This window comes from Nonomuraea sp. NPDC051191 (assembly GCF_044455665.1).
Taxonomy (GTDB): domain Bacteria; phylum Actinomycetota; class Actinomycetes; order Streptosporangiales; family Streptosporangiaceae; genus Nonomuraea.
In genome coordinates, this window is sequence record NZ_JBITEZ010000017.1 from 56,270 (window position 1) to 168,183 (window position 111,914).

The window sequence follows — 111,914 nt, forward strand, 5'->3', positions numbered from 1 at the left end:
GCCTGAGCCCCGGCATGCTCGCCGCCCTCAAGAGCGCATCAGGCGCGTCCGCAGGCGGGCCCGTCCGCCCAGCGGGGAGCCCCGAGCGGGTTGGCGTTCTTGGGCGCGTCCGTCAGCCCGCCTGCAGGCGGCCGTCCACCCGGCGGGGGATCCCGAGGGGGTTGGCGTCCTTGAGCTCGTCCGGCAGCAGCCCCTCCGGCCAGTCCTGGTACGCGACCGGCGCCACCCACCGCCCGATCGCCGTCGCCCCCACCGACGTGTACGCCGACGTCGAAGCAGGCCAAGGCCCACCGTGGTGCATCGCCCAGCAGACGGCCACCCCGGTCGGCCATCCGTTCCAGATCAGCCGCCCCGCCTTCCGCCCGAGCACCTCGACGATCTCCTCGGCCTCGTCCGGATCACCGCCATGGACCGTCGCCGTGAGCGACCCTTCCAGTCGCTCCAGCACCCTCCGCAGCTCCGAAATCTCCCGATAAGTCACCACAACAGCCGCCGGCCCGAAACACTCCTCCGCGATCCCCGGCAACCTCTCCCCGAACGACTCCAGATCGGTCGCGAACACCTTGGGCGCCACCGCCCAGGCCCCCTCCCCCGGCTTCCCCTCCGCCAGCAGCGGCAGTTCGCCGAGCCGTCCGAGCCCGCCCACGTACCCGTCCCGGATGCGCTCGGCCAGCATGGGCCCTCCGCCGGTCGCCTCGACCGCCGCGACCAGCGCCTTGCGCAACTCGTCGTCCTCGGGGACGAACACGAGGCCCGGGTTCGTACAGAACTGCCCGACCCCCAACGTCAGCGACGCCGCGAACCCGCTCGCCACCTCCCCCACCTTCGCCGACGGCAGCACCACCACGGGATTGACGCTGCCCAGCTCCCCGTAGAAGGGGATGGGCGTCTCCCGCTCGTCGATCAGCTTCTGGATCGCCTTGCCGCCCGCCACCGACCCGGTGAACCCGGCCGCGACCACCCGAGGGTGCCGTACCAGGTCGGCGCCCGCCTGCATCCCCTGCACCAGCCCAAGCAGGTCCGGATAAGGCAGGGCATTCCGTACGATCTTCGCCACCCGCTCGGACGTGTTCGGATGCCCCGGATGCGCCTTGACCACCACGGCACATCCCGCCGCCAGCGCCGAGGCGGTGTCCCCACCGGCCACCGAGAACGCGAACGGGAAGTTGCTCGCCGCGAACACCGCGACGACCCCGGTCAGCGGATGGTTCATCCGCCGCACGTCCGGGCGCGGCGGCGTGAGCGCCGGGTCGGCGTGGTCGATGACGGCCTCCAGGTAGCCGCCGTCCCTGACGACCTGGGCGAACAGCCGGAACTGGCCGGCCGCACGCGCGACCTCGCCGCGCAGCCGCCCCTCTCCGAGCGCGGTCTCCTGATCGGCGAGTTGCCACAGTTCGTCCACGTGTGCGGTGAGCGCGTCGGCGACGGCCTCCAGCGCCTCCGCCCGCTCGTCCGCCGGGGTCGCGCGCCACGCGGCACCGGCCGCCACCGCCGCGGAGACGATCAGATCGACCCCGGCGCTGTCGGTCTCGGGCAGTGCGCTGCCCACGGTCTCACCGGTCCTGGGGTCGTATCCGTAGATCATCGAGTGGCCCTTCGGAGTCTTGACACTGTCTCGGCCCGATTCTTACAGTTGCGGCAACCTGTCCACAAATCTGGCAATTGTTCACATATATGGACGGCGGTTTCTGAATTGATTATCCGGCAGATCCACGTCACCCCCGTCGCCTTCCGGGACCCGCCCCTCCTGAACACCGCCGGAGTCCACGAGCCGTGGGCCCTCCGCACCATCGTCGAGATCATCACGGACGAGGGCATCTCCGGCCTCGGCGAGACCTACGGCGACCTCGGTCACCTCACCAAGGTCCGCGAGTGCGCGCAGGTCCTGCTCGGGCTCGACGTCCACGCCACCAACGAAATGTACGCCCGCATCGCCGCCACCGTCGGCGACGTCGTCACCGACCTGCACGGCCTGACCGGCGTCGCCACCAAGGAGAAGAGCGTCGACCGGGTCTTCTCCCCCTTCGAGGTGGCCTGCCTGGACATCCGCGGCAAAGCGGCCGGCGTACCCGTCGTGGACCTGCTCGGCGGCCGCGTCCGCGACGCCGTGCCCTACAGCGCGTACCTCTTCTACAAGTGGGCGGGCCACCCCGGCGCGGACCCCGACCGCTTCGGTCCGGCCCTCGACGAGGCGAGCCTGGTGGCACAGGCCGCCCTCCTGATCAAGGAGTACGGTTTCTCCTCGATCAAGCTGAAGGGCGGCGTCCTCCCACCCGACCAGGAGGTCGCCGGCATCCGCGCCCTGCACGAGGCGTTCCCCGGCATCCCCCTCCGCCTGGACCCCAACGCCGCCTGGAGTGTCGAGACCTCCATCCGCGTCGGCCGCGAGCTCGACGGCGCCCTCCAGTACCTGGAGGACCCCACGCCGGGCATCGCGGGCATGGCCGAGGTGGCCGCGGCCGTCCCGATGCCGCTCGCCACGAACATGTGCGTCGTCACCCCCGAACACCTGCCCCCCGCCATCTCCGCCCGCGCGATCGGCGTGCTCCTCCTGGACCATCACTACTGGGGCGGTCTCGTACGATCCGCACACATCGCCACCCTCTGCGGCACCTTCGGCCTGGACCTGTCCATGCACTCCAACTCCCACCTCGGCATCAGCCTGGCCGCGATGACCCATCTGGCCGCCGCCACCCCGAACCTCACCTTCGCCTGCGACACCCACACCCCCTGGCAGGACGGCCAGGACGTCGTGCGTCCCGGCAGCCTGCGCTTCACCGACGGCGCCGTACCGGTGCCCGCCGGTCCCGGACTGGGCGTCGAACTGGACCGCGACGCGCTGGCGGTCATGAACGAGCAGTACGAGACCTGCGGCATCCGGGCCCGCGACGACACGACGTACATGCAGCGCCACGAACCCGCCTTCTCCGCGAAGAGACCCCGCTGGTGAACGTCGCCTACGTCTACCCCTGGGACATCGTCGGCGACCCGTCGGCCCCCGCCCGCCTGGCCGACCTGGGCGTGGACGTGATCGCCCTGGCCGCCAGCTACCACTCCACCCGCGCAGCCACCCCGTACCACCCCGAACACCGCGTACTGGACGTCCCCCATCCTGCGTTCTACCTGCCGATCCGCCCGCGCGCCTGGTCCCGCCTGGTCCCCGCCGCCCCCACCTGGACCCCGCCGGACGCCTACCTCCAGGCCCAGACGGCCCTGCGGAAGGCCGGCCTGAAGGTCCACGCCTGGACCGTCCTCACCCACAACTCCTACCTGGGAACCCGCTTCCCTGACCTGACCGTGCGCAACGCCTTCGGCGACCCGTACCCGTATGCCCTCTGCCCCGCCCACGAGGACGTCCTGGCGTACTGCGAGACCCTCGTCACGGAAATCCTCACCCTGGCCGAACCGGACGGCCTGATCCTGGAGGCATGCGGCCCGATGGGCTTCGGGCACCAGAGCGTGCACGAGAAGACCTCCGGCGCCGACTGGACCCCCACCGACGCCGACCTCCTCTCCCTGTGCTTCTGCACCGCCTGCGCACCGCAGTACCCACCAGGAACCGCCGCAAGAGTCCGCACCACCATCGACCGCCCCCAACCCACCCCCGACCCCCTCGCCACCTCAGCCAGCGGCACCACCGCCGCAACCACCACCCCCACAGACGCCCCCACCGCCCCCTCAAGCACATCCACTCCAAGCTCGCCGACCTCAGTGGACGCGACCTCAGGGGACCCGGCGTCAGACGGCCCGAAGTCGGAGGGCCCGGAGTCGGAGGGCCCGCCGTCGGAAGGCCCGCCGTCGGAAGGCCCGCCGTCGGAAGGCCCGCCGTCGGAAGGCCCGCCGTCGGAAGGCCCGACCTCAGGAACACGGACCCTTGGAACATCGTCCGCAGGCGCCCTGACCTCAGGAGCCCCAACCGCAGGCATCCCAGCCACAGGCACAGCAGCGCCAGGAGCCCCGACCGCAGGCCCTGCCGGTAACGCTTCGCCCGACCCCGACCCCGACCCCGACCCCGGCGCCGCACTCCGAACCCTCACAGCCCCCGACAACACCGGCGGCCATGCCACCCTCCGCCACCACACAGACCCGATGGAGCTCGCCCTCGGCCCCTTGGCGAACGAGATACGTGCAACCCGCGTGAGCCTGTCAGCATCCCTCCGCCGCCGCCTCATCTCGGCCGCCCGCCGAACAGCCCCCAACATCCCCATCACCCTGCACGCCAACCCGAACCCATGGGCCACCGGCGCCTTCGCCGCCCTCCCCTCCGGCGACCCAGACCTGGACGTCCTCGTGGGCAACTGCTGGGGCGACACCACCACCGACGCCGCCCGCCTCACAGCTCTGGCGAACCTGCGCACCCCTGGCCAACGAGTAGGCGCCTACGTCCTGGCCCTCCCACCCCGCCCCGCCGACGCAGCCACGCTGGCCGGCCAACTGAAGACGTACGCCAAGGCCGGCGCCTCAGAATTCCACCTGTACCACGCAGGTCTGGCCTCCCGGCACCGCCTCTCCACCATCGCGACCGCTCTCCGCCTCCTCCAATAGCCTCGCCCCAACGACCAGCCCCAGGAGCCTCCAAGCCCAGCCACCAACCACCGACGGCCCATCAACCCAAAATCAGCCCCCAGGGAACCGCCGCGCCGAAAGGCCACATACCGTGCGGCATCGTCAAGTCCCCACACCACGCCCCCCACGAGGCCGTCCAGTCCCTCGAACCAACGAACCGCCTGAGCAGTAGCACCGGGCATGGGCCATGAGCCACCACCTCACACCGCACCAGCGAGGAGAGGCACCCATCCGGTGCGGCTCACTCCCTCGCCGGCGACGCCCCGTCGGGCCACCCATCAAGATGCACGTGACACCCATCGCCGCAGGCACTCAAGCCCACATGACAGCCAGCGCACCCGAGTCCCCGGAGAGCTCCCCCAAAGAGCCGACACTCCAGGACGATCAACCAGCCCAGCAAAGGCAACGGACTGCCTTCGCCGATCACCACCGCCCGCCAAAGACGAAGCCCAGATACAGAAAGACACCCACCAACCAGCCCAAGCAACGACAGAGCTGCAACCAGCGTCTGAGGTCAGCCATTCCTCAGATCAGCCATCACGGCCCAGCGCCAAAAATCAACCACTTGGCCAGCGCCTCAGCCGCCTGGCTTGACCACCTCAGCACCCCACAACCCGCACCAGCCGCCAGCGCCGACCGCCAGGCCCCAGCCCGAGCAATGCCACCCACGCACCCCCCGAACCGACGCCACTTAATCCATCATCGCAAGCCACCCCAGATGCGCTCCCCCGAACGGCCCTCTACGAGTCCCAACCGCATCCATCAGCCACCGCGCGCTCTCCTCCGCCGCAGCGATCAACTCCGGCGGATACCCCAGCACCACCTGATGCTCAGCGAACTCGTCCTCATCGTCGAGAATGAGCCGCCCATCCCGCTTCCTGATCACATCGAGATCGAGATCCAACATGGTGACCTCGTCGTCACGCCACTCGGGAACCGTGGTGACATCCACATAGACCTCGGTCCGATGCGGTGCCGCGTTGAACGACGCCGTCCACCAGGCATCCCGCGGAAAGAGCATGATGGCGTGGGTGTCCCAGGTGATGGCCGGCCCATCCCCCTTGCGCGCAACCGTCCCTCCAGGCACGGCAACCCACACCCCATGCTGATCTTCTCCGAGCACCTTGCCCGGATGGTTCCAGTGCAACGCCCCGCCGTACTTCCGAAACACCACCCGTACATCGCTCATAGAACAAATCTACTTTTCGTCCCCCGCCACCACGAGCACCCATACGCCGCCGCCCCATCCCCTTCCGCATCCGCCCTTCACCATGCCTCCGAGACCATGCCCCCACCACAGACCCCGCCCAAGCCCTCTACCTCCCCTCCCTCCCGCACCATGCCGAAACACCATCCGACACGCCTCACAGCACAAGCCCCAGCCCGCTCCTCACTGCCACCCGAGACTTGGCAGGCGGCCCCCTGACCAGCCCGCGAAACGAGCCGGCCACCAGGGGCCACACCCGAAAGGCCGCCACGGCCCCCATGGGACTGAACCGCAGACGAAGAACACACCTCAACCGAAACTAACCTGACCGCTCCACGAACCCTCAGCCCCCGAAGCGCAAACAACACGACAGGCGCCAGACACTCCCCAACTGGCCCAAAAACGAACCTGACCCCGCACGCTCCCTCAAGGCCAGTACGCTCCGCCCTCTGCCAGAGAGTCGCCTCGAACTCAAGCCGCCACACCCTCACCAGAGGCAAGGACCAACGGATACCGACAGAACCGCCTCTCCCTCACACGCCATTCAACGTACTCGACCTGCACTCAACAACACTTGAATCAAGCCACCAGGGAACATTTCGCCTAAAAGCTACACAATCTCTGAAATGCCGCCAGCATTACATCGACCCCAAGAAGGACCATCATGCCGTTACCATTCATGACCAATCTCTCAAATACCCACACATTTTCATCACTCCTGCCCCCGCGCACACACTTCCGGCCCAAGAACGCTCCGATATCCCTCTTACCACGGCTCCCCGATCCCGCTTAGATAGTGAGCCGTGGCAAGACGTAGCGAGTTGACCGACGAAGCATGGGAGCGGATCGCGCCTCTACTCCCGGTTGCCGCAGGCCCCGGCCGCCCTTGGCGGGGACACCGGCAAGTAGTTAACGGAATCCTGTGGCGCTTCGAGACTGGAGCGACCTGGCGAGAAATCCCCAAATGCTACGGCCCCTGGCAAACCTGCTACGAACGATACAAACGCTGGACCGAAGACGGAACGTGGGCAAGGGTCCTAGAGGAAGCACAAGCCGGAGAAGATACCAACCCTTCCCAGACAACCAGCACCCCTCCACCACACCCCATTCATAGCCCTCAAAAAGGAACAAACGCCAACGGACAACCACCCCACGCCCCCGAGCACCCATGAGGGACGCAAAATGGGACGCTTATCCCACTATCCCCGAACCGTCCACCCTCAGCACTCCACCAGCATCAACATAAGCATTCGGCCCCACAGCTAGGCCACCGGCTAGTAATCTTCACCCTGAGCAAGCCGAAACACGAACGGTTGCCACACTTAACCGTTCAATGTAGGACGAGACTGATCCGATAGCGGATCCCACAGACACCCGCGCGGGCACTTTAGAAACCCCCTCCATTTTGCCCGCGCGGGCACCTACTGGCTCCTCCACTTCGGCCCGCGCGGGCGCCACCCCTACACCTGTGCCCGTGCGGGCCGATCCTGAGCGTTGGCAGTTCTGTACGAACCGATGCTCGTCCCTAGGAGCCTGCCAACAAAGGCTCAGGTGTGGCGGCGGCGCCGATAGTAGGCGTAGGCCAGGGCGAGCACGATCGGGCCCCACAGGTTCAGCGGGCTGATGCATGCCGCGGCCAGGATTTCCCACCAGACGTTCTCGTAAGCGACCTGGTCAACGGTTCCGACCCATTGAAGCACCGTCTGTACCGGCAGTATCGACAAGATCGCACCCCCGGCCACCGCGGGGATGATCGCGGCCATCGGCCGTACGCGACACCCCCCGAGGAACGGGATCCAGTTCGGGACGACCTCTCCCCACCGGCGCACGAGGCCGATGCACAGCAAGGCCGCCAGCTCCGACAACACGCTGAGCCCGAAGATGTACGGAAGCCTGATGATCCACAGCGCCGGCATGTCCGTGTCGTGGACTTGGCCCATCGGGAAGTTGAAGGCGAACGGCAGCCTCCACAAACAAGAAGGAAGCACCAGCCAGGGAAGCGCGTAGGCGGCACGCAGCGCCCAGCGCAGGACGGGCCGTTCGGTGTCGCTGGCGGCCGGAGCTTTGTGATTCGCTCCGGCTTCGGTGGAGACTTGATCTCTTGAGAGGATCGAGTCCATGCCAGGTGAATCACCGCCTTGCGGAGACCAACCCACTCTCGTATGCCGCGATGACCAGCTGTGCTCTGTCACGAGCCTCCAACTTCGCAAGCAATCGGCTGATATGCGTCTTGATGGTGGCCAAGCTCAACCGCAAATGATCAGCGATCTCCCCATTGGACAGCCCGCGAGCGATCAACAACAGGACTTCCCGCTCTCGCTCCGTCACCCTGTCAAGCCCCTGCGGCCGCTGCACCACCGGAGTCTTCGTGAACTCCTCGATCAAGCGCCGCGTCACCGTGGGCGCAAGCAGGGCCTCACCACTCGCAACCACCCGAACCGCAGCGAGCAGATCTGCAGGCGGCGTGTCCTTGAGCAGAAAGCCACTCGCTCCGGCCCGAAGCGCATCGTAGACATAAGCATCTAGATCGAACATCGTCACCACGAGAACCCGCGAGACATTCCCAATAAGCCGAGTCGCCTCGATACCGTCCATATCCGGCATGCGGACATCCATTAGCACCACATCGGGTCGCTGCTCCAAGACGACCGCCACTGCTTCGGTGCCGGTTGACGCCTCGCCTACCACCGTCATGTCAGGCTCGGAATCGACCAGCATCGTGAAGCTCCCCCTGAGCAGAGCTTGATCATCAGCAACGACGACCCTGGTCACGAAACCTCCTGGTAGGGCAGGCGCGCGAAGACACGAAACCCCTGTCGAGGCAAACTCCCCGCTTCGAAGACTCCGCCGTACATCATGACCCGCTCGCGCATCCCGATCAGCCCATGGCCGGAGCCGTCCGCAGGCGACATGCGCCTTCCAGCGCCCTCGTCGATCACCTCTATCCGCACCTCACCCCCATCTGCGGCGACGGATACCCGGCACCGAGTCGGCGAGGCATGCTTGACCACGTTTGTGAGCGCCTCCTGCACGATGCGATAGACGGACAACTCCACACCATCCGGCAACCGTCTTCCCGCCGCCGCATGACCTTCTCGTCGTCCCCTCATGCCATTGCCGGGAACGGCTCCTCCGATCAAGCGATCATTCATCGCCGGGTCGTCGTTCCAAAGCGCGGCGTGTTCCCCTTCACGCGGCTCACCTCCTCTCCGCACCTGTGGCGTGCCTCCGTCCTGAACACGCGCACCCGCCCTCTCACCGCCGGCCTCTTCCTCCGCGAGCCGGAGATCAAGCTCAACCTCGACCCCAGCTTGCCGGGCCTGCTCCGCCAAGCCCTGCAGACCCTCGATCCCTGGAACGGGGACAAGATCTGGCAGCTGGGTCGAACGCAGCATTCCGAGCAGGTGGCGCATCTCCACCAGAGCACTTCGGCTGGCGGTCTCGATCACGCGCAGGGCGTCGTGCGCCTCTTCCGGTCTGGTCGCCAGCACGTGATTGGCCACGCCCGCCTTGACCGCGATCAAGCCGACGCTATGAGTCACGACGTCGTGCAGCTCCCGCGCGATACGTAACCGTTCCTGCGTCACCGCGTGCTCCGCCAATCGCTCGGCCTCCCTGGCGGCGTACAGCCTGCGTTCCCGAACCGCCCGCCCTATGGTCCAGGCTCCGCCGAGCGCCGCGATACCGACCAGCGGTTGATCGATGTGCATCAGCCAGACCGGAGCACCCCCGCGCGGTGTGCCGCCTGCCATCACCAGCCCCACCACACTGATCATGCTGACCACGCCGATGGCCGAGGACGGTATCAGGGCGCCGCGCTTGTCGGTCATCGCCACGATGTAGATCGCATACGCGGGTGCGATGCAGGCATACCCCACCACATCTACCGCGGCGGCGAAGACGGCCAGCAGCAGCGTGAGACAGAAGACGGACAGAGGCCATAGCCTCCGCACCGCCAACGGCAGCCCCAACCCGCAGGGAAGGGCGATCTTCATCCACGGCGGCACTCCTGGGGTGGCGACCGCCGCCGTGACGAACACGAACGTGAAGGCCAGTCCCGCCGCCAGATCGAGCACGATCAGTTGACCGCGGCTCCAACGCCTGGCGAAGAAGGGATGGTTCTCGTTCACGCGTTGAACGGTAGCCTCTCGCCGAGCTGAGCACGTCAGCCCAGGGTCTGACCTCGAGATTCGAACCGTGGTCTGATGCGCCGCGGACCCGGCATGCCGCATCTTCTTCAGCGTGATCGAACTTCAGCACCTCACCAAGCGCTACGACGACACGCTCGCCGTGGACGATCTGTCCTTCAACGTGGAGCCTGGCCATGTGACGGGATTTCTCGGCCCCAACGGCGCCGGCAAATCCACCACGCTCCGCCTGATCCTGGGCTTGGACGCGCCCACCTCCGGCCAGGCCCTGATCAACGGCAGACGATATGCCTCCTTGAGCAAGCCCATGTTCGAGGTGGGGGCGCTGCTCGACGCCGGTGCGGTCCATGGCGGGCGCAGCGCCTACAACCATCTGCTCTGTCTGGCCACTACCAACGGCATCGGTGCCACACGGGTGGCCGACGTGATTGAGCAGGTCGGGCTGCGGGATGTGGCGCGAAAACGCGTGGCCGGCTTCTCCCTCGGCATGAAGCAACGGCTCGGCATCGCGGCCGCGCTGCTCGGCGATCCTGGCGTGCTGTTGTTCGACGAACCTGTCAACGGACTCGATCCCGACGGGGTGCGCTGGATCCGCGACCTCATGCGATCGCTGGCTGCAGAGGGGAGAACCGTCCTGCTCTCCAGTCATCTGATGAGCGAGATGGCATTGACCGCTGAACGCATCGTGATCCTCGGCCAGGGGCGGCTCGTCGCGCAATCCACGGTAGCGGAGTTGACCGCGCGCTATCCCTCGCTGGAAGACGCATACATGGCCCTGACGGCGAGCAGTGTCCAGTTCGGCGCGGCGAGATGAGGGCAGCGCTGCTCGCCGAGTGGCTGAAGCTCCGGTCGGTGACTTCGACGTGGAGAGCGATGGGCGCGGCAGCCCTCATGGCAGTACTTGGCGTGGTGTGGACGATCTATGTCAGCGGCCTCGCCGATGAGCGAGGGACACTGCAGGCAGCCGCGCCGGAACAGGGTTTCCTGCCGCTCCTTCAGATGAGCCTCACTGTGCTGGGCGTGCTCGCGGTCACGTCCGAGTACGCGACGGGGATGATTCGTGCCAGTCTCACCGTCGTTCCACGGCGCGGCACCTTACTTCTGGCCAAGGCCGTCGTCGTCGGCCTGGCCACGTTGACAGCGGGCCACGTCATCCTGCTGGTCACCTATTCGGCGAGCCGTCTGATCGCCGACAACCACCGGCTGGGTTTCAACGAGACATCCCTGACCGATGACGTGCCCATGTTGTTAGCGGCGGGGATCTCGGTGACGGCGCTCGCTCTGGTGGGGCTCGGCTTGGGCGTGGCCACGAGGTCAACGGCCGGAGCGATCACCTCGGTCGTGGCTTTGTTGTTCATCCTGCCCGGTGTTGTCGGATATCTGCCGGCGCCGTGGAACACGCGTGCCGCATCACTGCTGCTGCCGAACCTGGTTCCCCAACTGGTCGGCGATCGCCTCTCGTCACGGCTTGGGGACGGTCTTCTTCCACCTTGGGCCGCGCTCCTGGCTCTCCTGGCCTACCCGGCAACCGCGCTCGGTGCCGGTTTCATCTTGCTCAAGCGGAGGGACGTATGAGTGTTCTCGCCTCGGAGTGGCGGAAGGTCCGCTCGGTCCGATCTTCCTATCTCATCGTCGGCATCAGTATCGGCACGATCCTTCTCGGCCTGGCTCTGGCCTCCATGGCGGCTGGCATGTACGACAACGCCCCGATGGAGCAGCGCCCAAGCGCCCGGATAGCGGATCTGGAGGAGGTTCTGGTGATCGTGCCCCAACTTTGCATGGGCGTGTTGGGCACATTGGTCATCACGTCTGAATACACCACGGGCTTGATCCGAACGAGCCTGACGATCGTCCCCCGTAGATGGCCGGTTCTCGCTGCGAAGTCTGCCGTGGTGGGCACAATGAGCCTGGTCATTGCGCCGCTGGCGGTGTTCGGGACGTATTTCGTCTCCCGTTGGGTGCTTGGCGACCGCTTCTCCGGTGCGTATCTGACCTCGTTCGCGGACAGGCTGCCGTTCCTGCTCGTCACCAGCCTCACGGTGGCGGTCTTCGCGCTGCTGGGCCTGGGTTTGGGCGCGCTTCTGCGTTCCGCCGCCGGGGCGATCACTGTGTTGGTGGGTCTGATCTATGTGATCCCGATGATCGTGGGCAACATCCCGGAGCCCTGGAGTGAACGGCTGGGCTCGATCATGATCGGTGCACTGCCCCGCGAGATCACCGGTGACATCATCACCACGTCGGTGTACGGGTCACTTCTGTCTCCGCCTGCGGCTGCCGCTGTGCTGGTGGCGTACGCGGTGCTTCCCCTGCTGGCCGCCGTCTGGCTCATACGCAGGAGGGACGCTTGAGATGCCTGCTCCAACGACCTTGTCGAGGCGTCTCCACCGCCGTCTGATTCTGCAACCGCAGGTACGGCAGGCTCAGGTGCCTGCCGTACCTCCCGGTGGCTCAGACTTCGAGCACGACAGGGATGATCATGGGTCGGCGGCGATAGGTGTCGCTGACCCAGCGGCCGACCGTGCGGCGCACGACCCGGCGGATCTCCTGCATGTCGACCACGCCGTCCGCGGCCTTGTCCTGAAGAGCCCTTTCGATCTGTGGAATGAACTCCTCGAACTGCGCCGGATCGATGCCGGACCCTCGCGCGTGAATCTCGGGGCCGGCGGTGAGCTTGCCGGTGGCGGAGTCGACCACGACGACCACCGAGATGAACCCTTCGTCGCCGAGGATCCTGCGATCCTTGAGCGAGGTGTCGGTGATCTCGCCCACCGAGGTGCCGTCGACGTAGACGTATCCGGCGTGCACCGCTCCCACGATCCTCGCCCTTCCGTCGACCAGGTCCACCACGACGCCGTCCTCGGCGATCACGATGTGGTCGTCGGGGACACCGGTGAGCGCGGCGAGCTTGGCGTGCGCCCGCAGGTGCCGCCATTCGCCGTGAACGGGCATGAAGTTCGAGGGACGGGTCAGGTTCAGGACGTAAAGAAGCTCGCCTGCGGCCGCGTGGCCGGAGACGTGCACCTTGGCGTTGCCCTTGTGCACGACACGAGCACCCCACCTGGTGAGCCCGTTGATCACCTTGTTGACCGCGGTCTCGTTCCCTGGCACCAGGGACGACGCCAGCAACACAGTGTCACCCTCGGCGATGCGGATCGGATGATCGCGATTGGCCATCCGCGACAGCGCCGCCATGGGCTCGCCCTGAGAGCCGGTGCAGACCAGCACCACGTCTTCCGGCGGCCACTCCTCGATGTCGCGCGAGTCGACGATCAACTCCGGCGGCACCTTGAGGTAGCCCAGGTCACGGGCCACGCCCATGTTCCGGACCATCGATCGTCCTACCAGGGCCACCTTGCGGCCGTGCCTGGCAGCGGCGTCCATCACCTGCTGGATGCGGTGCACGTGCGAGGCGAAGCTCGCCACGATCACGCGCTGTTCGGAGGTGCGGACCACCTCGTCGATGACCGGCCCGATCTCCCGCTCACTGGTGACGAAGCCCGGCACCTCGGCGTTGGTGGAGTCCGACATCAGCAGGTCGACGCCCTCGGTGCCGAGCCTGGCGAAGCCGCCGAGGTCGGTGAGCCGGCCGTCGCTCGGCAACTGGTCCATCCGGAAGTCACCGGTGTGCAGGACGATGCCGGCGGGCGTCCTGATCGCCACGGCCAGCGCGTCGGGGATCGAGTGGTTCACCGCGAGGAACTCGCAGTCGAAAGGCCCGAAGACGTGCCGTTCGCCCTCGACGACCTCGACCTTGGTCGGTTGGATCCTGTGCTCCGTCAGCTTGGCCTCGATCAGGGCCAAGGTGAGCTTGGATCCGATGAGCGGGATATTGCGCCGCTCGCGCAGAAGGTAAGGCACCGCCCCGATGTGATCCTCGTGGGCGTGCGTCAGCACGACGGCTTCGATGTCGTCGAGTCTGTCTCTGATGTATTCGAAGTCGGGCAGGATCAGGTCGACACCCGGCTGGTCGGGCTCGGGGAACAATACCCCGCAGTCGACGATCAGCAGCCGGCCGTCGTATTCGAAGACGGCCATGTTCCTGCCGATCTCCCCCAACCCGCCGAGCGCGACGATGCGCAGGCCGCCGTAAGGCAGCTCCGGCGGGGGGCCAAGCTCAGGATGCGGATGGCTCATGCCCGGCCCCCATGGTCAAATCGTGTTCTCAAAACTCCCGGTTCCTCCCCGTTCCTATGCGTCCGTCAACTTCACCCCGCCGGCCACCAGGCAAGCACGCAGCTCGGCGATTTGCTTCTCTGTCGCGGCCACGAGCGGCAGACGTACCGGTCCCACCGGCACGCCCACCAGGCTCAGCGCCGCCTTTGCCATGATCGCGCCACCGGCCTTCAACATGATCCCGTCCACCACGGGTGCCACCTGACCGTGTACTTCCAGCGCCTGCCTCACATCACCGCTCTTGTGCAGCTCGATCATGCGAGCCAGTTCGGAGCCCACGACATGCCCGACGACGCTGACGAACCCAGCGGCACCAAGGGACAACCAGGGCAGGTTGAGCAGGTCGTCGCCGGAGTAGAAGACGAGATCGGTCGCCGTCATCACCTGGCTGGCGGCGAACAGGTCGCCCTTCGCGTCCTTCACGGCCACGATGCGGTCGTGCTGCGCCAGGCGGATCAACGTCTCAGTCTTGATCGGGACGCCGCTGCGTCCGGGGATGTCGTAGAGCATCACCGGGAGCTCGGTGGCGTCAGCCACGGCGGTGAAGTGCTGAAAGAGCCCCTCTTGCGGAGGCTTGTTGTAGTACGGAGTCACCACCAGCAACCCGTGGGCGCCCACGTCCGCCGCCTGCTTCGCGAGCTTGACGGTGTGGCGGGTGTCATTCGTCCCCACCCCCGCCACTACGGTCGCGCGGTCGCCAACGGCCTCGAGGACGGCGCTGACGATCCGTCGCTTCTCGTCGTCCGAGGTGGTGGGCGACTCGCCTGTCGTCCCATTGACGATCAGGCCTTCATTGCGCTGCTCGTCCACCAGGTAGGTGGCCAGGCGTCGTACTCCCTCGTAGTCGACGTCGCCGTCAGAGGTGAACGGCGTGACCATCGCGGTCAGCATGCGACCGAAGGGTGCTTCGGCGGTTCCAGTTGGCGATGCCATAGTGCGAACGCTACCTGGATTCGCAAAAGCGTTGGACGTCGCCACCCCGCTTTGCCTGCCTCGCGGGGGCATTTGCCCTCATTCGCGGGCCTTCGGAGGGGCAAGGCTACAAGGGCGACCGCTTGGTGCAACCCGATGGGCTTCGCCTGCGATCACCCGGTCAGCAGGCGAATCCTCATGTTCTCCCTTTCCCCGGACGGGATCGAAGGGGAAACTTCGACAGCCTCCGGGCAGTCCTACCTCGACAGTTCGATCTGGTACCTGATGAAGCCCCGGTTCTCGGCGACCTTGTCGTAGAGACGGCGCGCAGTGCTGTTCGATTCATGGGTATTCCAGTAGACCCGGGAGCAGCCGTGATCCCGAGCCCAGTCGGCGACGGCCTCGATCAACTTGCGTCCCACTCCCCTGCCCCGGACATCGGCAGCGGTGAACAGATCTTGGAGATAGCAGACGTCGGCGTCAGGGGCCGAGGTGCTGGCATGGACCAGGAAGTGCGTGATGCCGACGAGTCGCCCGTCCAACCTTGCACCGAGGGCGTGCATCCGGGAGTCCGCCTGGAATTCCTGCCAGGCCCGTTCGTACATCTCATCCGGTTCAACTCGCTGGTAGAAGTGGATGTACGACCGGAACAGGTCTTCCCAGACGTCCCGGTCGGACGGCATGAGCTTGTCGATGCTGATCACGTGGACTCCTTACAGGCACGGCCTCAGAACGCCGCCCCCGAAGGGCACACGGAGCCAACAGTCGAGACGAGGGCGGAAGGTCACAACCTAGGGACAAGGTGGCCCTCTCCAACACAGCCACTTCTTTGCGAGATCAGAGGACCACTCCGCTTGATGCCAGGCCGAAAAGCTGACCTTCATGAGGACCAGCCCACACAGGGCCTCGAAGCTACAGGGCCCCGATGCTGTCGCCGACTACCGAACGCGGAGTCACCTGCAAGGTGGCGTCGCTCTGCAGCCCCTCGGACATGAGGGCTGAGTCACGGGCAAGACCTTGCCGAGGCTGACGGCTCTGCGTGTGTTGCGACTCTCATCAGCCGCTCTCCTGGCCCACCAGAAACCAGATCCGTTGCAGGCCACTGATCATGTGCGTCCTCGTCCTGCGCGTGACTCCTCCATGCCTGCGAGCAGTATGACTACTTACTGTCACACGGTTGCGCATGGACTTCGCAGCATGGCGTGGTCCACGATCCCGTCCGACTGGCTCTTGCTCAGCTCACTGCCATCGCACCTTCAGCCGCGGAACCGGGAATTCGGTCAGTAACAGGTCAGAAAACCCGCAAACCAGTGCGCAACGTACCAAATGGGCTGGACGAACTCGTCACAACGGCCGCTCTCGACGGCGCGCGCATTGGAAGAGGTCGCCGATATGTGCTCGGGGGTACACACATCGACGACCTCTACCGGAGAATCGGTGTCCCTTACATCAGCGTTACAGGGTTTCTCCGATAATTTTTCACCATCGCAAAGTTGGGGCTCCAGCAGTCATCGATGACGGTCGGTTACCTGTCGAATACGGCAACATGGGGCAACGCCTCACACGAACCCCCAGGGATGGACTAGTGGCCACCTCAGATCCGGTCTACCTGCGTGTCGTCGAAGACATCCGGCGGCAGATCCTCGACGGCACCCTCCCCCCAGGCGCGCCCATCCCCTCACGGGCGCAGCTGACCCGCAAGTACCAGGTCGGCGAGACCGCTGCCCGTCACGCTCTCCGCGTACTCGCGGGCGAGGGTCTCATCATCGGCCGCGTCGGTTCAGGCCATTACGTTAGGGACCGTCCAAATTTGACCCCCTTGCATCGATGGCGTTTCCTGGATCACCCCGCGCCGTTCGCGTCCGACCTGCAGTCGCAAGGCAGACGCGTGACGTGGGATTGGCACAGCGAACCAGCCGATGCCAGCCCTGACATCGCCAGACGCCTACGCATCGACGAACAATCCACGCTGACCAGAACGAACTACGTCTTTCGCGGCGACGGCAAGCCGATCCAGCTTGTCACCGCCTACGAGCCGATGGCGTTCGTCGCCCACACCGAGGAGGAGCGCCGGAGTCTGGTCGCGAGAATGTACGCCCATGGCATAAAGATCACTGAGGTGGTCGAGTGCATCCACACCCGGGTGCCCCAACCGGCCGAGAGCGACGCGCTCGACCTGGCGGCAGGGGTTCACGTTCTCCATGTCGAACGTACGCATTGGGCCGGCGAACGTCCTGTGGAAACGAGCGACATCGTCATTCCAGGTGATCGCTTCAGAATGATGTACAGCATGCCCGTCTGACCGGATTCAGAGCTCCGGGCGGCGCCGCGCCTCGCCGCCTGGAGCCTCGCCTGCCCGCGAACAGTCACTCGGGAAGCGACGTCTCAGGGAGCCGAAGGCGACACCCCAGCTCCCATCATGACGCCCGTTGACATGGCCGATTGGCGCACAAGATGTGAGCTGGGCAAAGCAGATCGAATTTTCACCGACGTACTGCCCGGCGACGGTGGTGCCGATGGGGGAAGCCGGCGACCGGGCGCGTAAGTGTCGCCGTTGCCCACGTGGGCCGGAACCGGTGATTCCTGCGAGCCGGGTGCCATCGTGAGCCGCCGGCGGTGCGGTGGCACTGGATGCTGTCGGTGACGTGGGGCTGGGGCAGGGTGCTGCGGGACAAGGATGCTGCGGCGCAGTGAAGCAGCGCGCGATTCTTCCCACAGTGCTCTGATTTCGACCCATCCACCAGGAGCCTCTCAAGGGTCTGATCAAGTCGGGCGCTCCGCCGTCGGACCGCCGGGTGCGCTTCAGACGAGAAATGTCTCACTGCTCGATCGGCCAACTCCCGGCGTTGCGGACGAGACGGCCAGGCAGCGGGACGCAGTCAGCCGTGCGGACGCGCAATACCTGGCGGCACCGGTGGCCATCCCCACGATCTGGCCGACGTGGAGCAGGTCGAGGTCGTCCTTGCTCATGACGAGCCGCAACCCTGCGCGTAGATGACGTGTTCCTGAAGATCGACTCCGATCAGGCGCGCACCGACGTCGAGACGATGGCCATGGCACCGATCCCGACGCCGAGGTCCTGTGGCGCAAGCCGCCTGTGCTCGCGCTTGCCGCCCTACCTGGGACGGCACCCGGCCGCCTCGGCGAGCCGTCGGCGTGCCGACGAGGTCACGCTCCTCTGAGATCTCGGGCATTCGATCGGCGACATCGGGCGTCGACGCACGACTCGAGTCGAGATGTGTCCCGGCTGAGTATCAGCAACTGCCTTTAACGGCCCCAAAATGAAAGCCTCAGCGTGGTGCGAGCGGCTCGCGGTCGACGAGATCCTTGAGCAGGGGCTGACGAGCCGCACTGCCTCCATCGGAATTATCCCGATAATGCCCATTTAATGATCGACACTGCATCGAGACCAGGAAGGCGCCTCGTGGACACGGTAGACAAGCGGTTCAAATCTTCGCCCGCCACCCTCGCCCGCCTTCTCCTAGCACGGCACTGATAGGCCAGGCATTCTGGCGCCTTCTCGGATGACAAGGACGGCCTGGAGCTTGTGGCGGAATTGGAGGCGCCGGCGTCGGCCGAAGCCAGGGACCATCGTCTGGTTCCCAACACTGCCGAAGCTGACATCGATGCCGATAGACGGCATACTCAGAAGTAGGCAACCACATGACGAACAGAGAGTGATTACCCTCATGTCGCCATACGAGCGCACTGCCTGAAGGCAGAGCCCGCGTCGAATGGATACGAAGCCGCCCATTCCTCTCACTGAAGATCCACGACTGCCGTCCGCGTAGATCAAGCGTGATATCTCCGTCTATTGCACGCTTCTTGGGCCCGGAATTGAGGAGCTGAGATTGTCGGTCCTCGTTGATAGAACGGGTGCGGAGGTTGCGAATGCGAGTCAAAGATCTGTACGAGCGCGATCGGCCGCGAGAGAGGCTCATGTCGAGCGGCGCGGCGGTGCTTGCCGACCGGGAGCTGCTGGCTGTCCTGCTCGGTTCCGGCTTTCGTGGGGCGAGCGCGCTGGAGCTGGCCAGTCAAGTCATCGAACACTGCGGTGATCTCGATGCGCTCGGGCGCGCGGACCCGCATCGGCTGCTCAGACTGCGAGGTATAGGGCCGGCCAAGGCCGCGCGGGTGGCGGCGGCGTTTCACCTCGTACGACGTGCGGCGTCGGAGCCTGCGCGGGCCCGCATCGCCAGCACATCCGATCTGGCGGAGGTCTGCGCGCCTTTACTGCGTGGCCTCGGGCACGAGCGCTTCGTCGTGGTGGTGTGCGATACGCGGGGCGGCGTACTGAAGCGTTCGGTGCTGACGGAGGGGGGCGCCGATCACACGACGGTGCCGGTCCGGGAGACCATCTCTCTGGTGCTCACCACCGGTGGCGCCATGTTCGGCGTTGCCCACAATCATCCTGGAGGCTCTCTCGATCCCAGCGATGCCGATCTGGAAGTAACGGCACGCCTGGCCGAGGCCGCTCAGACAGTTGGGCTACGCCTCCTCGACCATCTGATCATCACGGACGCTGCCTGGAGGCGGATCTCCATGTAAATCACCTTCATCTGGGACCTCGGCGGAGATTCGAGCTCGGGAGGCTCAATGGGAATCTTCCCGCCGATAGCGCCGAACAGGAGAAACACATGGGGCAGTTATGAGAATCTAATGGCGCGAGTTGAGGCTGTAATGGACGTCGGCCAGCCAACAGACCCGCCTTGGCGTGGTCCCGCGCATCCCGGAGAGTGCGGGACCACGCTTCTCCTTCTCGCGAATAAGATTTGGCCGGTCAGCGAGCCGGTCGCGAGAGTGGACCGTTGGCCCAGATTCTTCTGGACGGTCGGCAGCAATCGAAAGTTCGCAGCTGCGCCCACTGAGGAAGTATGGCCCGGCGATACCGAGGCAATTCGCCCAGATCTGGGGCTTTAAGCATCACCGCCGAAGGACTCTGCGCCGGTTTGCCCCTTGCCTCTTGAATGGCGTCTGTTGAGCACAAGACGTTGGTCATGAGGATTAGTCGTTGACGGGATACACCTCCTGCCGCGTCCGCCTGGAAATTTTGGCCAATCCTTGCCGATCTGCTGCGCTGCCCATGACGGAGAAGGCACACTGGTTCCTGCGGCCATTGCAAGCCTCCTTCACCCCTTGAATCGTTGCTATTCGAAGGGGACTTGCGATGGCCGTCCTTATTGCCCTGGTGACGAGGCTGAGAGCAGATGGCAGTCGAGGGTAGGGATAAATTGCGCCATACGGATCTGACCAATGCGGAGTGGGAACGGCTGGTGCCGTTGCTGCCTGACGGTGCAGTTGAGCGGCGGCGGCACGGAGAGCAGCGAATGGTGATCAACGGGGTGCTGTACCAGGCGCGTACCGGGTCGCCTTGGCGCAGTCTCCCGGATCGGTTCGGATGTTGGATCACGGTCTACAAACGGCAGCGCCGCTGGTCGGCGGACGGGACCTGGGGGCGTCTGCTCAGGGATGTGCAGGCGGCACAGGGCACTGGTGGCCACATGAGCGGGGATGTTGTGGTGCATCCTGGCGCTGTCATGAGCTACGACGTCGGGGCCTCGGTTGAGGCTGCGCGTGAGGAGGGGGCTGGGGCGGTACAGGTCAGCGATCCTGTGCTGGCGAGCCTGGCACTCCGTCTCACCGAAGTGATCAACATGGCGAAACGTAAGGGTTGATGCCGGGTGCTGGTGGCAGCAGGCGCCGGTCGGTTGTTGGCGGTAGGGCGCCTGCTGTTGCGACGTCGATTGGCCTGTTCCTGATCACGGGGACTACGGGAGTCGACATGGTGCATGGCATGGAACCGTGTGGTGATGGAACTGGATGTGGGGTGTCAGAGCTCTGGGAGCGGGCCGACCCGGGACCGGCCCACACTTGGATGGCACCGCGGACGAGTGGTTAACAGGGGCGTGTTTGTTTCGGTTCTCCCGCGATCCTTCGACTGTGAGTGGTGTTGGTGCTCGGCTGCGCAGGAGCACCAACAGAGCCTCTGGAGGCGGTGGGGCCGGGAGCTCCCTGCCCTCGTCGAGGTGACTTCTCCAGGGCATCAACCCCACGCGTGGCCATCTGCCCATTGGGGGCTGGGTGAACTGATGCGGTACAGGTCAGCTCGGCTGAAGGTTGCAAGAGGGCTGAACGCCTACACCCCCCGCTGGGCGCGGGCTACGCAATCGAGGACGAAGGGCAAATGGAGGCCCTTCTGTCTCTGGTGTCGATTCGGGTCAATGGAGAGGGGTCAGCCTGTTCGCGCTGGAGGAGGTACTGCCGAGGTATGGCTTTCGGGTGGAAGTCGCCGCTTCTGCCACACCCGGGCTTGCATTGGAACCTTTCTCGGTGGTGTTCGTTGCGGGTCACTCTCCCCGGGGGCGACGGGTTCAGGACCAGGCGATCTCGCCGGTTCGGTCGACGAAGCGTCCGGAGCGTGCGCCGGGCGTTTCTCTGGCCAGGGCGACGATCGCGTCCGTGCCTTCGGTGACGGTTGGGGGCCGCTGTTGCCGTTGAGGTCTGTGGCGGTGTAGCCGGGATCGGCGGCGTTGATGCGGATGTGGGCAGGGCCTTGGCGTACTGAGTGGTCATCGTGAGCGCTGCCTTTGAGGCGGTGTAGGGCGGCGCGATCGCCGATGATTCGGGCCGGGACGGGTCACGGGTGTGGGCGAGCGAGCCCATGCCGCTGCTGACGTTGATGATGACCGGGTCGGGTGATCGGCGTAGCCGCGGCAGGAAGGCGGTGGTTGTTCGGACCACGCCGGCGAGGTTGGCGTCGAAGACGTTCATGGCGTCGGTGCCGGACAAGGTGGCGGGGCGCCGGAAGGACCGTGGATGCCGGCGTTGTTGATCAGAGTGTCGATTCGTCCCTCGTGGGCGGCGACATCGGCGGCCGCTGCGGCAACGGACGCGTCGTCGGGTCACGTCGATGCGGACAAGGCGCGCGCCGAGTGCGGTGGCGGCCTGCGTGCCTCGCTCGGGATGTCGTGCGCCGAGCAGCACGGTGTGACCGAGTTCGATGAGACGGCGGGCGGTCTCGTGACCGAGCCCCTTGTTGGCTCCGGTGACGAAGGTGATCGTCATGTGGCCATGTTCGGGCGGGTTGTGGCGGGAGGCCAGGGACCAATCAGCGGTAGGAGCAGGTCGTCTGGGTGACGCCGGGGCGTTCTACTGCTTTCGGGATTGCGTTCAATCAGCCGGACGGCTGGGAATGGTCTGGTTCCAGCCATTCGGCACGCCTGCGTTGCGGTGGCGTCAGGCAGGCCTGAATTGGAGTCGCAATTTCGTAAGTGTCTGCGAGTGGGTGAGTGATCCCGGCTAACACATATGCACGATCTGCCTCTTATCGAGGTGGTCTTTTTTCCTCCGACATGCCGGGCAGATGAGAACGTCCTGGAACAAGCTCGAGCTGTCGGGAGAAGAAAACCACTCCAGAGGTGCTTGCCGGCGATCGCGTCGGGCGCGGACGGCTTGTCAATATGTGCTCGCACAAAGTGAGCTCGGCGCCAGTGCGGGGCCGAGCTTCCCGTCATCCACTGGTAAGGGGTAGGGGTACGTGAACGTTGAGGTGGAGATCCTCGATCTACAACTCCGTCTGCAGGCGTTGGAGACTCGTTCGTGCTCGGGGAGCCACGACGCGGTGTTGGCCGGGTTGGCTGCTGCGAGGGCTGAGATCGTCGATGTTCGCTCGGGGGTCAGTCAGGACTTCGAGATCCTCAACTTCGAGATCGCACGCCTCCGGAAGCGGTTCGACGAGGGCTGCAGCGCCAGCCTGTTGGAGACGATGACGATGCTGGAGGGCCTTCGGTTCCAGCTGAACGATCTAGGGCTCAGACTTGATCGCCTGTTGGCGAAGGATGACGCGTAGCGCGGATTTGAGCCCCCGACTCAAGTCGGGGGCTCGCCTTGCCGGGGTTGTCGCGGATTGCTTGACTGCTCGAACGGGATGGCGCTGAGCAATGGGCGTCGATTTCAGGTCCGGCTTGAGCAGCTCGGCGAGACGCTGGTTGCCTTGAGGAATGGTGACGGCCATCCCGTGTTCCTTCTAGGGCCTTGTCCGAGAACGAAGGAGCCTACGTGATGGCCGCGAAGAACAGTGTGCCGTGTCCAAGGTGGCATGCAAAGCCATTCTGGAACTGTGGCTCCTACTTCTGTCATCTCGGGTTGGCTGGAGAGAATACCGGTGCTTGTGCGTTAATCAGGAAAGTCCGACTTGGGCGAAGGCTCGGATGGCGAAATCAGGGTACGCCCCCGGAGAATGGGTGCTTTTCACATGGCCGGCGCATGTGGGGCACGCCCATGGCATGTGAGTGTGTGAGTCGATCTTCGCGTGATTTTGTATCCGAGGAGGGTGTGTCGCCGAGGATGGGGCTTTGGCCAGCATGTCCCGTTCATGTAGCGGCGAGGTTCAACCCACTCGTCGCTCTGCTCGGCCGGTTCGCGGCCCGGTCGGGGGATATGCCGAGTACGTCGGTGCGGCGGCGGATCGCCGGGTCAGACTCGTACACCTCTCCTGCGGAGGCAACCCGCACGGGTTGCGTCCACGGGAGTGGTGTACGAGCTTGACCTGGTCACAAGCGTGGCGGCCGTGAAACAGACACGGCCATCGCGTGACCCTTCGAGTGCGAACAACGAAGGAGATCAAGGCGATGGCCGCAGACAACAGTGTGACGCCTGCGCAGTGGTTGGCGAAGCAGATCCAGACCGATGACCCCGACGTGTTGCGATCCATGGTCAAGACCATGGCCGAGGCATTGATGTCGGCCGAGGCCGACAGCCTGTGCGAGGCAGGCTACGGCGAGCGCAGTGACGAGCGGACCAACCGGCGCAACGGCTACCGCACCCGCGAGTGGGACACCCGCGCAGGCTCGATCGAGCTGGCCATCCCGAAGCTGCGGTCGGGCTCCTACTCCCCCGACTGGCTGCTGGAACGCCGCCGCCGAGCCGAGCAGGCGCTGATCAGCGTGGTGGCCACCAGCTACCTGCTCGGCGTCTCGACACGGTGGGTGGACAAGCTGGTCGAGCAACTCGGTATCAAGCACATCTCCGAAGGCCAGGTCAGCCAGATGGCCAAGATCCTGGACAAGCAGGTCGAAGCCTTCCGCACCCGTGCCTTGGACGCAGGCCCCTACACCTTCCTCTGGCTGGACGCGCTGACGCAGAAGGTGCGTGAAGGCGGCCGCATCATCAACGTGCACTGCCTGGTGGCCACCGGGGTCCATGCCGACGGGCGGCGGGAGATCCTCGGGCTGGAGGTCACCACCGGTGAGGACGGCGCGGGCCGGCTGGCGTTTCCTGCGCGGCCTGGTCGCCCGCGGGCTGTCCGGGGTGCAGTTGGTGATCTCCGACTGCCACCGCGGCCTGGTCTCGGCGATCGGCGCCGTACTGGCGGGCGCGTCCTGGCAGCGATGCCGCACCCACTACCTGCGCAACCTGCTCACCTGCGTGACCAAGAGTGCCCAGCCGTTCGTGGCCACGCTGGTGCGGACTATCTTCGACCAGCCCGACGCTGTCTCGGTGCGCGCCCAGCACGCCTGGGTGCTGGACGCGCTGGAGGCCAAGCATCCAGCCGCTGCGCAGTACCTGGACGCCGCTCGGGAGGATCTGCTGGCCTTCGCCCCCTTCCCGCGCGAGATCTGGACCCAGATCTGGTCGAACAACCCGCAAGAACGGCTGAACAAGGAGATCCGCCGCCACACCGACGTGGTCGGTATCTTCCCCGACCGAGCCGCGATCGTCCGGCTGGTCGGCGCCGTCCTGGCCGAACAGAGCGATGAGTGGGGCGAAGCTCGCCGCTACATGGGATTGGACTTGCTGGCCAAAGCCCGTCTGCGACTCGTCCCCGGCGACACACCCACCTCGGCCCCGGTCCCGCAGACACTGCCCCCTTAACCTGCAGATACAGGATCACGCGAAGATCGACTCATACCCACATCCGTGGACGCGACTCCCGCACGTGTGCGCGGAGCGAGGTCTGGGGTGGGTAGGCCGGGTTCTACGGGGTCGACGGCCAGCAGGATTGCCCAGAGCAGAGAGGTCCTGGTTACGGAGCTTCGGAGGCTCTCGTCCACGTAGACGCCCTTCCGGGTGCGCCGGGTTCGGCGGATGAAGCACTGGCCTCCGATTTGGCAGAGCTCATAGGACGTGGGCCGGCAGGCGCAGGTGTAGGCCTGGACCCGTACGTGTTCGCCGGTTGGGCGCATGGGATACCAGCGGATGCGGGTGAGTTCGGGGTGGGGGTGGGGGTCAGGGGGGTGGGTGCCGAAGCAGTGTTCGTCGTTCGCAGGGAGTTCGGCCATGGTTGGAGCATACGTCTGGTTGTATCCGCTCGCCTGTACAGAAAGATGACTCTGTCTGATCAGACAGGAGGATATGGGCGGGCTCGTACGGGTTCGTCTATCTTGCCGGTGTGCTGGACTACGACGGCGACACCCACATCTACGTGCAGATCGCGGAGATCCTTCGGCGGCGGGTCGAGGGGCTTGCGTCCGGGCATCCCGTGCCGAGCGAGGCCGACATTCAGAACGAGTTCGGGGTCGCTCGGACGACGGCTCGTCGGGCCATCCACGTGTTGCGCGAGGAAGGGCTCATCTACACGGTTCAGGGCGAGGGGACGTTCGTCGGCGTACCTGACGAAGCTCCGCGTAAGCAGCGGAAAGAGCCGCTGTATCGGCAGATCGCGTCGGATGTGGCTGACCAGATCAAGGCGGGGCAGTTCCAGCCCAAGCGGCCGATTCCAGGTGAGACGGCGTTGGTGCAGCAGTATGACGTGGCACGGGAGACGGTACGGCGGGCCATGGCGTTGTTGCGGGAGCAGGGGTGGATCTACACCGTGCCGCAGCGCGGGAGTTACGTGTCGCCCGAAGAGTCGTGGCCCCAGGTCTGAGGTTCGCTCATCTGCTTGTATCCAGACGTCTAAGGTTTGAGCATGCTCGACCGAGACGGGCCTGTGCCGATCTACGTGCAGATCGCAGAGATGATCCAGGGTCAGATTCTGCGAGGTGAACTGCGGGCCGGCGAGGCGGTGATGAGCGAGCTCGCCATGGAGGCCGAGTTCGATGTGGCGCGGTCAACTGTCAGGAACGTGGTGCGGGAACTGCGTAGGCGGCAGCTCGTGCACACGGTCAAGGGGAAGGGGACGTTCGTCGGGGGCGGTGGCGATGGTTCGGGGGGCAGCGGGGGTGGGGACGCAGGCGGGGATGTGTGAGAGCCAGGTTGGGCCGGGTGTCGCCGGCGGTGCCGAAACGGGAGTGTCGGCCCCCCTGAAATGACGCGCCCAGCAACGACAGCAGCGTGAAAACGACCGCAACCCAAGAGTGCGGAGCTGAGGCCGAAGCAGGGAACAAAAGCAGGGAGCGAACGCGGGGACGGGCGAGAACCGGGTTGAGGCGGCTATCGCCAGCGGGCCGACATGGTGACGGCAGCTCTGGAGTGATGCGCTCAGCAGTGACAGCAGTGTGGGAATGACCGCGACCCAGGAGTGCGGGGCTGGGGAGCGGAAGCGGGAGGGAGTTGGGGTGAGAGTTGGGTGAGGGGGTTAGGAGGGCAGGAGGCGGTAGTGGAGGCAGACGATTGTGGAGGTGGCGTTCACCTCGTGGCCCAAGGAGGACCAGTAGCGGTGGTGGACGTCTCGCCAGTGCTGGATCGAGGTGTATCCTTCGCCTTCCGCCTCGGCGAACTCCCACGGCACCTCGGCGAAGGGCACCAGCGCCACTGAGGTGATCTCGATGGTGGCGGCCTTCTCGCCGGCGTCGTTCACCAGGATCAGGTGTTCGCCGACGTGTTCGACCTCCTCGCCTTCCGCCTCGTAGTCGAGGGGCAGCAGGCCGGCGGTGGCGGTCTTCGTGCCCGAGAGGGTCAGATCGGTCAGCAGGGTACGCACTTCACCGGGCGTGCCGAGGGCGAGGACTCTGAGTCCGTCGATGCGGGGCCACATATGCGCATCCTAGAAGACGGGGATGATCTCCTCCGGGTCGATGAAGTTCACCTCGACGCCTTCCAGGTCCAGCTCGGGAATGGCGGGGAAGGCGATGCCCCACCGTTCGACGATCGCGCGGACCTTCGCCATGGCCACGCGCCAGTTCTCCTTCTGCTCCTCGTACGAGAGCACGCCCAGGCCCGCCTCCCTCGCGTGGTCCATGAGGACGCGGTGATTGTCGAGGAAGTACGGCGGCAGTTCCCAGAAACCTTCCGGAGGCTCCCAGAGAATCATGGAGAGGAAGACGAAACCGGCTCGGAGCTGGCGGGTGATGAGGCCGCGGGTCTCGTCGGTCAGGCCCGGCCATTCGTTCTCCAGAATGGTCATGCAGATTTGCAGATGGCGGGACTCGTCGAGGCCGATGCGGTGGAACATCTCGCCGAACACCGGATGCCGGGTGCCCGTGGCCATGCCCCTGAACAGCGTGGACGCGGCCATCTCGCCCATCATGAAACTGGTGAACAGGACCGGGAGCGAGTATCTCCCGACGGCGCTGGTGTAGCCGTTCCAGTAGCGGCCGCCGTTGTGGTAGAGCCACCCGATGTTGTTGTGTGCGGCCCTTTCGAGATCGTCTTCGGGGGTCCAGCTGAGCGGGCCGCCGGGCCACAGCCGGGCGATGGTGCGCTGGCAGCACTCCTCGTGGTTCATCTCGTCGCGGGTGATGGAGAAGAAGCACTTCCTGACCGGGTCTTCCTCGTGCTTCTCGAAAGCCTGGATGGTGGCGCGGGCGAAGACGGCCGGGCCCGAGGCGTCGAAATTGGCGAGGACGGCGAACCAGTACATGATGCCCAGGCGCTGTTCGCGGGTGAAGTCCTCTGGTTTCAGGCCGTCCCATGGGAGGTCGGCCGGGTTCCAGAGTTTGCGCTTGGACTTCTCGTAGATGGCCGCGAGTTTCTCCGTCTCCACGCGCCATTCCATCGGGTAGATGTTGGGCTGCGGGATCTCCGGCGCGGGCCAGAAGCCGCCCTCCGGGATCGTGAGGTCCGCCATGGTTGTGACACCTCCTCTCCCATCCTGCGTGGGGGCGTCACGCCATGCAAGCATCGCCGCGACCCGGCGCGTACGTCGCCCTGCCAGGTCCGTCCTACGAGCGGGCGCGTTGCGTGACGGCGACACAGGCCAGGACGGCGAGCGCGGCGGCCACGGTGGCCGGGCCGAAACGTTCGCCCATCAGGACCCAGGCCCAGACGAGGGTCAGCAGCGGCTGGGCCAGCTGGGTCTGGCCGGCTCTGGCGATGCCGCCCCTGGCGAGGCCGGCGTACCAGGGGATGAAGCCGAGGAACATCGAGATCAGGGCCACGTACGCGAAGCCGGCGAGGGCGGGGGCGGTCGGCGCGACGGGGGTGGTGACGACCAGGATCGCGCTGATCACGGCGGTCACGGGGAGGGAGAGGACGAGGGCGTGGCTGATCACCTGCCAGCCGGGGGTCGTCCTGGTCAGGCGGCCGCCTTCGGTGTAGCCGAGCGCGGCTGACAGGAGGGCGCCGACCAGGAGCAGGTCGGGCCAGGCGGCGCCGTCCTGGCCCCGGGTGAGGGTGAACGCGAGGATCGCGGCGGCGCCGGCGGCGCAGGCGGCCCAGAACAGGGGGCGGGGGCGTTCGCCTGCCCGTACGACGGCGCAGGCGGCGGTGGCGGCGGGGAGCAGGGCGATGACCACGGCGGCGTGGGAGGTGCTGGCGCCCAGGTCGAGGGCGAGGCCGCTGAAGACCGGGAAGCCGAAGACGACGCCCAGGGAGATCACGGCGTACGCGGGCCAGTGAGGGCGGGGCGGGAGGAGAGGGATGCGGGCGGCTTTCAGGCAGATCAGCGCGATGACGCCGGCCACGGCGGCGCGGCCGATGGCGACCAGCCAGGGGTCGAAGCCGCGCATCGCGTAGACGGTGCCGGGGAAGCTGCCGGAGAAGGCCAGGACGCCCAGGAAGGCCAGGATCGTCCCTTGGCGGGCGCGCGTGACGGGCCCGCTGGTGGTCCCTGTGGAGGCGCGGTGTGGGTCATCGGGGCCGTTCGACGTACCGGTCCCCTGGGAGGTGGTGGCGAGAGATGCGGGCGCGTTGCCTCTGAGGGTGCCGCCGGATGCGGCGACGGTCCCCGCGAGGGTGGTGGGAGGGTGCGTGCGCGAACCGCCGGTCCCTCTGACGGTGTCGCGAGACGAGGCGCTGGTCCCGTCGGGAGGGCGGGGAGTGGGCGCGGGCGCGCCGGCGGCCCTTTCGGAGGTGGCGGGCCGAGATGCGGCGCTGATCCTCCCAGGGGTCGTAGGAGGGGGTGCGGGCGCGCTGGCGGTGCCCTTGGAGGGGGCGATGCCGTGAGGTGCGGTGATGGTCTCTTCAGGGGTGGGGGGTGGGAGTGCTACTGCGGGGTGGGCGATAGCGCTATCCTTATCTTTCATGTCCAACGATAGCAGTATTGCTCAGATTGCTGCGATACTGCGCGAAGAGGCCGCCCGGCTGGGGCCTGGTGCGCGGCTTCCGTCCAGCCGGGAGATCATGCGGCGGCACAACGTCAGCCCCGTGACGGTCTCGCGCGCCATCGGCCAGCTCGCCGCCGAAGGGCGGGTGGTGTCGCGTCCGGGCAGTGGCGCGTTCGTGGCGCCACGCCAGGCCGTCCGCGGGCAGGATCCCGTGGACCTGTCCTGGCAGACGGTCGCCCTCGGCGACCGGGTCGTGGACGACGGGCCGGTGGCGGCGCTGCTCGCCCAGCCGCCCGAGGAGGTCGTGCCGCTGACCGGCGGCTACCTGAACCCTGGGCTGAGACCGGACAGGCAGCTCGCGGCGGCGGCCGCGCGGGCGGCACGCCGTCCGGACGTGTGGGCCGTGCCGCCGCTCAACGGCCTGCACGAGCTGCGCGGCTGGTTCGCCCGGCAGGCCGGGGGTGACGTGACGGCGGCGGACGCGCTGATCGTCAGCGGCGGCCAGGCGGCGCTGACGCACGCGTTGAGGGCGCTGGCGGCCCCCGGCACTCCGGTGCTGGTCGAGACTCCCACCTACCCGGGAGCGCTGGCGGCGGCCAAGGCGGCCGGGCTGCGGGCCACGGCCGTGCCGATGGACCGTGACGGCGTACGGCCGGACCTGCTGGCCGAGGCGTTCGCCGTCACCGGCGCGCGGGTGTTCTTCTGCCAGCCCACCCTGCACAATCCCACGGGCGCGACGTTGCCCCCGGACCGGCGTGCGCAGGTGCTGGAGGTGGCCAGGGCGGCGGGGGCGTTCGTGATCGAGGACGACTACGCCCGCTACCTGACCCCCGCCGCTCCCCCGTCGCTGGCCTCCATGGACGCGCACGGCACCGTCGTCAACGTGGGCTCGCTGACCAAGATCCTTTCCCCCAGCCTGAGGGTGGCGGCGGTCGTGGCCCGTGGGCCGGCCGCGCACCGGCTGCGGGCCGCCCAGCTGGTCGAGTCGTTCTTCGTGGCGCGGCTGTTGCAGGAGACGGCGCTGGAGTTCGTGGGCTCGTCGGCCTGGGGCAGGCATCTGGGCGCCGTCCATGCCGAGATCGCCGCCAGGCGGGACGCGCTAGCGGCGGCGCTGGCGGCCCACGTCCCGGGGGCGGAGGTGCATCTGATGCCGATCGGCGGTCTGCACCTGTGGCTGCGGCTGCCTCCGGAGGTGGACGAGAACGCGCTGGTCGAGGCGGCCAGGCGGCACGGGACGTTGGTGAGCCCGGGGCGCATGTACTACCCGTCGGAGCCGCCGGGCCCGCGGATCAGGGTGACGCACATGGCCGCCGCCAACCTGCAGGTCCTGACCGAGGGGGTGCGAAGACTCGGACGGGCGCTGGACTCGCAGGTCCAGTGACTGGACACTCGATGCAGTGCGGGGCCGGGGGCGGGCGGGCCGATGACCGCGCCACGCCGGTCGGGCCGAGGCCGTCGCGGTGGTCGACGTCGCTTGGGAGCGGCTCAAGATCTGTGCGGGAGCAGGGCGGGTGGGAACATGTCAGCGGGCGTTCATGGAATCGTTCGCGCTCATGGTGTTCGATGCGGGTATGCGCTGACCGCACCAAGACACGCGCTTACCGGGCGAGGAAGCGGGGTTCGCGTCGTCTCCAAGGCTCAAACACCGATACGGTGTAACTCGTGCCTTGTGGCACGAACGGCAGGCGAAGGAGCGGGCCGAGATGGCAGACGTAGGCGTCCGGGCGGCCCGGCGCGAGGATGTTCTTCAGGTTGCGAATACTCAGATCCGCGCCTGGCGCTACGGATATCGGGAGTTCCTCCCGGAAGGCCCACTCGAGCAGATGACGGGGCCGGCGGCCGAGAAGATGTGGCTGCGCCAGTGGGACGAGGCGATCGTCGCCCCGCCCAGCCCCACGCACCGGGTGCTGGTCGCGGTGGAGACCATCCTCGACACCGAGGGCTTCCCCGCCCTGGGCGCGGGCGGCAGCGCGGCGCTGACGACCCCGCGCGGCGGCGAGCGCGTGGTGGGGCTGGCCTCGCATGCCCCCGCCGAGGATCCCGACCTGGATCCCAGCAGGGTCGCCGAGATGCTGACGCTGCTGGTCGACCCCGACTTCGTCCGCCGCGGCCACGGCAGCCGCCTGCTCAACGCCACCGTCGACTACCTGCGTGAGGACGGCTTCCGCCAGATCGTCACCTGGGTGTTCGCCGACAACTACGCGGTGCTCGGCTTCCTGGAGTCGGCCGGCTGGGGCGAGGACATGGCCGAACGCGTCCTCGACATGGGCCGTCCGATCCGCATGGTCAGGCTCACCACGGATATCAGCTAGAGGTTCGACAGCATGGCTACCCCCGGTCAGTGGATCGCGGGCGCGCGCCCGCGCACCCTTCCCAACGCCGTAGTCCCCGTCATGGTCGGTACGGGCGTGGCGGTCGGCGACGGCGGATTCGTCTGGTGGCGCGCGGTCCTGGCGCTGCTCGTGGCGCTGTCCCTGCAGATCGGCGTCAACTACGCCAACGACTACAGCGACGGCATCCGCGGCACCGACGACCAGCGCGTCGGCCCGATGCGGCTCGTGGGCTCGCGGGCGGCCACGCCCCGGCAGGTGCTGACGGCGGCGCTGGGCTGCTTCGCGGTCGCGGCGGTGCTCGGCCTCGTGCTGGTGGTCGTGACGCGGGCGTGGTGGATCCTGCTGGTGGGGGTCGCGTGCATCGCGGCGGCCTGGTTCTACACCGGCGGCAAGCGTCCCTACGGCTACCGCGGGCTCGGTGAGCTGGCCGTCTTCGTGTTCTTCGGCGTGGTCCCGGTCATGGGCACCGCGTACGTGCAGACCGAGCAGCTGAGCTGGACGGCCTTCCTCGCCTCGATCCCGGTGGGCCTGCTGTCGTGCTCGATGCTGGTGGTCAACAATCTGCGCGACGTCCAGACGGACGGCACGTCGGGCAAGCGCACCCTGGCCGTGGTGCTGGGCGCCGAGCGCACCCGGGCGCTGTACGTGTTGTGCCAGGTGGTGCCGTTCGTCGTGGCGCTGGCGATGATCGCGGTCACGCCGTGGGCGGCGCTCGCGGCGCTGGCCGCGCCGCTCGCGGTCACCCCGATCAGGACCGTGCTGGGCAAGGCGGTCGGGCCGGCGCTGATCGCGGTCCTGCAGCAGACGGGCAAGCTCCAGATGGCGTACGGGCTGCTGTTCGCGGTCGGCTTGGCGATCACTTTGTAGCCAGGGCACAACTGCCCCCCGCTACGCTCGTATGTCTGGATAAATCACCAGGTCATCCCCCTACGGTTCACTGTGTGCGCACACACCAGCGACCCTCAGGAGGGGCCATGGAACAACGCGGGATCGAACTGGTCTCGGCCGGCGAAAGGTACGGCCGCCCGCGTGACCTGCTTTTCCTCTGGTCCGGGACGACGATGGGCATCTTCACCCTCGTCTACGGCATCACCATCGTGGCGGCGTTCCAGCTCAGCTTCACGCAGGCGGTCATCGCGATCGTCATCGGCAACCTGCTGTCCTTCCCGCTGGTCGGCCTGACCAGCCTGCAGGGCCCGGCCACCGGCACCTCCACCATGGCGGTCTCCAGGGCCGCCTACGGCCCCAAGGGCGCCCGTGCGCTCAGCTTCTTCGGCTGGCTGAACATGGTGGGCTTCGAGGCCGGCGGCATGGTGCTCATCACGTTCGCGGCGCTGTCGCTGCTGGAGCAGGCCGGGGTGAGCGACCAGGGGCTCGGCCTCAAGATCGTGGTCATCCTGGTGGCCGCGGCGATCCAGCTCGTGCTGCCGCTGATCGGGCACGCCGCGGTGATGAAGGCGCAGAAGTACTTCACCTGGGTGTTCGTCGTGCTGTTCGGCCTGATGGCGATCCTGATCGCGCCCAAGGTGCAGCTCGGTGGCGGCGGCGGGTCGGCGGACTTCGCCACGTTCACGATGGCGATCGCGATGATCATGTCGGCGGGCGGGCTGTCATGGGGGCCGCTGGGCGGCGACTACTCCCGCTACCTGCCGGCGAACTCCTCCAAGAAGGCGGTCTTCGGCTACGCGGCCCTCGGCGGGTTCGTCCCGTACGTGCTGCTGATGACGCTCGGGGCGGCCGTGGCGACCGTGGTCAAGGACAACACCGACCCGATCTCGGGGCTGCCGAGCGCGCTGCCGCAGTGGTTCGTGGTGCCGTACCTGCTGCTGGCGATCGTGTCGCTGTTCGCGGTCAACACCACCGACCTGTACTCCTCGGGGCTGAACCTGCAGGCGGCCGGGATCAAGGTCAAGCGCTGGGTGGCGGTCGTGGGCGACCTCGTGCTCTGCGTGATCATCACGTTCGTGGCGGTGACCTCGAACAACTTCAACACCATGCTCAACAACTTCCTCGCGCTGCTGATCATCTGGCTGGCGCCCTGGGCCGGGGTCTACCTCACCGACTGGCTGCGCAGGAGGGGACGCTACGACGCCGAGGCGCTGTTCGACGAGCAGGCGCCCGGCCAGGTCCGGTGGCCGGCGATCATCGCGCAGGTCCTGGGCATGGTGGCGGCGGCCCTGTGGATCAACTCGGCCGTCTTCGTCGGGCCGCTGTCGGAGGCGACCGGCGGCAGCGACTTCAGCATCTTCGCGGGCTTCCTGGTGGCGGGCGCGGCGTACGCGCTGCTCGTGCCCCGGCCCGCCGTACGGACTGTGGAGGCATGATGGACCGCGACCTGCTGGACGTGGCGTACGGGCGGCGGCCCGCGGACACGATCATCACGGGCGGCACGCTCGTCAACGTGCTGACCGGCGAGCTCTATCCGGCCGAGATCGGCATCGTGGGCGGCCGGATCGCCGCCGTCGAGCCGGTGCTGGAGCGCGGCCCGGACACCGAGATCATCGACGCCCAGGGCGGTTACCTGGTGCCCGGCCTGATCGACGGGCACCTGCACATCGAGTGCAGCAAGCTGTCGGTCACCAGCTTCGCCGACCTGGTGGTGCCGTTCGGCACGACGAGCGTGGTGTCGGGGCTGGACCAGATCCTCGTGGCCGAGGGACTGCCGGGCGTACGGCGTTTCCTGGACGAGTCGGCGGCGACCGGCATGCGAATCTGGTGGGGTGCACCCGCCAAGGCGCCCTACACCGTGCCGGAGTCGACCGTCGGGCACCCGTTCGGCCCGGCTGAGCACAGGATCGCCCACGAATGGCCGGAATGTGTGGGTATCTGGGAGACCGTCCAGGAGATGGTGGAACACGCCGATCCCGCCGTCATGGAGGCCCTCGACCTGGCCCGGGAGCGGCGGCTGCCGGTGTTCGGCTGCGCGCCGCTGTCCGACCCGCGCCGGATCAGCGGGCTGGCGGCCGCCGGGGTGCGGCTGGACCACGAGTCGTACTCGCACGAGGAGATGCTGGAGAAGCTGCGCCGCGGCATGTACGGCATCATCCGCGAGTCGTCCGTCGCCCACTTCCTCGACGAGAACATCAAGGCCGTGGCCCTGGCCGGCTCCCGCAGGCTGGCGTTCTGCACCGACGACGTGCACGCCGCCGACGTGCTGGCGGGCGGGCACATGGACAAGCTCGTCCGGATGGCGATCGCGGCGGGGGTCGACCCGGTGACGGCGATCCAGATGGCCACGGTGAACTGCGCGGAGATGTACCGCATCGACCACCTGGTGGGCAGCCTGTCCCCTGGCCGGTTCGCGGACGTGCTGATCGTGGACTCGCTGGAGGACTTCCGGGTCCGCGAGGTGATCGCCAAGGGCGTGCCCGCCGCCAGGGACGGCCGGATGGTCACGCCGACGCCCGCCCCCGAGCGCGGCCCGGTGCGGCCGTTCCCGATCGAGCCGGTCACCGCCGACGACCTGGTGCTGCGGGCCGAGGGCGACCAGGCGACCGTGCTGACCCTGGGGTTCACCGAGCAGGTCTTCGTCCGCCGGCGGCGTGACGTGACGCTGCCGGTGGCCGACGGCGTCGTGGAGCCGTCCGTGGAGCAGGACGCCCTGCTCGTCACGGTCGTCGAGCGCTACGGCAAGACCGGCAACAAGCCGGTCGCCATGGTCAGCGGCATGGGCCTGCGGGCCGGCGCGATCGCCACCAGCGCCGCCCCCGACGACAACAACATCATCTGCGTGGGCGCCTCCCGCGAGGACATGGCGCTGGCCGTCAACACCGTCGCCGAGCAGGGCGGCGGCCAGGCCGTGGTGGTGGACGGCGAGGTGCGGGCGCTGCTGCCGCTGCCGGTCGGCGGCATCGTCTCCGACCTGCCCGCCGCCGAGATGGCGGTGCTGGAGGAGCGGCTGGACGACCTGGCCCGCGAGCTGGGCTGCACGCTGCCGGCGCCGCTGATGTACCTGTTCTTCCTGTCGATCACCGCGATCCCCGACTACGCCGTCACCGACCTCGGGCTGGTCGACTGCGTACGGCTCGAGGTCGTCGACCCCATCCTCACGGAGGTTTGATCATGAAGGACTTCATCGCCGGGCTGCCCAAGTGCGAGCTGCACCTGCACATCGAGGGCACGCTGGAGCCCGAGCTCAAGTTCGACCTGGCCCGCCGGAACGGTCTCGCGCTGCCCTACGCCTCGGTCGAGGAGATGCGGGCCGCCTACTCCTTCGACGACCTGCCGTCCTTCCTCAAGGTCTACTACGAGGGCATGCAGGTGCTGCGCACCGAGCCCGACTTCTACGATCTGGCCATGGCCTACCTGCGCAAGGCCGCCGAGCAGAACGTGCGCTACGCCGAGATCTTCTTCGACCCGCAGGCGCACACCTCGCGCGGGGTGCCGTTCGACGTGGTGATCCGGGGCCTGCGGCGGGCGCTGATCGACGCCGACCGGCAGCTCGGGGTGCGGGCCCAGCTCATCATGTGCTTCCTGCGCGACTTCCAGGCCGAGTACGCGATGGCGACCCTGCTGGAGTCGCTGCCGTACAAGGAGTGGATCGTCGGCATCGGCCTGGACTCCGACGAGAAGGGCAACCCGCCGGCCAAGTTCGCCGCCGTGTACGAGCGGGCCCGGCAGGAGGGCTACCTGCTGACCATGCACTGCGACGTCGACCAGGACAACTCGATCGAGCACATCCGCCAGGCGATCGAGGAGATCGGCGTCGACCGCGTCGACCACGGCGTCAACATCCTGGAGGACCAGCGGCTGGTCGACCTGGTGCTGGCCCGCGGCATCGGCCTGACCTGCTGCCCGATCTCCAACGGGTACGTCACCGACTCCATGAAGTCCGAGGGCATCCGCAAGCTCATGGAGCTCGGCGTGCGGGTGACGGTCAACTCCGACGACCCGGCGTACTTCGACGGGTACGTGAGCGAGAACCTGGTGGCGCTCCAGGGCGAGCTGCAGCTGACCCGGGAGGAGCTGGCCCAGCTGGAGCGCAACGCGTTCGAGATCACCTGGCTGCCGCGCCACCTGAAGGACGCCTACCTGGCCGAGATCGACGGCTACCTCGCCTGACAAAATCCCCCGGCGGGGCGGGCTTAGAACCCCGCTGGAGGGGCAGGCTGTCTGGTCGCAGGCGTGAGCCGCAGCCAAGCGCGAGGGATTTGTTGAACAGGACCGCTGTTCCGGCCGGAGTCGACGAGTTCGAACGGGCGCTGGCACGGAGTGTCGTCGTCGCCGCCCGCGCGATGCCCGACTCTCCGCTGGTCAGCGTGACGTTGTGCACCGAGCGTGGCATCCGCTCGGCGGCGTGCGCGCATGCCCGCGCCAGGGTGCTCGACGGCCTGCAGTCGTCGGCCGGGCGGGGGCCGAGCTTCGACGCGATCGAGACCGGCCGTCCGGTCACGGCGGCCGGTCTCGCGGCCGACGAGACCCGCTGGGGAGCCTTCTGCCCGGTGCCGCACGGGGTCCGCAGCCTGCACGCCGAGCCGCTGATCTCCCAGGGACGGCTGCTGGGCACGCTGAACCTCTACTCGGCCGGCGTAAACGGCTTCGCCGCCCGCACGCACGCGGCGGCCGAGGTGGGCGCCGCGCTGGTCGGCGTGCTGTTCGACGTGGCGATCGACGCGGCCCGCACGCGGGAGGTGGCGGCGCAGCTCAAGGAGGCACTCGGCACGCGCCCGGTCATCGACCAGGCCCTCGGGATCGTCATGGCGCAGCGCCGCTGCACCGCGCACCAGGCGTTCGAGATCCTGCGCAACGTCTCCCAGGACCGCAACCTCAAGGTGCACCACGTCGCGGCGACGATCGTGCGGTCGGTGAGCGGCGGGCCGCCGCAGCGGCCCCGGTTCGACGATCCGCCGCCTCCCGGCGACCAGGGACACCCGGCATAATCACCGCATGCCCTCCTTTCTCGCGCACGACGGGACCGAGCTGGCCTACCACGTACACGGGACGGGCGAGCCGCTGGTGTGCCTGCCTGGCGGCCCGGGCCGCGCCTCCCGCTACCTCGGCGACCTCGGCGGCCTGCCCCGGCGGCTGATTCTGCTGGACGGCCGGGGCACCGGCGACTCGGCGATCCCGTCCGACCCCGGGACGTACCGGTGGGACCGGCTGGCCGAGGACGTCGAGGCGCTGCGGGAGCATCTGGGACTGGCCCGGATGGACCTGCTGGCCCACTCGGCGGGCGCGAACGTGGCCGTCCGGTACGCCGGGCTGCATCCGGCCCGCGTGAGATCCCTGTGCCTGGTCACGCCCTCGTCGGTCGCCGTGGGCCTCCCGCCGACGGAGGAGGACTGGCAGGCCGGTCTGGACCTGCGCAAGGACGAGCCGTGGCACCCCGCCGCCCTGGCCGCCTTCCTGGCCGACGAGGGCGTGGAACGCCACCGCTTCTTCTACGGCCCCTGGACCGAGCAGACGGCCGCGCACGCGGCCGGTGCCGAGGAGGAGTGCCCCGAGGCCGCGGCGGACGGCTTCTACGCGCCGTCCCCGGTGACGCCCGAGGAGGTCAGGGCCGGGCTGGACACGCTGGACGCGCCGGCGCTGCTGCTGACCGGCGACCTGGACGCCCACCCCTGCCGCCTGTCCGCGCCGGCCTTCGCCGCCCTGTTCCGCGACGCCACCCCGGTGACGCTGCCCGGCGCCGGGCACTTCCCATGGGTGGACGACCCGGCCGCGTTCGTCTCCGCGGTGTCCGGCTTCCTGGACAAGGTGGCCTGACGCGCAGGGCATGATGGGGGTGGACGCCGGGACAGGAAGGACTCACCACGTGCGGCAGGAACTCGCGTTGACCAACGGGCAGGCCGCCGGGGTGCGCGGCGCGCTGGCCGGCAACCTGCGCGGCACACGGCTGGCCCGCGGGTTCAGCGTCCGCGAGCTGGCCGAGCTGACCGGGGTGAGCAAGGCGCTGATCTCGCAGATCGAGCGCGGGGTGGCCAATCCGACGATCGAGGTGCTGACGCGGCTGGCGGCGGCGCTGGAGCTGACGTTCGCCGAGCTGACCCGCACCCACCTGCCCGAGCCCGAGGTGCTGCGCAGGGGCGAGGGCATGCCGGTCACCGTGGGCGACACGACCGTGCGCAGCCTGTTCGCCACGGCCGACCGGCGGCGGTTCGAGCTGGCCGAGGGCGATCTGCCGCCGCTGACGCGCAGCGCCAGGAGCGCCCACGGGCACGGGTCCGTGGAGCACGCCTACGTGGTGTCCGGCGAGGTGACGGTCGAGAGCGACACGTGGTCGGTGCGGCTGGCCGAGGGTGACGCCGTCCGGTTCGGGGCCGAGGTCGACCACGTCTACGCCACCGGCGAGCGCGGCTGCCGGGTGCTCACGCTGATCTCCTACGACTAGCCGGGCCAGCGGCTGCTTCCGTCGGGCACGCTGGCCAGCAGTTCGCGGGTGTAGGGGTGCGCGGGGGCGTCCAGCACCCGGTCCACGTCGCCGGTCTCGACGCACTCGCCGGCCCGCAGCACGTACAGGCGGTCGGCGAGCTGGCGGACGACGGCCAGGTCGTGGGTGATGAACAGCAGGCCCATGCCCAGGCGTTCCCTGAGCCCGGCGAGCAGGGTGAGCACCTGCGCCTGCACGGAGACGTCCAGCGCGGAGACGGGCTCGTCGCAGACCAGCAGGCGGGGCTCGCCGGCCACGGCGCGGGCGATGGCCACGCGCTGCCGCTCGCCGCCCGACAGGCCGGCCGGGCGCTTGCGGGCGAGTGCGGGGTCGAGGCCCACCAGGCGCAGCAGCGCGCCGACGTCCGTGGGGCGTCCCTCGGCGGCGAGGGCCTCCTTGAGCGTCGCCCCGACGGTACGCGCCGGGTTGAGCGTCGAGTACGGGTCCTGGAAGATCATCTGCGTGGTCCGGCGGGCCTGGCGCACGGCCTGGCGGGACATGCGGGCGTGGTCGGAGCAGTCGAGCCCGTCGAGGGTGATGACGCCCGCGTCGGGGCGTTCCAGGCCGGTGACGCAGCGGGCCAGCGTGGTCTTGCCCGACCCAGACTCGCCGACGACGGCCACGACCTCGCCCGGCGCCACGGTCAGGTCCACGCCCGCCAGGGCCGGACGCGACCCGCCCGCGTAGGTCTTGCGCAGGCCCGCGACCTCCAGCAGGGGCTTGGCGGCGGTGCGCGGCGGCGACGGCACGCCCTGCGGGGGCGGCGGCGCGGCGGGCAGCGCGGCGGCCCGTACGCAGGCCGACAGGCGCGCCTGCCCGCCCGGCACGGCGACCAGGCCGGGCACGCCCGTCCGGCACTCCTCCACCGCGTACGCGCACCGGTCCGCGAACCCGCAACGCCCGGCGACCGCGTCGTGGGCCGGCACCGAGCCCGGCACGGACGGGATGACCGGCAGCCGCCGGTCGGCGGGCGGCTCGGCGGCCAGCAGCGCCCGCGTGTACGGATGCCGCTGCTCCTGCCGCAGCTCGGCGGCCCGCCCGACCTCCATGACCCGGCCCGCGTACATGACCACGACCCGGTCGCACATCGAGAAGGCCAGGCGCAGGTCGTGGGTGATGAGCAGGAACGTCATGTCCCGTTCGCGCTGGATGCGGCGGATGAGGGCGAGGACCTCCCGCTGCGTGGTGGCGTCGAGGGCGGTGGTCGGCTCGTCGGCCAGCAGGATGCGCGGTGCGGCGGCCAGCGCGCAGGCCAGGCCCACCCGCTGCCGCATGCCGCCCGAGAGCTGGAACGGGTACCGTCCGGCCACCTCGCCGGGCAGCCCCACCTCGGCCAGCAGCCTCGGCACCTCGGTCTTGGGGTCGGCGCCCTCGGGCAGGCCGTCGGCGATCTGCTTCCCGGCCCGGCGCAGCGGGTTGAGCAGCGTGAACGGGTCCTGCATGAGCAGCGAGACCGTGCCGCCGCGCTGCCGTCGCCTGGCCTTGGGGTCGTCGTCGACCCGCCGCCCGTCGATCTCGACCAGGCCGGTGGACTCCAGGCCGGCGGGCAGCAGCCCGAGCAGCGCCCGCACGGTCAGCGACTTGCCCGAGCCGGACTCGCCCACGATCGCCACCGACTCACCGGCCGCGACCTCGAAGGACACCTGCGACAGCAGCGTACGGCCGGTGTCCGGCTGCCGTACGGTCAGGTCCGCGACCCGCAGCATGGTCACCGAGCCCTCCGCTCGAAGCGTTCGTGCAGCCAGTCGCCCACCAGGTTGAGCGCCGCGGCGGTGACGATCACCGCCAGGCCGGGCGCGATGACCGCCCACGGGTTGGCCAGGAGCTGGGTGCGGTTGTCGGCCAGCGTGCGCCCCCAGTCGGGCGAGCCGGCGGGCACGCCCAGCCCGAGGAACGACAACGACGACAGCGACACCAGGGCGAAGGCGAAGTTCAGGAAGGCCGAGGCCAGGCTGACGGGGACGATGTTCGGCCAGATGTGCCGGGTCATGATCCGCCAGGACGACAGGTTCTTGAGCAGCGCCGCCTCGACGTAGGGCCGGTGCCGCTGCTCCAGGACCGCGCCGCGCACCACCCGCGTGTCGGTGGGCGCGAACAGCACGACCAGCACGGCGACGGCCAGGCCGTAGCCGCCGCCGAGCACGCCCGCCACGACGATGGCGACCAGCAGCGCGGGCAGCGAGAACATCAGGTCGGCCCAGCGCATGACCAGGGTGTCCGTCCAGCCGCCGAAGTAGCCGGCGGCCAGGCCGAGCAGGTTGCCGATCAGCATGGCTCCGGCCGCCACGGCGAACGCCCCCGGCACGGCGGTGCGCGCGCCCGCGACCAGCAGGCTCAGCACGTCGCGGCCGAGGTCGTCGGTGCCGAGCGGGTGGCCGGGGCCCGGCATGGAGATGCCGGTCATCAGGTCCTGGGCGGTGGCGCCGGGGACCAGCCAGGGGGCGAACGCGGCGGCGGCCACGACGAGCACGAGCACGGCCAGGGCCAGCGGCACCGCGAGCGGGAACCGGGGGACGAGGGCCCGCCTCCGCGTGCGGCCCGGCGCGGTCATGACGCACCCCCGCCGAGCCGTACGCGGGGGTCGGCCACCGAGTAGGCGACGTCCACCAGCAGGTTGACGGCGGCGATCAGCAAGGTGAGCAGCAGCGCGAGCGCCTGCACCACCGGCACGTCCTTGAACGTGACCGAGTCGACCAGCAGCGACCCCAGCCCCGGCAGCGCGAACGTGACCTCCACCAGCACGGTCCCGGCGAGCATGCCGGTGACGACGAGCCCGGCCGCGGTCAGGACGGGCACCAGCGAGTTGCGCATGGCGTAGCCGAGCACGACGGGCGCGCTCAGGCCGCGGGCGCGGGCGAAGACCACGTAGTCCTGGTCGAGCTCGCGCACGAGCGCGGCCCTGCTGAAGCGGAGCAACATCCCGGCCGCCCCCGCCGCGAGCGCGACGGCGGGCAGCGTCAGGTGCCACAGCTCGCTCGCGAACCCCTCCCCCGTGCCGTAGACGGGGAACCAGCCGAGCCCCAGCGCGAACACCACGAGCAGCAGCAGGCCGACCGCGAACGGCGGCGCGCTCAGCCCCACCACTCCGGCGGTCACCACCAGGCGGTCGCTGGCCCGGCCCTTGCGCAGCGCGCCCAGCACGCCCAGCGGCAGGCCGATCAGCGCGGCCAGGAGCGTGCCGTAGCCGGTCAGGACGAGCGTGCGCGGCAGGCGTTCGCCGAGCATGTCGGCGACGGGCTGCCCGGTCCTGATGGAGGTGCCGAGGTCGCCGCCGAGCACGCCGCCGAGCCAGCGCAGGTACTGGACGGCGACGGGGTCGTCGAGGTGGTAGCGGGCGCGCAGGGCGGCGATCGTCTCGGCGGTGGCCGGACGGGTGCCGAGCAGGGTCTGCTGGATGTCGCCCGGGGCCAGGTAGAGCAGGCCGAACACGCCCGCCGACAGCAGCAGCACGACGGCGGCGGTGCCCGCGGACCTGCGCAGCAGGAACCCGGCCCAGCCCATCACAACACCCCGCCCCCGGTCAGCCAGCCGATCACGCGCTGTGCCGCGTCCCTGCGGTGGGCGGGCTCGACCAGCTCGTGACCCTCCCGAGGGTAGAGGACCAGTTGAGTGCTCACGCCCGCCGCCGACCAGGCACGATAGAGCTGTTCCGCCTGTCCCGGAGGGGTGGTGCGGTCGCGCTCGCCGTGCAGGATCAGGGTCGGGGTGGCGGCCTTGGCGGCGTGGTGGACGGGTGAGCGGGCGGCCAAGCGCTCGCGTCCCTCGGCGGTGGCCGGGTCGGCCCCGGCGTGGTAGAGCGGGTCGAAGCCGCCCGCGAGGTTGCTGGCGGTCGAGAAGCTCAGCCAGTCACTCACGCCGGACATGACGACGGCGGCGCGGAAACGGTCCGTGCGGGTGACGGCCCAGGCGGTCAGGTAGCCGCCGTAGCTCAGGCCCATGATCGCGACGCGGTCCGGGTCGGCGACGCCGGTGGCGACCAGGTGGTCCACGCCGGCCAGCACGTCGTCGAGGTCCGCCTCGCCGGCCTGGCCGATGACCGCGCGGGCGTAGTCCTGGCCGCGGCCGCTGCTGCCCCTCGGGTTCGGCAGCAGGACGGCGGCGCCGGCGTGCGCGAGCGGCACGGCCAGCTGGTTGGACTCGGCGGGGGCGAACGAGCTGGACCACAACCAGGTGGGCCCGCCGTGCACCATGACGACCAACGGCCTGGGCCCGGCTCCGCGCTCAGGGGTGGTGTCTCCGTGCTCAGGGGTGGTGAGGAGCAGGCCGCTGACCGGGAGGCCGTCGCGGCCCGTCCAGGTGGTCTCCTCCTGGTGGACCGCCAGTTCGGCCAGCCCGGCGTTGAGCGCGGTGACCGGACGCCACTCGCCCTCCCCGAGGACGGCCACGGCGACCTCGGGGGGCAGCTCAGGGCTCTCCCAGCAGGCCGCGGCCACGATGCCGGCGCGGTCCACGGACAACGAGGGCTGGCCGTCGCGGCCGCCCAGCGTCCCGCGGGCCGTCCAGCGGCTCAGCACGCGGCCGTCGGCGGCGTCGAGCACCCCGCCGTGGACGCCGGTGCCCGACCAGCCGGTGAACCAGAGCGTCTGGTCGTCCAGCCAGCCGAGGTCGGTGACGTCGTCCAGCTCGCCCAGGTACGCCACCTCCCCCGTGACCAGGTCGGCGCGCAGGACGCGGCCCGAGACGATCGACAGCCCCTCGACCACCACGGCCGTCCGCCCGCCCGGGGCCAGCCGGGGCCGGCTGAGCTGCCAGGACGTGCGGTGCAACGTCCGCACCTCGCCGTCCTCGACCAGGTCGAGCCGGGGCCGGTAGTAGCCGGCGGGGGTCTCGTCCTCCGAGGTCACCGCGAGGGCGCGGCGGTCGCGCCAGTCGGCGTCCCACACGGTCAGGCCGGGCAGCACGATCTCGTGCGGACGGTCGTCGCCGAGCTCGAACCAGGCCAGGCGGCGCAGCCGTCCGCCCGGCGTGAGCACGAACGGGTCGGACTCGTCGGGCACGCGCAGGCCCAGGTGGCTGCCGTCGCGGTCGCTGCCGGGGTCGGCCAGCCGGACCAGGACGGTGCCGTCCTCGCCGGGGATCAGGTCCTCGATCTCGCCGTCCACGCGGGCCCGCCAGCCCTCGACGGCCAGCTCCGACGGGGACGGCGTGCGCAGCAACCGTCCGTCGGGGAGCCACCGGACCGGGCCCTGGCAGTCGCCCACGGCCTCCAGGACGCCGTCGAGCGTGACGACGTGCGCGACGCCGTCGATCACGCAGGCGACGCGGTCGCCGTCGGGGTGCAGCGACACCGACTCGGGATACCGCACCCCGGCCAGCGCCTGGTGCACGTCGAGGGGGTCGGTCGGTCGGGACGCAGCCTGCCGGGCGTCGAGGGGGTCGGTCGGTCGGGACGCGGCCGGGCGCGCGTCGGTGGGGTCGGTCATCAGCGTGCGGCCACCTTCGTCGCCCACGGGCCGACGAAGAAGTAGGGGCCGAAGCCCTCGGCGGCGACCGCCTTGCCGAACGCGGTGGCCGCCTCACCCCACCACAACGGCTGGTACGGCACGTCCGCCACCGCCCTGACCAGCGCCTGGCCGAGCAGTTTGCCCCGGGCGGCGTCGTCGGTGCCCGCCTTGGCCTGGTCCAGCAGGCCGGTCACCTCGGCGTTGTCGTACTCGGCGATGTTGGTGCCGTTCTCGCCGACGGCGCCGCCGTGCAGGAGCTGCTGGATGTACTCGGCGGGGTCGCCGGTGGTGGCGAAGTACCAGCCGAGGTAGATCCCGGAGGCGTGCTTGCCGAGGTCGGCGATCCACTGTTCGAGCGGCACCTCCTTGACCTCCAGCGTGATGCCGATGGTCTTGAGGTTCTCGGCCAGGGTGAGCGCCGCCCGGCCGAGCTGCGGGCCGCTGCTGGGGTACGTGAGCGTGTCGGCGAACCCCTGCGGCGTGGCCGACTTCGCCAGCTCGGCCTTGGCCTGGGCCAGGTCGAAGCCGTACTGGGGGATGGACGCGTACAGGGCGGTGACCGCGGCCTCGTCCAGCACGCCGCCCCACTGGGCCGGGTCCGGGACGGCGGTGGCGACCTTGCCGTGGCCGCGCAGCACGCTCTTGACGATGCCCTCCCGGTCCACGGCGTGGGCGACGGCCCGGCGCACGTGGACGTCGTCCCAGGGCTTCTTGGCCGTGTTGAAGGCCAGCGTGACCAGCGAACGGTCGCCCGCGGTCAGCACCTGGGCGCCGGGCACCGCCTTCCACTGGTCGATCTGCTCGGCGGGGACGTTGAGCGCGACGTCCACGTTGTCGCCGCGCATGGCCAGCAGCCGGGTGGACTCCTCGGGGATGAAGTCGATCCTGATCTGCCGGAAGGCGGGCTTGCCACCCCGGTAGGAGTCGTTGCGCTCCAGCGTGACGTGCGAGTCGGGGGCGAACTCGGCCACCTTGTACGGCCCCGTCCCCAGCAGCTTGCCCTCCGGCGTGCCGATGCGCTCGCCGGTGGCCTGGATGAACTTCTCGCTGGTCACCAGCAGCGTGCCGGGCGTGGGCACCCACGCGAACGCCGCGTCGGGGCTCTTGAGCTTGATCGTCACCTCGGCGTCGCCGGTCGCCTCGATCGAGTCCACGTTGGCGTAGGCGTAGGCGAAGGCGGTGGTCGAGCCCTTCTTCGCGTGCAGGTTCAGGCTGGCGACCACGTCGGCGGCGGTCAGCGGGCTGCCGTCGGAGAAGGTCACGCCGCCGCGCAGCTTGTAGACGTAGGTGGTGGCGTCCTTCCTGGCCCAGGACTCGGCCAGGGACGGCTGGAGGCTGCCGTCCGGGCCGACGCCGACCAGGGACTCCTGCACCAGCAGGGCGACGACGTAGTTCATGATGCCCGCCTCCTTGGCCGCGTCCAGCGAGCCGATGGAGGAGGGCAGGGCGACCCGCAGCACGTCGAGGCTCTTCTTGGCGCCCGTGCCCGTGCCCGTGCCTGTGCCGGCGGGCTCGGACGAACCACAGGCCGACAACAGGCCGGGCAGCACGGCGAGCGCCCCCGCGAAGGCGGCGGACCGCAGGACAGAACGCCGGGAAATAGGCAGATCGGTCACCGGGGGACCCTACTTTCACACGACCGGTTAACCCGCCTAGCTGCAGTGTCTACCGGTAAACTCCAGTTGGCACATGAGAGTATTCGGCGCTCGCGCCACCCGTCAAACCCACCCAACGGATCGGAAATACATGATCACCGTGTACAGCGCTCCCTGGTGCGGCCACTGCCACCGGCTGAAGGCGCAGCTCTCCCGCGCCGGCATCCCGTACACCGAGCTCGACGTGGACGAGACCCCCGGCGCCGTGGACCTCATCGCCGAGCTGAACGGCGGCTCCTGGCTGATCCCCACGGTCGTCTTCCCGGACGGCTCCGCCCTGGTCAACCCCAGCGTGGACGAGGTACAGGCCCGCCTCAGCGCATCCTGAGCGCCAGCAGGAAGTCGACCCGCTCGTCCCAGGAGTTCAGCGACCTGCCGGTCAGCTCCTCGATCCGGCGCAGCCGGTAGCGCAGGGTGTTGACGTGCACGTGCAGGCGTTCGGCGGTGGCCACCAAGGAGCCCGACTCCTCCAGGTACGCCTGCAACGTCTCCAGCAGGTCCGTCTGGTTGGCCGCGTCGTACGACTCCAGCCGCCCCAGCAGCCGTGACCGGAACGCCCGGCGCAGCTCCCCCGGGATGGCCGCCAGCAGGGTGCGGTGGGAGCTGACGTCGTCGCCGGTGATCACGCTGACCCGGTCGCCGCTCAGCGCGGCCAGCGTGAGCGCGTGCCTGGCCTCCTCGATGAGGCTGCTCAGCGCCGCCGGGCCGGTCGTCACGCTGCTCAGCCCGAGCGTGATGCGGCCCTGGCCGAGCCCCGCCTCCAGGGTGCGCGCGCCCCTGAGCACGTGAGCGGTCAGCTCCTCGGCCGTGTTGCCCGCCAGCGGGACGAGCGCGACCGCCTCGGCCGCGCCGGTGGCCGTGACGATGCCGGGCGCGAGCGGCCGCAGCAGCTCGTCCAGCACGGGCACGGCGACCTCGTCGGCGCCGCCGTCCAGCCGCGCCGACAGGGCGACGGCCAGCAGGCCGTGCTCGGTCTCCACGTGCAGCGTGTGCAGGCGCGAGACCACGCCCGGCAGCGCCGCGTCCCCCGACTCCAGCAGCGTCAGGAGCTGGTCGAGCACCCGCCGCTCGATCCGCTGCGCCGCCTCCAGCCGCGAGCGCTCCAGCGCCACGAGCGCGGCCAGCTCGACGATCAGGTCCTCGTTCTCCCCCTGCACCTGCTCGCCCGCGTAGGCCAGGAACCAGTTGGCGATCCGGTGCGGCGCCCCCTTGCCGACCGGGAACACCGACAGCGTCGTGCCGTCCTCCTGGGTCACCATCCCCGGCAGGAAACGCGCGGTCAGGAACGTGTGCGCCAGCCGCAGCCGGGCCGGTGCGCCGAGCGGCTGGGAGCCGACGATCACCCGGCCCGTCGGCGAGAGCACCCAGCAGGGCACGTCGAGCTCGCCCGCCACCGCCGTGACGAGCTTGGTGAGGCTGCCGCCGTCGACCAGGGTGCTGGCCAGGCGCCTGCGGGCGGCGTACGCGGGCCGCGGCGGGGTGCCCAGCTCGGCGATCAGCGCCCGCAGCACGTGCTCGGTGACCTGGCTGAACGGCACGTCCACCGGCAGGGTGAGCAGCGGCAACCCGGCCTCGGCGCAGGCGTCGATGAGGTCGGCGGGCGGAACCTTGAGCGCGGTGCCCGCGACCAGCGCCGCCACGTCCCCGAGGCTGGTGACGAAGTCGCGGGAGGAGGCCGGGCCGGTGTGCCAGGTCAGCTCGGTCAGCACCAGCTCGCCCGTCTTGACGAACATGGCGGGGTCGGGCAGGTCGGTCGTCGCGACACCGCGTACGCGCCGGTCGAGCAGGTCGTGCCCGGTCAGCACCTTCAGGGCCAGCTGGTCGGCCTGGAGGAGGTCCCTCAGCCGCATGGCCAGCCTTCCCGGCGCCAGGCCGCGTCCCAGAACATCCACTCGTAGCGGGCCGTGGTGAGGGCGCGGTCGAGCAGCCGCAGCCGCTCCTCGCCGTCCGGCGCGAGCCCGTCGAGCAGGTCGAGCACCCCGGCCACGGTCTCCTGGTAGCCCTCGCCGCCGTAGGTGTCGATCCACCAGGCGTAGAGCGGGTCGGGAGAGGACCGGCCGAGCAGGGTCTCGCCGACCCGGGCGTAGATCCAGTAGCAGGGCACGATGGCGCCCAGCGCCTCGGGGAACGTCCCCAGCGAGCACGTGCGCACCAGGTACGAGGTGTAGCCGACCGTCGTGGGCCCGGCGGGCGTCTTGCGCGCGTCGGCCTCGTCCAGCCCGAACGCGGCCAGCAGCTCCACCACGAGGCTGTGCTCGACCTCGACGGTCATGGCGGCGTCGCGGGCGAACCGCTGCACACCGGACGGCTCGGGCGAACGCGCCGCGCACGCCGCCAGCGCCCTGGCGTAGTCGGGCAGGAAGTGTGCCTCCTGCACCACGTAGTGGCGGAACGCCTCGCGCGGCAGGGATCCGTCGGTCAGCCCCGACAGGAACGGGTGGGCCAGGATCTGGTCGTACACACCGCCGACGACCTGCCACAACTCATCACGAAACCGGCTCACCCACTCAGGCTATCGGCGCATCACGACCCGCGGCGCCACCTCGATGCCCAGCTCGCGCTCGTGTTCCACCAGCTCGCGCAGCTCCGGGCCCCACTCGGACTCGGGCAGCACCGCGAAGCCGTGCCGCTCGTACCAGGGGGCGTTCCAGGGCACGTCACGGAAGGTCGTCAGCGTGACCGCCGGCGCCCCGACGGCCCGCGCGTGGTCGGCCACCGCCTCCACCAGCCGCCCACCGATGCCCTGCCGCATGTTGTCCGGGTGCACGGCGAGCTGGTCGAGGTGCAGGTTGCCGTCGACCCACCCGATCAGCGCGAACCCGGCCGGCGGATCGCCTTCGACCAGCACCGACGCCGGGTCGTCGACGTCCTCGACCATCGTCGTGCCGGGCGGGAAGACGATTCCGGCCTGCTCGAACAGCTTGTCGGCGGCCAGCTCCACGGAGATCAGCCCGGGGAGCTCGTCCGGGTCAGCCCATCGCACCATGACGACACGGTCTCACGTTTCGGGCGGACCACGCCGCTCGTATTAGTGTTGATGATCGTAGGCCCGGCTGTGCGGAGCCGGGACCCTCTCCTCACGACGTGCCCATGACCCCATCCCTTGCGGTCATGGGCACGTCGTGCAGCGGTCACAGGTCGAGCAGGGGCTCCAGGCCCACGGTGAGGCCCGGCAGCTCGCGCACCCGGCGCACGCCCAGCAGCACGCCCGGCGTGAACGCCGACCTGCTCATCGTGTCGTGCCGGATGGTGAGGATCTCGCCGTCGCCGCCGAGCAGCACCTCCTGGTGGGCGATCAGCCCGGCCAGGCGCACCGCGTGCACGTGCACGCCGCCGACGTCGGCGCCGCGGGCGCCGTCGAGGGCGGTGCTGGTGGCGTCGGGCATCCCGCCGAGCCCGGCCTTCCCGCGCGCCTCGGCCACCAGCTCAGCGGTACGCCGGGCGGTGCCCGAAGGGGCGTCGGCCTTGTTCGGGTGGTGCAGCTCGATGATCTCGACGGACTCGAAGTGGCGGGCCGCCTGCTGCGCGAAGTGCATCATGAGCACGGCCGCGATGCCGAAGTTGGGAGCGATGAGGCAGCTGACGCCCGGCGAGCGCTCCAGCCACCCGCGAACGGTCTCCAGCCGGCCGGCGTCGAACCCCGTGGTGCCCACCACCGGGTGCACGCCGTGGGCGATGGCCCATTCCAGGTTGCCCATGACCACGTCGGGATGGGTGAAGTCGACCACCACCTCGGCGCCTTCGAGCCCCTCGACGGGATCGTCCTTGTCCAGCGCGGCCACCAGCTCCAGGTCGTCCGCCGCCTCGACGGCCTTGCACACCTCGACGCCCACGCGACCACGCGCGCCCAGCACACCAACCCTGATCACAGCCCAACCCTATTACGCCCGGCTCCCCCTCCCAAGCAACCCCCGGGACCGCAGAGCGATGGGGGAGCTCCCCGACCGGGAACTCCCCCATCTCAGAACAGAACCTCAGGGCGTCAGGCGATGGCCTCGGAGAAGTCCTTGTCCCCGTACGGCCCGATGACCGCCAGCGTGAGCGGCCGGCTCAGGACGTCGCGGGCGACCTCCCCGATCTCGTCGGGGGTGACCGCCTCGATCCGCGCCAGCACCTCGTCCACCGACATCAGCTCGTCGTAGACCAGCTCGTTCTTGCCGATGCGCGACATGCGCGACCCGGTGTCCTCCAGCCCGAGCACGAGCCCGCCGCGCATCTGCCCCTTGCCGCGCATGATCTCGTCCGCGCTGAGCCCTTCGGCCACCACCCGGGACACCTCGTCCCGGCAGATCTTGAGCACGTCGTCGATCTTCGAGGGCAGGCAGCCCACGTAGATCCCGAACTGCCCGGTGTCGGCGTAGGCGGAGGTGTAGCTGTAGGCGGAGTAGGCCAGCCCGCGCTTCTCCCTGATCTCCTGGAAGAGCCGCGAGGACATGCCGCCGCCCAGCGCGGCGTTGAGCACGCCGAGCGCGAACCTGCGGTCGTCGGTCCTGGACATGCCGGTCGTGCCGAGCACCAGGTTGGCCTGCTCGGTCGGCCGGTCCAGCACCCTGACCCCGGAACGGGTCTCGGCGCCGGGCCCGCTGGTGCGCGGCGCGGCGAACTCGTAGGGGCCCTCCAGCGCGCCCGCCCGCTCGTACGCGCGGGCGACCAGCTCGACGACCTCCTCGTGCCGCACGTTCCCCGCCACCGACACCACGGTGGTACGCGGCCGGTAGTAGCGGTGGTAGTACTCGGCGATGCGCTCGCGGCCCAGGGTGTTGATCGACTCGACCGTGCCCAGGATGGGCCGGCCGATCGGCGAGTCACCGTAGAGCGCGGCCGCGAACTGCTCGTGCACCACGTCGGACGGGTCGTCGTCGTGCATGGCGATCTCTTCCAGGATCACCCCGCGCTCGGACTCGACGTCCTCCTCGGTCACCAGCGAGCTGGTCACCACGTCGGCGAGCACGTCGACCGCCACGGGCAGGTCCTCGTCGAGGACCCGCGCGTAGTAGCAGGTGTACTCCTTGGCGGTGAAGGCGTTGATCTCGCCGCCGATGCCCTCGATGGAGGCCGAGATCTCCATCGCGTCCCGCGTGGGCGTGCCCTTGAACAGCAGGTGTTCGAGGAAGTGGGTGGCCCCCATGTGCTCGGGGGCCTCGTCACGCGAGCCGATGCCGACCCACATGCCGACCGCGACGCTACGCACGGTCGGCATGGTCTCGGTCACCACACGGAGCCCGCCCGGCAGGACGGTGCGCCTGACGACCCCGGCTCCGTCCTTGCCGGGGTGCAGCGTGGTGGTCATCACGAGGCCTCCTGCTTCGGGGGTGCCGAGATCTGTGGTTGGCCGGTCACGAGTTGCGGTCGTCGCCCTCGTTGGGGCGGCTGGTGCGCACGCGGGTCCGGGTGCGGCGCGGCCGGTCGGACTTCTCCTCGGCGGCGGCGGAGTCGGCCTCGGGCGCGGGGGCCTCGCCGTCCTCGGTGCCGGCCGCGGCCTTGGCCTCCTTCTCGGCGGCCTCCTTCTCGATGACCTCGACGGGCACGAGGGAGAGCTTGCCCCGGCCGTCGATCTCGGCGATCTCGACCTGGATCTTCTCGCCGACGCCCATGACGTCCTCGACGTTCTCGATGCGCTTGCCGCCGTGCAGCTTGCGGATCTGGGAGACGTGCAGCAGGCCGTCCTTGCCGGGCATGAGCGAGATGAACGCGCCGAAGGCCGCGATCTTGACGACCGTGCCCAGGTAACGCTCGCCGACCTCGGGCATGTGCGGGTTGGCGATGCTGTTGATCGCCGTGCGGGCGGCCTCGGCCGAGGGCCCGTCGGTGGCGCCGATGTAGATCGTGCCGTCGTCCTCGATGGTGATCTCGGCGCCCGTGTCGTCCTGGATCTGGTTGATCATCTTGCCCTTCGGGCCGATGACCTCGCCGATCTTGTCCACCGGGACCTTGATGGTGATGATGCGCGGCGCGGTCGGGTTCATCTCCGCCGGGGAGTCGATCGCCTCCTGCATCACGTCGAGGATCGCCAGACGGGCGCCCTTGGCCTGCTTCAGCGCGGCGGCCAGCACGGAGGCGGGGATGCCGTCGAGCTTGGTGTCGAGCTGGAGGGCGGTGATGACGTCCTTGGTGCCGGCGACCTTGAAGTCCATGTCGCCCATGGCGTCCTCGGCGCCGAGGATGTCGGTCAGCGTGACGTAGCTGCCGCCCTCGCTGATCAGGCCCATCGCGATGCCGGCGACCATCTCCCTGAGCGGCACACCGGCGTCCAGCAGCGCCATCGTGGACGCGCAGACCGAGCCCATCGAGGTGGAGCCGTTGGAGCCGAGGGCCTCGGAGACCTGGCGGATGGCGTACGGGAACTCCTCGCGCGAGGGCAGCACCGGGATGAGCGCCCGCTCGGCCAGCGCGCCGTGACCGATCTCGCGGCGCTTGGGCGAGCCCACGCGGCCCGTCTCACCGGTGGAGTACGGCGGGAAGTTGTAGTTGTGCATGTAGCGCTTGGTCCGCTCGGGGTTGAGCGTGTCGATGTTCTGCTCCATGCGCAGCATGTTCAGCGTGGTGATGCCCAGGATCTGGGTCTCGCCGCGCTCGAACAGGGCCGAGCCGTGCACCCGGGGCACCACGTGGACCTCGGCCGACAGGGCGCGGATGTCCTTGGTGCCACGGCCGTCGATGCGCAGGCCCTCGTTGACGACCCGCTCGCGCATGAGCTTCTTCATGACCGAGCGGAACGCGGCGGAGATCTCCTTCTCGCGCCCCTCGAACTCGGGCAGCAGCCGCTCGGCGGCCAGCGCCTTGACCTTGTCGAGCTCGGTCTCGCGCTCCTGCTTGCCGGCGATGGTCAGCGCGGCGGCCAGCTCGGTCTTGATCGCGGCCTCGACCGCGTTGTAGACGTCGTCCTGGTAGTCGAGGAAGACGGGGTACTCGGCGGTCTCCTTGGCGGCGACCTGCGCGATGCGGGACTGCGCCTCGCACAGCACCTTGATGAACGGCTTGGCGGCCTCAAGACCCTGCGCGACGGTCTCCTCGGTCGGCGCGACCGCGCCGTCGGCGACCAGCTTGAGCGTGTCCTTGGTGGACTCGGCCTCGACCATCATGATCGCGACGTCGCCGTCGTCGAGCAGGCGGCCCGCCACGACCATGTCGAACGTGGCCCGCTCCAGCTCGGGGTGCGTCGGGAAGGCCACCCACTGGCCCTCGATCAGCGCGACCCGCACGCCGCCGATCGGGCCGGAGAACGGCAGCCCGGCGAGCTGCGTGGACAGCGAGGCGGCGTTGATGGCGACCACGTCGTAGAGGTGGTCGGGGTTGAGCGCCATGACCGTGGCGACGACCTGGATCTCGTTGCGCAGGCCCTTGACGAACGACGGGCGCAGCGGCCGGTCGATCAGGCGGCAGGTCAGGATCGCGTCCTCGGACGGACGGCCCTCACGGCGGAAGAACGAGCCGGGGATGCGGCCCGCGGCGTACATGCGCTCCTCGACGTCGACCGTGAGCGGGAAGAAGTCGAGGTTCTCCTTGGGAGCCTTGGACGCGGTGGTGGCGGAGAGCACCATCGTGTCGTTGTCGAGATAGGCGACGGCGGAACCCGCCGCCTGGCGCGCGAGACGGCCGGTCTCGAACCGGACCGTGCGCGTGCCGAACGAGCCGTTGTCAATGACGGCTTCAGCGGTGTGGACACCCTCCACGGGGGACCTCCTTGTGGTCGGTCACCCGCGCCCTCTTTTCTCACCGGCACCCTCGTGCCTATGAGGAGATCTGCTCGTCAGACCGCCGCCCACCCGTCGTGCCCGGTCGGCACCGTGGCGGCGGTCGGTCAGCACGTCTCCCCATAGAAGGTGCAGCGCCGGTCTTCGATCGAAGCGCCCGGTCGTTCTTACCGGAAGCCACTACCGAGGACCGGCCCGCAGGCGTCGCGGGTCGCATGGTGCTGAATCGGACGCGGGGGCTGTGTGTCTCGGATATTCAGTTGTACGCCGACGGCGCGGCGGTTGCCCGCCACGACGCGCCGGTCGCGTGTGCTCCTACCCACATGGGCGGAGCCATATGAGAAGGGAGCGGCGTCGAGCGCCGCTCCCTTTCATGTTATCGGCGCAGACCGAGTCGCTCGATGAGCGACCGGTAACGCTGGATGTCGACCTTCTGCAGGTACTTCAGCAGACGACGCCGGCGACCGACGAGCAGAAGCAGGCCACGACGGCTGTGGTGGTCGTGCTTGTGCGTCTTCAGGTGCTCGGTGAGCTCGCTGATGCGCTTGCTGAGCAGCGCGATCTGCACCTCGGGCGAACCGGTGTCGCCCTCGGTCGTCGCGTACTCGCCGATGATGGTCTTCTTGGCAGCGGTGTCGAGGGACACGGCTCTCCTTCGATCTACGGACACGCGTGAATGAGATGAAGAGTGCGAACGACCGTGCGTGCCTACAGTCGCCGCGTGAAGGCCGTCGTTGGGCAGCGCAGCAGCGCTCCCGTTACAGAGCCGACATGCAAGGTTACCATCGGAGTCAAGTGCTTCGCGCCCGCGACGACCAGGCCCCGCCCGGTGTCACGAGGTGATGCGGCGGGCGGCGTCGACGTCGGCGTGGATCTGGTCGATCAGCGCCTCGATCGACTCGAACCGGGTGTTGCCCCGCAGCCGGGCGGCGAACTCCACCGCCACGTGCACGCCGTAGAGCTCCAGGTCGTCGCGGTCGAGCGCGTACGCCTCCACTGTACGCGGCACGCCCTCGAACGTCGGGTTCGTCCCCACCGAGATCGCCGCCGGCCACCGCTCGCCCTCGTACGGCGCGGGCAGGTTGGCCACCGGGACGCACTCCAGCCACCCCGCGTAGACCCCGTCGGCCGGGATGGCCGTCTGCTGCGGCGTCTCGACGTTGGCGGTCGGGAAGCCGAGCTGCCGCCCCCGCTGGTAGCCGCGCACGACCACGCCCTCGACGCGATGGGGACGGCCCAGCTCGGCGGCGGCTCCCTCGACGTCACCGGCGACGATCAGCCGGCGCACGGAGGTCGAGGAGACGCCGTCGAGCAGGGGCACCACCTCGACCTCGAAGTCGTACTTGTCGCCCAGCGCGCGCAGCGTCTCGACGTCACCGGCGGCGCCGTGGCCGAACGTGAAGTCCGCCCCCACGACGACGACCGCGGCCCCGAGGCGTTCGCTCAGCACGGCCCGCGCGAAGTCGTCGGGGCTCGTCCGCGACAGGTCGAGCGTGAACTCCACCACCTCGACGTCGTCGACGCCCAGCTCGGCCAGCAGCTCGGCGCGCCGCTTGAGCGTGGTCAGCCGCGCCCGCCGGGTGCCCGGCAGCACCACCTCGTCGGGATGCGGCTCGAACGTGACCGCCACGCTGCGCGCCCCCCGCTCGCGGGCCAGCCCGACCGTCCGCTCGATCACTTCGCGATGCCCGCGATGGACCCCGTCGTACACGCCGATGGTCACCACAGACCCTCTCGAACCCCGCACGCTAGGCCCCATTCGTTCGTGGCAGATCAATCCGACACAAGCCTGCCATGCACCTGCCGCTCACCTCCAATCGAGGGGCGGAGCGCGGTATTCCCGCAAGTAGGATGAGCCATCATGCCTCGATACGCGCTCCTGATCCTGCCCGCCTTCAACCGGGTCTACGGCGAGAGCTCGCCACGCCTGACCAGGGGCGAGCTGGCCGTCTTCAGCGACCACGCCATCGAGAACACCGTGCTCGACAGCGCGGAGACCACCATCGGCGGCGTCCCGTACATCACGTTCGAGACCGCCGAGCCGCTCTCCGAGGCCGACGTCGCGCTGCTGTCCAACCTCTCCTCCGTCTACGCGGTCTTCGGCGTCGAGGGCGACCTGCTCCGGCCGCTGGCCATGCGCCCGCTCGACCGGCTGAGCAGCGACCTGCTCACCATCCAGAAATACGCCGGCAAGACCAACGAGCACTTCACCAAGCTGCTGCTCAACGTCACCGTGCTCGCCGCCGACCGGCCCATGTCCGACAGGTTGTCGGTGTTCGACCCGATGTGCGGCCGCGGCACCACCCTCAACCAGGCCCTCATGTACGGCTACGACGCCTACGGCCTCGACGTCGACGGCAAGGACTTCGAGGCGTACACGAACTTCATCAAGACCTGGCTGCGCAACAAGCGGCTCAAGCACACCGCCGAGACCGTGCCGGTGCGGCGGGCGCGGGCGCTGGTCGGGCGGCGGCTCAACGTCACGTTCGGGCTGTCCAAGGAGGCCGTCAAGGAGGGCGACGTCCAGCAGCTCGCCGTGGTCAACGCCGACACCCTCAAGAGCCGTGAGTTCTTCAGGCCCCGCTCGTTCGACGTCGTCGTGACCGACGCCCCCTACGGCGTCCAGCACGGCAGCAAGGGCGGCGGCGGCCTGTCCCGCAGCCCGCTGGAGCTGCTGAGGCAGGCCGTGCCGGTCTGGGCCGAGCTGCTGCGCCCCGGCGGCGCGATGGGCATCTCCTGGAACACCTACGGCGGCAAGAGCGCCGAGCTGGCCGCGATCCTCACCGGCGCCGGCCTGGAGGTCATGGACTACCCCGACTTCGAGCACTGGGTCGACCAGGCGATCGTCCGCGACATCCTGGTCGCCCGCAAACCCGCCTGACCGCCGCCTCTCCGGGGGCGGCCGCTCAGCCGGCGAAGACGGCCAGCGGCTTGGCGATCCGGCCCTGCTCCTCCACCAGCGCCAGCAGCTCGCCCTCCGGCCCGAACACGCCGATGGGCCCGCTGCCGAGCCCGGCCGCGGGCAGCCGGCCGCCGTGGCCGATCACGCGCGCCTCCTCGGCGGTCACGTCCCGGCGCGGGAACGCCGCCGCCACCGCCTCGCCGATCGGCAGCACCACGCACTCCTCGGCGAGCTGGTCGATGCTCCGGGCCAGCGACAGGTCGTAGGGGCCGACCCGGGTCCGGCGCAGGCTCGTCAGGTGGCCGCCGACGCCGAGCGCGGCGCCCAGGTCGCGGGCCAGGGCCCGGATGTAGGTGCCGCTGGAGCAGGTCACGACCGCGTCGACGTCCACGACGTCGCCGGCGGCCCTGATGTCGAGCACGTCGAAGCCGTACACGGTCACGGGACGGGCCGCGAGCGCGACCTCCTCGCCCGCGCGGGCCATCTTGTACGCCCGCTGCCCGTTCACCTTGATCGCGCTGACCTGCGGCGGCACCTGCATGATGGCGCCGGTGAGCGCCGCGACGCCCTTGTGCACCTCGGCGGCCTCGACCTCCGCCGCCGACGCCGTGGCCACGGTCTCGCCCTCGGCGTCGTCGGTGTTGGTGGTCACGCCCAGCCGGATCGTGGCCTCGTAGACCTTCTCCGTCAGCGCCAGGTGCCCGAGCAGCCGGGTCGCCTTCTCCACGCCGATCACCAGCACGCCGGTGGCCATCGGGTCGAGGGTGCCGGCGTGCCCGACCCGACGGGTGCCCGCGATGCGCCGCATCCGGGCCACCACGTCATGCGAAGTCCACTCGCCCGGCTTGTCGACGATGATCAGACCGCTCTCGGCCATCCAGCCTTCCCCAGCTCTCGTCTGAACTTGGCCATGGTCTCCTCCACGCTGTCGTAGGAGGTGAACCCGGCCGCGTTGTGATGCCCGCCGCCGCCGAGCGCGGCGCACACGGCTGCCACGTCGACCTCGCCCTTGGACCTGGTCGACACCTGCCAGTCGCCGTGGTCGTCCTCCTTGAGCACGACCGCGACCTCGGCCTCGTCGGTCCGCCGGACGATGTCGATCATGCCCTCGATCTCCGAGTACGGCAGCCCGTACGCGGCCCGGTCGACCCGCGGCACGTACGTCCAGACCAGCGAGCCCTCAAGCTGCACCCGGTCGAGCGCCCTGGCCAGCACCTTGAGGTAGCCGAACGGCGCGCGGTCCCACAGCTCGCGGGCGATCTCGTCGGTGTGCAGGCCGGTGGCCACCAGCCGGGACGCCATCCGATGCACGGCAGGCGTGGTCGAGGCGTAGCGGAAGGACCCCGTGTCGGTCACCAGCCCCGTGTACAGGCAGGTGGCGATGTCCCGGTCGAGACTGCCGCCGAGCCGGTAGATGAGCTGCTCGGCCAGCATGGCCGTGGCCGCCGCCTGCGGGTCGATGAGGCTGTGCGTGCCGAACCCGGCGTTGGACGGGTGATGGTCGATCACGATGACCTCTTCGGCCCTGGCCGCGTTGGGGCTGAGCAGGCCCAGCCGCTCGAACGTGGACGAGTCGAAGGTGATCATCAACGCCGGCGCCTCGGGGTAGTCGGCCGGCGGGCACAACATCTCCTGCCCCGGCAGGAACCGCAGGATCCGCGGGACCGCGAAGTACTCGTCGCCGAAGGAGGCCACGACCCGCTTGCCGATCGAGCGCAGCACGTAACCGACGGCCAGCATCGAGCCGAGCGCGTCGCCGTCGGGCGACACGTGACAGGCCAGGGCGACCTCGTCGACCTGGTCGATGAGCTGGATCGCGCGCTCCCAGGCGGCCTTGGGGATGCCCAAGGTCTCCTGGGAGGGCCACTCGGCTCGGGCCACGTGGGACGTCACGCCTGGTCGTCCTCACCCTCATCGGGCTTCTTGTACGGGTCGGACTCTCCGGCGTAGGCCGCGCCCTCGGCCTTGCGCGCCACCTCGGCGTCCCGTGCCCTGGCGGCGTTGATCAGGTCGTCGAGCTGGCGGGCACTGTCGGGCAGCGGGTCGTGCCGGAACGTCAACGTCGGGGTGAAACGCACGCCGGTCTGGCGGCCCACCTCGGCGCGGATGATGCCCTTGGCGCTTTCGAGGGCGGCCGCGCTGTCGGACCGCTCGGCGTCGGAGCCGAACACCGTGTAGAACACCGTCGCCTCGCGCAGGTCAGCCGTGATGCGCGTGTCGGTCACGGTGACGAAGCCCAGGCGCGGGTCCTTGATCCGGCGCTCCAGCATCTCGGCGACGATCTGCTGGATGCGGTCGGCGAGCTTGCGCGCTCGTGCGGCATCCACCATGTTCGCTCCCCCTCACGCACGACCTGGCCGTGCTGTCGTTCAATCTTCGTCGTTGTAGAGGCGCTGTCTGGCTGACAGCAACTCGATGTCAGGGCGGAAGGCCACCATCCGCTCGCAGGCGTCCATCACCTCTTTGCAGTTACCCGCGGAGGCGGAGATCACCGCGACGCCGACCTCGCACCTGCGATGCAGGTCAAGATGACCGGTCTCGGCCACCGCGATGGACGGGTAACGTCGCTGCAACTCCGCGATCAGAGGCCGGACGACAGAGCGCTTCTGCTTCAGCGACCGAACGTCGCCGAGCAGGATGTCCAGGGTCAGAGCACCCACATACATCGTGTGAAACCACCGCTTGGCCTGGTGGGGTGGAAGCACGGCCGGTCCACTGCGGTGGGAAGGGGGCCCGGACGTGCGAGAGGCGCCCGGCGGAGGTTCCGCCGGGCGCCCGGCCGCGGGTCAGACCCGCGGCTTCTCCCGCATCTCGAACGTCTCGATCGTGTCGTCGATCCGGATGTCGTTGTAGCCGACACCGATACCGCACTCGAAGCCCTCACGGACCTCGGTGGCGTCATCCTTGAAGCGACGCAGGGACGAGACGGTCAGGTTGTCGGCGATGACGACGCCATCGCGGATCACCCTGGCCTTGCTGTTGCGGACGATCGTGCCGGAGCGGACCAGCGAACCGGCGACGTTGCCGATCTTCGGCACCTTGAAGACCTCGCGGACTTCGGCGGTGCCCATCTGGACCTCTTCGAACTCGGGCTTGAGCATGCCCTTGAGCGCCGCTTCGATTTCCTCGATCGCCTGGTAGATGACCGAGTAGTAGCGGATGTCGACGCCCTCGCGCTCGGCCAGGTCGCGCGCCCGAGGCTCGGGGCGGACGTTGAAGCCGATGATGACCGCGTTGTCGTCGGCGACGGCCAGGTTGACGTCGTACTCGGTGATGGCGCCGACCGCGCGGTGCAGGACACGGAGCCTGACCTCGTCGCCGACGTCGATCTTGAGCAGGGCGTCTTCCAGGGCCTCCACCGAACCGGACACGTCACCCTTGATGATGAGCTTGAGCTCGTCGACGCGACCCTTCTCGAGGTTGCTGAACAGCTCCTCGAGGGTGAGGCGGCGGCTCGACTTCGCCATGTCGGCGCTGCGCTTGCGCGCCGCGCGCTGCTGGGCGATCTGGCGGGCCATGCGGTCGTCGGTGACGACGATGAAGTTGTCACCGGCGCCGGGAACGGCCGTCAGACCCATCACCAGGACCGGACGCGACGGCGTGGCCTCTTCGACCGCGTCGCCGTTGTCGTCGAGCATCGCGCGGACGCGGCCGAAGGCCTCGCCACACACGATCGAGTCGCCCACGCGCAGCGTGCCACGCTGGACCAGGACGGTCGCGACGGGGCCGCGGCCCTTGTCGAGGTGGGCCTCGATCGCGATGCCCTGAGCGTCCATCGTCGGGTTGGCCCGCAGGTCGAGCTCGGCGTCGGCGGTGAGCAGGATGGCCTCGAGGAGGTTGTCGATGCCCGTGCCGTTCTTCGCCGAGATGTCGACGAACAGGGTCGAGCCGCCGTACTCCTCGGCGACCAGGCCGTACTCGGTGAGCTGGGCGCGGACCTTGTTGGGGTCGGCACCCTCCTTGTCGACCTTGTTGACCGCGACCACGACCGGCACGTCGGCCGCCTGGGCGTGGTTGAGCGCCTCGATCGTCTGCGGCTTCACACCGTCGTCGGCCGCGACCACCAGCACCGCGATGTCGGTGGACTTGGCGCCTCGGGCACGCATGGCGGTGAACGCCTCGTGACCCGGGGTGTCGATGAAGGTGATCTTCCGGTCTTCGCCCTCGTGCACCGCGGGGACCTGGTAGGCACCGATGTGCTGGGTGATGCCACCGGCCTCGCGCGCCACCACGTTGGTCTTGCGGATGGCGTCGAGCAGCTTGGTCTTACCGTGGTCGACGTGACCCATGACGGTCACGACCGGCGGACGCGCGGCAAGGTCGCCCTCGTCGCCCTCGTCCTCGCCGAACTCGATGTCGAAGGCCTCGAGAAGCTCGCGGTCCTCCTCCTCCGGGCTGACGACCTGGATGTTGTAGTCGAGCTCCGCGCCGAGGAGCTGCAACGTCTCCTCGTTGACCGACTGGGTCGCGGTCACCATCTCGCCGAGGTGCAGCATGATCTGCACGAGCGAGGCGGGGTTCGCGCCGATGCGGTCGGCGAAGTCGGACAGCGACGCACCGCGCGGCAGGCGGATCGTCGCGCCGTTGCCGCGAGCGACCTGCACACCGCCGATCGCCGGCGCCGACATGTTGTCGAACTCCTGGCGCCTCTGACGCTTGCTCTTACGACCACGCGCGGGACGGCCACCGGGACGCCCGAACGCGCCCGCCGTGCCACCGCCGCGACCACGGCCGCCGCCACCCGGACGACCGGCGAAACCACCGCCGCCGCCACCGGGACCACCGGTGCCGGTACGGGGACCGGCGCCGCCGCCACCGGGACGACCGGCGAAACCACCGCCGCCACCGGGACGACCGCCGCCACCGCCGGGACGGCCACCGCCGCCACCGCCGCCGGGACGACCGCCACCGCCGCCACCACCGGGACGCGGGCCACCGCCCGGACCGGCAGGACGACCCTGCGGCATCATCATCGGGTTGGGACGCGGCCCACCCGGACGGGGACCACCCGCGCCGGGACCGGGACGCGGACCGGCCGCACCGGGCGGACCGGGACGCGGACCAGCGGGACGCGGACCGGCCTCGCCGCCGCCACCGGGACGCGGCGGACGGGGACCCGCGCCGTCACGCGGCGGACCCTCACGACGCTCGCGCTGGCCGGGGCCACCGCCGTCGCGGCCACCGCCGGGACGCGGCGGACGGGACTGGCCCATGCCGCTGGCGTTGGACGAGAACGGGTTGTTGCCCGGACGCGGGCCACGCGGACCCGGCTTGGGACCGGGACCAGGACGCGGGCCGCCGCCTGCGGGCGCACCCGGACGCGGAGCCTGCTGCTGACCGCCGCCGCCACCGGAAGGCTGCCCGGGACGAGGCGCCGGACCGGGCTTGGGACCCGGACGGGCGGCGGGACCCGGACGCGGCCCCGGAGCCGGACGCGAGGGCGCGCCGGAACCGGCCGCGCTCTCGAAGCGGGCCTGCGGAGCCCCGGAGGTCTCGCCGCGCGCCGCCTCGGGCTGCTGCTGCGGCTGGTGGGGCATCGGCACCGGCGGACGCGGCTGAGCGCCGGTCGCGGGGCCGGGACGCGGGCCGGGCCTCGGACCCGGACCTGGACGCGGAGCAGTTGGGGTCGGCGCCTCCGCGGCGCCGTTGCCGGCCTGCTGTTCGGCCGGACGGGGCGCAGCCTTCGGCGGCTGCGGCCTGTTGGACGACGAACCGCCGCCCCTGGAGGGCCCACCCTTCGATGCGCCCAGAGCTTCGGTGAGCCTGCGGACCACCGGCGCCTCGATGGTCGAGGACGCCGAACGGACGAACTCCCCCATCTCTTGGAGCTTGGCCATGACGACCTTGCTCTCTACGCCGAACTCCTTAGCGAGCTCGTATACCCGGACCTTCGCCACTGCACTCCCTTACTCGGCCCGGGAGGCTGGCTGTGCCGTCCGGACCGTCGTTAACTTGACGTCTTCATCGCCGCGTGCTCATCAGGCGCTCATAGCAATCTGACTCCGCCCATCAACTCGGCGTCCTACATGACATTTCGTGATTCTCCCTCCAGGTGTGCCCGCACACCTGCGACGTCAAGCGGCCCCGGCACGCGGAACGCGCGCGGGAACGCTCGGCGGCGCTCGGCGAGCTCCAGACAGCTCAAGGACGGATGCAGCGATGCACCGCGGCCAGAAAGCCGTCCTCGCAGATCAGGGACCACATGGTCCTCGATCCGCACCAGACGGAGCAGCTCGGACTTAGCCGTGCGAACCCTGCAGCCCACACAGGTGCGCTGTGGGGCCGCGTGGCCACCATATTCCAGCTTACCGTGTTGACGCATCTACGGAACCGGCGGCATCCTCGGCTTGGGTGTCAGGCCGGATGTCAATGCGCCATCCGGTGAGCCTGGCGGCAAGCCGGGCGTTCTGCCCTTCCTTACCGATGGCCAGCGAAAGCTGGTAGTCGGGGACCGTCACTCTTGCGACCCGTCCTTCGAGATCGAGAACCTCGACATGGGAAACACGCGCCGGAGACAGCGCATTCCCCACGAAGTCGCCCGGATCCTCGGACCAGTCGATGATGTCGATCTTCTCGCCGTGCAGCTCGGTCATCACGTTGCGGACGCGCGAGCCCATCGGGCCGATGCAGGCGCCCTTGGCGTTGACGCCCGGCTTGCGCGACCTGACCGCGATCTTCGTACGGTGGCCGGCCTCGCGGGCCACCGCGGCGATCTCGACGGTGCCGTCGGCGATCTCGGGCACCTCCAGCGCGAAAAGCTTCTTGACCAGGCCGGGGTGGGTGCGCGACAGCGTCACCGACGGCCCCTTGTGGCCCTTCTTCACCTGCACCACGTAGGCGCGGATGCGCTCGCCGTGCACGTAGTCCTCGCCTGGGACCTGCTCGGCGTGGGGCAGGACGGCCTCGATCTTGCCGAGGTCGACCAGCACCACGCGCGGGTCCTTGCCCTGCTGGATCACTCCCGAGACCAGCTCGCCCTCGCGGCTGGCGAACTCGCCGAAGTTGATCTCGTCCTCGGCGTCGCGGAGCTGCTGCAGGATGACCTGCTTGGCGGTGGTCGCGGCGATCCGGCTGAAGTTGCCCGGAGTGTCGTCGAACTCCCTGACGACGTCGCCCTCGTCGTCGAGCTCGGCCGCCCAGATCGTGACGTGACCGCTGCCGCGGTCGAGCTCGGCGCGTGCCTTGGGCGCAGCGCCCTCGGTGCGGAAGTAGGCGATCAGCAGCGCGTCCTCGATCGCCTTGACGACCAGGTCGAAGGAGATGTCCTTCTCCCGCTCCAGGCTGCGCAGGACGCTCATGTCGATGTCCACGAGGCTTCCCCCTTAGCCTTCGTCGCCGTCGACGTCGTCGGTGTCGTCGATCCGGCGGAACTCCACCTGCACCCGGCCTCGGGTCAGGTCCTGGTAATCGAGCCGGCGCGCGGAGCCCGCGACGTCGAGGTCGACGCCGCTCTCGTCCGCCGCCAGGATGCGGCCCTCCATCACGGTGCCGTCTCTCATCTCGGCCTTCACCAGCCGCTTGGCGGCACGGCGCCAGTGGCGCGGCTCGGTGAGCGGGCGGTCGACGCCCGGAGAGGAGACCTCAAGCGTGTAGGCGGCCTGCCCCATCACGTCGTCCTCGTCGAGCGCGGTGGAGACGGCCTGGCTCACGTCGGCGATGTCGTCGAGGCTCACGCCGCCGTCGCGATCGACGATCACGCGCAGCAACCGCCTCTTGCCCGCCTGGGTGACCGTGACGTCCTCCAGATCGAGGCCCTCCGCGCCGACCACAGGCTCCAGGAGCTTCATCAGGTGGTCGCGGGATGATGCGCTGCCCATATCGACCTCCCCTATTGTCATGTCTCAGCCGGGCGGACCTCGCCACTGGCTCTCCGTCGGCCGGCTGCGCAGCCAGCGACGACAGTTGACACCCTATCTGTACGGAGGCACGAGGAGAGCGCCACTCGTCGTGGTCGAGTGGCGGAGCGTCGCCTGACGGCGTTCCCGGGCACCAGCCCGTACGATGCTATCTGCGCCCGCAGTCACCTGGAGCCGTCTCCGGCGGCATCCCGGTCACCGGGGTCCGTCGTCACCGGGTCCGTAGTCACCGGAGGTCCAAGCCCGTGCGCCCGCGTCACCTCTCCAGGCGAGCCGTGCTGGCGGGCGGAGCGGCCGCCCTGACGGCCTGCAGCGCCTCGGGCCCGGCCAAGCCCGCGGCCCCTGAGCCCGACTCGCCCGAGACCGTCCTGCTGCGGCAGGTGATCGCCGACAAGGAACGCACGGTCGCCCTCTACTCGGCGCTGATCGCGGGCGGCGCCGACTCCCTGGAGCCCTTCCGCGCCCGTCACCAGGCGCACCTGGCCGAGCTGCGCAAATACCTGCCCGCGGGCACACCGCCCGCCGCCACGCCGACCGCGCCGGTCTCGCCGGGCGCGTCGCCCGCCGCCACGCCGTCGAAGTCCCCCAAGCCCTCGTTGGCGCGGCTGCGGGACGTCGAGCGCCGGGCGGCGGCCCAGCGGCCCCGTCAGCTCGCCGGCCTGTCCCCCGGCGTGGCCCAGCTCATCGCCAGCATCGGGGCGTGCGAGGCGGTCCACGCCGTGTCGCTGCCGAAATCATCGTGAACGGGGTCGTGGTGGACGGGGACGACATCGAGAAGCTGCGCAAGGCCCTGGCCGCCGAACACGCCGCCGTGTTCGCCTACGGCCTCCTGGGGGCGCGTACGAGCGGCGCCCTGCGGGACCTGACCGGCGCCGCGTACGACGCCCACCGGGCCCACCGCGATCAGCTCCGCAGCCTGATCACCAGCCGCGGGGGCAGGCCGAACGAGTCGGAGCCCTCCTACGCGCTGCCGTACGTGCCCACGGGCGGCGCGCAGGCCGCCCGGCTGGCGGCGCAGGTGGAGAACGGCATCACGGCCGCCTATCTGGAGCTGGCCGCCGCCCGCGACGCGACGCTGCGCAGATACGCGGCGCTGGCCATGCAGGAGTCGGCGACCCGCGCCTACGCCTTCCAGCCGGCACCGCCCGCGGCCTTCCCCGGCATGCCGGGCAGCAGCCCCGCCCCCACGACGTCGCCGTCGCGCCCCGGCGGCTGACCACCGCGGCGCCGGACCGGTGGCGCGGCCCCGACGGGGGCTGACCACCGCGGCGCCGGGACGGTGGCCCGGCCCCCACGGCGGGCGGGTCAGCGGCAGGCGGCCAGGATGCGCGTGGCGGCCTCGGCGAGGGGGATCTCCTCCTTGACGCCGGTCACCCGGTCGCGCAGCTCGATGACGCCCTGCGACAGCCCGCGCCCGATCACCACGATCGTCGGCAGGCCCAGCAGCTCGGCGTCCTTGAACTTGACGCCGGGCGAGACCTGGGCGCGGTCGTCGACGAGCACCCGCAGCCCCTGCGCCTCCAGCTCGCCGGCCAGCTCAAGGGCGGCCTCGACCTGGTTCTCCTTGCCGGTGCCGACGATGTGCACGTCGGCGGGCGCGACCTCGCGCGGCCACACCAGGCCGAGCTGGTCGTGGGCCTGCTCGGCGATGACGGCCACGGCCCGGGAGACGCCGATGCCGTACGAGCCCATGGTGATGCGGACGGGCTTGCCGTCGGGGCCGAGGGCGTCGAGGCCGGCGGCGTCGGCGTACTTGCGGCCGAGCTGGAAGATGTGGCCGATCTCGATGCCGCGGTCGATGGACAGCGGGGAGCCGCAGCGGGGGCAGGGGTCGCCCGCGCGCACCTCGGCGGCCTCGATCGTGCCGTCGGGGACGAAGTCGCGCCCGGCGACCACGTCGACGGCGTGCTTGCCGGGCTCGTTGGCGCCGGTGACCCAGGAGGTGCCGGTGACGACGCGGGGGTCGACGAGGTAGCGGATGCCCAGCTCGCGCAGGACCTGCGGGCCGATGTAGCCGCGTACGAGACCGGGGTGGGCGGCGAAGTCGGCGGCCTCGAAGATGGCGGGCTCGCCGGGCGTGAGCGCGGCCTCCAGGCGCTTGAAGTCGACCTCGCGGTCGCCGGGCACGCCGACGATCAGCGTCTCGACCTTGTCGGAGCCGGGCGTGGTGACCTTGACGACGACGTTCTTCAGCGTGTCGGCGGCGGTGACGGACAGGCCGTGGCGCTCGTTGACATAGGACACCAGCGACTCGATGGTCGGGGTGTCGGGCGTGTCGAGGACCCGCATCGGCGCGGCGCCGTCGAGGTCGCGGACGGCCGGCGGGGTGGTGGTGACGGCCTCGGCGTTGGCCGCGTAGCCGCAGGAGTGGCAGGCCACGAACGTGTCCTCGCCGGTGGGGGTGGGCGCCAGGAACTCCTCGGAGGCCGAGCCGCCCATCGCGCCCGAGGTGGCGAACACGATCTTGTACTCGATGCCGAGCCGCTCGAACGTGCGGATGTAGGTCTCGCGGTGCTGCTCGTAGGAGCGCTTGAGGCCGTCGTCGTCGAGGTCGAAGGAGTAGGAGTCCTTCATCAGGAACTCGCGGCCGCGCAGGATGCCGGCCCTGGGCCTGGCCTCGTCGCGGTATTTGGTCTGGATCTGGTAGAGCGTGACCGGGTAGTCCTTGTACGAGGAGTATTCGCCCTTGACCATGTCGGTGAAGAGCTCCTCGTGCGTGGGACCGAGGAGGTAGTCGGCGCCCTTGCGGTCCTGGAGCCGGAACAGGGTGTCGCCGTACTCGGTCCAGCGGCCGGTGGCCTCGTAGTACTCGCGGGGCAGCAGGGCGGGGAAGAGCACCTCCTGACCGCCCATCCGGTTCATCTCCTCGCGGACGATCCTGGTGACGTTCTCCAGCACCAGCTTGCCGAGGGGCAGCCACGAGTAGATGCCGGGCGCCACGCGGCGGACGAAGCCGGCGCGGACGAGGAGCTTGTGGCTCGGCACTTCCGCGTCTGCCGGGTCGTCCCGCAGGGTGCGAAGAAACAACGACGACATGCGCAGCAACACGGCTACTCCTTGCTCGGGCCTGGATGTGAAGGACTACAGGCTATCGACTCGGGGAGCCATGCCGCTCGGCGTTAAACGGGCGCGTACGGACGAGAGGCCGGATCGCCGGGGCGTGCGATCAGGCGGAGAGGGGCAGCCAGCCGCCCACGAAGACGGCCAGGCCCACCGAGAACAGGCCCGCGAAGACGGCCGAGACGGCCAGCGCGCGCACGCGGGCCCGCCTGTTCCTGCGCAGCACCACGACCAGGGCGACGGCCAGCAGCGCGACCACGGTGGCGGGTCCCGGCCAGAACGCCGGCTCGCTGTCGATGAACCCGGGGGTCGCGCGGTCGACGACGTCGGCGATGAGCAGGGCGCCGATCGCGCCCGCGGCCAGGTCGCCCCAGGCGTCCCTCCTGCGGGTGACGTAGGCGAGCAGGCCGAGGCCGACGAGCAGGCCGACCGTCCAGTTCAGGCCGGCGACGCCGCCGCCGATGATGTCGAAGCCGTCCGCACCGCGCAGCGCGCTCGCGCCCATGGCCGCGACCAGGGTGGACACCGCCGCCAGGAACGTGGTCAGCAGCGCCCAGCCGAACCCCGACGCGGTGGCGCCCACGACCAGCGCGAGGGTCAGGTAGGCGTACGGGTCGTAGAGCTGGCCGAACCAGACCGGTCCTTTGCCGGCGGTGAGCATGCCGACCAGGCCCACGGCCAGTCCCGCCAGGAAGGCCGCCAGCACGTGGTGTTCCATGCGGCGCAGACGCCGGTCGCATTCGGCGAAGTCGGCGTACTCGATTGCGGTGTGGTTCATCTTCATTCCCTGGTCAATCCCTCCCCCGGAAATGTCTAGGGATGACCGCATCCAGATTATGTATCCATCCCAAAAAGGCAAATTTCGGTCATCCGGATCTAAGGCAAGCAATCGCTTGGTTTAGGATGCTCGGGTGACTCTCTCCGATGAGCTCGGCGCCGTCGTCCGCGCCTATCTCGCCGACCGGCCGGACGCGACATGGCAGACGTTCGCGCGCGACGTGGGCGTGGCGGGGCTGCTCGTGCCCGAGCGGTACGGCGGCGCCGGCTGCGGCCCGCGGGAGGCGGCGGCCGTGGCCGAGGAGCTGGGACGCGTGCTGTCACCCCACCCGTTCCTGCAGTCGGCCGTGATGGCCGTCGGCGCGCTCATGGCCGACGGGGACGGCGCGGCGCGCGCGCGGCTGCTGCCGGAGCTGGCCTCGGGGGCGACGACGGCGACCGTCGTGCTGCCGGGTGACGGCGACCTGCTGCTGGAGGGCGACCGGCTCTCGGGGGCGGTGCCGTACGCGCTGGAGGGCGAGGTCGTGCTCGCCTACGCCGGCGGGCACCTGGTGGAGGCCGTGCCGACGCGGCGGACGTCGTACCCGACCGTGGACGAGACCCGGCCGCTGGTCCGCCTCGCCTTCGACCGCGCACCCGTGCGACTGCTGGGCCCGGGGACGTCGTGGGCCCGCGTACGGGACCTCGGGATCGCGGCGCTGGCGGCCGAGCAGACCGGCGGCGCGGCCCGCTGCCTGGAGATGGCCACCGAGTACGCCCGGTCGCGGCGGCAGTTCGGCCGGCCGATCGGCTCGTTCCAGGCGATCAAGCACAAGCTGGCCGACGTGCTGCTGCTCGTGGAGTCCGCCCGCTCGGCGGCACACGCGGCGGCACACGCGGCGGAGTCGGCGGCCGAGTCCGCGGCGGAGCCGGACGTCTTCGCCGCCGTCGCGGGGTCGTACTGCGCGGAGGCCTACCTGACGGCGGCGGGCGAGAACATCCAGGTGCACGGCGGGATCGGGGTGACCTGGGAACATCCGGCGCACCGGTATCTCAAGCGGGCCGCGTCCGACGCCCAGCTCCTCGGCCCGCCGCAGGCGCACCGCGCCCGCCTGGCCCCGCACGTCTTCGGCGAGGCGTAGCACGGCTCAGCCGCCGAGCAGCTCCTCCCACGGATGGCGGGTGTTGGTGCGGCGGGTGGTGTCGAGGGCCTCGGCCAGGCGCCACAGCCCGGGACGCGCGCGCACCCGCGCCCGGCCCATGGGGTCGACCGCGCGCAGCTCGAACCGCACGCCCATCACCTCCAGCACCGCCGAACCCGCGCCCGAGTGGCCGGCGGCCGCGGGCTCGGACTCGTCGGCGTCGCCCGCCTGCTCGGCGAGCAGCGCGGCCACCTCCGAGGCGTAGGGCCCGTCGCGCCACTCGATGTGCCAGCTCCGGTCGGCGCCGCGCCACCACGTCAGGTCGCGGCAGCACTCGATGAAGTCGGCCTCGGTCGCGAGGGCGGCCATCACCCGGCCGAACGCCTCGTAGCCGCGCGCGTCGGAGAGTGAGGGATCGTCGTCGCCATGGTCGTGGAACGTGCCGTCCTTCGACCGCCGCAGCGCGTGCTTTCGCCTCACGAGCAACCACTCTGATCGGCGGCGCGCCCTTCCCGCAAGACTTCGGCCCTGATAGTCTCTACCAAGCGAGCGCTTGGTTCACTACTTTCGCCGGAGGCGCGATGACGTCCCTACGGATCAGCCTGGGGTACGAACTGGAGGTCCGCGGCCGCACCCGCGAGGTCGAGCAACAGGCGTTCCAGAACGTGATCGAGCAGGTCGTCCTAGGCGATCGGCTCGGGTTCGACACGGCCTGGTTCGTCGAGCACCACTTCACCAGGGGCTTCTCCCACTCCTCCGCCCCCGACCTGGTCCTGGCGGCCATCTCCCAGCGCACCGAGCGCATCCACCTGGGGCTCGGCGTGGTGCTGCTGCCGTTCCAGTCCCCCATCCGCACCGCCGAGCGGGTCGCCACCCTCGACGTGCTGAGCGGCGGCCGGGTCGAGTTCGGCACGGGACGCGGCGCCTCGCCCCTGGAGTACCAGGCCTTCCAGAAGCCGTTCGAGAAGTCGCGGCAGATCTGGGAGGACTCGCTGGAGGCCACCCTGGCCATCTGGCGGGCCGACGGCGAGCCGGTCAGCAGGTCGAACGAGTTCTTCGAGATCCCCGACGTGGCCGTCTACCCGCGTCCGGTCCAGGAGCCGCACCCGCCCGTGTGGGTGGCCTCCACCTCGCTGGAGGGCTACCTGGCCGCCGCCCGCCACGGCTACAACCTGCTGGGCATGACGATGCTCAAGGGCATCGACGACGTCGCCGCCGACATCGCGAAATATCGGGAGTGCCTGGCCGAGAGCGGCTTCGACCCCGACTCCCGCCGGATCGCCCTGATGATCCCCTGGTTCGCCGCCCCCACCCGGGACGAGGCCACCGCCACCGCCGCCGACGCCGTCCTGTGGTACATCCGGCGCCAGGTCAACCTGGTCACCCCGCCCGACTACTACGACGCCCGGCACGCCACCCACCGCGTGCTGGGCCAGCTCGCCGCCGGGATGCCGCCCGAGGAGGCCATGGCCACGCTGCGCGAGCACCTCATGGTCGTGGTGGACGACGTGGAGGGCTCGCGCAAGGCCCTGGCCAGGATCGCCGAGGCGGGCGCCACGGACCTGATCATCCAGGCGCAGGTCGGCGGGCTGGCCCACGAGAGGGTGTGCGAGTCGATGACGCTGTTCATGAACGAGGTGGCCCGTTGACGGCCGCCCGCTGGCTGACCCGCGACGACCTCGCCGCGGCCGGACGCTCCGCCGAAGGGCTGCTGCTCGTGGCGCCCGACCTGTCCAGCGTGTTCCCGGCCGGCCCGCAGGAGGCCGCCGCGACCGGGCTCACCGGGGCGGCGCTGCGCGCGGCCGGCGTCGGCGGGCGTGACCGGGTCGTGGTGGCGCTGGCCGAACCGGCGGGCGCGCTGTGGGCCGCCGCCGCCGCGGACGTCGCGCGGGCCGCCGCCGCGGTCGGGCCGCGCGGCCGCCTGCGCCTGCACCACGCGCTGACCGCGCTCGGCGCGACCACGCTGGTCAGCACGCCGACGGGCGCGATGGACCTGCTGGCCCGCCTGCATCTGGAGTTCCTCCTCGACCCGCTCGACCTCGGGCTGGAACACATCGTCCTGACCGGCGAGATCGCCTCCAAGCGCACGATGGGACACCTGGCGGGCGAGTTCGGCTGCGCGGTCACGGAGGTTCTGGCCAGCCCGTTCAGCGGCGGCGCGCTCGCGTTCAGGACCGCCGAGGACGCGCCGCTCACCCCGCTCGCGGACGGCGTGCTGGGCCTGGCCTCGCTGACCAAGGACGACCGGGCCGGTCAGGAGGCCGCGCTGGCCGAGCTGGTCGTCATGCCGTCCGGGCACCCGATGCTGGGCGACGCCGTGCTCAGGACCGGGCTGGTGGCCAGGGCCGACGGCTCCGAGCTGCCCGCGCCCGCGCACACCGTCGGCGAGCACGTTCTGGTCAGGGGCGTGTGGCTGGCGTTGCCCCGGATCGAGAAGGCACTGTCGAAGATCGACGGCGTGACCGGCTGGGAGTTGTCGGTCGAACGTCAGGGCACCCTGGACGCCGCCGCCCTGACCGTGTCGTTCGGCCGGGAGAGCCTGATCAGGAACCCCATGTGGCGGTCGAGGATCGAGCAGGCCGTACGGGCCCTGACCCCGATCTCCGTCGACGTGCGGATCGCCCAGGACGTCCAGGAGACCCCTGTGCCCGGCACTGTGGACGACCGGCGCGGCCACCATCTCGGACGGGACAGAGCCCTCCTCAGCTAGCGCGACGGAGTAGCCGATGGCATCGATGCCCGACTGGGGGACGCTCCCCCGCATGCTGCGCGACCAGGCCGAACGCCATCCCGACGACGTCGTGGTCGTCGAGGGCGGCGCCCGGGTCACGCTGTCGGAGCTCAGGGCGGGAGCCGCCGAGGTGGCCCGCGGGCTGATCGCCCTCGGCGTCGGGCCCGGCGACCGGGTGGCGATCTGGGGCTCGAACTCGGCGTCCTGGGTGCGGCACGCGTTCGGCGTCTGGGACGCGGGGGCCGTCCTCGTGCCGTTGTCGTCGCGGTACAAGGGCATCGAGGCGGCGGGGCTGATCGCCCGTACCGGGGTGAAGGTGCTGATCGTCGGCGATCCGCCGCTCGCCGGCTTGCTGCCGCCCCTGGACGGTCTGGTGACCGTCCGCGCGGCGGGCGACCTGGACGCGGGCGGGGTGAGCGGGCGGGTGGCCGAGGAGCGGGCGCTCGGGGTCGGGCCCGGCGACCTGTGCGAGATCATGTCCACGTCCGGCACCACGGGCACGCCCAAGGGGGTGATGCTCGACCACGCCCAGGTCCTGCGCGGCTACTGGGACTGGGCGGAGATCGTCACGCTGGACGAGCACGACCGCTATCCGGTGATCGCGCCGTTCAACCACGGGTTCGGGCTGAACGCCGGGCTCGTCGCCTGCGTGCTGCGCCGGGCCACGATGTTGCCGATCCCGTCCTTCTCGCCGGACGCCCTGATGTCGCTGATCTCCGAGGAGAGGGTGACGATCCTGGCCGGGCCGCCCACTCTGTTCGCCCGGATCCTGGACGAGCTGGAGCGCGCCGACCGGGACGTCTCCTCGTTACGCGTGGCCATCTGCGGGGCCGCGTCCGTGCCCGCCACGCTGATCACCCGGCTGGCCGAGCGGGTCGGCCTGGAACGGATGATCAACGCGTACGGGCTGATGGAGGGCACGGTCGTGTCCATGACGCGGGCCGGTGACCCCATCGACGTGGTCGCGAACACCACCGGCAGGGCCGTACCGGGCATCGAGATCAAGATCGTGGACGACGACGGCGAGCAGGTCGCGCCCGGCACGCGCGGCGAGATCCTGCAACGCGGCTACGGCGTCATGCGCGGCTACTGGGACGAGCCCGCCAGGACCGCCGAGGTGATCGACGCCGACGGCTGGCTGCACACCGGCGACATCGGCGTGCTGGACGAGGCCGGCAACCTCGCCATCGTGGACAGGAAGAAGGAGCTCTACATCGTCAACGGGTTCAACGTCTCCCCCGCCGAGGTCGAGGCGCTCCTGCTGCGGGAGGGCTCGCTGGCCCAGGCCGCCGTGGTCGGCGTGCCCGACGCGGTCTCCGGCGAGGCCGGCGTGGCGTACGTGGTGCCCCGGCCGGACGCCCGCGTCACCGCCGTCGCGTTGCTGGACTGGGCGAAGGCCAACATGTCCAACTACAAGGTGCCCAAGCGCGTCGAGGTGGTGGACGCGCTGCCCGTCAACGTCAACGGCAAGGTCGACAAGCTCGCCCTGCGTTCCCGGACCGTCTCCGGACCACCGGCGTTTCAGGGGCTGCCATGAGCGGCCGCGTGGGCGAGAATCCGAAGAGGACGGCATTGACGGGAGACGGGTTCATCCGCGCGGCCGACCGGGGATACATCGAGCACACGGGCCGGTTGCACCTCTAGGGACGCGTCCTCCGCGTCGCACCTTCACCGGCATGAGGAGGCAGCGTGGCGTTGCACGTGGCGGTCATCGGGTCGGGCCCCGCCGGGATCTACACGGCTGAGGCGCTGGTCAAACAGTCGGGCGAGGCTGTCCGGGTCGACGTGCTCGAACGGCTGCCCACGCCGTACGGGCTGGTCAGGTACGGCGTGGCGCCCGACCACACGTCGATCAAGTCGATCGCGAACTACCTGCGCAGGGTGCTGGAGCTGCCCCAGGTGCGCTTCCTCGGCGGCGTCACCCTGGGCCGCCACGTCTCCGTCGAGGACCTGCTCGGCGTCTACGACGCGGTCGTCTACTGCACGGGCGCGATGGTCGACCGGCGGCTCGGCATCCCCGGCGAGGACCTGCCGGGGAGCGTGGCGGCCACCGACTTCGTCAACTGGTACTGCGGCCACCCCGACGTCGATCCCGGCCGGTTCACTCTCGACAGCTCCGAGGTCGCGGTGATCGGGGTCGGCAACGTGGCCGTCGACGTCGTCCGGGTGCTGGCCAAGACCGCCGAGGAGCTGCGGCACACCGACGTGCCGCACGACGTCCTCGACCGGCTGAGCCAGAGCCAGGTCAAGGCGATCCACATGGTCGGCAGGCGGGGGCCCGAGCACGCCAAGTTCACCCTGAAGGAGCTGCGCGAGCTGGGCGAGCTGACCAACGCCGACGTGTGCGTGCGCCCGGACGAGGCGGCCGTGCTCGGCGCCGACTTCCCGCGCCAGGTCCAGGGCAACATCAACGTCCTGCAGTCGTGGGCCGGCCGCGAGCCCGTGGGCCGTCCGCGCCGCCTCGACGTGCGCTTCTGGCTGCGTCCTGTGGAGATCCTGGGGGCCGACCGGGTCGAGGGGCTCCGGCTGGAGCGCACCCGCCTGTCGGAGGAGGGCCGCGTCGTCGGCACCGGCGAGTACGAGACGCTGCCCGTCGGCATGGTCCTGCGCTCGGTCGGCTACCAGAGCGTCCCGCTGCCCGGCGTGCCCTTCTCCGAGCGGACGATGACCGTGCCCAACGAGGCCGGCCGGGTGCGCCCGCGCGAGTACGTGGCGGGCTGGCTCAAGCGCGGTCCGACCGGCGTCATCGGCACCAACAAGTCCGACGCCGCCGAGACGGTCCGCACGCTGCTGGCCGACCTGGAGGGCGAGTCCCTGGAGGGCGGCGCGCGGGGGTCGCGGCCGTCGGTCGAGTCGCTGCTGGCCGAGCGCGGCGTGCGGCCGGTGACCTACGACGACTGGCTGGCCATCGAACGGGCCGAGGGCGAGCTGGCCAGGTCGCTCGGCCGGGGCGAACGCGTCAAACTGGTCGGCGTCGACACCATGCTCCGCGCCTGCGCCCACCCGGAATGAGCCCGTACGTGAACGATGAGCCCGTGCCCGGTTTCGCCGAGGTCCACGCGGTCCAGCACGCCCGCTTCCCCATGGCCGAGCCGGGCTGGCAGCCGGTCCACACGGTCTACGTGCCCGCCGACCGTTTCTCCGCCTCGACCGTCGCCGAGTGGGGCGAGCAGGCGTTCTCGCTGGCCAAGGCCCATCTGGAGGCGTTCGCCCCCGACGTGCGCGACCGGGTGCTCGGCAAGCTGGCCCGCGAGCCGGTCGAGGACCTGCGGATCGACTTCGAGGACGGCTACGGCGTGCGCCCGTACGAGGAGGAGGACGGGCACGCCGAGCGGGCCGCGCGGGCCGTGGCCGACCTGCACGCCGGCGGCACGCTGCCGCGCCGGTGGGGGCTGCGGGTGAAGTCGTTCGCCGACGGCGACCCGGCGAGGTCGGTGCGCACGCTCGGCGGCTTCCTGACCGGGGTGCTGGAGCGGGCCGGCGAGCTTCCCGCGGGGTTCACGGTGACGTTCCCGAAGGTGCTCATGGAGGAGTACCTCGGGCAGTTCGCGGGCGTCCTGGACCGGCTGGAGGCGCGCCTCGGCCTGTCCGGGCTGCGCTTCGAGATGCAGGTGGAGGCCCCGCAGACGCTGCCCTTCCTGCGCGCCGAGCTGCCCGGGTCGCTCGGCGGGCGGCTGGCCGCGGCGCACTTCGGCGTGTTCGACTACACCGCCGCCATCGGCCTGCCGCCGCACGAGCAGCGGCTCGACCATCCGGCCTGCGACCATGCCAGGCACGTGATGCAGACGGCGTTCGCGGGCACGGGCGTCGAGCTGTCCGACGGTTCGCTGGCCGCCGCGCCCGCCTCCGACCGGGCCGAGGACGTCCACGCCCTGTGGGGACGGCACGCCCGGCTGGTCGGCCACTCGCTGGCCCACGGCTTCCATCAGGGCTGGGACATGCACCCGGCCCAGCTCGTGAGCAGGTTCGCCACCGTCTACGCCTTCCACCTGGCCCGTTACGACTCCTACCGGGAGCGCGTACGGGCCTGGGAGGAGGGGCGGGCGTCCGGGGGCGGCGTCATGGACGAGCCCGCCACCGTCAAGGCGCTGGCCGCCGCCCTGCGCCGCGCCGACGCGGCCCTGTCCATCCGAACCTGAGGGCTCAGTCGCGCTCGACCAGGGAGCGCCACTGCCGGACCAGCCGCCACTCGACCGGGTCCGTCCAGCTCGCCCGTACGGCCGAGCCCACGTGGAAGGCGCGGATGCCGTAGTCCAGCAGGTCGGGCACGTGGGCGGGCTTGAGGCCGCCGCCGGCCAGGATGATCGACCCGTCGCCGGCCTCGGCCCTGGACCTCAGCGTCGGCAGCCCCGCGCCGACCCCGTGGGGGGAGCCGGAGGTGAGCACGGTCGCCAGGTTGGGCAGCAGCCGCACGGCCCGCCAGGACGCCTGCACGTCGGCGGCGTGGTCCACCGCGCGGTGGAAGGTCCACGGGAGCGGCGAGACGGCGTGGATGAGCGCCTCGGTGGCCGCCAGATCGACCACGCCCGCGCCGTCCAGGAAACCGAACACGAACCCGGCCGCGCCCGCCTGCGCGAGCGCCTTGGCGTCGCGGCGCAGCCGGTCCAGGACGTCGGGGTCGGCGAGGAAGCCGGCCTCGCAGCGGAGCATCACCATCTGGGGCAGGGGGCATTCCGCGGAGATCGCGGCGACCGTCTCCGGTGCTGGGGTGAGCCCGTCGGCCGCCATGTCGGCGACGACCTCCAGGCGGTCGGCGCCGCCCTGCTCGGCGGCCACGGCGTCGCGCACGTTCAGCGCGATCACCTCAAGGAGGGAACCGGTCATGGAGGAGAGGTTATATGGTGCTCTGTCCACTTGCGCCGGAAACGCACGTGCCCATTGGGGCCCTTGCGGTATGATCTTGGACCCACACGACCGGCTGGGCGGCGCGACCGCCGGCCGGACCCGGCCCCCCACCGGACCGGATCCGGCCAGAGGGGTCGCTAGGCGCTGATCAGCTCCGCGACCGTCAGGTCACGGAAGGCCGTCGTGGACAGGTCCCGCGACGCCCGCTGGAACAGGGCCCCGGACGAGCGGTGCGGCAGGTCCACCGTGCGGACGTGCCGGAAACCGCGCCTGCGGTAGTACTCCTGGAGCCGCGGGTTGGCCTTGGCGCAGTCGAGCCGGAGCCAGGGCAGCCCGGCGGAACGGGCCGAGGAGCAGGCCCAGTCGAGGAGCGCGTCACCGAGCCCGCTGCCGGACCACGGCCGCGCCACGGCCAGCTTGTGGACGTAGAGCGCGGCCCCCGGAGCGTCGGCGGGGGTCCAGAACTCCGGGTCGGCGTGGTCGTCGAGGGCGATGGTGGCCACGGGCGGGGTCTGCCCGTCGAGGTCGAGATAGCGGAGTTCGTCGTCGAGCAGGTACAGGGTCCGCTCCTCGATGAGCGGCTCGATCCGCTCGGGGCCGAACCCCTGCCGCGGCCACTGCCGCACTCCCTTCGTGTAAAGCCACTCGGCGGTGTCCGCGAGAAGCCTGAGTACGCCGGGAAGGTCCGCGGGCTCCGCGCGCCGGAGTGCGAGGGGGTGAAGGAGGGTGTTTGTGTGCATAATACAGCCCTTCGATGCGTAGGGTGCCCATGCCGACACAGAGCGTGATGGCGCGATGTCGCGCAGGGGCGAAACGGGTCCTCAACCCGATATATATGGATAAATGGCGATTTAGGGGAGTATGCACGACTCCCCTAGGCCAGCGAGGCGGCTTTCTCGCTGCGCCCGGCCGGCGGGATCACCCCTTCAACCGAGCCCGTCAGCGGCGACGATCGAGCTCGTATCTGATCAGATGTTTGTCGGCGGGCAGCACCGACACAGCGACACGCACGGGTATGTCGGCCCCGTCGTACCCGACCCGGACGTACACCATGACTGGTGTGCCGAGTTCGAGTTGGAGGCGCTCGGCCTCCTCCTGGTTGGGCATGCGGGCCCAGATGTCGTCGACGACGCGTATCTGCGCATGGCCCAGTTCTTCCAGGACCCTGTTCGCCCCTCGTGCGATGTCTCCGGGCCTGGCGATCTCGGAATCGGCGACCAGATCACGGGGAAAGTAGGAGTCGTTGGTGTTGTACGGCTGGCCGTCGACGAACCGCAGACGGCGGCGCACGACCGCCAACTCCCCATCCGCCAGCTCCAGCCTGCTGGCGATCTCCTCGACGGGAGAAACCGTCAGCACTTCAATGTACTGGCTGGGCGCCCGGCCTTCCTGCGCAACGGCGTAGGCGAAGGCCTCCTTCAGTTCTCCGGTGGGCTGCGGCTCCAGCTCGCGCTGCGGGTAGATGAGCAACGGCCTGCGGTCCCGGACCACCGTGCCGCGCCGCGGCGTACGCGTGACCAGTCCCTCGTTGACGAGCTCTCCGAGGGCCAGCCTGACGGTGTTCCTGCTCACCCCGTGGTCTTCCATGAGCTGTGCCTCGGTCGGCAGCTGCGCCCCGGGGCCGAGGACACCCGAGTAGATGGCTCGACGCAATTCCGCCGCCACCTGCTGATACAGCACCGACCTTGCCACTTTCACCCCTTTTGTTCCAACAATTTAGACGATCTGGTTCTAGCAGGCCACAACCCCTTGACCGAAGCCCCTCGACCGGCCCATCATCCATTCGTTGGTACAAATCCATCTAAAGGCCGGTGAGGGGGTGGAGGCCAAGTGTTGCCGGTTCACTCGGACACGCCGTTCCTGCCCTGGCAGAACCCTCGTGAAGCAACTCGTTTACTGCGTTACGCGTTGCGACGCGCCGGGTTCCCCCACAGATGTCAGAGCAAGGAAATGGGAATGTCCGCGCTCTCGGTGTCGACCGAACCGACCGTGTGGCGCATAGACGGATCCTTTGTCTGGAACGAGGAGGGTGGCGCCCCCGTCACGCACCCCATGGATGACCCGATCGGCTCAGCTCGACGCATCACCGCTCGTCGCCGGCGGCACGTGCCTTCGCACACCCCCACCGACTCCGTGCGCGAACTCACGGCCTAGGACTCCATCCCTCGCCGGAGTCCTGGCGTCGCCGCTCACGGGGCAGGAAGCGCGTCCTGGCGGGTCCCCCACGCCCGCCAGGACGCGCCTTCCTCCGAGGGACCCTCTTGCGCCGCCGTACCGCCCCCGTGTCCGGAGGGCTGCGCGCCACCCGGCTCAGGCCCGGGCCGGCGGCAGGAGTCAGCGGTCGTGACCTCGGGGTCACGGCTGTCGCCGAGTCGCTACCGCACACGTACGCCGCCAAGTCCGGGTCGCCTCCATGTTTGACGCCTCCGCTTCATCATCAACCCTTGAGGGCCAACCTGGGGGCACCTTCGCAATGGTGGGACTGGTGGGAATTTCCGGTACCAATCGAAACTCCGGACCGAGGTCGATCAGCGGGAGGATGTGCGCTCGGGCGAATGGGCATCCAGATCCCCGCTCAGGGGCTCCCAGTCGAGCAGGGTCAGCCGGTCGTCGATCCGCGTGCGGACCCCTCGTACGCGCTGGCCGGGCTCCGGCTCGGGAGCGGCGCCGCGCCAGTTCCCGTGCACCAGGCAGCCGGGGACCGCGTCCAGCCGGACCATCACCACGACGTACGGCTCCGCCGCGCCCGGCATGAAGGGCCGCCGGTTGACGATCCAGCTCTCGACCACGCCCTCGGCCGGCACCGGGTCCCACCGCCACGCCTCGCCCCGGCAGGACGGGCAGAAGGCCCGCGCCGGGAAGCGCGCGGTCCCGCAACCGTCGCAGCGCTGAACCGCGAACCCCTCCCGCGCCAGGCGCTCCCACCACTCGGCGGAGTCGCGGTCGGGCTCGGGACGAGGACCGTGGGCCATGGGTCACGACCTCCTGAGGATCAGTGCGGAGGTGGCCGGCAGGATGTAGCCGGGCTGGGCCGTCGAGAGCGCCACTTCGGCGCCGGGCACCTGCCGGTCGCCCGCCTCGCCCCGGAGCTGGGCGACCGCCTCGGCGATGTGGTTGACGCCGTGCACGTACCCCTCCGACAGGAAGCCTCCGTGGGTGTTCACGGGCAGCTCGCCGTCCAGGGCCGTGGCCCCCGACTCCACGTACGGGCCGCCCTCGCCCTTGCCGCAGAAGCCGTAGTCCTCCAGCTGGACGATCACCGAGTACGTGAAGCAGTCGTAGATCTCGGCCACGTCCACGTCGCCGGGGCCGAGACCGGCCTGCGCGTACAGGCGGGGGGCCAGGGTGGCGGCCGCGGTCACCGTGGGGTCGGCCGGGCCCGTGCCCGACAGGTGGGACGTGCCGCCACCCCAGGCCGCCGCCGAGATCAGGACGGGGTGGCGGCGCAGGTCGCGGGCGCGTTCGGCCGTGGTGACGACGACCGCGCAGGCGCCGTCGGTCTCCAGGCAGCAGTCCAGGAGGCGGAACGGCTCGGCGATCCACCTGCTGGCCAGGTAGTCCTCCAGCGTGATGGGGGTACGCATGAGCGCCCGCGGGTTCTTGACCGCGTTGGCGCGCTGGGTGACGGCCAGCCGGCCGAAGTGCTCGGGTCTGGTGCCGTACCGGAGCATGTGGGCGCGGGCGTACATGGCGTACTGCTGCGGCGGGGCGAAGTAGCCGTACGGGGCCTGGTACTGGACCTCGGGGCTCGCCGGGAGGCCGCGTCCGGTGCCGCCCATGCGGAACTCGGACCGGGCGTTGACGGCGCGGTAGCAGACGACGGTCTCGGCCATGCCCGTGGCCACGGCCAGGGCGGCCTGGCCGACGACGGCGTGCGAGACGCTGCCGCCGCCGAACTGGTCGAGGTGCCAGGCGAGATCGGGCAGGCCGAGCGCGGGGGCCACCAGGGAGGGCGGGGCCGAATCGCCGACGCGGTGGGTGGCCAGGCCGTCCACGGCGTCCGGGGGGAGGCCGGCGTCGTCGAGGGCGGCGAGGATCGCGCGGCAGGCGAGGGTGAGGGTGCTGACGCCCGAGTTCTTGGTGAAGGGGGTGTAGCCGACTCCCGCTACGGCGGTCACATCCCGAAATTCAAGCAAGCGCTTGGGCACATCGGCCACGCTATGCCCCTCCCTTTCCCCATGTCAACCACCACCCCGCAGCCCCAGGGACGCCTCCCTCAAGGGGACGGCACACCGGAACACGCAAGCCGACGGGCGAACGAACGACCCTCGCCGCACACCTTGCGCCGACCCGAACCGTCCCCCACCCCACCGACCCGGCGCCGGAGTCGGGCCCGGAACCTCCCACCAGAAGCCGCCGAGAACCGTCCAAGCACCGGCCGAGCGGCGCGGGGACCCGCGGCGCCACCGGCACGGGCGGGCGGCGGGCCTGCGTGGGCGGCGGGTGGGGTGGGTTGACAGCGGGGTGGGGTGGGCTTAGTGTCCAAGCAAGCGCTTGGTATGTAGAATGGGCGCAGTCGGTCACGAGGAGGCGGACCCATGAGCACACACGCTGCCCGGCTCATCGCGCCGGACGGCTGTCGCGGCCTTCCGACGCCCCACCAGCGCAGCAGGACTCGCAACGGAGCCGCCATGCCGCCCGGCCCTTCACAGCACAGCGGGAACGGCCACCCCGACAGCCGCCGGTTCCGGCAGGTCCTCGGCAGGTTCGCGACCGGCGTGGTGGCGATCACCGCCCTCGACCCTGCGGACGACCAGCCCTGCGGCCTGGCGGCCAACTCCTTCACCTCGGTCTCGCTCGACCCCCCGCTGGTGGCCTTCTGCGTCGCCCACACCAGCACGAGCTGGCCCCGGGTACGCGGCGCGAAGGTCGTCACCGTGAACGTGCTGGCCGAGCACCAGCAGCCGGTCTGCGCGCAGATGGCGGCCAAGGGCGGCGACAAGTTCGCCGGCCTGGCCTGGACCGGCTCCCCCGGCGGCAACCCGGTGCTCGAAGGCGCGCTGGCCTGGATCGACTGTGTGATCGAGGCCGAGCACCCGGCGGGCGACCACATGATCGTGGTGGCCCGGGTGCTGCAGCTCGACACGCACGCCGACGGCGGCCCGCTGGTCTTCTTCCAGGGCGGCTACGGAGGATTTGTTGAGCCTTCGTGAGGAGGCCCGCGCCTGGCTGGAGAAGAGCCTGTCCGGCGAGTTCGCGCACGTCCGCGGCCTCGGCGGCCCCGGCAGGGAGCACGAGGGGCACGAGCTGCGCCTGGCCTGGGAGCGCCGGCTCGGCGAGGCCGGCTGGACCTGCCTGAGCTGGCCCGAGCGGTACGGAGGCCGGGCCGCCTCCCTCGACGACCAGGTCGCGTTCTACGAGGAGTACGCCAGGGCCGACGCTCCTGCCCGGGTCGGCCTCATCGGCGAGGGGCTGATCGGCCCGACCATCCTGGAGTTCGGCACCGACGAGCAGAAGGACCGGTTCCTCCCGCCGATCCAGCGCGGCGAGGAGCTGTGGTGCCAGGGTTACTCCGAGCCCGAGGCCGGTTCCGATCTGGCGAACGTCCAGACCAGGGCGCGGCTCGAAGGAGACGAGTGGGTCGTCTCCGGGCAGAAGGTGTGGACGTCGCTGGCCCACGTCGCCGACTGGTGCTTCGTCCTGTGCCGTACCGAGGAGGGCTCGCAGCGGCATCGCGGGCTGTCGTACCTGCTGGTGCCGATGGGACGGCCGGGCGTCACCGTACGTCCGATCAGGCAGCTCACCGGCACCTCCGAGTTCAACGAGGTGTTCTTCGACGGCGCGCGCACGGCGGCGGGGAACGTGCTCGGGGCGCCGGGCGAGGGCTGGCGGGTGGCCATGGCCACGCTGGGCCACGAGCGCGGGGCGTCCACGCTGGGCCAGCAGATCGGGTTCCGGCGGGAGCTGGCCGAGGTGATCGCGACCGCCCGGCGGACGGGGGCGGCCGACGATCCGGTGCTGCGCGACCGGCTGGTCCGGTCGTGGCTGGAGCTGGAGATCATGCGGATGAACGCCCTGCGCATGCTGCGCCCGGACCCGGGCCCGGAGGTGTCGATCGCCAAGCTCTACTGGTCGGAGTGGCATCGCCGGCTGGGCGAGCTGGCCCAGGAGGTTCAGGGGAAGGCCGGGCTCGTGGCGCAGGACGGGCTGAACGACCTGCAACGCTTGTATTTGTTCAGCCGGGCGGACACGATCTATGCCGGGTCGAGTGAGATCCAGCGGAACATCATCGCCGAGCGCACTCTCGGACTCCCCCGCTGATTGGAGCACGGATGGCACCGCCCTATCCGAAGTCGCACGGCCTGCTCGACGGCAAGGTCACGCTGGTGACCGCCGCCGCGGGCGCGGGTATCGGCTACGCCACCGCCAGGCGCTGCGCCGAGGAGGGGGCGACGATCGTCATCTCCGACCGGCACGAGCGCCGCCTGTCCGCCGCCGCCGAGTCGCTGACCGAGCTGACCGGCGTCAAGCCGCTGGCGGTCCCGTGCGACGTGACGTCGGAGCCGCAGGTGCTGGCGCTGTTCGACGCGGTGGTGGAGGCGCACGGCCGGCTCGACGTGGTGATCAACAACGCCGGTCTCGGCGGTACGGCCCCGCTGGCCGAGATGACCGACGAGCAGTGGCACGCGGTCGTCGACGTCACCCTCAACGGCACCATGCGCTGCACCAGGGCGGCGGTCCGGCACATGATCGGCCAGGGCTCCGGCGTGATCGTGAACAACGCCTCGGTGGTCGGCTGGCGGGCGCAGCGCGGGCAGGCGCACTACGCGGCGGCCAAGGCCGGGGTGATGGCGCTGACGAGGTGCGTCGCGCTGGAGGTCGCCGAGCACGGCGTCCGGGTGAACGCGGTGGCGCCGTCACTGGCCGTGCACCCCTTCCTGGCGAAGGTGACGAGCGAGGAACTGCTGGCCGAGCTGGCCGCCAAGGAGGCGTTCGGGCGGTCGGCCGAGCCGTGGGAGGTGGCCAACGTGATCGTCTTCCTGGCCAGCGACTACTCCTCGTACATGACGGGCGAGACCGTCTCGGTCTCCTCGCAACATCCCTGAGCTGGCCCTGTCAGGGAGAATTCGGGGTAGGCGGCGGGGAGGCGGCGGACTACCGTCCGTGTCATGGGCACACGCTCCTCCTTCCTGCTCGACGTCCTGATCAGTGAGTTCGGCGAGTCGATCAAACGGGACCCGGCCGCCTTCCGGCGCAAGTTCCGCAAGATGGCGGCCTCCCCCTTCGCGTTCTACCGGGGCAGCGCCGGCCTGTTCTACGCCGACCTGACCGGCGACTTCGCCGACGGCTCCTACGTCGACGAGCCCACCGGCCGGGTCTGGATCCACGGCGACCTGCACGCCGAGAACTTCGGCACGTACATGAACGCCTCCGGGGTGCTGGTCTTCAACGTCAACGACTTCGACGAGGCCTACGTCGGCCCCTACGTCTGGGACCTCAAGCGCTTCGCCGCCAGCGTGGCGCTGATCGGCTACGCCAAGGCACTGTCGGACGAGACGATCAGCACGCTGGTGGGCGAGTTCGGGCGGGCGTACCTGACGGAGCTGCACGGCATCGCGACCGGCGGCGACGACGCCATCGGCTCGCTCACCCTGGAGACCACCGGCGGCGTGCTGCACAGGGTGCTCCAGACGGCGCGGCTCAGCACGCGGGTGGCGATGCTGGACGTCGAGACCGTGATCGACGACTACGACCGGCGCTTCGCCCTCATGGACGGCCGGGAGCCGGTCGACGCCGCGACCCGGGAGCAGGTGCTGGCGGCGTTCGAGGGCTACCTGGCGACGCTGCCGACGCCGTCCAACCCGGTCGAGCACGTCGTCAAGGACGTGGCGCTGCGCAAGGGCGTCGGCATCGGGTCGGCGGGGCTGCCGTCGTACAACCTGCTGCTGGAGGGGCGCTCGCAGGCGCTGGAGAACGACGTCATCCTCTACATGAAGCAGGCCCAGGCGCCGGCCGTGGCCCGGTACGTCGACAACGAGAAGGCGGCCTCCTACTTCCTGCACCAGGGCCACCGCACGGCGGAGTCGCAGCGGGCGCTGCAGGCCTACGCCGACCCGTGGCTCGGGTACGCCTCGCTCGGCGGGGTGGGCCAGCTCGTGGCCGAGGTGTCGCCGTACTCGGCCGACCTCGACTGGGACGACGTCAACGAGCCGGACGAGCTGCGTTCCATCATGCGCGACCTCGGACGGGCGGTGGCCCGCATGCACTCGGTGGCCGACGACGAGTCCAGCCACGACCTGGTGGACTTCTCGACGGAGGAGGCGATCGTCAGGGTCATCGACGGCGATCAATCCGGATTCATCGGCATGTTGGTGGATTTCGCCCACCGTTATGGGGCACAGGCTCGGGAAGACCATCAACGGTTCGTCGACCTGTTCAGGAACGGTCGCCTGCCCGGCGTGTGAGCCCTCGCGGCGACCGCGGAGGAGCATCGTGCGTCATCTCATTGGGCTGCTGCTGGGGACCGAGGAGGACTGGCCGGCGGCGTTCGAGACCGTGTTACGCCGGCTGGGGCCGATCAAGGGGGTGGGCGAGTTCGACGTCGAGCGCATCACGATCGAGCCGTTCGACCTGCGCGCCAAGCCACGCCACGAGCTGGTGATCGACCGGCTGGCGTACTGGTACTACCACCCGCGCGAGTGGCTGAAGAAGATCGCCATGATGGACGACGTCTATCTGCTGAACAGCCCGTTCACGTTCCAGTCGATGGAGAAGCACGCGGCCTACTGCGCGATGATGCGGCTGGGCCTCAAGGTGCCGGAGACGGTGCTGGTGCCGTACAAGAACCCGCTGGACAACGCCCGTTACGCCTACACCGCCGAGCGCTACAACCGGTCCTTCGACCTCGACGCGGTCGCCGAGCGCATCGGCTACCCGCTGTTCATGAAGCCCTACGACGGCGGGGCCTGGCGGGGCGTCTCCCGCGTGCGCGACCGCGACGAGCTGCACCGCGCCTACGACCAGAGCGGCGAGATGCTCATGCACCTCCAGCAGTCCGTCGAGGGGTACGACGCCTTCGCCAGGTCGCTGTCGATCGGCGCGGAGACCATGGTCATGCGCTTCCGCCCGGACGAGCCGATGCACGACCGCTACGCCGTGGACCACGAGTTCCTCTCGCCGTCGGTGGGCGAGGAGGTCGTCACCGTCGGGCGGCTGGTGAACGCGTTCTTCCGCTGGGAGTTCAACTCCTGCGAGACCCTGGTCAAGGGCACGGACGTGCACCCGATCGACTATGCCAACGCCTGCCCCGACGTGGCCCTGACCAGCCTCCACTACTACTTCCCCTGGGCGATCAAGGCGCTGGTGAAGTGGAGCGTGTTCTGCGTGGCCACCCGCCGCCGCCCGCGCATCGACCTGGAGACGCACGACTACTTCGAGGTCACCGGCGACTACGGGGAACGGCTGGCCCAGTACCGGAAGCTGGCCGACCGGTACTTCGAGGTGGACCGGTACGAGGAGTTCTGCCGTACCCATCTGGGGCACCTCGATGAGGTCGTCCTGGACTGGGTGGCCGGGCCGGAGTTCGACCGGTTGCTGGTGGACACGGTGGCGGTCACGTACCCGGCGGGCGAGCGTGAGCGGTTCACCGAGCACTTCCGCGGGCTGCTGCGACTCTGGGTGAAGGACGCGGGCAGCTAGTAACCGACCGGTCGGTATGGCATGCTTCCGGAACATGACTCTGTTCTCGGTGGAAGGCAAGACGGTCGTCGTCACCGGTGGTTCGCGCGGCATCGGCCGCATGATCGCCGCCGGGTTCGTGGAGGCGGGCGCGACCGTCGTCATATCGGCGCGCAAGTCGGCTGAGGTCGAGAAGACGGCCACGGAGCTGGGGTGCACGGCCGTCCAGGCCGACCTGTCCACGCCCGAAGGGGTGGACACGCTGGTCACGGCGGTGGGCGGCCCGCTGCACGTGCTGGTCAACAACGCCGGCGCGACCTGGGGCGCACCCCTGGAGGAGTATCCGGAGCACGCCTTCGACAAGCTCTGGGACATCAACGTCAAGGGCGTGTTCTACCTGACCCAGAAGTTCCTGCCGCACCTGCGGGAGGCGGCCGGCGCGGACGACCCGGCCCGGGTGATCAACGTGGGCTCGATCGACGGCATCCGGGTGCCCGCCCTGGAGAGCTACGCCTACTCCTCCACCAAGGCGGCCGTGCACATGCTGACCCGCCACCTGGCCAGGCAGCTGGCCAAGGACCACATCACGGTCAACGCCATCGCCCCCGGGCCGTTCGACTCCAAGATGATGGCCTTCGCCCTGGACGATCCCGCCACCCGCGCCGCCATCGCCTCGAACATCCCCCTGGGACGGATCGGCCGGCCCGACGACATGGCGGGCGCGGCCATCTTCCTGTCCTCGCGGGCGGGGGCGTACCTGACGGGCACGGTCATCCCGGTGGACGGCGGGATCTCCTGCTGATCAGACCAGCTCGACCAGGGCCCGGGCGAGGTTCGCCGCGGCGTCCGGCGCGTAACGCAGGAACAGGTACGGCTCGGTCAGCTCCAGCTCGATGACCACCGGCGTGCCGTCGGACAGCCGGACCAGGTCGATCCTGGCGTAGAGAAGGGCGTGGGGAATGGCTGCGAGCACCTTCTCGGCCAGGTCGACCTGGTCCGGGGCCGGGGTGCGGAGCTCGGCCCGCGCGTTGTGGTCGAAGGTCGCGCCCGCCGCCAGCATCGGATGGCGCCGGACGGCGTGGCTGAGGCGGCCGTTGAAGTACAGCAGGGAGGTCTCGCCCTCCGACTCCACCATGTCGAGGTAGGGCTGGACCATCGGCTGCCGCCCCGCGGCCTGGAGGGCGGCGGCCAGCTCCGCGGCCTTGCCCCGGTCGGTGGTCCTGGTCGTGTCGCGGGCCCCGGCGGAGATCGCCGGCTTGACGACGTACTCCGGCCAGTCGGGCAGGTCGTCGGCGGACCAGTGGGTGGGCACGGTCGGCACGCCCAGGTCTCTCAGATAGGTCTTGTCGGTGTTGCTCTCCAGGACGGCGACCGGGTTGAGCAGCCGGGTGACGGACTCCACCCGGCGGGCCCAGGCCAGGAACTCCTCGCGCCGGTCGATGTAGTCCCAGACCGATCGCACGACGACGGCGTCGTAGGCGCTCCAGTCGGCTTCGGGGTCGTCCCAGCGTTCGGCGCGGGCCTCGATGCCGTGAGCCTGCCAGTGGGAGAGCGCGAGGTCACGCTCGTCGTCCTGGCCGGTTCGGTCGTCAAAGGTGACATATGCGCATTTCGTCATCCACGGATGGTAGTGGGGGCGGGCCGGGTCATCTCGACCCGGCCCGTACGGGAGCGCCCTCTCCGCGCCGGAGGACGCCCCCGGGTCCGGCTAGGAGTCGACGCTGGAGCCGGCGTGGCTGGCGTCGGTGGCGGTCGTGGCGTTGCCGTTGACGTTGTTGACGCTCGTGGCGTCGGTGCCGCTCACGTTCACGTTCACGACGTTGCCGAAGTTGTTGCCCGACTGCGAGGTGTCGTGGTTGGAGCTGGAGTTGCCCGAGGTGATGTCGGCGTAGGCCGGGGAGGACAGGAGCGTCAGGGCGGCGGCCGCGGCGACGGCGCCGGTGGTCACGCAGAGCTTCTTCATCATGTCGATGTCCCTTCCTTCAGAGCTGTACGGACGTCAGTGGAAGATGTAGGTCACCGCGACGCCGCCGTCGGTGGCGGTGGACGCGATGCCATTGATGTTGTTGACGTTGGTCGAGTCCCAGCCACCGTGGTTGGCCGCGGAGACGTCGCCGAAGTTGTTGCCGGCCTGCGACGAGTCGCTGTTGCTGCTCCAGTTGTCGGACCAGGTGTCAGCGTGGGCGGGAACGGCCGCCATGGCGACGCCGGCGGCCGCGGCCAGGACGGCACCCGCGGCGCTCAGCCTTTTGATCACTTCTGCTCCTTACCGGTGAGGACCCCTTGGGAAGCGGCGGGGCACCAGGGCCCTGGGCAGCCACCGCCCCCTTTTTGACCTTCTGTGACTCATTCGGATCAAGGTCAATGCGACTATATAACTCTGCGTTGCCACACGGTAGCTAAGAGTGATCAGAACATTGTTCGTGGCCCACCCTGACATGAGATGGCAGTGACCCGGCCCTACGGTCCGGCCATGATCTACGAACTGCGGCGCTACACCCTGCACCCCGGGCGGCGCGACACGCTGGTCACGCTGTTCGAGCGCGAGTTCGTCGAGCCGCAGGAGGCGCTCGGCATGCGCGTCGCCGGCACCTTCCGCGACCTCGACGCCCCCGACACCTTCACCTGGCTGCGCGCCTTCCCCGACATGAAGGCCCGCCGGGCGGCGCTGGAGGGCTTCTACGGCGGCCCGGTCTGGGCGGCCCACCGCGACGCCGCCAACGCGACAATGATCGACTCGGACGACGTGCTCCTGCTCCACCCGTCCGGGCCGCCGCTTCCGTCCTGGGACCGGCCGGCCTCGGTCGCGGCCGAACCGCCCGCCGCGCTCTACGTCGCGACGATCTGCCACGTCGAGGAGGGCTTCGCCGACTTCTTCGCCCGGCAGGTCGCGCCCGCGCTGGCCGAGGCCGGGACGCCGCCGGTCGGCTGCCTGGAGAGCGAGCACGCCGAGAACACCTTTCCCCGCCTGCCCGTCCGGACCGGGGAGAACGTGTTCGTGTGGTTCACCCGCTTCGCCCGGCCCGAGGACGAGCGCGAGGCGGACCTCTCCCTGCTCGACGGCCGCCTGACCGCCCCGCCGGTGCGCTTCCGCCTGCGCCCCACCGCCCGGTCGTCGATGCGCTGACGCCCTTGCGGCAGGAGGACGTCAGGGGGCGGCGCCGTAGACGGGTTCGGGGGCGGGGGCGGCCTCCAGGAGCGTGGCGACGGCCTCGCCGACCTCCTGCGGCGACCAGCGGGCGCCCCGGTCCACGGCGGGGCCGTGGCGCCAGCCGGTGGCCAGGGAGATCGTGCCGCCCTCGACCTCGAACACCCGGCCCGTCACGTGCGCGGAGGCCGCCGAGCCGAGCCAGACCACGAGGGGGGCGACGTTGGCCGGGTCCATGGGGTCGAAGCCGGACGGCGGCCTGGCCATGGTGGCCGCGAACACCTCCTCGGTCATCCGGGTGCGGGCGGCGGGCGCGATGGCGTTGACCGTGACGCCGTAGCGGGCCAGTTCGGCGGCGGCGACCTGGGTGAGGGCGGCGATCCCGGCCTTGGCCGCCGAGTAGCCGCCCTGGCCGACGCTGCCGAGCAGGCCCGCGCCCGACGAGGTGTTGACCACCCTGCCGGACACCTCCTCCCCCGCCTTCGACCGCTCCCGCCAGTACGCGGCCGCGTGCCGCAGCGGCAGGAAGTGGCCCTTGAGGTGCACGCGGACGACGTCGTCCCATTCCTGCTCGGTCATCGAGACCAGCATCCGGTCGCGCAGGAATCCGGCGTTGTTCACCAGCACGTCCAGCCGGCCGTACGCGCTGACGGCGGTCTTGACCAGGCGGGCGGCGCCGGCCCAGTCGGACACGTCGTCGCAGTTGGCCACCGCCCGGCCGCCGAGGGCCTCGATCTCGGCGACGACCTCGTGCGCCGGGCCGGCGGACGCGCCGCCGCCGTCGCGGGCGGTGCCGAGGTCGTTCACCACGACGCGGGCGCCCTGGCGGGCGAACTCCAGGGCGTGCTGCCTGCCGATGCCGCGTCCGGCGCCTGTCACGATCACCACACGGCCAGCGCAAATGCCCACAAGACCTCCCAAGGGGATCATGAACAGATATCAGGAAATATCGTCGGAAGCCAGGTATTGCCAGGCGGGGATCTCGCCGCCGCCGTCCACCCGTACCTCGGCGCCGGTCACGTAGCCGGGGGCGGCCAGCCACAGGCACGCCCCGGCCACGTCGGCGGGCGTGGCCGGGCGGCCCGCGGGGATGGTCGCGTCCGCCCGCCCGTGGCCGGTGTACCGCTCGGCCGCCGTGGTGCCGGCCAGGCCGACGACGACCGAGTTGACCCTGACCTCGGGGGCCCACTCGGCGGCCAGGCAGCGGGCCAGGTGGTGCAGGCCCGCCTTGGCGGCGCCGTACGCGGCGGTGCCCGGCGAGGGACGGGCGCCGCTGACGCTGCCGATCATCACGATCGCCCCGCGGACGGCGGCCAGCAGCGGATGGGCCCGCTGGGACACCAGCAGGGGCGCGGTCAGGTTGAGCTCGATGACGCGGGCGTGCAGGCGTGGCGAGGTGCCCGACACGGGGGCGGGCGGCGAGCCGCCGGCGTTGTTGACCACCACGTCGAGCCGGTCGAAGCCGGCGACCAGGCGCTCGACGTCCTCCGGCACGCGCACGTCGGCCTGGACGAAGCGCAGGCCGTCCAGGGGGCCCGGGTCCCTTCTGGCGCAGACCGTCACGTCGGCGCCGGCCGCGCGGAAGGCCCTGGCGATGCCCGCGCCGATGCCCTGGGTGCCGCCCGTCACCAGCACGGACCTGCCCGTGTAGTCGTAAGTGACCGTCACGGGTGCTACCGTACCAAGCAAGCGTTAGGTGCGACCAGGGAGCGCGATGGGGATCACACTGCGGGACGGGCCGGTCGCCGAGGTCGTGGTGGACGTGCCGCCGGTGAACGCGTTGACCGTGCGGGGCTGGGCCGAGCTGGCGGCGGCCGTGCGCGCGGCCGGGCGCGACCCGGCGACCAGGGTGGTGGTGCTGCGGGCCGAGGGACGCGGGTTCAACGCCGGCGTGGACATCAAGGAGATGCAGGCCGACCCCGGGCACACAGCGCTGGTCGGGGCGAACCGGCAGTGTTTCGAGGCGTTCGCGGCCGTCTACGAGTGCGAGGTGCCGGTGATCGCCGCCGTGCACGGCCACTGCCTGGGCGGCGGGGTCGGCCTGGCGGGCAACGCGGACGTGGTGGTGGCCAGCGAGGACGCCTACTTCGGGCTGCCCGAGGTGGACCGCGGAGCGCTCGGCGCCGCCACGCACCTGGCCCGGCTGGTGCCCCAGCACCTCATGCGGGCCATGGTCTACACGTGCAGGAACGTCACGGCGGCCGAACTGCACGCGTTCGGGTCGGTCCTGGAGGTGGTGCCGCGCGACAAGCTGCGGGAGGCGGCCATGGAGGTGGCCGGGCTGATCGCGGACAAGGACCCGTACGTGATCCGCCGCGCCAAGGAGTCGCTGAACGGCATCGACCCGGTGGACGTCCGGCGCAGCTACCGCTTCGAGCAGGGCTTCACCTTCGAGCTGAATCTCATGGGCATGGGCGACGAGCACAGGGAGCGGTTCCGATGAGCAAGGTGATGTCCGTCGAGGAGGTCGCGGCCTCGGTGGAGAGCGGGATGACGGTCGGCATCGGCGGCTGGGGCTCGCGGCGCAAGCCCATGGCCCTGGTGGGCGGCCTGCTGCGGGCGCCCGTCCGGGACCTGACGATCGTCTCCTACGGCGGCCCGGACGTCGGCATGTTGTGCGCGGCGGGCAAGGTGCGCAAGGTGGTGGCGCCGTTCGTCACGCTCGACTCGATCCCCCTCGAACCGCACTTCCGGACCGCCCGGCAGGCGGGCGCGGTCGAGTTCGCCGAGTACGACGAGGGCATGTTCATGTTCGGCCTGCTGGCGGCGGCGCACCGGCTGCCGTTCCTGCCGACGCGGGCCGGGCTGGGGTCCAGCGTGATGCGGGTCAACCCGGACCTGCGGACGGTGCGCTCGCCGTACGGGGACGGGGAGGAACTGGTCGCGGTGCCCGCCCTGACCATGGACGTGGCCCTGGTGCACCTCAACCGGGCCGACGCCCGCGGCAACGCCCAGTACCTGGGCCCCGACCCGTACTTCGACGACCTGTACGCCAAGGCGGCCGGGCGCTGCTACGTGTCGTGCGAACGCTTGGTGGACACCGCCGACCTGCTGAAGGAGGGGCCGGTGCAGTCGCTGCTGATCAGCCGGTCGATGGTGACCGGCGTGGTCGAGGCGCCCGGCGGAGCGGGGTTCACCTCGTGCGAGCCGGACTACGGGCGCGACGAGGAACGGCAGCGGCGGTACGTGGAGGGCGGCGTCGATGAGGGGAACTGAGGTGAGCAGGGCCGACGTGTGCGTGCTGGCCTGCGCGGAGGCGTTCAGGGGCGACGGGGAGATCCTGGCTGCCGGGATCGGCGGCGCGGTCACGGTGCTGGCCGCGCGGCTGGCCAGGCTGACGTTCGAGCCCGACCTGCTCACCCACGACGGCGTCTGCCTGCTCACCGGCGACGTGCCCGCGCTGGGGGCGGCGCCCGGGGTGGTGGAGGGCTGGCTGCCGTTCCGGGAGCACCTGTGGCTGGTGCTGAACGGCCGGCGGCACGTGATGCTCGGCGCGAGCCAGATCGACCGGCACGGGAACAGCAACATCTCCTGCATCGGCGACTGGGCGCGGCCCAGGGCCCAGCTCCTGGGGGTGCGCGGGGCGCCGGGGAACACGCGGTGCGACCCGACGAGCTACTGGATCCCGCGGCACTCCCGCCGGGTGTTCGTGCCCGAGGTGGACATGGTGAGCGGGCTCGGGACCGACCGGGGGGCGTACGAGCTGCGGCGGGTGGTGACGGACCTGGCGGTGCTCGACTTCGCCACCGCCGACGGCTCGATGCGCCTGGTGTCCACCCATCCGGGCGTGAGCGTGGCCGACGTGGTGGCCGCCACGGGCTTCGAGCTGGTCGTCCCGCCGGACGTGCCCACGACGCGAGAGCCGGACGCCGGGGAGCTGGCCGTCCTGGACCGGCTGGACCCCGGACGGGCGCGCGACCGCGAGGTGGCGGCGTGAGGACCGCCCTGACCGAGCTCACCGGCTGCCGCCATCCCGTCGTCCAGACCGGCATGGGGTACGTCGCGGGCGCCCGGCTGGCCGCGGCCGTCTCGGCGGCGGGCGGGCTGGGCGTGATCGGCGCCGCGACCATGTCGGTGCCCGAGATGACGGCGGCGGTCAGGCGGGTGAAGGAGCGCACGGACGCCCCCTTCGGGGTGAACCTCCGCTCCGACGCCGACGATGCGGCCGAGCGGGTGGAGGTGCTGATCAAGGAGGGGGTGCGGGTGGCGTCGTTCGCCCAGGCGCCCCGGCGGGAGCTGGTCGCCCGGCTCAAGGACGCGGGGGTCGTCACCATCCCGTCGGTGGGGGCGCGCCGGCACGCCGAGAAGGTGGCCGCGTGGGGCGTGGACGCGGTGATCGTGCAGGGCGGCGAGGGCGGCGGGCACACCGGCCCGCTGGCCACCACGCTGCTGCTGCCGCAGGTCGTGGACGCGGTGGACATCCCGGTGATCGCGGCGGGCGGGTTCTTCGACGGCCGGGGCCTGGTCGCCGCGCTGGCCTACGGCGCGTGCGGGATCGCCATGGGCACCCGCTTCCTGCTGACCCGCGAGTCCCCGGTGCCCGGCCGGGTCAAGGACGTCTACCTCGCCGCCCGCGAGACCGTCGTGACGACCAGTGTGGACGGCGTGCCGCACCGCGTGCTCAGCACGCCGTTCGTGGCCTCGCTGGAACGGTCGCGGCTGCTGCGCGCGGTGCTGAACGGCGCCCGGTTCAGGCGGCTGTCCGGCCTGTCGTGGGCCGCGCTGGTCCGCGAGGGACGGCGGATGCGGCGCGGCCGGGAGCTGACCTGGGCGCAGGTGCTCCAGGCGGCCAACACGCCGGTGCTGCTGCGGGCGGCGATGGTGGACGGACGGGCCGACCTCGGGGTGATGGCCTCCGGTCAGGTGGTGGGCGTGATCGAGGACCTGCCGTCGTGCGCCGAGCTGATCGAGCGGGTGATGGCCGAGGCCGAGGACGTGCGCGGGAGCCTGGCCCGGCTCACAGGACGGTGATGCCCCGGGCGGCGAGGATGGCGTTGGCCTGGGCCTGGTTGATGATCGCGCCGGTGAAGGCGCGCAGCTTGGCGTCGTCGGGCTGACCGAGGTCGGCGCCGCGCAGGTCGGCCTTGGCGAACGTGGTGTTGAGCAGCCGCGTGCCGATGAACCGGCAGTCGCTGAAGGTGGCCTCGGTGAAGTCGCAGCCCGACAGGTCGGCGTCGTCGAAGCGCACCCCCTCGACGAACTCGCCGCGCAGCGAGCAGCCGCCGAGGTTGGCCAGCGTCAGGTTGCAGCGGGCGACCTTGAAACCGGTGCCGCGCGAGGCCGTGAGCGCGGCGCCGATCATGCGGCAGCCCGTGAAGGAGGCGTCGGTCAGCAGCGCGCCGCCGAACTGGGCCGAGGACAGGTCGACGTCGGTGAACGTCGCGTCGATCAGGTCGGCGTCGTTGAACCTCGGGCGCATGCCGCCGCCGCCCTTGAAGACCGCGCCGTCGAGGTCGGCCTTGCGCAGGTCGGCGCCGTCGAGCACGCAGGACTCGAACAGGGCGCCGGCCAGCGCGGCTCCGGACAGGTCGGCCTCGGTCAGGTCGCAGCCGCGGAAGACGTGCGGCCCGTCGCCGTGGAGGGCCGGGCGGCTGTGGGAGAGGTCTTCGCCGTCGAGGTTCACGGTGTCACAGCGTACCGGTGAGCACCTCCGCCGCCGCCTGGCCGCAGACCCGGGCCGACCCGTACGTGGCGATGTGCACGGCGCCGAGGTCGGAGCGGGCGGGCAGGCCCATCTCCACGACGACGGCGTCCGGGCGGGCGCTGAGCAGGTGCCGTAGCGCCTCGCCCTGCCAGGCGTAGCGGTGGGCGTCGCGGACCACGATCACCAGCGGACGCTGTCCCGCCTCGCCGATCAGCCGCTCCAGCCGGGCCCCGGTCGTGTCCGCGGCCGCGAGCCGGGTGACGGCGGTGCCGGGCAGCAGCCGGCCGAGCGGCTCGCCGACGCCCCACGGGGTGCCCTTGTCGATGGCCAGGTTCATCTCGGGCGTCAGCTCGACCACGTGCGCCGCCCCGGTGAGCGGCAGCACGGGCGCGGTGGACCGGCGGGTGACGCGTACGGCCCGCCGGGCCGCGGAGAGCCCGAGGTAGCCGTCCTCCGGTACGGGGCTGCCCGAGGAGGTGGTCCAGGCGGCCAGCTCGCGGACCCTGCGGGCGGCGTCGGCCAGTCGCTCCTCGGGCAGCAGTCCATCGGTCACGGCGGCGGCGATAGCGTCGCGGACCTCGATGGCGGTGGCCTCGTCGGCCCGCTCGCCGCCCACGCAGATCGCGTCGGCTCCCGCGGCTATGGCGCGGGCGGAGGCGCCCCCGATCCCGTACGCCCCCGACACCGCGGCCATTTCTATGCCGTCCGTGATGATCATTCCTTGGAAGCCCAGCTCCTCGCGCAGCAGGCCCGTGAGGACCTTCGGGCTGAGCGTGGCGGGCAGTTCGGCGTCGTAGGAGGGCACGAGCAGGTGGCCGGTCATGATCGACTTGACCCCCTCCTTGATCGCTTCCCGGAACGGGAAGAGCGCCTCCTCGATGCCCGCGTCGGCCACCACGGGCACGCCGTGGTGGGAGTCGACGGTGGTGTCCCCGTGGCCGGGGAAGTGCTTGGCGCAGGCGGCCACCCCGGCCGACTGCAGGCCGCGGACGAACGCCCTGGTGTGCCTGGCCACCAGCGCGGGGTCGGAGCCGAAGGCGCGTAGGCCGATGACCGGGTTGTCGGGGTTGGAGTTCACGTCGGCGGAGGGGGCGAAGTCGATCGTGATGCCCGCTGCCGCCAGGTCGCCGCCCAGGTCCCTGGCCAGCGCCTCGGTGAGGCCGACGTCGTCCACGACGCCCAGGGCGTATCCGCCGGGACGACTGCTGCCGGTGCTCACCTCCAGCCGGGTGACCTCGCCGGACTCCTCGTCGGTGCCGACGAGCACCGCGGGGTTCTCCGCACGCAGCGCGGCGGTGAGCCGGGCCACTTGGGCGGGGTCGGCGATGTTGCGGGAGAACAACACCACACCGGCCAGTCCCTCGCCGAGTCGGCGGAGGATCCAGTCCGGAGGCGTCCTTCCCGCGAAACCAGGGAGGAGGACGGCGTCGGCGAGGCGAAGAAGGTCACCGCTGAGGGGCATGACCCGAAATCTAATAGGAAAGTTTCCTATTTGCTAGAGGCATTTTCTGATGTCAGCCCGGTTCCTTCCGTGTCGAATTCAACCAATGCCGGAAATGGCCACTCCAGTCGCCGCGGCCCGGCTCTCAGGCGAGGCGCTCTAGGACGGTGACATTCGCCTGTCCGCCGCCCTCGCACATGGCCTGCAGGCCGTACCGGCCGCCGGTGCGCTCCAGCTCGTGCAGCAGCTTCACGGTCAGGACCGCGCCGGTCGCGCCGAGCGGATGGCCGAGCGCGATGGCGCCGCCGTTGGGGTTCACCCGGGCCAGGTCGGCGCCGGTCTCCTTGATCCAGGCCAGGACGACGGAGGCGAACGCCTCGTTTACCTCGATCGCGTCGAAGTCGTCGATGGCCATGCCCGTCCTGCCCAGGGCGTGGGCGGTGGCCGGGATGGGCGCGGAGAGCATCATGACCGGGTCCGCGCCGCGCGCCGACAGGTGGTGCACGCGGGCGCGCGGGGTCAGCCCGTGGTCGCGTACGGCCCGGGGCGAGGCGACCAGCAGCGCCGCCGCGCCGTCGGAGATCTGGGACGCCAGCGCCGCCGTGAGCCGTCCCCCTTCGGTCAGCGGCCTGAGCGCGGCCATCTTCTCCGGCGTGGTGTCCCTGCGCGGGGCCTCGTCGTCGGCGACGCCCTCGTAGGGGACGATCTCGCGCCGGAACCGCCCCTCGTCCACGGCCCGCAGCGCGCGGCGGTGCGACTCGTAGGCGTAGCGTTCCATGTCCTCGCGCGACAGGTCCCAGGCCACCGCCATCTGCTCGGCTCCGGCGAACTGGGAGACCTCCGCCGTGCCGTACCGCGCGGCCCAGCCCTTGGACCCGGCGAGCGGGGTCTCGTGCCCGAGCGGCCGGCCCGCCAGCATGGCCGAGGAGATCGGGATCATGCTCATGTTCTGCACGCCGCCCGCGACCACCAGGTCGTTCGTGCCCGACAGCACGGCCTGGGCGGCGAAGTGCAGGGCCTGCTGCGAGGAGCCGCACTGGCGGTCGACGGTGACGCCCGGCACCTCCTCCGGCAGCCCGGCGGCCAGCCAGCAGGTGCGCGCGACGTCGCCGGCCTGCGGCCCGATCGTGTCCACGCAGCCAAAGATGACGTCCTCCACGGCGGAGGGGTCGGCGTCCGCGCGGTCCATCAGCTCGCGGAGCACGTGCGCGCCGAGGTCGGCCGGGTGGGCCGCGGCCAGCCCGCCGTTCCTGCGCCCGACCGGGGTGCGGACGGCGGCGACGATGTAAGCCTCACTCATCTCCGTATCCTAACAAGCGCTTGGTAAGCAAGGTAAGGCCGTACGAGCTGGGCCTGTTGCGTGAACAAGCGATTGTCTGAGGGCTCATAATGGAAACGTGACCACGCGAAAGAACTCCGGCACCACCACGTCACCGGCGAAGCGCCAGCGCGCCACCTCGGGGGCGGCCTCCGAGCGGCGCGACCATCTCGTCAAACTCGCCGCGGAGCTCTTCGCGCGCAAGGGCTTCCAGGCCACGACCGTACGCGAGATCGCCGACGAGGCGGGCATCCTGTCCGGGAGCCTCTACCACCACTTCGACTCCAAGGAGACGATCGTCGACGAGGTGCTGTCCACCTTCCTCGACGACCTCATCGCCCGCTACCGCGCCGCCGTCGACAACAACGCCGACGCCCGCACGGTCCTGTCGGAGATGGTCCGCATCGGCTTCGGCACGCTGGAACCCCACCGCGCCGCGATCACCGTCATGCAGAACGACTGGAACTACCTGCGCCAGTTCGAGCGCTTCAACTACCTGGTCAAGGCCGAGGACGAGGTCGAGCAGATCTGGGTGGCCCAGATCAAGGCCGGTCAGACGGCCGGGCTGTTCAGGGCCGACGTCGACCCCAAGCTGACCTACCGGATGATCCGCGACACCATCTGGGTGGCCGTGCGCTGGTTCCGTCCCGGCGGCAGGCTCAACACCACCGCCCTGGCCGAGCACTACATCACCGTGCTGTTCGACGGCCTCGCCACCGGCGAGCGCACGACCCAGCGCCAGGGATGAGCCTCGGCAAGGCGGTGCGGCTGGCACTGCAGGAGATCGCCGAGCCGCACAAGGCCGAGCCGATGCGCGCGTACATGAAGTCGGAGATGCCCTTCCTCGGCGTGCAGGCGACGCCGAGGCGGGCGGCGCTCAGGCGGGTGTTCGCCGACCACCGCATCGACTCCGCGCCCGAGTGGCGGCGCGCGGTGCTCTCGCTGTGGCGGGAGGCCGAGTTCCGCGAGGAGCGCTACGCCGCCGTCGAGCTGACCGGCTACCACTACTACCGCGACTTCCAGACCCTCTACACCGTGCCGATGTACGAGGAGATGATCGTCACCGGTGCCTGGTGGGACCTGGTCGACGAGTTGGCCACCCACCGCGTCGGCGGCCTGCTGACCGCCTTCCCCGACACCATGCGCCCGCTCGTGCTCGACTGGGCCGCCGGCGACGACCTGTGGAAGCGCCGCACGGCGATCCTGTGCCAGAACCGCTTCAAGTCCCGCACCGACACCGCCCTGCTGTACGCCTGCATCGAACCCAGCCTGTCCGACACCGACTTCTTCGCCCGCAAGGCCATCGGCTGGGCCTTACGGGAGTACGCCAAGACCAATCCCGACGAGGTCGTGCGTTACGTACGCGCCAAGGGCATCTCGGGCCTGAGCCGCCGAGAGGCGCTGAAGAACCTGGCCGTCGACTAGACCCGCTCATCTGGTCCACAGCGCGTCCTGCACCGCCTGCACCAGCGCCATCAGCTCCGGCGTCACCCGCTCCCGCGCCCAGGCCAGCGCGTAGGTGATGCGCAGCTCCCCCGCCTCCAGCGGCACGAACCGCACGTCCTCCCGCCTGACGGCCCTGACCAGGAGCTGCGGGATCGGCAGCAGCCCCGCCCCGGCGGCCACCAGGTCGAGCGCGGCGGCGAAGTCGTCGTCGGCCACCATCCGCGAGCGCCCCGGGAGCCCCGGCCACGGCCGGCTCCCCGGCGTCAGCAGCACCTGCCCGCCCAGATCGCCCGGCGTGACCCTGCCGTGCCCGGCCAGCCGGTGCCCCAGCGGGACGGCCAGATGGTCCACGGTGACGTGGAAGCGGGCCGCCGTGACGAACTGCGCGGGCGCCGGCGTGGCCAGGATCGCGGCCGAGACCTCCCCGCTCCCCAGCGCCTGAGCGGCCGCGCCCCGGCCGGCCACGACGAGCTCCACGCCGATCGCCGGAACGCGCCCGGCCAGCCGTCTGGCGATGCGCGCGGCCAGCGTCCCCACCAACGGTGGATAAGCCAGGTGAATGGTCGGGCGGGCCAGTCTGGCGGCCTCGGCGGTGAACGCCTGGGCCGATTCGAGCACCTGCCGGGCGTACGGCAACAGGCCCTTCCCCTCGGCCGTGAGCCGCACCTCGCGGGCATTGCGCTCGAAAAGCCTCACCCCGGCGGCACGTTCGAGCCGGGTGATGGCCTGGCTGACGGCGGGCTGCGACATGCCGAGGTCGGCGGCGGCGGCCGAGAAGCCGAGGCGCTCGGCGACCAGGAGGAAGCAGTGGATCTCCTTGAGCATAAGCAGCACTTATCGATGATGCACGACCTCGGCGGTGCCCGACACGATTCCGCCATCTGACCGACGTGATCGAGGAGCTGAGATGTCGCCATTCCCCACGTCCACGGTGCTCGGATATCCGAGGATCGGACCGCGACGGGAGCTGAAGCGGGCGCTGGAGTCGTACTGGGACGGGCGGTCCGGCCGGGCGGAGCTGGAGCGGACGGGCGCCGAGATCAGGGAGCGGACCTGGCGCCGGCTGGCCGAGCTGGGCCTGGAGGGACTGCCGTCCAACACCTTCTCCCTGTACGACCACGTGCTGGACACCGCGGTGCTGCTGGGCGCGGTGCCCGAGCGCTACCGCGCGGCCGAGGACCCCTACTTCGCGATGGCCAGGGGCACCGAGGGCCTGGCGCCGCTGCGGATGACGAAGTGGTTCGACACCAACTACCACTACATCGTGCCGGAGATCGGCCCGGAGACCGTCTTCAAGCTGGACGCCTCCAAGCCGCTCGCCGAGGTGCGCGAGGCCCGCGCGCTGGGCTACGAGACCCGGCCCGTCGTGGTCGGGCCGGTGACGTTCCTGCTGCTGGCCGGGGCGCCCGAGCGGCTGGAGGAGGTGCTCGGCTGCTACGAGGAGCTGCTCGCGGCGCTGGCCGCCGAGGGCGTCGCCTGGGTGCAGCTCGACGAGCCGGCGCTGGTCGGCGACCGGACGCCCGAGGAGCTGGAGGCCGTCCGCGACGCCTACGACCGGCTGGGGTCGGCGACCGCCCGCCCTGGACTGTTCGTGGCCTCCTACTTCGGCGACCTCGGCCCCGCGCTGCCGGTGCTGGCCGGCACGCCCGTGGAGGCGATCGGCATTGACCTGGTGCGCGGCGGCGCCGTACCCGACCTGCCGGGCAAGACCGTGGTCGCCGGCGTGGTGTCGGGCCGGGACGTGTGGCGCACCTCGCCGGAGCGCGCGCTGGCCGCCCTGGGCGGCGTGCGGGCGGACCGGGTGACGGTGAGCACGTCGTGCTCGCTGCTGCACGTGCCCTACGACGTGGACGCCGAGCCCGACCTCGATCCGGCGCTGCGGGAACGGCTGGCGTTCGCCGAGCAGAAGGTGGCCGAGGTCGTGGCGCTGGCCCGGTCGGACTTCCAGGGTCCGGCCCCCGTCGCGCCCTCGGTGCCGCTGACCTCGCCGGCCGCGTCCGAGGAACGCGCCCCGTACGCCGTCCGGGCCGCCGCCCAGGCCGCCCACCTGGGATTGCCCGCGCTGCCGATCACCACCATCGGCTCGTTCCCCCAGACCGGCGAGCTGCGCGCGGCACGCGCGGCCGTGGTGGCCGGCACACTGACCGAGGACGACTACGAGCGGCGCGTCGAGGCCGAGATCGAGCACGTCATCAGGGTGCAGGAACGCCTCGGCCTGGACGTGCTCGTGCACGGCGAGCCCGAGCGCAACGACATGGTCCAGTACTTCGCCGAGCACCTGGACGGGTTCGCGGTCACCAGGAACGGCTGGGTCCAGTCGTACGGGTCGCGCTGCACCCGGCCGCCGATCCTGCACGGCGACGTCGGCCGTCCCGGGCCCATCACCGTACGCTGGGCCTCCTACGCGCAGTCGCTCACCGACAAGCCGGTCAAGGGCATGCTCACCGGGCCGGTGACGATCGTGGCCTGGTCGTTCGTCCGCGACGACCTGCCGCTGCGTGACGTGGTGTTCCAGGTCGCCGACGCGGTGCGCGAGGAGGTGCGCGACCTGGAGGCGTCCGGGGTGTCGATCATCCAGGTGGACGAGCCCGCGCTGCGCGAGCTGCTGCCGCTGCGGCGGGCCGCGCAGGCCGACTACCTGGAGTGGGCGGTGGCGGCCTACCGGCGGGCCACCTCGGGCGCGGCCGACCGCACCCAGATCCACACCCACCTGTGCTACTCGGACGCCGACCAGATCCTGGCCGCCATCGACGGCCTGGACGCCGACGTCACCACGATCGAGTCGGCCCGCTCGGGGGCGCGCATCCTGGGCGCGGTGCGCGCGTTCGGCCGCGGCCTCGGGCCCGGCGTGTACGACATCCACTCCCCGCGCGTGCCCGGCGCGGACGAGGTCGAGGACCTGCTGCGCAGGACGCTGGCGGCGCTGCCGGCCGAGCGCGTCTGGGTCAACCCCGACTGCGGGCTGAAGACGCGGACGTACGAGCAGGTGGAGGCGTCGCTGGCGCACGTCGTCGAGGCCACCCGGCGGCTGCGGGCCGAGCTTCAGCCGTAGAGCTCGGTGAACTCCTCGACCGTCATCCCGAACAGGATCCCGTCGTCGTAGCGCCCGGCGGCGAAGCGGCTCCTGCGCCGGCGGCCCTCCTCGACGAAGCCGAGCCGCCGGTGCAGGGCCTGCGACGGGTCGTTGGAGCTGTAGACCCACGCCTCGGCCTTCTGGAAGCGGCGCTCGGCGAACATGTAGCGCAGCAGCAGGACGATCGCCTCGCTGGCGTAGCCCTTGCGGTGGTGGGGCGTGCCGATGGAGATGCCGTAGCAGAACGTGCCGTGCACGCGCTCGACCTCGTGCGTGTTGAGCATGCCGACGGGGCGGCCGTCGGCCGCGTCGGCGATCACCAGGCGGAGCTCGTCCATATCGGACTCCTGCTCGGCCAGCTCCCTGGCCCACTTCTGCGCCTGGGCGGCCGAGCGGGGCGGAGGCAGCCGCCAGCCGTTCCTGGCCGCGTCGGTGTCCTCGTCGAAGGCGAGGAACGCCGCCCAGTCCTCCGGTTCGATGGCCCTCAGGCGCACGCGCTCGCCGACCCACGCAGACGTCATGATGTGGAGCAAATCAGAGCACGCCCCCCGCACGCGAACCCTTTTCCGGCCCTCACCCGCGCCCGTAGGTGTCCTCGGCCCGCCAGAAGTACCAGAGCCCGAGGGTCAGTCCGGCGACCGCCCAGAACACGCAGCTCAGCCAGACGATCGGGCGCGGGCTGTAGGTGTGGATCAGGATTCCGCGCATGACCTCGATGACGGAGGCGGCGGGGTTGAGGTACATGACGTCCGCCACCCACTGCGGCAGCCCGACCCCTCCGACCGGCTTGCCGGTGGCCGGGTCCGGATATCCCACGATCTTGTACTGGATCGAGAAGAAGACGCCGGAGGCGTACAGCCAGGTCCGCAGGACGAACGGCAGGAGCTGGTTCACGTCGCGCAGCGAGGCCCCCAGACGCGCCAGGGCCAGGCTCAGCCCCGTGTTGAACATCGTCTGCAGCAGCAGGACGACCGGGATCAGCAGCCAGTACCAGGTGGGGAACTCCCCCATGACGACCACCAGGATGAGCAGCACGCCCATGGAGACGGCCGACTGCCGCAGTTCCTGAAGGGTGTACGCCAGGGGCAGCGCGGCGCGGGGGAAGTGCAGGGCGCGGATGAGCGAGAGGTTCCCCGAGACGGACTTGGCCCCCGCGGAGGCCGACCGCTGGCTGTAGGTGAAGACGAACATGCCCGTGACGAGGAACGCCGGATAGTTCGCGATGTGCTCGTGCCCGCCCAGGACCAGGCCGAACATGACCCAGTAGATGCCGGCGTTCAGCAGCGGCGTCAGCACCTGCCAGAGTTGCCCGAGCGCGGAGGTGGAGTATTTCGAGACGGTGCGGGAGGTCGCGTACACCAGGACGAAGTGCCGCCGTTCCCATAATCGGCGCAGGTAGACGCGCATGTCCGGCCGGGCCACGGATCGCCGCAACCCGTGACGGGCCGCGAGAGCGGCCAGCGATTCCTGCTCGGGCGCGGACGACATGGGAGTCTCCTCACGGCCTGCTACGTCGCGGATTGCCAGGGAGTCTAAGTTCCGGGGCGGCGAGACGGGCATCCTCGCGCGCCTCCGAGAGACGCGGTTCCACCGGAGGGGGGCGGCGGCGCGCCGACGTCGAGTCAGGTGGCTCGTCCGTCGAGTCAGGTGGCTCGTCCGTCGAGTCAGGTGGCTTGTTCGTCGAGGAAGTCGACGACGCGGGCGTTGAGGTCGGCGGGCTCGTGCCACGGCATCGCGTGATGGGACAGGCGCGGCAGCACAGCGGTCCGCGCGCCCGGCAGCAGGCGGGCGGCGGCGGAGGCGACGCGGTGCGGGGAGTGCGCCTTGCCACGCCCGGCGACGAGCACGAGGGCCGGTGTGGTGAGCGCGCGCAACGATCCGGGCTCGGGGCGTTTCCCGGTGACGACCTTCGTGTCCGGGAACTCCGCGGCCAGGCCGTAGAGCCGCAGCCATGCGGGGTCGGCGGGCGCGCCGCCGGTCTCCCACGCCAGGAAGGCCCGCGCGCGCGTGGCCGTCGGCCGCAGCAGGGTGGGCAGCGCGCGGGCCAGGTATCCCGCCCGGAACCCGCCGAAGCACTGCGTCGGGTCGAGCAGGACGAGCCGCCCGACCCGCCGGGGGGCGTGGAGGGCGTACGTCAAGGCGATCCACCCGCCGTGGGAGTGTCCGCACACCGCGGCGCTGTCGATCCCGAGCCCGTCGAGCACCTCGTCCAGCCAGCCGAGCAGGTCGCGGACGTCACGAGGAGGGCGTTCGCCCCGGATGCTCCGCCCCGGCTCGCCGATGCGGTCCACGGCGTACACCCGATGGCGGCGGGCGAACGCGGCGACGTTGGCGAACCACATCGCCGCCGTGGTGCCGCCACCGTGCAGCAGGACCAGCGGCGGGCCGTCGGCGGGGCCGCACGCGTTCACCCGGGTCGTGCCGTACGCCGACGGCAGGTCGATCGTCTCGACCGGAACCGGCCAGCGTTCGAGGACCGCGTCGTAGGCGGAGAGGAAGTCGGACATGCCGCACCTTACTGAATAGCTTGCTCAGCAATAATCTCGCTGGGCGAGATAATGCCATACTGGTGGCATGACGATGCGGCCGGAGCATGCCGGGAACGTGGACGATCAGGACGCCGGGATGCGGCTGGTCCATCTGCTGCGCGCCGTCACCGTGGAACTCGACCGCATGGGCGAGCGGTTCGCCGCCGACAACGCCCTGCACCCGACCGACGTACGCGCCCTCATCTGCCTTCTCGACGCCGCCCGCACCGGCACCCCCGCCACCCCCGGAACGCTGGGCGCGCACCTCGGCCTCAACTCCGCGGGCACCACGGCGGTGGTGGACCGTCTGGAACGGCTCGGTCACGTCCGCCGGGAGCGCGACACCCAGGACCGGCGGCGGGTGCTGCTGAAGGTCGACGAGAGCGCCGTCACGCTGGGCTGGACCTTCTTCGGCCCGCTCATCCACGAGATCGTCACCCTCATGGGCCGGTACGACACCACGGAACAGGCCACCATCGAACGCTTCCTCAGCGACGTCCACAAGGCCGTCACCCAGGGTTAGGCCGGCGGCGCGGCGTCGCGATCAGATTGTGCTTCGGCGCCGTCATCGACGAGGTGCCGCTTGCCCAGTCGGCCTCACCTCCAGCGAGCCGGAGCTCGACGGGACGACCTTCCCCTGCCAGGACAAGGGCGTCCCAGGCTCAGGACGCTCATGTCTCGTAGACTGGATGCATGAGCGTGATGCGCGATGAACTTCATCACCTGGTGGACCGGCTGCCCGAAGAGAAGGTCGCGCCTCTGCTCCGTCTGGTCCGGGATCAGCTCGACGAGCAGCAGGCGGTGCGGGACCTGCCGTTCATCGGAATGCTCGAGGCGGAGCCGGATTTCGCGGAACGCGCCGAGAAGATCCTGCGGGCGGAGGACAATCACCCTTTGTGATCGTCCTTGACACAGGCCCGTTGGTCGCGGCGCTCAACAGCAAAGACAGGCACCATGAGGTGTGTGCACGCCTTCTGCGTACGCATCCGGGTCCGTTGCTCGTCCCGTCCACGGTGGTCACCGAGGTGTGTCAGCTGGTGGAGAGGCGGCAGGGCAGTGCAGCGGAGGCTTCGTTCTTGCGAACCTTCGGGGCAGGTCTGAACTTGGTCGATCTTACTGAGCAGGACCTTCGGCGTATGAGCAGGTTGGTCGCCGCCTATGCGAACCTGCCTCTGGGCGCGGTCGACGCCTCCGTCATAGCGATCGCCGAACGGCTCAACACTCCAGAGGTGGCCACGCTCGATCGCCGACACTTCACGGTGGTGCGCCCGCACCACACCCATTCGCTGCTCCTCCTGCCGGAAAGACTCTGAGAACGACTGCTTCGGGGGCGGCGGGACAGGCATGGCGTGCCCGGTCGGCCTCCGTCTGATCAGTTGCTCGGCGTGGGTGAGCGCGACTTGTCGAGCCTGCTCTCGGCCTGGAGGTTGCCGGCCAGTTCCGCCAGGGTCGCCCCGCAGCGGACGTTGGAGAGCCCGCTGTCACGGGACACGAGGGGGACGCGGAAGGCGACCCAGCCGCCGGTCACGTCGATGATCCGCCACCCGGGAAACCTGCCGGAAGGACGGGACCTTCCAACCTCGCCGCAGCCCGTTGCCAGGACGTGTCGAGGCCCCGCGAAACGTCCCTGGACGGCCTTGAAACGTCCCCGGCCGTTCGCGTCCACTTGATACGTGAACGAGCGCCTACGCACAGCGATGCTCCGTCATGGTGTGGCCCTGGAGGACCTGGCCGAGACCTGCGGCGTCGAGCCCAAGACAGTCGAACGCTGGATCAACACCGGCCGTGTTCCGCACCGGAGGCACAGGTGGGCGGCGGCGAAGCTGCTGACCGCCGACGAGACGTACCTGTGGCCCGGTGTGCTGGAAAGCAGCGGGGCTCGCCGCGGCAGGGCGAACCGGTCGGAACTCGTGGAGGTCTTTCCCGACCGTGCCAGCGTGCCTCGTGAGCTGTGGCTTCGGCTTCTCACCGACGCTCAGGAGCGGGTGGACGTCCTCGTCTTCTCAGGAACCTTCTACGCCCAGACGCAACCCAGGATCGCCCGACTGCTCACCGAGCTCGCACAGCGCGGGGTCGCGATCAGGCTGTGCTTCGGCGACCCCGACGCGCAGTCGGTGGAGACGCGAGATCGCGAGGAAGGGCTGAGCGGAACGCTGCCCGCCAAGATCCGCTCATCCTTGACCTACTACCGGACGCTGCCGGACCTCGATGGCTGCGAGATCCGTCTGCACGCGACCACTCTGTACGCCTCTCTGTTCCGCTACGACGACGACATCCTGGTCAACCCGCACGCGTACGGCGAACCAGCCTCCGCCAACCCGACCTTCCACTTCCATCGCCTCGACGGAGGGACGATGGCCGAGCACTACATGTCATCGTTCGAGCGAGTCTGGGCCGGAGCCGTTCCGTGGTCCGGCGCGGAAGTCTGAGGAGGCATTCCCCATGGGACGAGTCGAGTACTGGAACGCCCCGGACGCCCCGAAGGCGAACAGCCTGGTGCCGGCCTGCGGGACGGTGACCGTGGACGACGCCGGCCGCATCCTCATGCAGCGCCGGCGCGACACCGGCCAGTGGGCGTTGCCGATGGGCAAGATGGAGATCGGCGAGACCCCCTCACAGTGCGCCGTACGGGAGACGGAGGAGGAGACCGGCGTCCGCGTCGAGCCCACCGGCCTCCTCGGTGTCTATTCCGACCCGGGCCACATCGTGGCCTACACCGACGGAGAGGTCCGCCAGGAGTACGAGGTGATGCTGATCGCCCGCCCGGTCGGCGGCCGTCCGGAGGCCAACGACGAGGCGAGCGACGTGCGCTGGGTCGAGCCGGGCGAGCTGCACACGCTCGACATCCATCCGACCCAGTGGCGACAGCTCAACGACTATCTGCGGCAGAGGCATCCCCACGTCGATTGAGGTCGGCCGGCTACGACGACAGCGTCTTGTGATTCATTCCTGACGGATGGCGCAGGCGCCGGAGGTCGGCGGAGCGGGAGGCGATCCGGCGCGCGGCTCGTGATGGCTCGACGGCCGGATGGCGGGCGTACAACGTGCGCCGACGCCCGCCACCCCGACGTACTCGCCGCCCAACGCAAGGAACGCACCCGCATCCGCAGCGAGAGAGGCATCCGATGGGGCGGACGCCCCGTCTCCGCCGCAGCCTGATCGTACGCCCCTGGTGGAGAACGTCAAATGCTCGCACTACGGGCGATGCGGTACAGCACGTTCGGACGCAGTGGCCCTTCGGGCTCGGTGGGGTCGTCGAAGTCGTCGGCCGGGTCACGGGTCATGCCGATCCGGCGCATCACCGCCTGGGAACGAAGGTTGGTGGCCGTTGTGACAGCGAGGATCTCAGGAAGCTCAAGAACGTCGAAGCCGTGGGCCAGGACTGTCAGCGCAGCCTCGGTGGCGTAGCCCTGGCCCCAGGCCGAGCGGGCGAGCCGCCAGCCGATCTCCACTCCTGTGAACGTCATGTGGTCGTCCACTTCGTCCAAGCCTGCGAAGCCGATGAACTCGCCCGTGGCCTCCACCTCGACCGCCCACCACCCGTAGCCTCGCTGGTCGAACTCGGCCTGAAAGAGCGACACGGAGGCGTCGCTCTGTTCGCGGGTAAGCAGGTCGCCCAAGTGCTCCCGGACCTCGGGATCGGCGTTCATGGCCGCCCACGGTTCAAGGTCGGAGTCACGCCATCGGCGCAGGATGAGGCGCTCGGTACGCAGTTCAGCCATGCTGACCAGCCAACATGAGCCTTGGCCCCCAGGCAATCAATTTTCTTGCGTGACACCGCCTCCCAGAAACACGGGCCGCTCCTGGGGCGAAGGAAGCGGCCACCGATCCGGCGAACGTATGCGGTCAGACCACTGGCGCCGGCGGCGCCACGGCGCCGCCAGGCGCGGGGGTTGCGCCGCCAGGCGCCCCAAAGAGGACCGCCTGAGTCTCCAGGCGCGAAGCGCCCCCGACGGAGCCCATTGAGCCCAGAGGCGAAGCCCCCTTAGGTGAAGCTGTTCATTTGAGGGCTCCCGAGGTCAGGCCGGACTGGATCTGGCGCTGGAACACCGTGTACACGACCAGCATCGGCAGGATCGCCAGCGTCAGCGCGGCGAACAGCGCCGACCAGTCCTGGTCGTACCCCGCCGCCGTGGAGATGTCCGCGATCCCCTGAGTGAGCACCCATTTGTCCCGGTCCTGGAGCAACACCAGCGGAAGCTGGTACTGGTTCCACTGCCCCAGCACGTTGAAGATCGTGATGCTGATGATGCCCGGCCGCGCCATCGGCAACATGATCTGGAAGAACACGCGGGTGTGCGAGGCGCCGTCCACCATGGCCGCCTCCCCCACCGCCGTGGGCAGCGTACGGAAGAACGCGGTCAGGAAGAACACCGTGAACGGCATCGAGTACGCGATGTAGACCAGCACCAGCCCCGCGTGCGTGTTCAACCCGATGTACGGCCCCACCAGCGGCACCGCCCCCATGTTCTGCACGACGAAGAACAGCGGCGTCAGCTTCAGGTAGACCGGGAAGGCCAGCCCGGAGACGAACAGGAGGTAGATCGGCCGGTTGGCGCGGAAGGGGTAACGCGCCAGCACGTACGCGGCCATCGAGCCGAGCAGCATCGTCCCGGCCACGCTGAAGGTGACGACGACGACGCTGTTGAGCATGTACTGCCCGATGTGGGCCTGCTCCCAGGCGCGGGCGAAGTTGTCCCAGTTGAGCCTGGCCGGCAGCCCCCAGGCCTCGCCGAAGATCTCGTCCTCGCTCTTCACCGAGGCCAGGAAGGTCCACAGGATCGGCACCACGACGAGCACCGTCCACACCAGGAGCGCGACGTGGGACAGCACGGCCATCGGCCCGAGCCGCCGCCGGCGCTCCTGACGGGCCAGTTTGCGGGAGTTCGCCACCGTCCACGTGGTCGTCGTTGTCATCTAGTACTCGATTCGTTCGCGGCGGGACAGGCGCAGCGAGAGGATGGCGAAGCCGACGGTGAAGAAGAACATCATGACGCCCAGGGCCGAGGCGTAGCCGAAGCGGAAGTACTGGAAGGCGTTGCGGTAGATCTCGGCGGCCATGACGGTGGTCGACCAGTCGGGGCCGCCGTGCTGGTCGGTCATCACCCACACGATCGCGAACGCGTCGAGCGCCAGGATGCCGAGATAGACCCAGGCCACCTGGATCGTGTCCCAGAGCAGCGGCAGCGTGATGCGGAAGAACAGGCTGAACCGGCCGGCGCCGTCGATCTGCGCCGCCTCGAACATGTCGCGCGGGATGGAGGCCAGCCCGGCCGAGAACAGCACGACGTAGAAGCCGACCGCCTGCCAGACCAGCACGCCGAGCACCGACCAGAAGGCCACGCCGGGGTCCGACAGGAACCCGACGGGCTTGGCGCCGAGCGCGAGCAGCGGCCCGTTCAGCATGCCGCTGCCGTCGGGCCGGAACACCTGCTGGAACAGCACCCCGACCACGGCCACGGCCAGGACCTGCGGGAAGAAGAACACCACGCGGTAGAACTTCGAGCCCGCGATGCCGGACGAGCCCTTGCGCCCGCCCACATTGAGCAGGAAGGCGAAGAACAGCGCGATCACGATCGTGAGCAGCGGCAGCAGCACGAGCAGCATGGCGTTGTGGGTGACGGCCTTCCAGAAGACGCCGTCCTTGAACAGCCGGACGAAGTTGTCCAGCCCGATGAAGTCCGGCGTGGCCGTCACGCCGCGCCAGTCGGTCATCGAGATCCGGAACGCCTGGATCAGCGGCGAGATGACGTAGACGAGGTAGAGGATCACCGGGGCTGCCAGGAACGCGGTGATGAACAGCCCGCGGCGATACCTGTTGAACAACATCAGCGCTTGTACTTCTTGATCGAGGAGTCGTTCTTGATCTCGTCGGCCTTCTTCTGCATGCGCTCCAGGTACTTCTCCGGCGTCAGGCCGCCGGACATCAGCTCGCCGGTGGCGGCGATGCCCTCGTCCTTGAGCTGGCCGTACCAGGTGTACCAGCGGTAGTAGACGGTGTTGGCGCCCGCGTCGGCGACGGCCTTGGAGGCGCTGGTGACGCCGGGCGAGATCGTACGGCCCTCGGTCGCGCCCTTGACCGCCGTCACCGTCTTGACCATCTCGCTGAAGTCGCCGGCCGCCTTCTTCGACAACATGCCGCGCAGGTACTCGATGCCGCCCTGCGGGTTGGCGCTCTTGGCCGAGACCATGAAGTTCTCGCCGGGCTGGGTGTGCAGGGTGCCGTACGGCATCTTGTCGGAGCCGGTGACGTCGGGGATCGGGAACATGCCGTACTCGAAGTCGGGCGGCGTGGTGCTCTTCTGCTCGTTCTCCAGCCACGACCCGGACGGCAGCATGGCCACCTTGTACTTGTTCTGGGCCGTCTGGGTCTGCACGTGGTCGAGGCCGGTCGTGCCCTCCATGAGGTACTTGGCGCCCACCTCGGCCCAGGCCGTGGCGGCGGTCTTCATGGCCTCGGTGGTCCAGGCGCCGTCCTCCAGGTTGTCGATGTTGACCAGCACCTCGTTGCCGCCGATCTTGGCAGCCATGGTCAGCAG

109 protein-coding genes and 2 pseudogenes (1 of these 111 cut by a window edge) are annotated in these 111,914 nt (G+C 70.2%); 53 read left to right on the forward strand and 58 right to left on the reverse strand.

The genetic code is table 11. The annotated features are described in order from the left end of the window. Positions 1-112: 112 nt before the first annotated feature. A complete protein-coding gene (locus ACIA8R_RS40815; RefSeq protein WP_397042892.1) occupies positions 113-1,585 on the reverse strand; it encodes an aldehyde dehydrogenase (NADP(+)) in 1,473 nt (490 codons plus the stop codon). 108 nt (positions 1,586-1,693) lie between these two features. On the opposite strand from ACIA8R_RS40815, the gene ACIA8R_RS40820 reads away from it, so the two are divergent. After that, entirely contained in the window at positions 1,694-2,950 is a 1,257-nt protein-coding gene (locus ACIA8R_RS40820) for a glucarate dehydratase family protein (RefSeq protein WP_397042894.1), read from the forward strand. Beyond that, complete coding sequence (locus ACIA8R_RS40825) at positions 2,947-4,545, forward strand: hypothetical protein (protein WP_397042896.1); 1,599 nt, start codon at positions 2,947-2,949, stop codon at positions 4,543-4,545. Before ACIA8R_RS40820 ends, ACIA8R_RS40825 begins: the two co-directional genes overlap by 4 nt. A 712-nt stretch (positions 4,546-5,257) precedes the next feature. Here the strand turns inward: ACIA8R_RS40825 and ACIA8R_RS40830 are convergent. Next, a complete protein-coding gene (locus ACIA8R_RS40830) occupies positions 5,258-5,755 on the reverse strand; it encodes a DUF402 domain-containing protein (protein ID WP_397042898.1) in 498 nt (165 codons plus the stop codon). 821 nt (positions 5,756-6,576) lie between these two features. Between ACIA8R_RS40830 and ACIA8R_RS40835 the strand changes: the two genes are divergently transcribed. Beyond that, positions 6,577-6,945 carry a transposase gene (locus tag ACIA8R_RS40835; protein ID WP_397042900.1) on the forward strand — a complete coding sequence of 123 codons (369 nt, stop codon included), beginning with the start codon at positions 6,577-6,579 and terminating at the stop codon, positions 6,943-6,945. A 375-nt stretch (positions 6,946-7,320) separates the two neighbouring features. On the opposite strand, the gene ACIA8R_RS40840 is transcribed toward ACIA8R_RS40835, so the two are convergent. Genes ACIA8R_RS40840 through ACIA8R_RS40850 form a run of 3 tightly spaced genes read right to left on the reverse strand, consistent with a single transcriptional unit; the run spans position 7,321 to position 9,903 of the window. Then, positions 7,321-7,893, reverse strand: a complete 573-nt coding sequence (locus ACIA8R_RS40840; protein ID WP_397042902.1) for a hypothetical protein — start codon at positions 7,891-7,893, stop codon at positions 7,321-7,323. 10 nt (positions 7,894-7,903) lie between these two features. Continuing rightward, positions 7,904-8,545 (reverse strand): response regulator, encoded by a 642-nt coding sequence (locus tag ACIA8R_RS40845; protein ID WP_397042903.1) that lies wholly within the window; start codon positions 8,543-8,545, stop codon positions 7,904-7,906. Beyond that, positions 8,542-9,903 carry a sensor histidine kinase gene (locus ACIA8R_RS40850; RefSeq protein WP_397042905.1) on the reverse strand — a complete coding sequence of 454 codons (1,362 nt, stop codon included), beginning with the start codon at positions 9,901-9,903 and terminating at the stop codon, positions 8,542-8,544. The genes ACIA8R_RS40845 and ACIA8R_RS40850 overlap by 4 nt, the downstream gene beginning before the upstream one ends. Positions 9,904-10,015: 112 nt before the next feature. Here ACIA8R_RS40850 and ACIA8R_RS40855 point away from each other — a divergent pair. From ACIA8R_RS40855 to ACIA8R_RS40865, 3 genes and pseudogenes are all read left to right on the forward strand, one after another. Beyond that, positions 10,016-10,669 (forward strand): annotated as a pseudogene (locus ACIA8R_RS40855) (ABC transporter ATP-binding protein); the annotation flags it as partial. A 125-nt stretch (positions 10,670-10,794) separates the two neighbouring features. Beyond that, on the forward strand, positions 10,795-11,496 hold the full coding sequence (locus tag ACIA8R_RS40860; protein WP_397042907.1) for an ABC transporter permease subunit: 702 nt from the start codon (positions 10,795-10,797) through the stop codon (positions 11,494-11,496). Continuing rightward, positions 11,493-12,269 (forward strand): ABC transporter permease subunit, encoded by a 777-nt coding sequence (locus ACIA8R_RS40865; RefSeq protein ID WP_364094150.1) that lies wholly within the window; start codon positions 11,493-11,495, stop codon positions 12,267-12,269. The genes ACIA8R_RS40860 and ACIA8R_RS40865 overlap by 4 nt, the downstream gene beginning before the upstream one ends. 100 nt (positions 12,270-12,369) lie before the next feature. On the opposite strand, the gene ACIA8R_RS40870 is transcribed toward ACIA8R_RS40865, so the two are convergent. From ACIA8R_RS40870 to ACIA8R_RS40880, 3 genes are all read right to left on the reverse strand, one after another. After that, complete coding sequence (locus ACIA8R_RS40870) at positions 12,370-14,055, reverse strand: ribonuclease J (protein ID WP_397042909.1); 1,686 nt, start codon at positions 14,053-14,055, stop codon at positions 12,370-12,372. A gap of 54 nt (positions 14,056-14,109) precedes the next feature. Then, a complete protein-coding gene (gene dapA, locus ACIA8R_RS40875; RefSeq protein ID WP_397042911.1) occupies positions 14,110-15,027 on the reverse strand; it encodes a 4-hydroxy-tetrahydrodipicolinate synthase in 918 nt (305 codons plus the stop codon). A gap of 236 nt (positions 15,028-15,263) precedes the next feature. Then, a complete protein-coding gene (locus ACIA8R_RS40880; RefSeq protein ID WP_357694349.1) occupies positions 15,264-15,710 on the reverse strand; it encodes a GNAT family N-acetyltransferase in 447 nt (148 codons plus the stop codon). Positions 15,711-16,591: 881 nt separating this feature from the next. Between ACIA8R_RS40880 and ACIA8R_RS40885 the strand changes: the two genes are divergently transcribed. The 4 genes from ACIA8R_RS40885 (at position 16,592) to ACIA8R_RS40900 (ending at position 20,681) form a co-directional block, all read left to right on the forward strand. Further along, positions 16,592-17,308: a GntR family transcriptional regulator gene (locus ACIA8R_RS40885; protein WP_357694351.1), complete on the forward strand. Its 717-nt coding sequence runs from the start codon at positions 16,592-16,594 to the stop codon at positions 17,306-17,308. A gap of 697 nt (positions 17,309-18,005) precedes the next feature. After that, positions 18,006-18,188, forward strand: coding sequence for a hypothetical protein (locus ACIA8R_RS40890; protein WP_364094137.1), 183 nt, complete (start codon positions 18,006-18,008; stop codon positions 18,186-18,188). Between the two features lie 709 nt (positions 18,189-18,897). Next, positions 18,898-19,554: a DNA repair protein RadC gene (locus tag ACIA8R_RS40895; RefSeq protein WP_364094134.1), complete on the forward strand. Its 657-nt coding sequence runs from the start codon at positions 18,898-18,900 to the stop codon at positions 19,552-19,554. A 659-nt stretch (positions 19,555-20,213) separates the two neighbouring features. Beyond that, a complete protein-coding gene (locus ACIA8R_RS40900; RefSeq protein ID WP_397042914.1) occupies positions 20,214-20,681 on the forward strand; it encodes a transposase in 468 nt (155 codons plus the stop codon). A 484-nt stretch (positions 20,682-21,165) separates the two neighbouring features. Here ACIA8R_RS40900 and ACIA8R_RS40905 read toward each other — a convergent pair whose 3' ends face one another. Then, entirely contained in the window at positions 21,166-22,071 is a 906-nt protein-coding gene (locus ACIA8R_RS40905; protein ID WP_397042916.1) for an SDR family NAD(P)-dependent oxidoreductase, read from the reverse strand. Positions 22,072-22,543: 472 nt separating this feature from the next. Between ACIA8R_RS40905 and ACIA8R_RS40910 the strand changes: the two genes are divergently transcribed. From ACIA8R_RS40910 to ACIA8R_RS40925, 4 genes and pseudogenes are all read left to right on the forward strand, one after another. Further along, entirely contained in the window at positions 22,544-22,855 is a 312-nt protein-coding gene (locus tag ACIA8R_RS40910; protein WP_357694357.1) for a hypothetical protein, read from the forward strand. 781 nt (positions 22,856-23,636) lie between these two features. Further along, a pseudogene (locus ACIA8R_RS40915) lies at positions 23,637-24,879 on the forward strand (IS256 family transposase). Positions 24,880-25,396: 517 nt separating this feature from the next. Beyond that, positions 25,397-25,873 (forward strand): GntR family transcriptional regulator, encoded by a 477-nt coding sequence (locus tag ACIA8R_RS40920; RefSeq protein ID WP_397042918.1) that lies wholly within the window; start codon positions 25,397-25,399, stop codon positions 25,871-25,873. A gap of 42 nt (positions 25,874-25,915) precedes the next feature. Beyond that, positions 25,916-26,194, forward strand: coding sequence for a GntR family transcriptional regulator (locus ACIA8R_RS40925; protein WP_397042920.1), 279 nt, complete (start codon positions 25,916-25,918; stop codon positions 26,192-26,194). Between the two features lie 330 nt (positions 26,195-26,524). Here ACIA8R_RS40925 and ACIA8R_RS40930 read toward each other — a convergent pair whose 3' ends face one another. From ACIA8R_RS40930 to ACIA8R_RS40940, 3 genes are all read right to left on the reverse strand, one after another. Beyond that, positions 26,525-26,923: an ASCH domain-containing protein gene (locus ACIA8R_RS40930; RefSeq protein ID WP_397042922.1), complete on the reverse strand. Its 399-nt coding sequence runs from the start codon at positions 26,921-26,923 to the stop codon at positions 26,525-26,527. Between the two features lie 9 nt (positions 26,924-26,932). Then, complete coding sequence (locus ACIA8R_RS40935; protein WP_364094119.1) at positions 26,933-27,955, reverse strand: hypothetical protein; 1,023 nt, start codon at positions 27,953-27,955, stop codon at positions 26,933-26,935. A 94-nt stretch (positions 27,956-28,049) separates the two neighbouring features. Then, complete coding sequence (locus ACIA8R_RS40940) at positions 28,050-28,895, reverse strand: DMT family transporter (RefSeq protein ID WP_397043062.1); 846 nt, start codon at positions 28,893-28,895, stop codon at positions 28,050-28,052. A 454-nt stretch (positions 28,896-29,349) separates the two neighbouring features. On the opposite strand from ACIA8R_RS40940, the gene ACIA8R_RS40945 reads away from it, so the two are divergent. The 10 genes from ACIA8R_RS40945 (at position 29,350) to ACIA8R_RS40990 (ending at position 39,035) form a co-directional block, all read left to right on the forward strand. Beyond that, a complete protein-coding gene (locus ACIA8R_RS40945) occupies positions 29,350-30,753 on the forward strand; it encodes a PLP-dependent aminotransferase family protein (RefSeq protein ID WP_397042924.1) in 1,404 nt (467 codons plus the stop codon). Between the two features lie 182 nt (positions 30,754-30,935). Further along, entirely contained in the window at positions 30,936-31,031 is a 96-nt protein-coding gene (locus ACIA8R_RS40950) for a hypothetical protein (RefSeq protein ID WP_397042926.1), read from the forward strand. Between the two features lie 164 nt (positions 31,032-31,195). Next, the gene (locus ACIA8R_RS40955; protein WP_357694371.1) at positions 31,196-31,684 is read left to right on the forward strand and encodes a GNAT family N-acetyltransferase; all 489 of its coding nucleotides are present in this window, start codon (positions 31,196-31,198) and stop codon (positions 31,682-31,684) included. A gap of 12 nt (positions 31,685-31,696) precedes the next feature. Continuing rightward, positions 31,697-32,572 carry a 1,4-dihydroxy-2-naphthoate polyprenyltransferase gene (locus ACIA8R_RS40960; protein ID WP_357694373.1) on the forward strand — a complete coding sequence of 292 codons (876 nt, stop codon included), beginning with the start codon at positions 31,697-31,699 and terminating at the stop codon, positions 32,570-32,572. Between the two features lie 107 nt (positions 32,573-32,679). Further along, positions 32,680-34,029 (forward strand): cytosine permease, encoded by a 1,350-nt coding sequence (locus ACIA8R_RS40965; protein WP_357694375.1) that lies wholly within the window; start codon positions 32,680-32,682, stop codon positions 34,027-34,029. Then, complete coding sequence (locus ACIA8R_RS40970) at positions 34,026-35,765, forward strand: adenine deaminase (protein WP_397042929.1); 1,740 nt, start codon at positions 34,026-34,028, stop codon at positions 35,763-35,765. Before ACIA8R_RS40965 ends, ACIA8R_RS40970 begins: the two co-directional genes overlap by 4 nt. Positions 35,766-35,767: 2 nt before the next feature. Then, a complete protein-coding gene (locus ACIA8R_RS40975; protein WP_364094107.1) occupies positions 35,768-36,766 on the forward strand; it encodes an adenosine deaminase in 999 nt (332 codons plus the stop codon). Positions 36,767-36,858: 92 nt separating this feature from the next. Beyond that, on the forward strand, positions 36,859-37,584 hold the full coding sequence (locus ACIA8R_RS40980; protein WP_364094104.1) for a GAF and ANTAR domain-containing protein: 726 nt from the start codon (positions 36,859-36,861) through the stop codon (positions 37,582-37,584). A gap of 7 nt (positions 37,585-37,591) precedes the next feature. Then, the gene (locus ACIA8R_RS40985) at positions 37,592-38,410 is read left to right on the forward strand and encodes an alpha/beta fold hydrolase (RefSeq protein ID WP_397042931.1); all 819 of its coding nucleotides are present in this window, start codon (positions 37,592-37,594) and stop codon (positions 38,408-38,410) included. Between the two features lie 49 nt (positions 38,411-38,459). Then, positions 38,460-39,035, forward strand: coding sequence for an XRE family transcriptional regulator (locus ACIA8R_RS40990; protein ID WP_357694385.1), 576 nt, complete (start codon positions 38,460-38,462; stop codon positions 39,033-39,035). Here the strand turns inward: ACIA8R_RS40990 and ACIA8R_RS40995 are convergent. The 5 genes from ACIA8R_RS40995 to ACIA8R_RS41015 are packed head-to-tail and all read right to left on the reverse strand — an operon-like array spanning position 39,032 to position 46,134. After that, a complete protein-coding gene (locus ACIA8R_RS40995; RefSeq protein WP_397043063.1) occupies positions 39,032-40,780 on the reverse strand; it encodes an ABC transporter ATP-binding protein in 1,749 nt (582 codons plus the stop codon). The two genes, ACIA8R_RS40990 and ACIA8R_RS40995, sit on opposite strands and share 4 nt — an antisense overlap. A gap of 2 nt (positions 40,781-40,782) precedes the next feature. Continuing rightward, a complete protein-coding gene (locus ACIA8R_RS41000) occupies positions 40,783-41,625 on the reverse strand; it encodes an ABC transporter permease (protein WP_397042933.1) in 843 nt (280 codons plus the stop codon). Further along, complete coding sequence (locus ACIA8R_RS41005) at positions 41,622-42,575, reverse strand: ABC transporter permease (protein ID WP_364094097.1); 954 nt, start codon at positions 42,573-42,575, stop codon at positions 41,622-41,624. The genes ACIA8R_RS41000 and ACIA8R_RS41005 overlap by 4 nt, the downstream gene beginning before the upstream one ends. After that, the gene (locus ACIA8R_RS41010; protein WP_397042936.1) at positions 42,575-44,497 is read right to left on the reverse strand and encodes a prolyl oligopeptidase family serine peptidase; all 1,923 of its coding nucleotides are present in this window, start codon (positions 44,495-44,497) and stop codon (positions 42,575-42,577) included. The genes ACIA8R_RS41005 and ACIA8R_RS41010 overlap by 1 nt, the downstream gene beginning before the upstream one ends. Further along, a complete protein-coding gene (locus ACIA8R_RS41015) occupies positions 44,497-46,134 on the reverse strand; it encodes an ABC transporter substrate-binding protein (protein WP_397042938.1) in 1,638 nt (545 codons plus the stop codon). Before ACIA8R_RS41015 ends, ACIA8R_RS41010 begins: the two co-directional genes overlap by 1 nt. A gap of 130 nt (positions 46,135-46,264) precedes the next feature. Here ACIA8R_RS41015 and ACIA8R_RS41020 point away from each other — a divergent pair, with 130 nt between their 5' ends. After that, the gene (locus ACIA8R_RS41020) at positions 46,265-46,501 is read left to right on the forward strand and encodes a glutaredoxin domain-containing protein (RefSeq protein WP_357694395.1); all 237 of its coding nucleotides are present in this window, start codon (positions 46,265-46,267) and stop codon (positions 46,499-46,501) included. Here the strand turns inward: ACIA8R_RS41020 and ACIA8R_RS41025 are convergent. The 8 genes from ACIA8R_RS41025 to ACIA8R_RS41060 all read right to left on the reverse strand — a co-directional run bounded on the left by ACIA8R_RS41025 (position 46,488) and on the right by ACIA8R_RS41060 (position 55,626). Next, positions 46,488-48,023: a PucR family transcriptional regulator ligand-binding domain-containing protein gene (locus ACIA8R_RS41025; protein WP_357694397.1), complete on the reverse strand. Its 1,536-nt coding sequence runs from the start codon at positions 48,021-48,023 to the stop codon at positions 46,488-46,490. The two genes, ACIA8R_RS41020 and ACIA8R_RS41025, sit on opposite strands and share 14 nt — an antisense overlap. Continuing rightward, positions 48,014-48,676 (reverse strand): TenA family protein, encoded by a 663-nt coding sequence (locus ACIA8R_RS41030; protein WP_364094085.1) that lies wholly within the window; start codon positions 48,674-48,676, stop codon positions 48,014-48,016. The genes ACIA8R_RS41025 and ACIA8R_RS41030 overlap by 10 nt, the downstream gene beginning before the upstream one ends. A gap of 9 nt (positions 48,677-48,685) precedes the next feature. After that, complete coding sequence (locus ACIA8R_RS41035; protein WP_364094082.1) at positions 48,686-49,159, reverse strand: GNAT family N-acetyltransferase; 474 nt, start codon at positions 49,157-49,159, stop codon at positions 48,686-48,688. Between the two features lie 145 nt (positions 49,160-49,304). Continuing rightward, on the reverse strand, positions 49,305-50,042 hold the full coding sequence (dapB, locus tag ACIA8R_RS41040; RefSeq protein ID WP_397042941.1) for a 4-hydroxy-tetrahydrodipicolinate reductase: 738 nt from the start codon (positions 50,040-50,042) through the stop codon (positions 49,305-49,307). Positions 50,043-50,155: 113 nt separating this feature from the next. Next, positions 50,156-51,463 carry a pitrilysin family protein gene (locus ACIA8R_RS41045; RefSeq protein WP_357694402.1) on the reverse strand — a complete coding sequence of 436 codons (1,308 nt, stop codon included), beginning with the start codon at positions 51,461-51,463 and terminating at the stop codon, positions 50,156-50,158. Positions 51,464-51,509: 46 nt separating this feature from the next. Beyond that, complete coding sequence (locus ACIA8R_RS41050; protein ID WP_397042943.1) at positions 51,510-53,846, reverse strand: polyribonucleotide nucleotidyltransferase; 2,337 nt, start codon at positions 53,844-53,846, stop codon at positions 51,510-51,512. A gap of 397 nt (positions 53,847-54,243) precedes the next feature. Then, on the reverse strand, positions 54,244-54,513 hold the full coding sequence (gene rpsO / locus ACIA8R_RS41055; RefSeq protein ID WP_195896693.1) for a 30S ribosomal protein S15: 270 nt from the start codon (positions 54,511-54,513) through the stop codon (positions 54,244-54,246). Between the two features lie 186 nt (positions 54,514-54,699). Beyond that, positions 54,700-55,626 carry a bifunctional riboflavin kinase/FAD synthetase gene (locus ACIA8R_RS41060; RefSeq protein ID WP_357694406.1) on the reverse strand — a complete coding sequence of 309 codons (927 nt, stop codon included), beginning with the start codon at positions 55,624-55,626 and terminating at the stop codon, positions 54,700-54,702. 102 nt (positions 55,627-55,728) lie between these two features. On the opposite strand from ACIA8R_RS41060, the gene ACIA8R_RS41065 reads away from it, so the two are divergent. Further along, positions 55,729-56,748, forward strand: coding sequence for an SAM-dependent methyltransferase (locus ACIA8R_RS41065; RefSeq protein ID WP_364094072.1), 1,020 nt, complete (start codon positions 55,729-55,731; stop codon positions 56,746-56,748). Between the two features lie 25 nt (positions 56,749-56,773). On the opposite strand, the gene truB is transcribed toward ACIA8R_RS41065, so the two are convergent. The 8 genes from truB to rimP all read right to left on the reverse strand — a co-directional run bounded on the left by truB (position 56,774) and on the right by rimP (position 64,586). Continuing rightward, entirely contained in the window at positions 56,774-57,646 is an 873-nt protein-coding gene (gene truB / locus ACIA8R_RS41070; protein WP_357694410.1) for a tRNA pseudouridine(55) synthase TruB, read from the reverse strand. After that, the gene (locus tag ACIA8R_RS41075; protein ID WP_364094068.1) at positions 57,628-58,662 is read right to left on the reverse strand and encodes a bifunctional oligoribonuclease/PAP phosphatase NrnA; all 1,035 of its coding nucleotides are present in this window, start codon (positions 58,660-58,662) and stop codon (positions 57,628-57,630) included. Before ACIA8R_RS41075 ends, truB begins: the two co-directional genes overlap by 19 nt. Further along, the gene (gene rbfA, locus ACIA8R_RS41080; RefSeq protein ID WP_364094065.1) at positions 58,659-59,099 is read right to left on the reverse strand and encodes a 30S ribosome-binding factor RbfA; all 441 of its coding nucleotides are present in this window, start codon (positions 59,097-59,099) and stop codon (positions 58,659-58,661) included. Before rbfA ends, ACIA8R_RS41075 begins: the two co-directional genes overlap by 4 nt. A gap of 39 nt (positions 59,100-59,138) precedes the next feature. Continuing rightward, the gene (locus ACIA8R_RS41085) at positions 59,139-59,435 is read right to left on the reverse strand and encodes a DUF503 domain-containing protein (RefSeq protein ID WP_357694667.1); all 297 of its coding nucleotides are present in this window, start codon (positions 59,433-59,435) and stop codon (positions 59,139-59,141) included. A gap of 120 nt (positions 59,436-59,555) precedes the next feature. Beyond that, on the reverse strand, positions 59,556-62,666 hold the full coding sequence (infB, locus tag ACIA8R_RS41090) for a translation initiation factor IF-2 (protein WP_364094062.1): 3,111 nt from the start codon (positions 62,664-62,666) through the stop codon (positions 59,556-59,558). A 125-nt stretch (positions 62,667-62,791) separates the two neighbouring features. Further along, positions 62,792-63,091 (reverse strand): YlxR family protein, encoded by a 300-nt coding sequence (locus tag ACIA8R_RS41095; protein ID WP_357694418.1) that lies wholly within the window; start codon positions 63,089-63,091, stop codon positions 62,792-62,794. Beyond that, entirely contained in the window at positions 63,075-64,079 is a 1,005-nt protein-coding gene (gene nusA, locus ACIA8R_RS41100) for a transcription termination factor NusA (RefSeq protein WP_357694420.1), read from the reverse strand. The genes ACIA8R_RS41095 and nusA overlap by 17 nt, the downstream gene beginning before the upstream one ends. A 12-nt stretch (positions 64,080-64,091) precedes the next feature. Beyond that, entirely contained in the window at positions 64,092-64,586 is a 495-nt protein-coding gene (gene rimP / locus ACIA8R_RS41105) for a ribosome maturation factor RimP (protein ID WP_364094057.1), read from the reverse strand. 284 nt (positions 64,587-64,870) lie between these two features. Between rimP and ACIA8R_RS41110 the strand changes: the two genes are divergently transcribed. Both ACIA8R_RS41110 and ACIA8R_RS41115 read left to right on the forward strand, forming a co-directional pair. Further along, positions 64,871-65,368 (forward strand): hypothetical protein, encoded by a 498-nt coding sequence (locus tag ACIA8R_RS41110; protein WP_364094054.1) that lies wholly within the window; start codon positions 64,871-64,873, stop codon positions 65,366-65,368. Continuing rightward, a complete protein-coding gene (locus tag ACIA8R_RS41115) occupies positions 65,365-65,841 on the forward strand; it encodes a ferritin-like domain-containing protein (protein WP_397042948.1) in 477 nt (158 codons plus the stop codon). The genes ACIA8R_RS41110 and ACIA8R_RS41115 overlap by 4 nt, the downstream gene beginning before the upstream one ends. An 89-nt stretch (positions 65,842-65,930) precedes the next feature. On the opposite strand, the gene ACIA8R_RS41120 is transcribed toward ACIA8R_RS41115, so the two are convergent. Together ACIA8R_RS41120 and ACIA8R_RS41125 are read right to left on the reverse strand one after the other, a co-directional pair. Beyond that, a complete protein-coding gene (locus ACIA8R_RS41120; RefSeq protein ID WP_397042950.1) occupies positions 65,931-67,673 on the reverse strand; it encodes a proline--tRNA ligase in 1,743 nt (580 codons plus the stop codon). Between the two features lie 118 nt (positions 67,674-67,791). After that, a complete protein-coding gene (locus tag ACIA8R_RS41125; RefSeq protein ID WP_357694430.1) occupies positions 67,792-68,463 on the reverse strand; it encodes a hypothetical protein in 672 nt (223 codons plus the stop codon). Between the two features lie 133 nt (positions 68,464-68,596). On the opposite strand from ACIA8R_RS41125, the gene ACIA8R_RS41130 reads away from it, so the two are divergent. Continuing rightward, entirely contained in the window at positions 68,597-69,583 is a 987-nt protein-coding gene (locus ACIA8R_RS41130; protein ID WP_397042952.1) for an acyl-CoA dehydrogenase family protein, read from the forward strand. Positions 69,584-69,589: 6 nt separating this feature from the next. Here the strand turns inward: ACIA8R_RS41130 and ACIA8R_RS41135 are convergent, their stop codons facing one another. Then, positions 69,590-70,063, reverse strand: coding sequence for a hypothetical protein (locus tag ACIA8R_RS41135; protein WP_357694434.1), 474 nt, complete (start codon positions 70,061-70,063; stop codon positions 69,590-69,592). Between the two features lie 101 nt (positions 70,064-70,164). Between ACIA8R_RS41135 and ACIA8R_RS41140 the strand changes: the two genes are divergently transcribed. From ACIA8R_RS41140 to ACIA8R_RS41160, 5 genes are all read left to right on the forward strand, one after another. After that, positions 70,165-71,232: an LLM class flavin-dependent oxidoreductase gene (locus ACIA8R_RS41140; RefSeq protein ID WP_364094040.1), complete on the forward strand. Its 1,068-nt coding sequence runs from the start codon at positions 70,165-70,167 to the stop codon at positions 71,230-71,232. After that, positions 71,229-72,293, forward strand: coding sequence for a hypothetical protein (locus ACIA8R_RS41145; protein WP_397042954.1), 1,065 nt, complete (start codon positions 71,229-71,231; stop codon positions 72,291-72,293). Before ACIA8R_RS41140 ends, ACIA8R_RS41145 begins: the two co-directional genes overlap by 4 nt. A 16-nt stretch (positions 72,294-72,309) precedes the next feature. Further along, complete coding sequence (locus ACIA8R_RS41150) at positions 72,310-73,851, forward strand: AMP-binding protein (RefSeq protein ID WP_397042956.1); 1,542 nt, start codon at positions 72,310-72,312, stop codon at positions 73,849-73,851. Between the two features lie 152 nt (positions 73,852-74,003). Then, positions 74,004-75,326, forward strand: coding sequence for an FAD-dependent oxidoreductase (locus ACIA8R_RS41155; protein WP_397042958.1), 1,323 nt, complete (start codon positions 74,004-74,006; stop codon positions 75,324-75,326). A gap of 8 nt (positions 75,327-75,334) precedes the next feature. Then, positions 75,335-76,453: a DUF6986 family protein gene (locus tag ACIA8R_RS41160; RefSeq protein WP_397042960.1), complete on the forward strand. Its 1,119-nt coding sequence runs from the start codon at positions 75,335-75,337 to the stop codon at positions 76,451-76,453. 4 nt (positions 76,454-76,457) lie between these two features. Here ACIA8R_RS41160 and ACIA8R_RS41165 read toward each other — a convergent pair whose 3' ends face one another. The 5 genes from ACIA8R_RS41165 to ACIA8R_RS41185 all read right to left on the reverse strand — a co-directional run bounded on the left by ACIA8R_RS41165 (position 76,458) and on the right by ACIA8R_RS41185 (position 81,295). Then, positions 76,458-77,138, reverse strand: coding sequence for a copper homeostasis protein CutC (locus ACIA8R_RS41165; RefSeq protein ID WP_364094023.1), 681 nt, complete (start codon positions 77,136-77,138; stop codon positions 76,458-76,460). 158 nt (positions 77,139-77,296) lie between these two features. Continuing rightward, positions 77,297-77,785: a GNAT family N-acetyltransferase gene (locus ACIA8R_RS41170; RefSeq protein ID WP_357694447.1), complete on the reverse strand. Its 489-nt coding sequence runs from the start codon at positions 77,783-77,785 to the stop codon at positions 77,297-77,299. A gap of 313 nt (positions 77,786-78,098) precedes the next feature. After that, complete coding sequence (locus tag ACIA8R_RS41175) at positions 78,099-78,851, reverse strand: GntR family transcriptional regulator (RefSeq protein ID WP_357694449.1); 753 nt, start codon at positions 78,849-78,851, stop codon at positions 78,099-78,101. 836 nt (positions 78,852-79,687) lie between these two features. Further along, positions 79,688-80,131 carry an OB-fold domain-containing protein gene (locus ACIA8R_RS41180; protein WP_364094019.1) on the reverse strand — a complete coding sequence of 148 codons (444 nt, stop codon included), beginning with the start codon at positions 80,129-80,131 and terminating at the stop codon, positions 79,688-79,690. Positions 80,132-80,134: 3 nt separating this feature from the next. Continuing rightward, a complete protein-coding gene (locus tag ACIA8R_RS41185; protein ID WP_357694669.1) occupies positions 80,135-81,295 on the reverse strand; it encodes a thiolase C-terminal domain-containing protein in 1,161 nt (386 codons plus the stop codon). Between the two features lie 495 nt (positions 81,296-81,790). Between ACIA8R_RS41185 and ACIA8R_RS41190 the strand changes: the two genes are divergently transcribed. From ACIA8R_RS41190 to ACIA8R_RS41215, 6 genes are all read left to right on the forward strand, one after another. Then, entirely contained in the window at positions 81,791-82,312 is a 522-nt protein-coding gene (locus tag ACIA8R_RS41190; protein WP_357694671.1) for a flavin reductase family protein, read from the forward strand. Continuing rightward, entirely contained in the window at positions 82,299-83,420 is a 1,122-nt protein-coding gene (locus tag ACIA8R_RS41195; RefSeq protein ID WP_397042963.1) for an acyl-CoA dehydrogenase family protein, read from the forward strand. The genes ACIA8R_RS41190 and ACIA8R_RS41195 overlap by 14 nt, the downstream gene beginning before the upstream one ends. A gap of 11 nt (positions 83,421-83,431) precedes the next feature. Beyond that, the gene (locus tag ACIA8R_RS41200) at positions 83,432-84,205 is read left to right on the forward strand and encodes an SDR family oxidoreductase (RefSeq protein WP_357694455.1); all 774 of its coding nucleotides are present in this window, start codon (positions 83,432-83,434) and stop codon (positions 84,203-84,205) included. 63 nt (positions 84,206-84,268) lie between these two features. Then, positions 84,269-85,564, forward strand: a complete 1,296-nt coding sequence (locus ACIA8R_RS41205) for a DUF2252 domain-containing protein (protein ID WP_364094011.1) — start codon at positions 84,269-84,271, stop codon at positions 85,562-85,564. 28 nt (positions 85,565-85,592) lie between these two features. Then, positions 85,593-86,798 carry a hypothetical protein gene (locus tag ACIA8R_RS41210; RefSeq protein ID WP_397042965.1) on the forward strand — a complete coding sequence of 402 codons (1,206 nt, stop codon included), beginning with the start codon at positions 85,593-85,595 and terminating at the stop codon, positions 86,796-86,798. A 34-nt stretch (positions 86,799-86,832) separates the two neighbouring features. After that, on the forward strand, positions 86,833-87,579 hold the full coding sequence (locus tag ACIA8R_RS41215; protein WP_357694460.1) for an SDR family oxidoreductase: 747 nt from the start codon (positions 86,833-86,835) through the stop codon (positions 87,577-87,579). On the opposite strand, the gene ACIA8R_RS41220 is transcribed toward ACIA8R_RS41215, so the two are convergent. The 3 genes from ACIA8R_RS41220 to ACIA8R_RS41230 all read right to left on the reverse strand — a co-directional run bounded on the left by ACIA8R_RS41220 (position 87,580) and on the right by ACIA8R_RS41230 (position 89,034). Beyond that, positions 87,580-88,395: a RimK family alpha-L-glutamate ligase gene (locus tag ACIA8R_RS41220; RefSeq protein ID WP_397042967.1), complete on the reverse strand. Its 816-nt coding sequence runs from the start codon at positions 88,393-88,395 to the stop codon at positions 87,580-87,582. A gap of 90 nt (positions 88,396-88,485) precedes the next feature. Then, entirely contained in the window at positions 88,486-88,743 is a 258-nt protein-coding gene (locus ACIA8R_RS41225) for a hypothetical protein (RefSeq protein ID WP_357694464.1), read from the reverse strand. Between the two features lie 33 nt (positions 88,744-88,776). Next, positions 88,777-89,034: a hypothetical protein gene (locus tag ACIA8R_RS41230; protein WP_357694466.1), complete on the reverse strand. Its 258-nt coding sequence runs from the start codon at positions 89,032-89,034 to the stop codon at positions 88,777-88,779. Positions 89,035-89,250: 216 nt separating this feature from the next. Here ACIA8R_RS41230 and ACIA8R_RS41235 point away from each other — a divergent pair, with 216 nt between their 5' ends. Next, positions 89,251-89,904, forward strand: coding sequence for an NIPSNAP family protein (locus ACIA8R_RS41235; protein WP_364093999.1), 654 nt, complete (start codon positions 89,251-89,253; stop codon positions 89,902-89,904). A gap of 21 nt (positions 89,905-89,925) precedes the next feature. On the opposite strand, the gene ACIA8R_RS41240 is transcribed toward ACIA8R_RS41235, so the two are convergent. Further along, positions 89,926-90,855 carry an SDR family oxidoreductase gene (locus ACIA8R_RS41240; RefSeq protein ID WP_364093994.1) on the reverse strand — a complete coding sequence of 310 codons (930 nt, stop codon included), beginning with the start codon at positions 90,853-90,855 and terminating at the stop codon, positions 89,926-89,928. 9 nt (positions 90,856-90,864) lie between these two features. Next, positions 90,865-91,593, reverse strand: a complete 729-nt coding sequence (locus ACIA8R_RS41245; protein WP_364093991.1) for an SDR family oxidoreductase — start codon at positions 91,591-91,593, stop codon at positions 90,865-90,867. 46 nt (positions 91,594-91,639) lie between these two features. On the opposite strand from ACIA8R_RS41245, the gene ACIA8R_RS41250 reads away from it, so the two are divergent. Genes ACIA8R_RS41250 through ACIA8R_RS41265 form a run of 4 tightly spaced genes read left to right on the forward strand, consistent with a single transcriptional unit; the run spans position 91,640 to position 94,896 of the window. Beyond that, positions 91,640-92,368, forward strand: a complete 729-nt coding sequence (locus tag ACIA8R_RS41250) for an enoyl-CoA hydratase family protein (RefSeq protein ID WP_357694474.1) — start codon at positions 91,640-91,642, stop codon at positions 92,366-92,368. Continuing rightward, entirely contained in the window at positions 92,365-93,141 is a 777-nt protein-coding gene (locus ACIA8R_RS41255; RefSeq protein WP_397042971.1) for a CoA transferase subunit A, read from the forward strand. The genes ACIA8R_RS41250 and ACIA8R_RS41255 overlap by 4 nt, the downstream gene beginning before the upstream one ends. Beyond that, entirely contained in the window at positions 93,128-93,862 is a 735-nt protein-coding gene (locus ACIA8R_RS41260) for a CoA-transferase subunit beta (RefSeq protein WP_397042973.1), read from the forward strand. The genes ACIA8R_RS41255 and ACIA8R_RS41260 overlap by 14 nt, the downstream gene beginning before the upstream one ends. After that, on the forward strand, positions 93,859-94,896 hold the full coding sequence (locus tag ACIA8R_RS41265; RefSeq protein ID WP_364093982.1) for a nitronate monooxygenase family protein: 1,038 nt from the start codon (positions 93,859-93,861) through the stop codon (positions 94,894-94,896). Before ACIA8R_RS41260 ends, ACIA8R_RS41265 begins: the two co-directional genes overlap by 4 nt. Here ACIA8R_RS41265 and ACIA8R_RS41270 read toward each other — a convergent pair. The 3 genes from ACIA8R_RS41270 to ACIA8R_RS41280 form a co-directional block, all read right to left on the reverse strand. Then, the gene (locus ACIA8R_RS41270) at positions 94,883-95,548 is read right to left on the reverse strand and encodes a pentapeptide repeat-containing protein (protein WP_364093979.1); all 666 of its coding nucleotides are present in this window, start codon (positions 95,546-95,548) and stop codon (positions 94,883-94,885) included. The two genes, ACIA8R_RS41265 and ACIA8R_RS41270, sit on opposite strands and share 14 nt — an antisense overlap. Before the next feature lie 4 nt (positions 95,549-95,552). Next, positions 95,553-97,031 (reverse strand): glycoside hydrolase family 3 N-terminal domain-containing protein, encoded by a 1,479-nt coding sequence (locus tag ACIA8R_RS41275; protein WP_364093976.1) that lies wholly within the window; start codon positions 97,029-97,031, stop codon positions 95,553-95,555. 124 nt (positions 97,032-97,155) lie between these two features. Next, on the reverse strand, positions 97,156-98,310 hold the full coding sequence (locus tag ACIA8R_RS41280; RefSeq protein ID WP_397042976.1) for an acetyl-CoA C-acetyltransferase: 1,155 nt from the start codon (positions 98,308-98,310) through the stop codon (positions 97,156-97,158). A gap of 97 nt (positions 98,311-98,407) precedes the next feature. On the opposite strand from ACIA8R_RS41280, the gene ACIA8R_RS41285 reads away from it, so the two are divergent. Both ACIA8R_RS41285 and ACIA8R_RS41290 read left to right on the forward strand, forming a co-directional pair. Beyond that, positions 98,408-99,076, forward strand: coding sequence for a TetR/AcrR family transcriptional regulator (locus ACIA8R_RS41285; RefSeq protein ID WP_364093969.1), 669 nt, complete (start codon positions 98,408-98,410; stop codon positions 99,074-99,076). After that, the gene (locus ACIA8R_RS41290) at positions 99,073-99,753 is read left to right on the forward strand and encodes a DNA alkylation repair protein (RefSeq protein WP_357694487.1); all 681 of its coding nucleotides are present in this window, start codon (positions 99,073-99,075) and stop codon (positions 99,751-99,753) included. Before ACIA8R_RS41285 ends, ACIA8R_RS41290 begins: the two co-directional genes overlap by 4 nt. A 6-nt stretch (positions 99,754-99,759) precedes the next feature. On the opposite strand, the gene ACIA8R_RS41295 is transcribed toward ACIA8R_RS41290, so the two are convergent. Further along, positions 99,760-100,599, reverse strand: coding sequence for a LysR family transcriptional regulator (locus tag ACIA8R_RS41295; protein WP_357694673.1), 840 nt, complete (start codon positions 100,597-100,599; stop codon positions 99,760-99,762). Positions 100,600-100,681: 82 nt separating this feature from the next. On the opposite strand from ACIA8R_RS41295, the gene metE reads away from it, so the two are divergent. Next, positions 100,682-102,826 carry a 5-methyltetrahydropteroyltriglutamate--homocysteine S-methyltransferase gene (gene metE, locus ACIA8R_RS41300; protein ID WP_397042978.1) on the forward strand — a complete coding sequence of 715 codons (2,145 nt, stop codon included), beginning with the start codon at positions 100,682-100,684 and terminating at the stop codon, positions 102,824-102,826. Here metE and ACIA8R_RS41305 read toward each other — a convergent pair. The 3 genes from ACIA8R_RS41305 to ACIA8R_RS41315 all read right to left on the reverse strand — a co-directional run bounded on the left by ACIA8R_RS41305 (position 102,817) and on the right by ACIA8R_RS41315 (position 105,354). Beyond that, a complete protein-coding gene (locus tag ACIA8R_RS41305) occupies positions 102,817-103,368 on the reverse strand; it encodes a GNAT family protein (RefSeq protein ID WP_357694491.1) in 552 nt (183 codons plus the stop codon). The two genes, metE and ACIA8R_RS41305, sit on opposite strands and share 10 nt — an antisense overlap. Before the next feature lie 52 nt (positions 103,369-103,420). Continuing rightward, the gene (locus ACIA8R_RS41310) at positions 103,421-104,335 is read right to left on the reverse strand and encodes an ABC transporter permease (RefSeq protein ID WP_397042981.1); all 915 of its coding nucleotides are present in this window, start codon (positions 104,333-104,335) and stop codon (positions 103,421-103,423) included. A gap of 176 nt (positions 104,336-104,511) precedes the next feature. Then, entirely contained in the window at positions 104,512-105,354 is an 843-nt protein-coding gene (locus tag ACIA8R_RS41315; RefSeq protein ID WP_397042983.1) for an alpha/beta fold hydrolase, read from the reverse strand. A gap of 67 nt (positions 105,355-105,421) precedes the next feature. On the opposite strand from ACIA8R_RS41315, the gene ACIA8R_RS41320 reads away from it, so the two are divergent. From ACIA8R_RS41320 to ACIA8R_RS41330, 3 genes are all read left to right on the forward strand, one after another. Beyond that, positions 105,422-105,898, forward strand: coding sequence for a MarR family transcriptional regulator (locus tag ACIA8R_RS41320; RefSeq protein ID WP_357694499.1), 477 nt, complete (start codon positions 105,422-105,424; stop codon positions 105,896-105,898). Positions 105,899-106,068: 170 nt separating this feature from the next. Next, positions 106,069-106,275: a hypothetical protein gene (locus tag ACIA8R_RS41325; protein WP_397042985.1), complete on the forward strand. Its 207-nt coding sequence runs from the start codon at positions 106,069-106,071 to the stop codon at positions 106,273-106,275. Then, complete coding sequence (locus ACIA8R_RS41330) at positions 106,272-106,688, forward strand: type II toxin-antitoxin system VapC family toxin (RefSeq protein ID WP_397042987.1); 417 nt, start codon at positions 106,272-106,274, stop codon at positions 106,686-106,688. The genes ACIA8R_RS41325 and ACIA8R_RS41330 overlap by 4 nt, the downstream gene beginning before the upstream one ends. Positions 106,689-106,747: 59 nt before the next feature. Here the strand turns inward: ACIA8R_RS41330 and ACIA8R_RS41335 are convergent, their stop codons facing one another. Further along, complete coding sequence (locus ACIA8R_RS41335; RefSeq protein ID WP_397042989.1) at positions 106,748-106,903, reverse strand: hypothetical protein; 156 nt, start codon at positions 106,901-106,903, stop codon at positions 106,748-106,750. Between the two features lie 184 nt (positions 106,904-107,087). On the opposite strand from ACIA8R_RS41335, the gene ACIA8R_RS41340 reads away from it, so the two are divergent. Both ACIA8R_RS41340 and ACIA8R_RS41345 read left to right on the forward strand, forming a co-directional pair. Beyond that, positions 107,088-107,804: an XRE family transcriptional regulator gene (locus ACIA8R_RS41340; RefSeq protein ID WP_397042991.1), complete on the forward strand. Its 717-nt coding sequence runs from the start codon at positions 107,088-107,090 to the stop codon at positions 107,802-107,804. 13 nt (positions 107,805-107,817) lie between these two features. Further along, on the forward strand, positions 107,818-108,285 hold the full coding sequence (locus ACIA8R_RS41345) for an NUDIX domain-containing protein (protein WP_125647161.1): 468 nt from the start codon (positions 107,818-107,820) through the stop codon (positions 108,283-108,285). Positions 108,286-108,557: 272 nt separating this feature from the next. Here ACIA8R_RS41345 and ACIA8R_RS41350 read toward each other — a convergent pair whose 3' ends face one another. The 4 genes from ACIA8R_RS41350 to ngcE form a co-directional block, all read right to left on the reverse strand. Beyond that, positions 108,558-109,097 carry a GNAT family N-acetyltransferase gene (locus tag ACIA8R_RS41350; RefSeq protein ID WP_397042992.1) on the reverse strand — a complete coding sequence of 180 codons (540 nt, stop codon included), beginning with the start codon at positions 109,095-109,097 and terminating at the stop codon, positions 108,558-108,560. Positions 109,098-109,374: 277 nt separating this feature from the next. Then, positions 109,375-110,292: a carbohydrate ABC transporter permease gene (locus tag ACIA8R_RS41355; RefSeq protein WP_364093945.1), complete on the reverse strand. Its 918-nt coding sequence runs from the start codon at positions 110,290-110,292 to the stop codon at positions 109,375-109,377. Continuing rightward, positions 110,293-111,204, reverse strand: a complete 912-nt coding sequence (locus ACIA8R_RS41360) for a sugar ABC transporter permease (protein WP_364093942.1) — start codon at positions 111,202-111,204, stop codon at positions 110,293-110,295. Then, positions 111,204-111,914, reverse strand: partial view of an N-acetylglucosamine/diacetylchitobiose ABC transporter substrate-binding protein gene (ngcE, locus tag ACIA8R_RS41365; RefSeq protein WP_364093939.1) — the 3' portion only. The gene runs 702 nt beyond the window's last position; 711 of the gene's 1,413 nt are visible here — the last part of the coding sequence; the start codon falls outside the window, past its right edge; its stop codon occupies positions 111,204-111,206. The genes ACIA8R_RS41360 and ngcE overlap by 1 nt, the downstream gene beginning before the upstream one ends.

Excerpts from the sequence above, each read along its gene's own strand:
- ACIA8R_RS40815 (WP_397042892.1), bottom strand. The coding sequence starts at position 1,585 with ATGATCTACGGATACGACCCCAGGACCGGTGAGACCGTGGGCAGCGCA.
- ACIA8R_RS40830 (WP_397042898.1), bottom strand. The coding sequence starts at position 5,755 with ATGAGCGATGTACGGGTGGTGTTTCGGAAGTACGGCGGGGCGTTGCAC.
- ACIA8R_RS40840 (WP_397042902.1), bottom strand. The coding sequence starts at position 7,893 with ATGGACTCGATCCTCTCAAGAGATCAAGTCTCCACCGAAGCCGGAGCG.
- ACIA8R_RS40860 (WP_397042907.1), top strand. The coding sequence starts at position 10,795 with ATGGGCGCGGCAGCCCTCATGGCAGTACTTGGCGTGGTGTGGACGATC.
- ACIA8R_RS40865 (WP_364094150.1), top strand. The coding sequence starts at position 11,493 with ATGAGTGTTCTCGCCTCGGAGTGGCGGAAGGTCCGCTCGGTCCGATCT.
- ACIA8R_RS40870 (WP_397042909.1), bottom strand. The coding sequence starts at position 14,055 with ATGAGCCATCCGCATCCTGAGCTTGGCCCCCCGCCGGAGCTGCCTTAC.
- dapA (WP_397042911.1), bottom strand. The coding sequence starts at position 15,027 with ATGGCATCGCCAACTGGAACCGCCGAAGCACCCTTCGGTCGCATGCTG.
- ACIA8R_RS40895 (WP_364094134.1), top strand. The coding sequence starts at position 18,898 with ATGCGAGTCAAAGATCTGTACGAGCGCGATCGGCCGCGAGAGAGGCTC.
- ACIA8R_RS40900 (WP_397042914.1), top strand. The coding sequence starts at position 20,214 with ATGGCAGTCGAGGGTAGGGATAAATTGCGCCATACGGATCTGACCAAT.
- ACIA8R_RS40905 (WP_397042916.1), bottom strand. The coding sequence starts at position 22,071 with ATGACGATCACCTTCGTCACCGGAGCCAACAAGGGGCTCGGTCACGAG.
- ACIA8R_RS40925 (WP_397042920.1), top strand. The coding sequence starts at position 25,916 with ATGCTCGACCGAGACGGGCCTGTGCCGATCTACGTGCAGATCGCAGAG.
- ACIA8R_RS40930 (WP_397042922.1), bottom strand. The coding sequence starts at position 26,923 with ATGTGGCCCCGCATCGACGGACTCAGAGTCCTCGCCCTCGGCACGCCC.
- ACIA8R_RS40935 (WP_364094119.1), bottom strand. The coding sequence starts at position 27,955 with ATGGCGGACCTCACGATCCCGGAGGGCGGCTTCTGGCCCGCGCCGGAG.
- ACIA8R_RS40945 (WP_397042924.1), top strand. The coding sequence starts at position 29,350 with ATGTCCAACGATAGCAGTATTGCTCAGATTGCTGCGATACTGCGCGAA.
- ACIA8R_RS40950 (WP_397042926.1), top strand. The coding sequence starts at position 30,936 with ATGCGGGTATGCGCTGACCGCACCAAGACACGCGCTTACCGGGCGAGG.
- ACIA8R_RS40955 (WP_357694371.1), top strand. The coding sequence starts at position 31,196 with ATGACGGGGCCGGCGGCCGAGAAGATGTGGCTGCGCCAGTGGGACGAG.
- ACIA8R_RS40960 (WP_357694373.1), top strand. The coding sequence starts at position 31,697 with ATGGCTACCCCCGGTCAGTGGATCGCGGGCGCGCGCCCGCGCACCCTT.
- ACIA8R_RS40965 (WP_357694375.1), top strand. The coding sequence starts at position 32,680 with ATGGAACAACGCGGGATCGAACTGGTCTCGGCCGGCGAAAGGTACGGC.
- ACIA8R_RS40970 (WP_397042929.1), top strand. The coding sequence starts at position 34,026 with ATGATGGACCGCGACCTGCTGGACGTGGCGTACGGGCGGCGGCCCGCG.
- ACIA8R_RS40975 (WP_364094107.1), top strand. The coding sequence starts at position 35,768 with ATGAAGGACTTCATCGCCGGGCTGCCCAAGTGCGAGCTGCACCTGCAC.
- ACIA8R_RS40985 (WP_397042931.1), top strand. The coding sequence starts at position 37,592 with ATGCCCTCCTTTCTCGCGCACGACGGGACCGAGCTGGCCTACCACGTA.
- ACIA8R_RS40995 (WP_397043063.1), bottom strand. The coding sequence starts at position 40,780 with ATGCTGCGGGTCGCGGACCTGACCGTACGGCAGCCGGACACCGGCCGT.
- ACIA8R_RS41000 (WP_397042933.1), bottom strand. The coding sequence starts at position 41,625 with ATGACCGCGCCGGGCCGCACGCGGAGGCGGGCCCTCGTCCCCCGGTTC.
- ACIA8R_RS41005 (WP_364094097.1), bottom strand. The coding sequence starts at position 42,575 with ATGGGCTGGGCCGGGTTCCTGCTGCGCAGGTCCGCGGGCACCGCCGCC.
- ACIA8R_RS41010 (WP_397042936.1), bottom strand. The coding sequence starts at position 44,497 with ATGACCGACCCCACCGACGCGCGCCCGGCCGCGTCCCGACCGACCGAC.
- ACIA8R_RS41020 (WP_357694395.1), top strand. The coding sequence starts at position 46,265 with ATGATCACCGTGTACAGCGCTCCCTGGTGCGGCCACTGCCACCGGCTG.
- ACIA8R_RS41025 (WP_357694397.1), bottom strand. The coding sequence starts at position 48,023 with ATGCGGCTGAGGGACCTCCTCCAGGCCGACCAGCTGGCCCTGAAGGTG.
- ACIA8R_RS41035 (WP_364094082.1), bottom strand. The coding sequence starts at position 49,159 with ATGGTGCGATGGGCTGACCCGGACGAGCTCCCCGGGCTGATCTCCGTG.
- ACIA8R_RS41045 (WP_357694402.1), bottom strand. The coding sequence starts at position 51,463 with ATGACCACCACGCTGCACCCCGGCAAGGACGGAGCCGGGGTCGTCAGG.
- ACIA8R_RS41060 (WP_357694406.1), bottom strand. The coding sequence starts at position 55,626 with ATGGGGCCTAGCGTGCGGGGTTCGAGAGGGTCTGTGGTGACCATCGGC.
- ACIA8R_RS41065 (WP_364094072.1), top strand. The coding sequence starts at position 55,729 with ATGCCTCGATACGCGCTCCTGATCCTGCCCGCCTTCAACCGGGTCTAC.
- truB (WP_357694410.1), bottom strand. The coding sequence starts at position 57,646 with ATGGCCGAGAGCGGTCTGATCATCGTCGACAAGCCGGGCGAGTGGACT.
- rbfA (WP_364094065.1), bottom strand. The coding sequence starts at position 59,099 with ATGGTGGATGCCGCACGAGCGCGCAAGCTCGCCGACCGCATCCAGCAG.
- ACIA8R_RS41085 (WP_357694667.1), bottom strand. The coding sequence starts at position 59,435 with ATGTATGTGGGTGCTCTGACCCTGGACATCCTGCTCGGCGACGTTCGG.
- ACIA8R_RS41095 (WP_357694418.1), bottom strand. The coding sequence starts at position 63,091 with ATGCGTCAACACGGTAAGCTGGAATATGGTGGCCACGCGGCCCCACAG.
- rimP (WP_364094057.1), bottom strand. The coding sequence starts at position 64,586 with ATGGGCAGCGCATCATCCCGCGACCACCTGATGAAGCTCCTGGAGCCT.
- ACIA8R_RS41125 (WP_357694430.1), bottom strand. The coding sequence starts at position 68,463 with ATGAACCACACCGCAATCGAGTACGCCGACTTCGCCGAATGCGACCGG.
- ACIA8R_RS41140 (WP_364094040.1), top strand. The coding sequence starts at position 70,165 with ATGACGTCCCTACGGATCAGCCTGGGGTACGAACTGGAGGTCCGCGGC.
- ACIA8R_RS41150 (WP_397042956.1), top strand. The coding sequence starts at position 72,310 with ATGGCATCGATGCCCGACTGGGGGACGCTCCCCCGCATGCTGCGCGAC.
- ACIA8R_RS41165 (WP_364094023.1), bottom strand. The coding sequence starts at position 77,138 with ATGACCGGTTCCCTCCTTGAGGTGATCGCGCTGAACGTGCGCGACGCC.
- ACIA8R_RS41180 (WP_364094019.1), bottom strand. The coding sequence starts at position 80,131 with ATGGCCCACGGTCCTCGTCCCGAGCCCGACCGCGACTCCGCCGAGTGG.
- ACIA8R_RS41190 (WP_357694671.1), top strand. The coding sequence starts at position 81,791 with ATGCCGCCCGGCCCTTCACAGCACAGCGGGAACGGCCACCCCGACAGC.
- ACIA8R_RS41200 (WP_357694455.1), top strand. The coding sequence starts at position 83,432 with ATGGCACCGCCCTATCCGAAGTCGCACGGCCTGCTCGACGGCAAGGTC.
- ACIA8R_RS41205 (WP_364094011.1), top strand. The coding sequence starts at position 84,269 with ATGGGCACACGCTCCTCCTTCCTGCTCGACGTCCTGATCAGTGAGTTC.
- ACIA8R_RS41215 (WP_357694460.1), top strand. The coding sequence starts at position 86,833 with ATGACTCTGTTCTCGGTGGAAGGCAAGACGGTCGTCGTCACCGGTGGT.
- ACIA8R_RS41220 (WP_397042967.1), bottom strand. The coding sequence starts at position 88,395 with ATGACGAAATGCGCATATGTCACCTTTGACGACCGAACCGGCCAGGAC.
- ACIA8R_RS41225 (WP_357694464.1), bottom strand. The coding sequence starts at position 88,743 with ATGATGAAGAAGCTCTGCGTGACCACCGGCGCCGTCGCCGCGGCCGCC.
- ACIA8R_RS41235 (WP_364093999.1), top strand. The coding sequence starts at position 89,251 with ATGATCTACGAACTGCGGCGCTACACCCTGCACCCCGGGCGGCGCGAC.
- ACIA8R_RS41240 (WP_364093994.1), bottom strand. The coding sequence starts at position 90,855 with ATGATCCCCTTGGGAGGTCTTGTGGGCATTTGCGCTGGCCGTGTGGTG.
- ACIA8R_RS41250 (WP_357694474.1), top strand. The coding sequence starts at position 91,640 with ATGGGGATCACACTGCGGGACGGGCCGGTCGCCGAGGTCGTGGTGGAC.
- ACIA8R_RS41255 (WP_397042971.1), top strand. The coding sequence starts at position 92,365 with ATGAGCAAGGTGATGTCCGTCGAGGAGGTCGCGGCCTCGGTGGAGAGC.
- ACIA8R_RS41260 (WP_397042973.1), top strand. The coding sequence starts at position 93,128 with ATGAGGGGAACTGAGGTGAGCAGGGCCGACGTGTGCGTGCTGGCCTGC.
- ACIA8R_RS41275 (WP_364093976.1), bottom strand. The coding sequence starts at position 97,031 with ATGCCCCTCAGCGGTGACCTTCTTCGCCTCGCCGACGCCGTCCTCCTC.
- ACIA8R_RS41280 (WP_397042976.1), bottom strand. The coding sequence starts at position 98,310 with ATGAGTGAGGCTTACATCGTCGCCGCCGTCCGCACCCCGGTCGGGCGC.
- ACIA8R_RS41290 (WP_357694487.1), top strand. The coding sequence starts at position 99,073 with ATGAGCCTCGGCAAGGCGGTGCGGCTGGCACTGCAGGAGATCGCCGAG.
- ACIA8R_RS41295 (WP_357694673.1), bottom strand. The coding sequence starts at position 100,599 with ATGCTCAAGGAGATCCACTGCTTCCTCCTGGTCGCCGAGCGCCTCGGC.
- metE (WP_397042978.1), top strand. The coding sequence starts at position 100,682 with ATGTCGCCATTCCCCACGTCCACGGTGCTCGGATATCCGAGGATCGGA.
- ACIA8R_RS41305 (WP_357694491.1), bottom strand. The coding sequence starts at position 103,368 with ATGACGTCTGCGTGGGTCGGCGAGCGCGTGCGCCTGAGGGCCATCGAA.
- ACIA8R_RS41310 (WP_397042981.1), bottom strand. The coding sequence starts at position 104,335 with ATGTCGTCCGCGCCCGAGCAGGAATCGCTGGCCGCTCTCGCGGCCCGT.
- ACIA8R_RS41315 (WP_397042983.1), bottom strand. The coding sequence starts at position 105,354 with ATGTCCGACTTCCTCTCCGCCTACGACGCGGTCCTCGAACGCTGGCCG.
- ACIA8R_RS41320 (WP_357694499.1), top strand. The coding sequence starts at position 105,422 with ATGACGATGCGGCCGGAGCATGCCGGGAACGTGGACGATCAGGACGCC.
- ACIA8R_RS41325 (WP_397042985.1), top strand. The coding sequence starts at position 106,069 with ATGAGCGTGATGCGCGATGAACTTCATCACCTGGTGGACCGGCTGCCC.
- ACIA8R_RS41345 (WP_125647161.1), top strand. The coding sequence starts at position 107,818 with ATGGGACGAGTCGAGTACTGGAACGCCCCGGACGCCCCGAAGGCGAAC.
- ACIA8R_RS41350 (WP_397042992.1), bottom strand. The coding sequence starts at position 109,097 with ATGGCTGAACTGCGTACCGAGCGCCTCATCCTGCGCCGATGGCGTGAC.
- ACIA8R_RS41355 (WP_364093945.1), bottom strand. The coding sequence starts at position 110,292 with ATGACAACGACGACCACGTGGACGGTGGCGAACTCCCGCAAACTGGCC.
- ACIA8R_RS41360 (WP_364093942.1), bottom strand. The coding sequence starts at position 111,204 with ATGTTGTTCAACAGGTATCGCCGCGGGCTGTTCATCACCGCGTTCCTG.